General features: G+C 73.9%; 86 protein-coding genes, 1 rRNA gene, 3 pseudogenes and 1 riboswitch (2 of these 91 cut by a window edge). Of the genes and pseudogenes, 27 read left to right on the top strand and 63 right to left on the bottom strand.

The genetic code is table 11. From position 1 onward, the window contains the following. Positions 1-237: ribosomal RNA gene (locus Sm713_RS22250) — 16S ribosomal RNA — on the bottom strand; it reaches 1,292 nt to the left of the window's first position. 590 nt (positions 238-827) lie between these two features. On the opposite strand from Sm713_RS22250, the gene Sm713_RS22245 reads away from it, so the two are divergent. Beyond that, a complete protein-coding gene (locus Sm713_RS22245) occupies positions 828-1,277 on the top strand; it encodes a PTS glucose transporter subunit IIA (RefSeq protein WP_212911316.1) in 450 nt (149 codons plus the stop codon). A 157-nt stretch (positions 1,278-1,434) separates the two neighbouring features. Next, positions 1,435-3,105, top strand: coding sequence for a phosphoenolpyruvate--protein phosphotransferase (gene ptsP, locus Sm713_RS22240; protein ID WP_212911315.1), 1,671 nt, complete (start codon positions 1,435-1,437; stop codon positions 3,103-3,105). A gap of 70 nt (positions 3,106-3,175) precedes the next feature. Here the strand turns inward: ptsP and Sm713_RS22235 are convergent, their stop codons facing one another. Next, the gene (locus tag Sm713_RS22235) at positions 3,176-4,069 is read right to left on the bottom strand and encodes a hypothetical protein (RefSeq protein ID WP_212911314.1); all 894 of its coding nucleotides are present in this window, start codon (positions 4,067-4,069) and stop codon (positions 3,176-3,178) included. 115 nt (positions 4,070-4,184) lie between these two features. Then, positions 4,185-6,149: an acetoacetate--CoA ligase gene (locus Sm713_RS22230; RefSeq protein ID WP_212911313.1), complete on the bottom strand. Its 1,965-nt coding sequence runs from the start codon at positions 6,147-6,149 to the stop codon at positions 4,185-4,187. Between the two features lie 214 nt (positions 6,150-6,363). Here Sm713_RS22230 and Sm713_RS22225 point away from each other — a divergent pair, with 214 nt between their 5' ends. Then, on the top strand, positions 6,364-8,718 hold the full coding sequence (locus tag Sm713_RS22225; RefSeq protein WP_212911312.1) for a glycoside hydrolase family 31 protein: 2,355 nt from the start codon (positions 6,364-6,366) through the stop codon (positions 8,716-8,718). 225 nt (positions 8,719-8,943) lie between these two features. Here the strand turns inward: Sm713_RS22225 and Sm713_RS22220 are convergent, their stop codons facing one another. Next, positions 8,944-9,480 (bottom strand): NUDIX domain-containing protein, encoded by a 537-nt coding sequence (locus tag Sm713_RS22220; RefSeq protein ID WP_212911311.1) that lies wholly within the window; start codon positions 9,478-9,480, stop codon positions 8,944-8,946. A 69-nt stretch (positions 9,481-9,549) separates the two neighbouring features. On the opposite strand from Sm713_RS22220, the gene Sm713_RS22215 reads away from it, so the two are divergent. Beyond that, a complete protein-coding gene (locus Sm713_RS22215) occupies positions 9,550-10,437 on the top strand; it encodes a M15 family metallopeptidase (RefSeq protein WP_212911310.1) in 888 nt (295 codons plus the stop codon). Positions 10,438-10,557: 120 nt separating this feature from the next. Here Sm713_RS22215 and Sm713_RS22210 read toward each other — a convergent pair whose 3' ends face one another. Beyond that, positions 10,558-10,824 (bottom strand): hypothetical protein, encoded by a 267-nt coding sequence (locus tag Sm713_RS22210; protein ID WP_212911309.1) that lies wholly within the window; start codon positions 10,822-10,824, stop codon positions 10,558-10,560. A gap of 90 nt (positions 10,825-10,914) precedes the next feature. On the opposite strand from Sm713_RS22210, the gene Sm713_RS22205 reads away from it, so the two are divergent. After that, the gene (locus Sm713_RS22205; RefSeq protein WP_212911308.1) at positions 10,915-11,259 is read left to right on the top strand and encodes a DUF962 domain-containing protein; all 345 of its coding nucleotides are present in this window, start codon (positions 10,915-10,917) and stop codon (positions 11,257-11,259) included. Between the two features lie 31 nt (positions 11,260-11,290). Here the strand turns inward: Sm713_RS22205 and Sm713_RS22200 are convergent, their stop codons facing one another. From Sm713_RS22200 to Sm713_RS22180, 5 genes are read right to left on the bottom strand one after another with little or no spacing between them, the layout of a single operon-like run. Further along, positions 11,291-11,902, bottom strand: a complete 612-nt coding sequence (locus Sm713_RS22200; RefSeq protein WP_212911307.1) for an ATP/GTP-binding protein — start codon at positions 11,900-11,902, stop codon at positions 11,291-11,293. Continuing rightward, the gene (locus Sm713_RS22195) at positions 11,883-15,533 is read right to left on the bottom strand and encodes a hydantoinase B/oxoprolinase family protein (RefSeq protein ID WP_212911306.1); all 3,651 of its coding nucleotides are present in this window, start codon (positions 15,531-15,533) and stop codon (positions 11,883-11,885) included. The genes Sm713_RS22200 and Sm713_RS22195 overlap by 20 nt, the downstream gene beginning before the upstream one ends. A 23-nt stretch (positions 15,534-15,556) precedes the next feature. Further along, positions 15,557-15,952: a DUF742 domain-containing protein gene (locus Sm713_RS22190; protein WP_212911305.1), complete on the bottom strand. Its 396-nt coding sequence runs from the start codon at positions 15,950-15,952 to the stop codon at positions 15,557-15,559. Positions 15,953-15,961: 9 nt separating this feature from the next. Beyond that, positions 15,962-16,402: a roadblock/LC7 domain-containing protein gene (locus Sm713_RS22185; RefSeq protein WP_212911304.1), complete on the bottom strand. Its 441-nt coding sequence runs from the start codon at positions 16,400-16,402 to the stop codon at positions 15,962-15,964. Further along, positions 16,399-19,080 carry a nitrate- and nitrite sensing domain-containing protein gene (locus tag Sm713_RS22180; RefSeq protein WP_212911303.1) on the bottom strand — a complete coding sequence of 894 codons (2,682 nt, stop codon included), beginning with the start codon at positions 19,078-19,080 and terminating at the stop codon, positions 16,399-16,401. The genes Sm713_RS22185 and Sm713_RS22180 overlap by 4 nt, the downstream gene beginning before the upstream one ends. A gap of 503 nt (positions 19,081-19,583) precedes the next feature. Between Sm713_RS22180 and Sm713_RS22175 the strand changes: the two genes are divergently transcribed. Continuing rightward, on the top strand, positions 19,584-20,069 hold the full coding sequence (locus tag Sm713_RS22175) for a hypothetical protein (RefSeq protein WP_212911302.1): 486 nt from the start codon (positions 19,584-19,586) through the stop codon (positions 20,067-20,069). Positions 20,070-20,288: 219 nt separating this feature from the next. Then, entirely contained in the window at positions 20,289-21,035 is a 747-nt protein-coding gene (locus tag Sm713_RS22170; protein WP_212912185.1) for an HNH endonuclease family protein, read from the top strand. 109 nt (positions 21,036-21,144) lie between these two features. Here the strand turns inward: Sm713_RS22170 and Sm713_RS22165 are convergent, their stop codons facing one another. From Sm713_RS22165 to Sm713_RS22150, 4 genes are all read right to left on the bottom strand, one after another. After that, entirely contained in the window at positions 21,145-25,965 is a 4,821-nt protein-coding gene (locus Sm713_RS22165; RefSeq protein WP_212911301.1) for a hypothetical protein, read from the bottom strand. 105 nt (positions 25,966-26,070) lie between these two features. Continuing rightward, on the bottom strand, positions 26,071-26,961 hold the full coding sequence (locus Sm713_RS22160; protein WP_249416431.1) for a hypothetical protein: 891 nt from the start codon (positions 26,959-26,961) through the stop codon (positions 26,071-26,073). Between the two features lie 274 nt (positions 26,962-27,235). After that, positions 27,236-28,762, bottom strand: a complete 1,527-nt coding sequence (locus tag Sm713_RS22155) for a hypothetical protein (RefSeq protein WP_212911299.1) — start codon at positions 28,760-28,762, stop codon at positions 27,236-27,238. 141 nt (positions 28,763-28,903) lie between these two features. Continuing rightward, positions 28,904-29,596 (bottom strand): GntR family transcriptional regulator, encoded by a 693-nt coding sequence (locus Sm713_RS22150; RefSeq protein ID WP_212911298.1) that lies wholly within the window; start codon positions 29,594-29,596, stop codon positions 28,904-28,906. A gap of 158 nt (positions 29,597-29,754) precedes the next feature. Here Sm713_RS22150 and Sm713_RS22145 point away from each other — a divergent pair, with 158 nt between their 5' ends. From Sm713_RS22145 to Sm713_RS22135, 3 genes are read left to right on the top strand one after another with little or no spacing between them, the layout of a single operon-like run. Then, positions 29,755-30,525 (top strand): LamB/YcsF family protein, encoded by a 771-nt coding sequence (locus tag Sm713_RS22145; protein ID WP_212911297.1) that lies wholly within the window; start codon positions 29,755-29,757, stop codon positions 30,523-30,525. 20 nt (positions 30,526-30,545) lie between these two features. Further along, entirely contained in the window at positions 30,546-31,163 is a 618-nt protein-coding gene (locus Sm713_RS22140; protein WP_212911296.1) for an allophanate hydrolase subunit 1, read from the top strand. After that, positions 31,160-32,143, top strand: coding sequence for a biotin-dependent carboxyltransferase family protein (locus tag Sm713_RS22135; RefSeq protein ID WP_249416430.1), 984 nt, complete (start codon positions 31,160-31,162; stop codon positions 32,141-32,143). The genes Sm713_RS22140 and Sm713_RS22135 overlap by 4 nt, the downstream gene beginning before the upstream one ends. A gap of 359 nt (positions 32,144-32,502) precedes the next feature. Here Sm713_RS22135 and Sm713_RS22130 read toward each other — a convergent pair. From Sm713_RS22130 to Sm713_RS22110, 5 genes and pseudogenes are all read right to left on the bottom strand, one after another. Then, positions 32,503-33,327, bottom strand: a pseudogene (locus Sm713_RS22130) (SGNH/GDSL hydrolase family protein); the annotation flags it as partial. A gap of 239 nt (positions 33,328-33,566) precedes the next feature. Beyond that, positions 33,567-34,739, bottom strand: a pseudogene (locus Sm713_RS22125) (glycosyltransferase); the annotation flags it as partial. Continuing rightward, the gene (locus Sm713_RS22120; protein ID WP_212911294.1) at positions 34,736-35,860 is read right to left on the bottom strand and encodes a glycosyltransferase family 1 protein; all 1,125 of its coding nucleotides are present in this window, start codon (positions 35,858-35,860) and stop codon (positions 34,736-34,738) included. The pseudogene Sm713_RS22125 and the gene Sm713_RS22120, both read right to left, overlap by 4 nt. An 88-nt stretch (positions 35,861-35,948) precedes the next feature. Further along, positions 35,949-37,367 (bottom strand): HEAT repeat domain-containing protein, encoded by a 1,419-nt coding sequence (locus Sm713_RS22115; protein ID WP_212911293.1) that lies wholly within the window; start codon positions 37,365-37,367, stop codon positions 35,949-35,951. 318 nt (positions 37,368-37,685) lie between these two features. Continuing rightward, a complete protein-coding gene (locus tag Sm713_RS22110; protein ID WP_212911292.1) occupies positions 37,686-38,078 on the bottom strand; it encodes an ankyrin repeat domain-containing protein in 393 nt (130 codons plus the stop codon). 314 nt (positions 38,079-38,392) lie between these two features. Here Sm713_RS22110 and Sm713_RS22105 point away from each other — a divergent pair, with 314 nt between their 5' ends. Together Sm713_RS22105 and Sm713_RS22100 are read left to right on the top strand one after the other, a co-directional pair. Continuing rightward, positions 38,393-38,587: a hypothetical protein gene (locus tag Sm713_RS22105; RefSeq protein ID WP_212911291.1), complete on the top strand. Its 195-nt coding sequence runs from the start codon at positions 38,393-38,395 to the stop codon at positions 38,585-38,587. 40 nt (positions 38,588-38,627) lie between these two features. Further along, entirely contained in the window at positions 38,628-40,223 is a 1,596-nt protein-coding gene (locus tag Sm713_RS22100) for a hypothetical protein (RefSeq protein ID WP_212911290.1), read from the top strand. 236 nt (positions 40,224-40,459) lie between these two features. Here the strand turns inward: Sm713_RS22100 and Sm713_RS22095 are convergent, their stop codons facing one another. Beyond that, positions 40,460-41,959, bottom strand: coding sequence for a PLP-dependent aminotransferase family protein (locus Sm713_RS22095; protein ID WP_212911289.1), 1,500 nt, complete (start codon positions 41,957-41,959; stop codon positions 40,460-40,462). A gap of 396 nt (positions 41,960-42,355) precedes the next feature. Between Sm713_RS22095 and Sm713_RS22090 the strand changes: the two genes are divergently transcribed. From Sm713_RS22090 to Sm713_RS22080, 3 genes are all read left to right on the top strand, one after another. Then, positions 42,356-43,123 carry a glycerophosphodiester phosphodiesterase gene (locus Sm713_RS22090; RefSeq protein ID WP_212911288.1) on the top strand — a complete coding sequence of 256 codons (768 nt, stop codon included), beginning with the start codon at positions 42,356-42,358 and terminating at the stop codon, positions 43,121-43,123. Between the two features lie 54 nt (positions 43,124-43,177). Next, on the top strand, positions 43,178-44,554 hold the full coding sequence (locus Sm713_RS22085; protein WP_212912183.1) for an MFS transporter: 1,377 nt from the start codon (positions 43,178-43,180) through the stop codon (positions 44,552-44,554). Between the two features lie 266 nt (positions 44,555-44,820). After that, positions 44,821-45,195, top strand: a complete 375-nt coding sequence (locus Sm713_RS22080; RefSeq protein WP_010046329.1) for an RNA polymerase-binding protein RbpA — start codon at positions 44,821-44,823, stop codon at positions 45,193-45,195. 108 nt (positions 45,196-45,303) lie between these two features. Here Sm713_RS22080 and fxsA read toward each other — a convergent pair whose 3' ends face one another. From fxsA to Sm713_RS22060, 4 genes are all read right to left on the bottom strand, one after another. Continuing rightward, a complete protein-coding gene (gene fxsA / locus Sm713_RS22075; protein ID WP_212911287.1) occupies positions 45,304-45,885 on the bottom strand; it encodes an FxsA family membrane protein in 582 nt (193 codons plus the stop codon). Between the two features lie 70 nt (positions 45,886-45,955). Continuing rightward, on the bottom strand, positions 45,956-46,768 hold the full coding sequence (locus Sm713_RS22070) for a polyprenol monophosphomannose synthase (protein WP_212911286.1): 813 nt from the start codon (positions 46,766-46,768) through the stop codon (positions 45,956-45,958). 528 nt (positions 46,769-47,296) lie between these two features. Next, entirely contained in the window at positions 47,297-48,913 is a 1,617-nt protein-coding gene (locus tag Sm713_RS22065; RefSeq protein WP_212911285.1) for an amidohydrolase, read from the bottom strand. Positions 48,914-48,965: 52 nt separating this feature from the next. Then, positions 48,966-49,406 (bottom strand): Lrp/AsnC family transcriptional regulator, encoded by a 441-nt coding sequence (locus Sm713_RS22060; RefSeq protein ID WP_212911284.1) that lies wholly within the window; start codon positions 49,404-49,406, stop codon positions 48,966-48,968. Positions 49,407-49,634: 228 nt separating this feature from the next. Between Sm713_RS22060 and Sm713_RS22055 the strand changes: the two genes are divergently transcribed. Then, a complete protein-coding gene (locus tag Sm713_RS22055; protein ID WP_212911283.1) occupies positions 49,635-50,060 on the top strand; it encodes a hypothetical protein in 426 nt (141 codons plus the stop codon). Positions 50,061-50,667: 607 nt separating this feature from the next. Here the strand turns inward: Sm713_RS22055 and Sm713_RS22050 are convergent. Next, positions 50,668-51,924 carry an acyl-CoA dehydrogenase family protein gene (locus Sm713_RS22050; RefSeq protein WP_212912182.1) on the bottom strand — a complete coding sequence of 419 codons (1,257 nt, stop codon included), beginning with the start codon at positions 51,922-51,924 and terminating at the stop codon, positions 50,668-50,670. A gap of 366 nt (positions 51,925-52,290) precedes the next feature. On the opposite strand from Sm713_RS22050, the gene Sm713_RS22045 reads away from it, so the two are divergent. Beyond that, on the top strand, positions 52,291-53,550 hold the full coding sequence (locus tag Sm713_RS22045) for a glycoside hydrolase family 18 protein (protein ID WP_212911282.1): 1,260 nt from the start codon (positions 52,291-52,293) through the stop codon (positions 53,548-53,550). 193 nt (positions 53,551-53,743) lie between these two features. After that, entirely contained in the window at positions 53,744-55,228 is a 1,485-nt protein-coding gene (locus tag Sm713_RS22040; protein ID WP_212911281.1) for a M1 family metallopeptidase, read from the top strand. 109 nt (positions 55,229-55,337) lie between these two features. Here Sm713_RS22040 and Sm713_RS22035 read toward each other — a convergent pair whose 3' ends face one another. The 9 genes from Sm713_RS22035 to Sm713_RS21995 form a co-directional block, all read right to left on the bottom strand. Beyond that, a complete protein-coding gene (locus Sm713_RS22035; protein WP_212911280.1) occupies positions 55,338-57,002 on the bottom strand; it encodes an L-fuculokinase in 1,665 nt (554 codons plus the stop codon). A 192-nt stretch (positions 57,003-57,194) separates the two neighbouring features. Next, positions 57,195-58,757 carry an ABC transporter ATP-binding protein gene (locus Sm713_RS22030; RefSeq protein ID WP_212912181.1) on the bottom strand — a complete coding sequence of 521 codons (1,563 nt, stop codon included), beginning with the start codon at positions 58,755-58,757 and terminating at the stop codon, positions 57,195-57,197. 101 nt (positions 58,758-58,858) lie between these two features. Further along, positions 58,859-59,791 carry an ABC transporter permease gene (locus Sm713_RS22025; RefSeq protein WP_212911279.1) on the bottom strand — a complete coding sequence of 311 codons (933 nt, stop codon included), beginning with the start codon at positions 59,789-59,791 and terminating at the stop codon, positions 58,859-58,861. After that, positions 59,788-60,789: an ABC transporter permease gene (locus Sm713_RS22020; protein WP_249416427.1), complete on the bottom strand. Its 1,002-nt coding sequence runs from the start codon at positions 60,787-60,789 to the stop codon at positions 59,788-59,790. The genes Sm713_RS22025 and Sm713_RS22020 overlap by 4 nt, the downstream gene beginning before the upstream one ends. Beyond that, positions 60,786-62,438, bottom strand: coding sequence for an ABC transporter substrate-binding protein (locus Sm713_RS22015; RefSeq protein WP_212911278.1), 1,653 nt, complete (start codon positions 62,436-62,438; stop codon positions 60,786-60,788). Before Sm713_RS22015 ends, Sm713_RS22020 begins: the two co-directional genes overlap by 4 nt. Positions 62,439-62,512: 74 nt before the next feature. Beyond that, positions 62,513-63,331: a trans-aconitate 2-methyltransferase gene (locus tag Sm713_RS22010; protein WP_212911277.1), complete on the bottom strand. Its 819-nt coding sequence runs from the start codon at positions 63,329-63,331 to the stop codon at positions 62,513-62,515. Positions 63,332-63,360: 29 nt separating this feature from the next. Next, the gene (locus tag Sm713_RS22005) at positions 63,361-64,821 is read right to left on the bottom strand and encodes a 4-hydroxyphenylacetate 3-hydroxylase family protein (protein ID WP_212911276.1); all 1,461 of its coding nucleotides are present in this window, start codon (positions 64,819-64,821) and stop codon (positions 63,361-63,363) included. A 133-nt stretch (positions 64,822-64,954) separates the two neighbouring features. Continuing rightward, positions 64,955-66,793, bottom strand: a complete 1,839-nt coding sequence (asnB, locus tag Sm713_RS22000; RefSeq protein ID WP_212911275.1) for an asparagine synthase (glutamine-hydrolyzing) — start codon at positions 66,791-66,793, stop codon at positions 64,955-64,957. Next, positions 66,781-67,542, bottom strand: a complete 762-nt coding sequence (locus tag Sm713_RS21995; RefSeq protein ID WP_212911274.1) for a hypothetical protein — start codon at positions 67,540-67,542, stop codon at positions 66,781-66,783. Before Sm713_RS21995 ends, asnB begins: the two co-directional genes overlap by 13 nt. A gap of 284 nt (positions 67,543-67,826) precedes the next feature. Here Sm713_RS21995 and Sm713_RS21990 point away from each other — a divergent pair, with 284 nt between their 5' ends. Then, positions 67,827-68,696 (top strand): alpha/beta hydrolase, encoded by an 870-nt coding sequence (locus tag Sm713_RS21990; protein ID WP_212911273.1) that lies wholly within the window; start codon positions 67,827-67,829, stop codon positions 68,694-68,696. A 24-nt stretch (positions 68,697-68,720) separates the two neighbouring features. On the opposite strand, the gene Sm713_RS21985 is transcribed toward Sm713_RS21990, so the two are convergent. From Sm713_RS21985 to Sm713_RS21960, 6 genes are all read right to left on the bottom strand, one after another. Then, positions 68,721-69,638, bottom strand: coding sequence for a helix-turn-helix transcriptional regulator (locus Sm713_RS21985; RefSeq protein WP_212911272.1), 918 nt, complete (start codon positions 69,636-69,638; stop codon positions 68,721-68,723). Between the two features lie 288 nt (positions 69,639-69,926). After that, positions 69,927-70,799: an alpha/beta hydrolase fold domain-containing protein gene (locus Sm713_RS21980; protein ID WP_212911271.1), complete on the bottom strand. Its 873-nt coding sequence runs from the start codon at positions 70,797-70,799 to the stop codon at positions 69,927-69,929. A gap of 41 nt (positions 70,800-70,840) precedes the next feature. Further along, positions 70,841-71,773 carry an LLM class flavin-dependent oxidoreductase gene (locus Sm713_RS21975; protein WP_212911270.1) on the bottom strand — a complete coding sequence of 311 codons (933 nt, stop codon included), beginning with the start codon at positions 71,771-71,773 and terminating at the stop codon, positions 70,841-70,843. Next, a complete protein-coding gene (locus Sm713_RS21970) occupies positions 71,706-72,968 on the bottom strand; it encodes an acyltransferase (RefSeq protein WP_212911269.1) in 1,263 nt (420 codons plus the stop codon). The genes Sm713_RS21975 and Sm713_RS21970 overlap by 68 nt, the downstream gene beginning before the upstream one ends. Then, positions 72,965-74,437, bottom strand: a complete 1,473-nt coding sequence (locus tag Sm713_RS21965; protein WP_212911268.1) for an MFS transporter — start codon at positions 74,435-74,437, stop codon at positions 72,965-72,967. The genes Sm713_RS21970 and Sm713_RS21965 overlap by 4 nt, the downstream gene beginning before the upstream one ends. Positions 74,438-74,492: 55 nt before the next feature. Further along, a complete protein-coding gene (locus Sm713_RS21960) occupies positions 74,493-75,674 on the bottom strand; it encodes a GDSL-type esterase/lipase family protein (RefSeq protein WP_249416425.1) in 1,182 nt (393 codons plus the stop codon). Between the two features lie 407 nt (positions 75,675-76,081). Between Sm713_RS21960 and Sm713_RS21955 the strand changes: the two genes are divergently transcribed. Both Sm713_RS21955 and Sm713_RS21950 read left to right on the top strand, forming a co-directional pair. Beyond that, complete coding sequence (locus tag Sm713_RS21955) at positions 76,082-77,050, top strand: GNAT family N-acetyltransferase (protein ID WP_212911267.1); 969 nt, start codon at positions 76,082-76,084, stop codon at positions 77,048-77,050. Positions 77,051-77,318: 268 nt separating this feature from the next. Beyond that, on the top strand, positions 77,319-77,657 hold the full coding sequence (locus Sm713_RS21950; RefSeq protein WP_212911266.1) for a DUF4440 domain-containing protein: 339 nt from the start codon (positions 77,319-77,321) through the stop codon (positions 77,655-77,657). 191 nt (positions 77,658-77,848) lie between these two features. Here Sm713_RS21950 and Sm713_RS21945 read toward each other — a convergent pair whose 3' ends face one another. Then, entirely contained in the window at positions 77,849-79,291 is a 1,443-nt protein-coding gene (locus Sm713_RS21945; RefSeq protein ID WP_212911265.1) for a peptidase C39 family protein, read from the bottom strand. Positions 79,292-79,590: 299 nt separating this feature from the next. Between Sm713_RS21945 and Sm713_RS21940 the strand changes: the two are divergent. Both Sm713_RS21940 and Sm713_RS21935 read left to right on the top strand, forming a co-directional pair. Beyond that, a pseudogene (locus Sm713_RS21940) lies at positions 79,591-80,136 on the top strand (uridine kinase); the annotation flags it as partial. Between the two features lie 694 nt (positions 80,137-80,830). Then, entirely contained in the window at positions 80,831-82,696 is a 1,866-nt protein-coding gene (locus tag Sm713_RS21935) for an AAA family ATPase (RefSeq protein WP_212911264.1), read from the top strand. Between the two features lie 391 nt (positions 82,697-83,087). Here Sm713_RS21935 and Sm713_RS21930 read toward each other — a convergent pair whose 3' ends face one another. From Sm713_RS21930 to ribD, 10 genes are all read right to left on the bottom strand, one after another. Further along, positions 83,088-84,176 (bottom strand): hemolysin family protein, encoded by a 1,089-nt coding sequence (locus Sm713_RS21930; RefSeq protein WP_212911263.1) that lies wholly within the window; start codon positions 84,174-84,176, stop codon positions 83,088-83,090. After that, positions 84,173-85,570 carry a hemolysin family protein gene (locus tag Sm713_RS21925; RefSeq protein ID WP_212911262.1) on the bottom strand — a complete coding sequence of 466 codons (1,398 nt, stop codon included), beginning with the start codon at positions 85,568-85,570 and terminating at the stop codon, positions 84,173-84,175. Before Sm713_RS21925 ends, Sm713_RS21930 begins: the two co-directional genes overlap by 4 nt. Before the next feature lie 474 nt (positions 85,571-86,044). Beyond that, complete coding sequence (locus Sm713_RS21920) at positions 86,045-86,488, bottom strand: PH domain-containing protein (protein WP_249416654.1); 444 nt, start codon at positions 86,486-86,488, stop codon at positions 86,045-86,047. A gap of 130 nt (positions 86,489-86,618) precedes the next feature. Further along, a complete protein-coding gene (hisG, locus tag Sm713_RS21915) occupies positions 86,619-87,473 on the bottom strand; it encodes an ATP phosphoribosyltransferase (RefSeq protein ID WP_212911260.1) in 855 nt (284 codons plus the stop codon). Between the two features lie 119 nt (positions 87,474-87,592). Further along, entirely contained in the window at positions 87,593-87,865 is a 273-nt protein-coding gene (locus Sm713_RS21910) for a phosphoribosyl-ATP diphosphatase (RefSeq protein WP_212911259.1), read from the bottom strand. A gap of 8 nt (positions 87,866-87,873) precedes the next feature. Continuing rightward, positions 87,874-88,386 carry a 6,7-dimethyl-8-ribityllumazine synthase gene (gene ribH, locus Sm713_RS21905; protein ID WP_212911258.1) on the bottom strand — a complete coding sequence of 171 codons (513 nt, stop codon included), beginning with the start codon at positions 88,384-88,386 and terminating at the stop codon, positions 87,874-87,876. Between the two features lie 82 nt (positions 88,387-88,468). Further along, entirely contained in the window at positions 88,469-89,770 is a 1,302-nt protein-coding gene (locus Sm713_RS21900; RefSeq protein WP_212911257.1) for a bifunctional 3,4-dihydroxy-2-butanone-4-phosphate synthase/GTP cyclohydrolase II, read from the bottom strand. Beyond that, complete coding sequence (locus tag Sm713_RS21895) at positions 89,767-90,420, bottom strand: nicotinamide mononucleotide transporter family protein (protein WP_212911256.1); 654 nt, start codon at positions 90,418-90,420, stop codon at positions 89,767-89,769. The genes Sm713_RS21900 and Sm713_RS21895 overlap by 4 nt, the downstream gene beginning before the upstream one ends. Beyond that, positions 90,417-91,094, bottom strand: coding sequence for a riboflavin synthase (locus Sm713_RS21890; protein ID WP_212911255.1), 678 nt, complete (start codon positions 91,092-91,094; stop codon positions 90,417-90,419). The genes Sm713_RS21895 and Sm713_RS21890 overlap by 4 nt, the downstream gene beginning before the upstream one ends. Next, the gene (ribD, locus tag Sm713_RS21885) at positions 91,095-92,186 is read right to left on the bottom strand and encodes a bifunctional diaminohydroxyphosphoribosylaminopyrimidine deaminase/5-amino-6-(5-phosphoribosylamino)uracil reductase RibD (protein ID WP_212911254.1); all 1,092 of its coding nucleotides are present in this window, start codon (positions 92,184-92,186) and stop codon (positions 91,095-91,097) included. A gap of 143 nt (positions 92,187-92,329) precedes the next feature. Beyond that, positions 92,330-92,460: riboswitch (FMN riboswitch) on the bottom strand. Between the two features lie 98 nt (positions 92,461-92,558). On the opposite strand from ribD, the gene Sm713_RS21880 reads away from it, so the two are divergent. Together Sm713_RS21880 and Sm713_RS21875 are read left to right on the top strand one after the other, a co-directional pair. Continuing rightward, the gene (locus Sm713_RS21880) at positions 92,559-93,083 is read left to right on the top strand and encodes a nuclear transport factor 2 family protein (protein ID WP_212911253.1); all 525 of its coding nucleotides are present in this window, start codon (positions 92,559-92,561) and stop codon (positions 93,081-93,083) included. Positions 93,084-93,242: 159 nt separating this feature from the next. After that, the gene (locus tag Sm713_RS21875) at positions 93,243-93,989 is read left to right on the top strand and encodes an SDR family oxidoreductase (RefSeq protein WP_212911252.1); all 747 of its coding nucleotides are present in this window, start codon (positions 93,243-93,245) and stop codon (positions 93,987-93,989) included. A 180-nt stretch (positions 93,990-94,169) separates the two neighbouring features. Here the strand turns inward: Sm713_RS21875 and Sm713_RS21870 are convergent, their stop codons facing one another. Beyond that, the gene (locus Sm713_RS21870) at positions 94,170-95,360 is read right to left on the bottom strand and encodes an ROK family transcriptional regulator (protein WP_212911251.1); all 1,191 of its coding nucleotides are present in this window, start codon (positions 95,358-95,360) and stop codon (positions 94,170-94,172) included. 218 nt (positions 95,361-95,578) lie between these two features. Here Sm713_RS21870 and Sm713_RS21865 point away from each other — a divergent pair, with 218 nt between their 5' ends. Next, complete coding sequence (locus Sm713_RS21865) at positions 95,579-96,796, top strand: MFS transporter (RefSeq protein WP_212911250.1); 1,218 nt, start codon at positions 95,579-95,581, stop codon at positions 96,794-96,796. Between the two features lie 109 nt (positions 96,797-96,905). On the opposite strand, the gene Sm713_RS21860 is transcribed toward Sm713_RS21865, so the two are convergent. Then, complete coding sequence (locus tag Sm713_RS21860) at positions 96,906-98,207, bottom strand: alginate lyase family protein (RefSeq protein WP_212911249.1); 1,302 nt, start codon at positions 98,205-98,207, stop codon at positions 96,906-96,908. A 289-nt stretch (positions 98,208-98,496) separates the two neighbouring features. Between Sm713_RS21860 and Sm713_RS21855 the strand changes: the two genes are divergently transcribed. Beyond that, positions 98,497-99,240 carry a DUF5995 family protein gene (locus tag Sm713_RS21855; RefSeq protein ID WP_212911248.1) on the top strand — a complete coding sequence of 248 codons (744 nt, stop codon included), beginning with the start codon at positions 98,497-98,499 and terminating at the stop codon, positions 99,238-99,240. Positions 99,241-99,474: 234 nt separating this feature from the next. Here Sm713_RS21855 and Sm713_RS21850 read toward each other — a convergent pair whose 3' ends face one another. The 10 genes from Sm713_RS21850 to Sm713_RS21805 form a co-directional block, all read right to left on the bottom strand. Next, on the bottom strand, positions 99,475-101,172 hold the full coding sequence (locus tag Sm713_RS21850) for an NAD(P)/FAD-dependent oxidoreductase (protein ID WP_212911247.1): 1,698 nt from the start codon (positions 101,170-101,172) through the stop codon (positions 99,475-99,477). A gap of 89 nt (positions 101,173-101,261) precedes the next feature. Then, positions 101,262-102,131: a carbon-nitrogen hydrolase family protein gene (locus tag Sm713_RS21845; protein WP_212911246.1), complete on the bottom strand. Its 870-nt coding sequence runs from the start codon at positions 102,129-102,131 to the stop codon at positions 101,262-101,264. A 285-nt stretch (positions 102,132-102,416) separates the two neighbouring features. Then, positions 102,417-103,199, bottom strand: coding sequence for an ABC transporter permease (locus Sm713_RS21840; RefSeq protein ID WP_212911245.1), 783 nt, complete (start codon positions 103,197-103,199; stop codon positions 102,417-102,419). Beyond that, the gene (locus tag Sm713_RS21835) at positions 103,196-104,191 is read right to left on the bottom strand and encodes an ATP-binding cassette domain-containing protein (RefSeq protein WP_212912178.1); all 996 of its coding nucleotides are present in this window, start codon (positions 104,189-104,191) and stop codon (positions 103,196-103,198) included. The genes Sm713_RS21840 and Sm713_RS21835 overlap by 4 nt, the downstream gene beginning before the upstream one ends. A 75-nt stretch (positions 104,192-104,266) precedes the next feature. Next, a complete protein-coding gene (locus Sm713_RS21830) occupies positions 104,267-105,109 on the bottom strand; it encodes a DUF4097 family beta strand repeat-containing protein (protein ID WP_212911244.1) in 843 nt (280 codons plus the stop codon). Between the two features lie 94 nt (positions 105,110-105,203). Continuing rightward, positions 105,204-105,719, bottom strand: a complete 516-nt coding sequence (locus Sm713_RS21825) for a toxin-antitoxin system HicB family antitoxin (RefSeq protein WP_212911243.1) — start codon at positions 105,717-105,719, stop codon at positions 105,204-105,206. A gap of 264 nt (positions 105,720-105,983) precedes the next feature. After that, positions 105,984-106,439 carry an Lrp/AsnC family transcriptional regulator gene (locus Sm713_RS21820; RefSeq protein ID WP_212911242.1) on the bottom strand — a complete coding sequence of 152 codons (456 nt, stop codon included), beginning with the start codon at positions 106,437-106,439 and terminating at the stop codon, positions 105,984-105,986. 10 nt (positions 106,440-106,449) lie between these two features. Then, positions 106,450-107,946, bottom strand: a complete 1,497-nt coding sequence (locus tag Sm713_RS21815; RefSeq protein WP_212911241.1) for an amino acid permease — start codon at positions 107,944-107,946, stop codon at positions 106,450-106,452. Positions 107,947-108,252: 306 nt separating this feature from the next. Continuing rightward, positions 108,253-109,719 (bottom strand): GuaB1 family IMP dehydrogenase-related protein, encoded by a 1,467-nt coding sequence (locus Sm713_RS21810; protein ID WP_212911240.1) that lies wholly within the window; start codon positions 109,717-109,719, stop codon positions 108,253-108,255. Positions 109,720-109,943: 224 nt separating this feature from the next. After that, positions 109,944-110,159, bottom strand: partial view of a barstar family protein gene (locus Sm713_RS21805; RefSeq protein ID WP_212911239.1) — the 3' portion only. 159 nt of this gene lie beyond the right edge of the window; 216 of the gene's 375 nt are visible here — the last part of the coding sequence; its start codon lies beyond the right edge, outside the window — the gene reads right to left on this strand; it ends in the stop codon at positions 109,944-109,946.

Genomic DNA, 110,159 nt, shown 5'->3' with positions numbered 1-110,159 from the left:
TAGGCCGCGGGCCCATCCTTCACCGCCGGAGCTTTCCACACCAGAAGATGCCTCCCAGTGTCCTATCCGGTATTAGACCCCGTTTCCAGGGCTTGTCCCAGAGTGAAGGGCAGATTGCCCACGTGTTACTCACCCGTTCGCCACTAATCCCCGACCGAAGCCGGATCATCGTTCGACTTGCATGTGTTAAGCACGCCGCCAGCGTTCGTCCTGAGCCAGGATCAAACTCTCCGTGAATGTCTTCCCACCAACGGTGGGTCACACATCACGAGAGCGGTGCAGGAAGCGGAATACAACTTCCCGCACACAGCGTCCTCGCTGTGTTCTTGTTACTTCAAAGGAACCACGTCACCACAAAGACCCAGTGCAAGCGTCTTCGGGTAGACGGGGTATCAACATATCTGGCGTTGACTTTTAGCACGCTGTTGAGTTCTCAAGGAACGGACACTTCCTTCGTACTCACCACGAAAACCTACTTCGCGGCTTTCCTCCGGGCGTTTCCCTTCGGTGTGTTCACAGACTGTACCAGGTTATTTTCCGCACCCTGACAACGGCCCCGCGGACATGCCGGGCCGGGTCCGAAGTTAAGATCCCACCTGATAGCTGTCACTGAGCCTCGGCGCTGATGCGTCACCTGGCTCCAGACAGGAGTACAACTTTACAGCCCCCACACGACAGGCGCAAATCATCAGTGGCTGCTCCTACGCCAGCCAACCGGGACCTCTCATAGGGAATCGGGACTTCTCATGATTTACGCTGCCGAACAGCGCGCCGTCCCGTTCGGCAGCGATGGCGCCGGCCCATCCAAGCCACCCTGGGAGACCTGCATGACCAGCGTGACATCCCCGCTAGCCGGGCGCGCCATCGGACTGGCCGCCGTGCCCGATCCGGTGTTCGCCGGGGCGATGGCGGGGCCCGGCACAGCGATCGACCCGGTACGGGAAGCCGGTGCGGCCGTCGCCCCCGTGGACGGGGTCGTCCTCGCTCTGCACCCGCATGCCTTCGCCGTGGTCGACGCGGAGGGTCACGGTGTGCTGACGCACCTGGGCATCGACACCGTCCAGCTCAATGGTGAGGGCTTCGAGCTGCTGGTCGCCAAGGGCGACACCGTCACGCGTGGACAGCCCGTGATCAAGTGGGACCCGGCCGCCATCGAGGCCCGGGGCAAGTCGCCGGTGTGCCCGGTCGTGGCCCTCGACGCGTCCCCCGAGGCGCTGACGGACGTGGTGGACGACGGCCTGGTGAAGGCAGGTGACCTTCTCTTCGGCTGGTCCTGAGGAACCAGCCGGCCCGGCGTGGGATCCGGGCCTCCCCGTTCGCGCCGGTCTCCTCGTTCGCCGTGTGTGCCCGCCGGAGATCGGGCAAGCCGCCGGAGACCGGCAAGTAGACAACGACCGCGGTGGCCGGGGCCGCCGCTCATCTCGGAGACGTGTAATGGAGACAACGCTGCGAGGCGTCGGAGTGAGCCACGGTGTGGCGATCGGCGAGGTTCGGCACATGGGAACCGCGGTTCTCGAACCCCCCGCCAGGAAGATCGCCGGGGAGGACACCGAGCGCGAGCAGGCCCGTGCCCGCCAGGCCGTGGAGGCGGTCGCCGCCGACCTCATGGCGCGCGGCAACCTCGCCGGCGGTGAGGCGCAGGCGGTGCTCGAAGCCCAGGCTCTGATGGCTCAGGATCCGGAGCTGATGTCCGACGTCGAGCGGCGCATCGCGGAGGGCACCACGGCCGAGCGATCCGTGTACGACGCCTTCGCCGCCTACCGGGAGCTACTGGCCAATGCCGGTGAGTACCTGGCCGGTCGCGTCGCGGACCTGGACGACGTGCGCAACCGCATCGTGGCCCGGCTCCTCGGCGTGCCGATGCCCGGCGTGCCGGACAGCGACGAACCGTTCGTACTGGTGGCACGGGACCTGGCGCCCGCGGACACGGCGTTGCTCGACCCGGCCCTGGTGCTCGGCTTCGTCACCGAGGAGGGCGGGCCCACGAGCCACACCGCGATCCTGGCGCGGGCCCTCGGTGTTCCCGCGGTGGTCGCGCTGGCGCGAGCGGTCGAGCTGACCGAGGGCGCCGAGGTCGCCGTCGACGGCAGCACCGGGGAGATCTTCGTCGACCCGAGCGCCAGGACGAAGGAGCAGCTCCGGGCCGCGGAGGCCGAGCGCGCGGCGGTGCTGGCTGCTTCCACGGGCCCCGGGGCGACGGCGGACGGTCACAAGGTGCCGCTGTTGGCCAACATCGGGGGCCCTGCGGACGTCGCCGCCGCTCTGGAGGCGGGCGCCGAGGGCGTGGGCCTCTTCCGTACGGAGTTCCTCTTCCTGGACGACAGCACCAGCGCGCCGTCCGAGGACAAGCAGGTCGAGGCGTACCGGGCCGTGCTGGAGGAGTTTCCGGAGGGGCGGGTCGTGGTGCGGGTTCTGGACGCGGGGGCCGACAAGCCGCTGGACTTCCTGACGCCGGCCGCCGAGCCCAACCCGGCGCTGGGCGTCCGGGGCGTGCGCTCCCTGCTGGACCACCCCGAGGTGCTGCGGACCCAGCTCACCGCCCTGGCCAGGGCGGCGGAGGGGCTGCCCGTGTACCTCGAAGTGATGGCGCCGATGGTCGCCGACCGGACGGAGGCCCGGGCGTTCGCCGACGCCTGCCGGGAGGTGGGGCTGCCGGCGAAGGTCGGGGTGATGGTGGAGATCCCGTCCGCGGCGCTCAGGGCGCGCTCGGTCCTCCAGGAGGTGGAGTTCCTGTCGCTGGGCACCAATGACCTCGCGCAGTACACCTTCGCGGCCGATCGTCAGGTGGGCGCCGTGTCCCGGCTCCAGGACCCGTGGCAGCCCGCGCTCCTCGACCTGGTGGCACTGTCGGCCGAGGCCGCGAAGGCCGAGGGGAAGAGCTGCGGCGTCTGCGGCGAGGCCGCGTCGGATCCGCTGCTCGCCTGCGTGCTGACGGGGCTCGGGGTCACTTCCTTGTCCATGGGGGCGGCGTCCATTCCCTATGTACGGGCCAAGCTCGGCCGGTACACGCTGGCCCAGTGCGAGCGCGCGGCCTCCGCGGCGCGTGCCGCGGACACGGCTGAGGGGGCCCGGGAGGCCGCCGCGGCGGCGCTCGCCGGCAACTAGCACCGCACGGTGCCCACCGCCGCGTTGATCAGCAGCGGGGGCACGGGACGGCCTCCCGGGCGGGCCCGCGTCAGTGGGCGTGGCCGACGGGGTGGCCGTCGTCGCCGAGGTCGGGCGGCGGGACGTAGTCGACGTTCGATTCCGGGGCGACGATGTCCCCGGTCAGGGTGTCGGTGCAGTAGGCGTCGAAGACCTCGGCGGCGGTGAGCGGCTGGAGGTTCCAGCCCTTCAGCCGCCAGCCGTAGACCCGGTCCCGGGTGTCCTGGCCGATCGTGCGCACCACCAGGCCGCCTGCGGACCCGGTGGCGATCGGCGTGGCCAGGACGGTGGCGAACTCGCGGATCGCGGCCTCGTCGACGCGGGCGCTGCCCTGGGTGTCGTAGGCGATGTCCAATGCGGACAGGAGCGTGTCGGCCGGGGTGGCGGCGCTGCACACGAGGTGGTGGGTGCCCGGGCCGGCTCGGTCCAGCACCCGGACGACCAGGTCGGACGCGCGCGCGTAGGAGGCCCAGCCGATGTCCTCGCCGCAGGCGGCGCAGTCGCCGATGCCGGCCAGCAGCAGGGTGGCGTACTCCCAGGTGGCCTGGCGCAGCGAGGCCGTGACGAGGGCGGGCACCAGGTCGGCCAGCTGCTGGCCTTCGTACGGGATGGTCGGTGTGGTGGCCGCCAGATCGGCGGTGAAGCGGGTGCGGCTTGCGGAGGTGTCGGGGTCGAGGCCGGCGCCGGCGCAGTACTCCTCGTACTCCTCGGGGTCGAAGAGGGCGACCGAGGTGTGCCGGCCCTGTGCGGCGAGTCCTTCCAGCAGGGTCTCGATCTGGCGGAGGTAGGCGCGATGGTCGTGGAAGGCGAAGGTGCCGTAGCGGCGCATCGCCGTGAAGTCCTCCTCGTCGGTGAGTAGCGCGATGGTGGCGGGCATCTCCATCCGCAGGATCTCCTGCAAGGTGCCGGGCTCGGTGTGCGCCATGGTCGTTCCCCCCGTGTGCTCGGTCGATCAGTGCTCACTCACCGTAGCGGGAGGCACTGACAGCGGACCGGGGCCGGGGCACGTCCCGCCTGGACCGGGCCGGGTGTCGGGGCGGTCAGTGGCGTTCGCGGCCCAGCTTCTCGTAGAAGCGCAGCAGCTCGACGTCGTCGACGGAGCCGGGGTTGACCGCCCTGTCCACGGGCGTGCCCTGGAGCAGGCGTTTGACGGGCACCTCGATGCGCTTTCCGGTGAGGGTGTGCGGGACTCCGGGCACCTCGATGATCTCGTCGGGGACGTGCCGCGGGGAGAGGTCGGAGCGGATGGTCTGCTTGACGCGGTCACGCAGGGTGTCGTCGAGGACGGCTCCGGGGGCCAGGTGGACGAAGAGCGGCATCCAGTAGCCGCCGTCGGGCTGTTCGATGCCGATGACGAGGGACTCGCGGATCTCCGGGAGCCGCTCCACGGCCTCGTAGATGTCGGCGGAGCCCATGCGGACGCCCTGCCGGTTCAGGGTGGAGTCGGATCGGCCGTGGATGACGACGGAGCCGCGCGAGGTGAGGGTGATCCAGTCGCCGTGCCGCCAGACGCCGGGGTAGGTGTCGAAGTAGCTGTCGTGGTACCGGTGGCCGTCCGGGTCGTTCCAGAAGTGGATCGGCATGGACGGCATGGGCCGGGTGACGACCAGCTCGCCGACCTCGTCGACGACGGGCCTGCCCTGCGGGTCCCAGGCCTGGAGGTCGGTGCCCAGGCAGGGCGCCTGCAGCTCTCCGATGTGCACGGGGAGGGTGGCCACGGCGCCGGCGAAGCAGGAGCACACGTCGGTGCCGCCGCTGACGGAGGCGATCCACAGGTCGTCGCGCACCCCGTGCAGCCAGCGGAAGCCGTCCGGGGGCAGCGGGGAGCCGGTGGTGGCGACGCAGCGGATCCGGGCGAGGTCGTGGTCGTGGGCCGGCCGGACGCCGGCCTTGCGGCAGGCCATGACGTAGGCGGCGGAGGTGCCGTAGAGCGTGGCCCCGGTGCGGGCGGCGACGCGCCACTGGGCGCCGGTGTCCGGATGCCCCGGGCTGCCGTCGTACAGGATGACGGTGGTGCCCGTCAGCAGGCCGGAGACGAGGAAGTTCCACATCATCCAGCCGGTGGACGTGTACCAGAAGAAGCGGTCCTCGGGGCCGAGGTCGCAGTGCAGGCCGAGCTGTTTGAGGTGCTCCAGGAGGATGCCTCCCTGGGACTGCACGATCGCCTTGGGCAGCCCGGTGGTGCCGGACGAGTAGAGCACCCACAGCGGGTGCTCGAAGGGCACCTGCTCGTAGCGGGGTTCCCCGCTGCCCGCGGTGAGGGCCGACCAGTCGAGGGTTCCCTCGGGAGCGGGCGTGCCCAGCAGGGGGATGTGCACGACGGCGCGCAGGCCGGGCAGTTCGCGGCGGAGCTCGGCGACGGTCTCGCGGCGGTCGTGGTCCTTGCCGCCGTACCGGTAGCCGTCCACGGTGAACAGGACCACGGGTTCGACCTGCTGGAAGCGGTCCAGCACGCTGCGGGCGCCGAAGTCGGGCGAGCAGGACGTCCAGACGGCGCCCACGGCTGCGGTCGCCAGCAGGGCGACGGCGGCCTGGGGGATGTTGGGGAGGTAGCCGCTGACGCGGTCTCCCGGGCGCACGTCGAGGGCGCGCAGCTCGGCGGCGAGCGAGGCGACCTGGCGGCGCAGCTCGGCCCAGCTGATGGCGTGGGGCTCGTGGGTCTCGTCGACGTGGAGGATCGCGGGGTCGTCGGGGCGCTGGTCAGCGGCGCGCAGCGCGTGTTCGGCGTAGTTGAGGGTGGCTCCGGGGAACCAGTGCGCGCCGGGCATGCCGGGGTCGTCCAGCACGCGCGCGTAGGGGGTACCGAAGCGGACGTCGAACCAGTCGGCTACGGCGGCCCAGAAGGCTTCCAGCTCCGTCACGGACCACCGGTGCAGTGCCGCGTAGCCGCCCGTGGCGGGGGCGCCGTGCCGCTGGGCGGCCCACGCCTGGAAGCGGGTGATGCGCGCCTGCTCGATCGTGCGCTCGTCGGGCTGCCAGAGCGGCGAGGGGTTCGCTGTGGACATGGGCGGCTCCCGGGACTGCGGCGCGTGATGGGCGTCGGTTCGCGCACGGGCGGGGTGTGCGCGTGACGCGGCTGACTGGGACGATGCCATGTGATCGACTTCCACGCCAGGGTGAGGCCCACATAGTCGCCTCCGTGAAGATGTGCCCCCGCCACGGGTGAACGGGAGTTGAACGGCTCCTCCGGACGCCCGAGTGGGTGGCAGGGTGATCAGTATGGACGGTCGTGACCTGGTGCGTTCGTTGAGGACGCTGCGCGGTGCGGGCGCCGCGGGTGGGCTTAGGACCCTGCGCGCGGCCTGGCGCAGGCGCCGCACCGACAGCGCGGGACTGCCCCCGCGCGGGCCCGAGCGGGCGCGGGTGCCGGGTGCGATGACGGGAGTCGAGCCGGGCCCCGGGGGCGGCGTCGTCCGCTTCGAGCGGTCGGAGCTGCGGATCACGGTGACGCTGGGCGGTACGGTCTTCCTCGGCTGGGAGGGAGCGAGTCCGCTGCCGTCCTGGGCGCTCGCCGGAGCCGCCCCCGTGCCCGACCTGCGGGCGGTCCTGGAGCCCGACAAGGACGGCGGATGGCGGGTGGTGGCCGAGCGGGTCACCGTGATCGTCTCCCGGCACGGTGCCGTCGAGGTGCACACCCCGGGCGGCGTGCTGCTGCGCCGCGACCGTGCGCCGCGCTGGTGGCAGGCGCAGAACGGCGGCGAGACGCGCTGGGTGCAGCGCTCCGAGGTGAGCGCGGACGCTCGCTTCTTCGGCCTCGGGGGCCGGGCCTGCGGGCCGCGTCTGCGCGACGGGCAGTACCGCATGTGGAACACCGACCCGCAGGGCGGCTACGGTCCGCAGGACGGTCCCCTGCACACCACGATGCCGGTGCAGCTGGTGGTGGCCGACGCCGGAACGCATCTGGTGTTCCACGACACTTCCTGGGACGCCACGGTCACCCTCCGGGAGGGCGAGGAGGGCGCGGGGTCGGGGCACGACCGCGCGGGGGCGATCCAGCTGCGCGTGGAGGGCGGTCCGCTGCGCTGCTGGGTGGTGGTCGGCACTCCCGCGCGCGTGCTGCACACGTGGGCGATGCTGACGGGCGCTCCGGCGCTGCCGCCCGGCTGGGCGCTCGGGCATCACCACGTGCTCTCCGACGGCGGCAGCGAGCAGCAGGTACGCGAGATCGTGGCGGGCCATCACGCGCGTGGACTCCCGCTGGAGGCGCTGCACCTGGTCCTCGGGCATGGCCGGGGAGGGCGGAGTTTCACTGTCGACGTGGAGCGGTTTCCGAAGCTTCCGCAGCTCGCGGGTGAGCTCCTCGCCGAGGGTGTCAGGCTCGTGTCGGCCGTCTCCCCCGCCGTGAAGGCCGAGCCGGGCCACACCGTGTTCGACAGCGGGGTGTCCGCGGGCGTCTTCGTACGGGACGCGGCGGGCCGGCTGGTGCGGGGTGAGGCTCAGGCCGGGGAGTCGGTGTATCCGGACGTCACGGGCGCACGGGGCCGGATCTGGTGGGGCGAGCGGTACGAGGAGCGCCTGGAGCAGGGCTTCGCCGGGTTCTGGCACACCCTCGACGAGCCGGTGGCACGTGTCGCGTTCGGCGACGCGACCCTGCCACGCTCGGCCCGGCACGACCTGGACGGCCACGGCGGCGACCACCGCAGCGCTCACAACGTCTACGGTCTCGGCCTGCTGCGTGCCGCCCACGAGGCGCTGTCCCTGCTGCGCCCCGGCGGTCGGCCCTTCCTGCTGGCGCGATCCGGCTGGGTGGGGATGCAGCGGTACGGCGGGGCCTGGGCCGGCGAAGTGGCGGACACGTGGGAGGGATTGCGCTCGGCGCTGTCCGTGGTGCTGGGGCTGGGGCTGTGCGGGGTGCCGCTCGCGGCGCCGGACCTGGGCGGCGGGCGGGGCGAGGCGGCAGGGGAGCTGAGGGTCCGCCAGTTGCAGCTGGCCGCCTACCTGCCCCTGCTGCGCACGGCCGGCGCCGGCCATCCGGGCGGCGAACCCTTCGGGCTGGCGGACGAGATGGCGGAGCACGCGCGCGTGGCGCTCGCCGAGCGGCGGCGCCTCGGCCCGTACCTCATGACGCTCGCTCACCTGAGCCGTCGCACCGGCGCACCGTGGGTGCGGCCGGTGTGGTGGAGCTCTCCCGAGAACCGCGCGCTGCGCGACTGCGAGGACGCGTTCCTCCTCGGGGAGGCGCTCCTGGTGGCGCCGGTCATGGAGGAGGGTGCGCGGGCGCGGACGGTGCGGCTGCCGGCCGGCCGCTGGTACGACACGTGCACGGAGGAGGCCCACGAGGGCCCGGGGCAGGTCGTCGTCCCGGCGCCGCTGTCACGGGCGCCGGTGCTGGCGCGGGCGGGTGCGGTGGTGCCGGTGCTCGGCGGCAGCGGCGGGATCGAGCTGGAGGTGTGGGCGCCGGCCGTGGGGCGTCCGGGCGGCGGCTTCTTCGTCGACGATCCGGGAGACGGGTGGGCGGTGCCGGAGACCGAGAGGTACCGCACGCGCCGGGCGGGTGAACGGGTGACGGTGCAGCGGGAGACGGGCAAGGGCCCGCGCACGGCGGGCCGTCCCGTGCGGATACGGGGGCTGTGACGCCGTCCACGGGGACGGTGACGCCAACCCGCGACTGCTTGCGGCCGCGTCCCGGGCACCGGCCGCGGACCCGGGCGGACGAGAGGCCGGAGACGGGCGCCTGAGCGGCCGGCCCGGGAGCGTGGTCCCGGGGGCGGGCGGCAGGTCCGGACAGGCCGTCAGAGGGCCCCTCGGGGCCCTTGCCGGCGCCGCGGCACCCGGCGCTGACGCCGCCGGGTCACGGACTCAGATGTAGCGGCCCTCGAACCACGCCTGTACGACCGCCGTGTGCAGCGGGAAGGCGAGTTCGGCCGGCCTGCGCAGCAGGTCCCAGCCCTCGGTCTCCGAGGTGGGCGCGGACTGCGGCAGCTCGGGTGCGGGCCGCTCGGGCAGCAGGCCGAAGAGGAGCAGGTGCCCGTCGGGCGAGCTCACGGCATCGACGAGGCGCACGTCGCGGCCGGCCGCGTCGATGCCCGTCTCCTCCTTGAGCTCGCGGACGACGGCGTGCCGCCAGTCCTCGCGGTCGTCGATGAAGCCGCCGGGGAGGGCCGTGCCCCCGCGCGCGGGAGCGATGCTCCGGGTCACGACGACGAGAGAGGTGCCTTTGGAGTCGTACACGGGCTGGAGGGCCACGGCGACCGGAAGGGGGTTGCGGTAGGCCACATGGCCGCAGGAGGCACACGTCCTGGGCCAGCCGGACACATCGCCCGCGTAGGGCGCCCCGCAGCTCGAGCAGTGCGAGTTCGGTGCGGAGTTGGGAGTTGGGTGTTGGGTGTCGGACACGCGGCGGACTGTATCTGATCATCTGCCTGGCGTCTTCCGCGGTACCCGCACTCCTGGTAGATCAGGGACATGACACGATTCACGTCCCTCCCGCTCTCCGTCGGACGGCGCCGCGGCGCCCGTCTCGTGCAGGCCCCCGCGGGCTCCCGCGCGGCCGCCCGCAGGCGTCCCGCGCTGCGCAGGCTCGCCGTGACGCTCACGGCGCTGCTCGCCCTCGCGGGCGCGGCGGCACCGGCGCGGGCCCAGCCGGAGCCGAAGGCTCCCAGGGAGTTCACCGCGCTCAGGGACGTCGATCCGACGATCATTCAGGAGATGCGCTACTTCACCCCGCACAACTTCACGGGAGTGCCCGTGGACGGCTATGACCGGCCGATGTGCATCCTCACGAGGGCCGCAGCGAACGCCCTGCACAAGGCTCAGCGGGCGCTGCTCGCGAAGGGCTACTCCCTGAAGGTGTACGACTGCTACCGGCCGCAGCGCGCCGTCGACTGGTTCGTCCGGTGGGCGAAGGACCTGGACGACCAGCGCATGAAGGCCGAGTTCTACCCGCAGGTCGACAAGACCCGGCTCTTCGCCGACGGCTACATCGCGGAGAAGTCGGGGCACAGCCGCGGCTCCACGGTCGACCTGACGGTCGTACGGCTGCCCGCGCTCCCCACGCGCCCCTACGTGCCCGGCGAGCCCCTGAAGCCGTGCTACGGCCCGAAGGGCGAGCGCTTCCCCGACAACTCCGTCGACATGGGCACCGGCTTCGACTGCTTCGACACGCTCGCCCACACGGACGATCCGCGGATCGCCGGGGTACAGCGGGCCAACCGGGACTTCCTGCGGGACGCCCTCTGCGCGCAGGGCTTCGTGAACCTCCCGGAGGAGTGGTGGCACTACACCTTCCAGCCGGAGGTCTTCCCCGACACCTACTTCGACTTCCCCGTCGCGCGGCGCTCGCTGTCCCGCTGACCGCGGGCCCGGGACCCGCCGCCCCAGAGCGCGTCACGAGCACCCGGCGCCGGATGCGGTTCCGGCAGGGCGGCACGGCCGCGTCCGCCGTCGGGCTCGGCCGTCCGCGCCGGCACCGCGTCACTCGCCGTTGGCCTCGGCCCGCACCCGGTCCTCGACCTCCTGCCTCACGAGCCCCTGCTCCTTCGCGAAGTCCGTGATCGCGCCCCGTACTTCCCGGTCCAGGTCGCGCCAGGCCCGCAGCGCCGTCTCGTACGTGTCGGTCTGCTGCTCCGTCTGGGCCGCGGCCGCGGGCGGCCCGTACTGGTTCCGCAGCTCCTGGACTTTCGCGTACGCCTCGTCCGCCACCTGCTGTTTCTCGACGATTTCACCGAAGGTAGTTGCCACGCTACGGATCCTAGGATGGCGGGCGTGAGCCCCCGTTCCGACTCGCGCCGGGGGCGTGCCCGATGCGCGCGGAAGCACTACCGTGCTCCCATGCAGCGGACTTTCGACTCATATGAAGAATTCTGGCCGTACTACGTCGCCATGCACTCGAAGGCCGCCACCCGGTGGGTGCACCTCGCCGGCACCCTCACGGGACTCGCGGTGAGCACGTACGGGCTCGCCCGCGGGCGCAAGCGGTACGCGGCCGCCCTGCCGCTGCTCGGATACGGCGCGGCGTGGTCGGCACACCTGCTCATCGAGAAGAACAACCCGGCGTCGTTCGGCTACCCCGCATGGTCCCTGCGCGGTGACATACAGATGATCCGCATGATGCTGGCGGGCCGTGACCGGGAGCTCGGTGACATCGCGGCCAAATGGCTGGCCGAGAACAGCTGACGTCGGTGCCGCCGTAGCGCCCGATGCCGGGTCAGTGCTGGGTGCCCGCCGGTTCCCTGGAGGCCGCGGAGACCAGCATGGCGTGCTCGACCACGGATATCAGGACCTCCTTGACGGAGTTCCGCTCGCGTGCGTCGCAGAGCACCACGGGCACCTCGTCGTCGAGGTCGAGCGCCTGCCGGACGGCCTCCACGGGATACACCGGGGCGCCCTCGAAGCAGTTGACCCCCACGACGAAGGGTATGGCCCGGCGCTCGAAGTAGTCGACGGCCGCGAAGCAGTCCTCCAGCCGGCGGGTGTCGGCGAGCACGACGGCGCCCAGGGCGCCGGTGGCCAGCTCGTCCCAGAGGAACCAGAAGCGGTCCTGCCCCGGGGTGCCGAAGAGGTAGAGCACCAGATCCTCGCGGAGCGAGATCCGGCCGAAGTCCATCGCCACGGTGGTGGTGGTCTTCCGCTCGACACCGCTGAGGTCGTCGACCGGCCGTCCCGCCTCGCTGAGCATCTCCTCGGTGCGCAACGGCTTGATCTCACTGACCGCTCCCACGAGCGTGGTCTTGCCCACGCCGAAGCCACCGGCCACCAGGATCTTGAGCGTGACGGGCTGGATCGGCGCCTTGCCCCGCTCAGCTCTGGCGATCATCATCCGACTCTTCTCCTGCCTCGCTGGGATCGGACGGCGGTGGACCGTATCCCCCGCCGCCGGGGGTTTCGATGGCGAGCACGTCACCGGGGCGCACCTCGGCGGAGTCGCTGCCCTTCAGGTGGACGACGGTGCCGTCCTGGCGCTCCACACGGTTGGCGCCCAGTGCGCCGGGGCGGCCGCCGGCCATGCCGTAGGGCGGCACCCTGCGGTGCTGGGAGAGCGTGGAGACGGTCATCGCCTCAAGGAAGCGGATGCGGCGCAGCACCCCGTCCCCGCCCCGCCAGCGTCCCGCGCCGCCGCTGTCCTTCCGCACGGCGAACTCCTCCAGCACCACGGGCAGCCGCCACTCCAGGACTTCCGGGTCCGTCAGCCGCGAGTTGGTCATGTGGGTCTGCACCACGGGCGCGCCGTGGAATCCGTCGCCCGCGCCGGAACCGGAGGCCACCGTCTCGTAGTACTGGTGGCGGTCGTTTCCGAAGGTGACGTTGTTCATGGTTCCGGAGCCCTCCGCCTGGACCCCGAGCGCCCGGTAGAGGGCGCCGGTGACGGACTGGGAGGTCTCGACGTTGCCGGCCACCACCGCTGCCGGCGGCTCGGGCGCGAGCAGCGAGCCGGACGGCACGATGATCCGCAGCGGCCTCAGGCAGCCGTCGTTCAGGGGGATGTCGTCGGCGACGAGCGTCCGGAAGACGTACAGGACGGCGGCGTTGACCACCGAGAAGGGCGCGTTGAAGTTGGTGGCCAGCTGGGGCGACGTCCCCGTGAAGTCGATCGTGGCGGAGCGCTCCGCACGGTGCACGGTGATCCTCACGCGGATGACGGCGCCGGAGTCGGTCTCGTACTCGGTGGAACCGTCCTCCAGGGCGTCGATGACGCGCCGCACGGCGTCCTCGGCGTTGTCCTGGACATGTTTCATATAGGCCTGGACGACGTCGAGGCCGAAGTTGTCGATCATGCGGCCCACCTCGTCGACGCCCTTCTGGTTGGCGGCGATCTGGGCCCGCAGGTCGGCGAGGTTGGTGTCCGGGTTGCGGGAGGGGTGAGCGGCCCCGGTGAGCAGCCGGCGGGTCTCCGCCTCGCGGAAGCGGCCGTCCTCGACGAGCAGCCAGTTGTCGAAGAGGACGCCCTCCTCGTCGATGGTGCGGCTGTTCGCGGGCATGGAGCCGGGTGCGATGCCGCCGATCTCGGCGTGGTGGCCGCGCGAGGCGACGTAGAACAGGATCCGCGGATCGCCGCCCCCGGGCGGCTCCTCGGCCGGGCGGGCGGTGTCGAACACCGGTGTGACCACGGTGACGTCGGGCAGGTGGGTGCCGCCGTGGTACGGGTCGTTGACGGCGTAGGCGTCGCCGGGCCTGATGCGGTCGCGACGGCGGATGACCTCCTTGACCGCAGTGCCCATCGAGCCCAGGTGGACGGGGATGTGCGGCGCGTTGGCGACCAGGTTCCCGTCCGGGTCGAAGAGCGCGCAGGAGAAGTCGAGCCGCTCCTTGATGTTCACGGACTGGGAGGTGGACTCCAGGCGTGCGCCCATCTGCTCGGCGATCGACATGAAGAGGTTGTTGAAGACCTCCAGCAGGACCGGATCCGCCGCCGTGCCGACCTCGGAACCCTCGGGGGTCGCCACACGTTCCATGATCAGGTGGCCGTCGGGGTTCATGGCGGCCTGCCAGCCCTCGTCCACGACCGTCGTCGACCCGGCCTCGGCGATGATCGCCGGGCCGGTGACCGCCTCGCCGGGAGGCAGGTCGTCGCGGCGGCGGAGCGGGACCTCCCGCCAGGCGCCGCCGGTGTGGAGCGTGACGGTCCCTGTACCGGCGGGGGCGGCGGAGTGCCGGGCCAGCGCGGAGAGGTCGGGCGGCTCGGAGAGCCCGGTCGCCTCCACGGAAAGCGCTTCGACGACGATCGGCCGTTCGAGCGTGAAGGAGTACGTGGCGCGGTGCCGGTCCTCGAAGGCGCGCGTCATGGCGTCGGGATCGTCGAGGGGCACGGTGAGCGCGGTGTCGGTGCCGTCGTAGCGGAGCTGCGCGCGGCGGGTGACGCGGATGCGCTCATCGGGCACGTCCTCGGCGCGCAGCTCGTCCCGTGCCGCGGCCTCCAGGTCGTCCGCCGTCTTGCGGATGCCGGGCATGGCCGCGGCCTCCAGCCGCGCCTCGACGGACTGCTCCCGCATGGCCGTGGTGTCGGCGAGGCCGATGCCCAGCGCGGAGAGCACCCCGGCCATCGGCGGTACGAGCACGGTGCGGATCCCCAGCGCGTCGGCGACCTTGCAGGCGTGCTGGCCGCCCGCGCCGCCGAAGGTGGTCAGCGCATAGCGCGTGACGTCGTGGCCCTTCTGGACGGAGATGCGCTTGACGGCGTTGGCGATGTTGGCCACGGCGATGCGCAGGAAGCCCTCGGCCACCTGCTCGGGCGTGCGGTCGTCGCCGGTGCTCTCGTGGATCTCGCGGGCCAGCTCCGCGAAGCGGTCCCGTACCAGGGCGTCGTCGAGCGGCTGGTCCCCTCCGGGTCCGAAGACGTGCGGGAAGTGCGCAGGCTGGATGCGGCCGAGGGCCACGTTGGCGTCCGTGACGGTGAGCGGACCGCCGGCCCGGTAGCAGGCCGGTCCGGGGTCGGCACCCGCCGAGTCCGGGCCCACCCGGTAGCGGCTGCCGTCGAAGTGCAGGATGGAACCGCCGCCGGCGGCGACGGTGTGGATGTCCAGCATGGGCGCGCGCAGCCGCACCCCGGCGATCTTGGTGGTGAAGACCCGCTCGTACTCCCCGGCGAAGTGGGAGACGTCGGTGGAGGTGCCGCCCATGTCGAAGCCGATGACGCGGTCGAAGCCGGCCATCTGCGACATGCGCGCCATGCCGACGATGCCGCCGGCCGGTCCGGAGAGGATGGCGTCCTTGCCGCGGAAGTGCCCCGCCTCGGTCAGCCCTCCGTTGGACTGCATGAACATCAGGCGCACGCCCTGCAGCTCGTCGGCGACATGCTGCACGTAGCGGCGGAGCACCGGCGAGAGGTAGGCGTCGACGACCGCAGTGTCCCCGCGGGGCACCAGCTTCATCAGCGGGCTGACCTCGCTGGACAGCGAGATCTGTGAGAAGCCGGCCTGTTCTGCGAGGTCGCCGATGGCGCGCTCGTGCGCCGGGTGCAGATGGCTGTGCATGCAGACCACCGCGACGGCGCGGATCCCGTCCCGGTGGGCCTGCCGCAACGGGCCGGCCAGGGCCTGAAGGTCGGGGGCGCGCAGGACCTCGCCGTCCGCGGCGATGCGCTCGTCGACCTCGACGACGCGCTCGTAGAGCATCTCGGGCAGGGCGATCTCGCGGGCGAAGATCAGGGGCCGGCTCTGGTCGGCGATCCGCAGGGCGTCTGCGAGGCCCCGGGTGATGACGAGGAGGGTGCGCTCGCCCTTGCGTTCGAGGAGGGCGTTGGTGGCGACCGTGGTGCCCATCCGGACGGCCTCGACGGCCGTCCCGGGATCGGCGTCCCCGAGGAGTTCGCGGATGCCCGCCACGGCGGCGTCCGCATAGCGCCCGGGATTGTCCGAGAGGAGTTTGTGAGTGACCAGGCTCCCGTCGGGACGGCGTGCGACGATGTCCGTGAAGGTGCCGCCTCGGTCGACCCAGAACTGCCAGCCAGTCACATTCACTCCCGCCTTTGCGCTGTTCAGAGCGCTCGGAGCCCGTTGATCACGTCGCGCAGAATACTCTCGTCGGGCAGCTCGGCCGGGGGTACGGGACGCGTCACGTGCACCATTTCCTGGTCGGCGAGATCGCCGATGAGGACGCGGACAACGCCGAGCGGCAGGTCGAGCGCGGCGGAGAGATCCGCGACCGACTGGGGCGTGTCGCGGCACAGCTCGGCGATGTGCACGTGCTCCGGGGACAGCGTCTGCTCGGCCTCGAGGTCGCCCACCCGCGGTTCGGTGATCACCAGGGCGATGAGGTCGAGCCGGTGCTGGCCCGCGGTGGCGGTGCGACCGCGTGTCATCGCGTACGGACGCACCACCGGGCCGGCCTCGTCGTCGAACCAGTGGGACGTCTCGTGACCTTCTGCGCTCATGCCATCTCACTACCCGCCGGCTGGCAGGTCGGTGCGCGGCGCGGCGGCGAGATGCGCGCCGACCCGCTTCACCAGCAGGGTCATCTCGTAGGCCACCTGGCCGACGTCCGAGTCGGAGTCGGCGAGCACGGCCAGGCAACTGCCGTCGCCCGCGGCCGTGACGAACAGGAAGGCCTCGTCGAGCTCCACCACGGTCTGCCGGACACCGCCGGCGTCGAAGTGCCGGCCGACTCCCTTGGCCAGGCTGTGGAACCCGGAGGCGACCGCGGCCAGGTGCTCGCTGTCCTCCCTGGTCAGGTGCTCGGAAACGCCGGTGGGCAGACCGTCGCTGGAGAGCACGAGTGCCTTGTGGATGCTGGCGACCCGCCGTACCAGATCGTCCAGGAGCCAGTTGAGCTCGCCCGAACCTTCCGGTGTCGTGGTCTGGCCGGCGGCCTTCGGTGCGGTCATCGACCGTCCCCCTCCAATGTCGTTCCCTGTCCGGAGCCGTCGGGGCCGTCGTCCCCCGCGGCGTTCTCCTCCCGCCCGCGGCGCCAGCCCCGTTGCAGCGAGGCCATCCTGCTGCGCACCTCGTCGGCGTCACGTTCGTAAGGGCCGTTGCCGTCCCCGCCGGGATCGCGGTCGATCCGCCGGTCGGGGCCGCTCTTGAGCTGTGGGGCAAGGCTGGCCTGCCGGACCCTGCGAGGCAGGGCCGTGCCGCCCTGGCCCGTCTCCCGCTCGGGGGCCGGGGCCTGGGCGGGCCTGCGGCGCCGGGGCAGATCGCTCTGCACCGAGGGCTCCGGAGGCGTACCGGTACGCCGTTCCGTGGTGTCCGCCTCCCGGGACTTGCTGGGGGCGACCGGGCGCCCGTGCGAGCTGACCAGCTTGGGGGCCTGGCGCCTGGGCAGCGGTACCAGGCCGGCCGGGTCATCGGGACGCGGGGGCCCACCGTCTTCCTGCTGGGGATCCGCCGCCTGTTGGTGCTGCTCGCCGGGTACCCCGGCGACGGGCCGGCGCGGGCGGAACAGGCCGCCGTGCTCGTCCTCGTCGTCGAGCGTGCCCGGGAAGCCGTCGAGGCCGTCCTCGACCCCGGAGCGCAGCGGCGGTTCCAGCTCGACGGGGCCGTCCAGCAGGTCCTCTGACACCTCCTGCGTGGGCACCTTGGACAGCTGCGCCCGGCCCGTACCGGACCTGCCGCCCATCGCCGGCTCGTCGAACGAGGTGTCGATCCTCAGCTCGCCCGTGTCGGTGTCGAGTGCGTCCGTGAGCAGCACGTCCGGGATGAAGACGACGGCGGTGGTGCCGCCGTAGGGAGAGGGCTGGAGCGAGACGCGGACGCCCTGCCGCTGGGCCAGCCGGCTGACGACGAAGAGGCCGAGCCGGTCGGTGTCGGAGAGCTCGAACTCCGGCATCTCGGAGAGCCGCAGGTTCGCGTCCAGCAGGACCTCGGGCGCCATGCCGAGGCCACGGTCGTGGATCTCCAGGGTGAAGCCGTTGGCCACGCGCTCGCCGAGCACCTGGACCGCGGTGTGCGGTGGGGAGAACACGGTGGCGTTCTCCAGGAGTTCGGCGATCAGGTGGGTGAGGTCGGCGACGGCGGGGCCCGCGACGGCGACCCTCGGCAGCCGGCGCACCTCGATGCGCTCGTAGTCCTCGACCTCGGCGACGGAGGCACGGACCACGTCCATCAGCTGCACGGGCTTGCGCCACTGGCGCGAGGGGGCGGCGCCGGAGAGGATGACGAGGCCCTCGGCGTGCCGGCGCATGCGGGTGGTGAGGTGGTCGAGCCGGAAGAGGTCGGCGAGCTCGTCGGTGTCCTCGGTCCTGCGCTCCATGCTGTCCAGCAGGGTGAGCTGCTTGTGCAGCAGCACCTGGCTGCGGCGGGCGAGGTTGACGAACACCTCGGAGACCCCGCGGCGCAGCTCGGCCTGCCGGACGGCGGCCTCGACGGCGGCCCGCTGGAGGGTGTTGAGCGCCTGGCCGACCTGGCCTATCTCGTTCCTGTCGTAGTCCAGGCGCGGGGACTCGGTCTCGACGTCGACCTGTTCACCGGCGGCGAGCCTGCGCATCACGCTCGGCAGGCGCACGCCGGAGGCCTCGTGCGCCTCCGTACGCAGACCCCGCAGGTCGCGGATGAGGCTGCGGCCGATGCGCACCGAGACGATCACCGAGAACAGCAGGGCCGCAAGGCCGAGGACGCCGGCGACGCCGGCCCGTACGAGCACGTTGACGGACACCGGCTTCAGCCGGTCCTGGTAGCGGTCGTCGGCGGTGCTGTCGCGTCGTGCGAGGTCGTCCAGGACCTTGCCGGACATGCTGTTCCACTGCGCGGCGCTGTCCACGGCGCGCGGTGCGCCGGGGGTCGCCTCGGCGAACGCCTGCTCGGCGATGCGCAGCGTCCTGGTGTCCTTGCCCTGCCAGTAGCGCTCGAAGATGCTGCGGTCCTCGTCGGGCAGCAGCGGCAGGTTGTTGTTGTACAGCAGGGTGCGCTGGGCGATGAGGTCGGAGATCTGCCGGACGTCGGTCGAGTTGAGCCGCTTCGCCACCATGGCGGCGGCGATCACCGCGTCCTCCCTGGACAGCAGCTCACGCGCGCGGGCGACGGAGACCAGCGCCTGTCCCTGGTTGGAGAGGTTCAGGTCGTCGATGACCTGAACCGTCGACAGGAACGCGTAGCACGGGTCGACCAGCTCGTCGTAGAGGTCGAGGGCGGTGGTGCCGGTGATGCCGCCGGCCTCCACGCTGCCGCGCAGCGAGTCCAGCCCGTCGAAGCCCTGGAGCACGAGCATCAGGCGCTCGTCGGCCGCCGCATTGATGTTGTCGCGGACGGCCTCCGACCGGGCGTTCGTGCGCACCTTCCTGATCAGGGCGTCGGTCGCCTTGCGGCTGCTGCGCATGGCGCTCAGCGCGTGGGAGGCACGTGGGTCGGCCAGGTAGATCATCGTCGCGCGGCGTTCGCGCTGCAGGACCCGCACGGTGTCCTCGACGGTGTAGCTCATCGCCTGGACGACCTTGGAGTTGCCCCAGAGCTGGGACGCCTCCTGCCCGGTCAGGACCGTCGCGAATCCCCAGGTGGCCGTCAGTGTCACCAAGGGGACGAGCAACAACGCCACGATCTTCCGGCGGATCGATTTCCCGCGAAAGCGCATGGCCTCCCCCAGCTCGCCCCCTTCGGACGGGGGTCTGTGCGTCTACATGAACTGCGTGCACGAAGTACGTCTGGAAACGGCGTGAGCCTACTACTGACCGCTCGCCAACTCGAAGGCCGGTCCGCCCCTTTCATGGCCGTGGTCAGGAAGGACGTCCGCAGTTGTCCCCCCATTACGGGAGATTGCATCCCGGTGCGGGGACGTCGGGAGGAAAGATTTTCCAGCGAGGTCCGGCCACCGGTTGGCTTGAACCGCTCGCTTTCGAGGGAATCTTCGGAGGCTTTCACTCGTCTCTCCATAGGAGAATCGGGTACGGACGGGGTCACAGACGGCCACGCCCGCCCGGATGAGGTGAAGCGGGCCAAGCCGGGCGGTTGTGAGGGGATCTGACACACCAGTCGCCTCATACGCGTCCTGCGCCCCTCCCGGACGGGAGATCATGGCGGGGTGCTGCCGGGTGTGGCGCGGGGTGGTTCCGCGGAACGTGGGGAGTGACGAGGCTGATGGGCAGGGCAGGGCGCGGCGAGACAGCCGAGTGGGACGTGCCGGCGGGCGTGCCCCGGCAGTGGCGCCGCTCTTCGGACGACCCCCGGGAGCACCGGGAGACGCTCTGGGTCGACGACCCGTCACCCCGGGACCGGCTCCCCGATCCGGTACGTACGGCCGCCGTACGTGCGGTCCTGATAGTGGCTCTGACGCTCGTTCAGGCGATGACGGCCTTCCTGTGCACCCTGGCCGGCTCGTGGCTGGCGTTCCCCATGGTGCTCAGCAGCATCGCCAGCACGATCGTGGCGACCTGGGGCGTCCTGGACGTCTGGGTCACACGCCAGGTGTGGAACCAGCGCAACGGCATGGTCTCGGTCCCCAGCAGCTCCGCGCGGCAGTTGCGGCGGGACCGCCGCAGAGCCCGGCGCGCGTCGGGGAAGGCCGAGCGCGGGCCGGGGCGGATACCGAACGCCCAGGGGACGAAGCAGCTCTCCCATTCCTGACGCTTCCGGTTCCTGACGCTTCCGGCTCCGTGCCGGCCTCGGGCTGCTTGCCGGGCCGGTCGGTCCTCCCCCGTTCGCGGTGCGGACAGAAGTGCCGGTCATCCCTACACTTCTGGCGTGACGGAGACTTGGATACCGCGGCCGCCGGCAGAGCGCGCCACCTGGCCCATCGGGTCGGCCGGTCGGCCGAGGCGCAGGGCCCGCAAGCATGCCCCTCTCATCCTCCTCGCGGTGCTGGCGGCCGCGGCCGGGACCACTCTCACCGGATGCAAGGCCGTGCAGGACAGCGGCGGCTCCTCCCCCGGGCCCTCGGACGCCAAGGCCAGCGGCCGGGCGGTGAGCCCGCTGGACAATCCTGACGGCACCAAGCCCGGACTCGCCGCCATCACCTCTGACGGTGACAAGGCGAAGGCGAAGGCCCTCATCGGGAAGATCGCCACCAAGGGCCGCGGCCCCAAGACCGGCTACGAGCGCGACGAGTTCGGCTACGCATGGATGGACTCCGCCCCCGGCGGGATCCCCTACGCCCACAACGGCTGCGACTCACGGAACGACCTCCTCAAACGGGACGGCGAGGACGTCCGCTTCCGGTCCGGTTCGGACTGCGTCGTGTCCTCCATGACCCTGCACGACCCCTACACCGGGAAGACCATCGACTGGACCAAGTCCCGGGCCACCACCGTGCAGATCGACCACGTCATGCCGCTCTCCTACGACTGGCAGATGGGCGCCTCGCACTGGCCGAAGGGCAAACGCGAGGACATCGCCAACGACCCGCTCAACCTGATCCCGGCAGACGGCCGCACCAACAGCGCCAAGGGCGACTCCGGACCGGCGTCCTGGCTGCCCCCGGACAAGCAGATCCGCTGCTCCTACTCGGTCCGCTTCGCCCAGGTCTCCCTGAAGTACGACCTCCCGGTGACCTCTGCGGACAAGCAGATGATGCTGGAGCAGTGCGGGGGCTGACCTCCACGCCCGGCGGCATCCACCGGCGCGTGCGGCGCGCGCCGGACGCCGCCGGGCCGCCACCCGGCCCCTCCCTGCCCCTGCCCCCCGCCCCGGCGGCCGGGGCCGCTCAGCTCGGCCGTGCCTCGGCGGGGCGCTTGTACATGCGGGTCGCGGTGATCTCGCCGTGCACCGTCTCCTCACCGGCCTGCTGCTCCGGCAGGCCCGGTCGCAGATGCTCCTCGACGCTGATGTACTTGAGGCCCGCCCGCAGGTCGGCGTCGTTGCGGAGCCGGATGACCAGCGGGAACTCCGCCAGCGCGGTGGTGTCGAAGAGGCCGGTGGTGTACAGGAGCTGCACGCCCAAGGCGTCGGCCACGGCGCGCTGCAGCTCCAGCAGGTAGGTGGCGTTGGCCCGGCCGATCGGGTTGTCCAGGAACAGGGTGCCGGCGTGCCGGTGCCGGTCGCGTCCGCGGTCGTTGGAACGCAGCGCCGCCATCGTGCAGTACAGCGCGATCGCGGCCGTGAGCAGCTGGCCGCCGGAGAACACGTCGCCCATCTGTCCGACCGGCACCCGCTCGGCACGCAGCACCGCGTCGGGCTTGAGGATCTCCACGCTCACACCGCGCGGTTGCAGGCCCGCCTGCACGCCCCGCAGCAGCAGCGTCATCCCGTCCCGGCGCAGGTCCGAGTTCTTCCTGACGGCGGCCCTCGTGGCGTCGTCGATCACCTCGCCCAGCCGCTCGATGAGCGTCGCCTGGTCCGGCTCCTCGAAGCGGATCCGCAGGAACTCCTGGCCGGACCACTCTCCCAGGCCCTCCGGCAGCCGGGAGAGCCGCTGGGCGGACCGCAGGGTGGCGAGCGCCTGCTCGACCAGGCCGCGCAGCCGGTCCACGATGCTGTCGCGGTTGCGCTCGAGCTGCTCCAACTCGTCGGTGAGCACCCGCAGCCGCGGTGCGAACGCCTCGGCCCACTTCTCGGCGTGCTCCGGGAGCGCGGCGCCGGGCAGCTCCCTGATCTGCTGGCGTGCGGGAGTGCGCACCTGCTCGAAACGGGTGGCGTTCGCATGGCGGACGAGGGTGTCGGAGGCCTCGCGGACGGCCGACTCGGCGGCGGACAGGTCGGCGGCGCAGCCCCGCAGGGAGCGCCGCGCCTCCCCCGCCGCGTGCCGGGCCTCCGCGAGGCTGCCCGGGTAGGGCTCGGGCTCCTCCGCGTCGTCGGGGTCCTGGTGGTCGCGGAGCAGGTCGCGCAGGAGGGCGGCGGTCTCGTCGAAGCCGCCGGCCGCGTCCTCCGCCGCGCGGTGGGCGGCGAGCAGCTCCGCGTGAGCGTCGCGGGCCTCTTCCACCGCCTCGGTGTGCGCGGCGAGGTCGGCCGTGGCGCTGCGCAGCAGCTGCTGGGCGTGCTCGACGTCCGACGGGAGGAGGTCGGCGGGGAGTTCCGTGTGGGCCTCGCCGTCCTCCGGGGCCAGCCGCTCGGCCTCGCCGCGCAGCCTGCCGAGCTGCTCGCTCGCGGTGGACGCCCGGCTCTCCAGGAGCTGCACCTGCTCCTCCGCCCGGGCGGCGGCGGCCCCCCGGGAGGGGCCGTCGGCGCCGTCGGGGGACTGGAGGAGCTGGGCGGCCCGGGTCCGCACCTTGTTGGTGAGGCGGCCCAGTTCGGCGCCCGCGGCGCTCTCGTCGCCCTCGGCGCGCGCCTGCTCGGCCCGCAGGTCGGCACCGACGCCGACCTTCTCGTACACCTGGGAGGCCGCACGGTAGGCCTCCCGCAGCGCCGGCAGCGAGGCGGGCGGGCCGTCCTGCGCGGGCTCCGCGTTCTCCGGCAGGTCATCGGGGGCGCCCGCGATGTCGGCGCGCTCGGCGCGCAGCGCGCGGGCCGTGCGGTGCGCGTCGTCGGCGGCGCGCTGCGCGGCGCGGCGGTCCTCGTCGGCGGCACGGGCGCGTTCCAGGCAGGTCTGGGCGCGCGCCTGGTGCTCCGCCGCGTCGTCGGCGAGCTCCCGGGACCGGACCTGCCAGCCCGCGCGCTCCCGGAGCCGGAAGGCGAGGCCGGCGAGCGCGTCGGCCGCGCGGCGGGCGCGCTGTGCGCTCTCCTGGCGCTCGTCGCGTACCGCGGCCGCCTCGGATGCCGCCTCCTCGGCCTCGGCGCGCGCCGCCCGGGCCTCGTCGAGCTCGGCGTCGGCGTCGTGCGCGAACGTGCGCGCGGACTCCGCGGCTTCCGCGAGCTCCGCGAGGCGGCCCGGCGGGCAGGCGGTGCGCCAGGAGGCGAGCCTGGCGGTGAGTTCGCGGTCCTTGGCCAGCCGAGCGGCCAGCCGCCGGATCTCCTCGTCGCGCTCCGCCGCCCGGGCACGCAGCGCGTGGCGCTCCTCGTCCGCCGCCTGCTCGTCGTGCATGGCGGGGTTCGGCGGAACCAGGAAGACCGCCTCGGTGCCGGCGCCCTGCGCCGCCGTGTCCTCGGTGGACGGCACGGGCGCGAGCAGGGCGGCCGCGGTCCCCACGGCGACGGCGGAGCGCGGCAGCAGGGCCGCGTCGGCGAGCACCTCGCGCGCGCGGGCGTGGGTGGCGGGGTCGGTGATGACGACGCCGTCGACGAGCTCGGGGCGGGCGGCGAGCAGCCGGGCGTGGTCGACGGGGTCGACGGCCTGGGCGAGGTAGCGCCAGCCGGGCAGGGCGGGGACGCCGTGCTCCCCCAGGAACTCGACGGTGGCGAGCACATCGGGCCCGGGTGGCAGCAGCCCGCCGTCGCCGAGGGCGCCGAGGATCCGGGCGTCGTCCGCCGCGGCCGTGCGCAGCTCGAACAGGGTCCGCTCGGCCGCGGTCACCTGCTCGTCGAGCAGCCGCGCCAGGTCCTCGGCGTTCCGGTCGAGCTCGGCCGCGGTGAGGGCGCCGCCGGCCCCGCCTGGCGTGGCGCCTGCCTCCCCGCCGGGACCGGTGGGCGCCTGGTCCGGGTCGCCGGACCCGGGGGCGCCGGCGGTGCCGTCGGACGCGGTGGGCCGGGCAACGGGATCGGGCGTGCCGCCGCCCGGCGCGGAACCGGACGCCGTGCCCGGCGCTGAGCCGGACGCCGTGCCCGGGGCGGACCGCGGCGGCGGGACCGCCCGTCCGGCGCGCCGGACGGCGGGCAGGCCGAGGAGGTCGCCGAGGCGCTCCTCGGCCGCCAGGGCGCCCGCCGTGCGCAACTCCGCCTCGTGGGCGCGCTCGGCCGCGGCGGCGGCGTCGGAGGCGCGGGCCGCGGTCAGTTCGGCGCGGCCTTCGGCGGCCACCGCCGCGCGGGCCTCCTCCGCGGTGCGGCGGGCCGCCTCCCGCGCGGTGTCCCAGGCGGCGACCGCGGTCTTCTCGGCGTCGCTGGCGGCGAGCGCGGCACGGGCCGGGTCGGCGTCGGGCGCGGTGTCCTCGAGCCAGCCGGCGCGCACCGCCTCGGCCGTCTCCAGCTCGACCTCGCCGAGGCGCTGGCGCAGGTGGTCGGCCTCGCTTCGGGCGCGCTGGGCCTCGGTCGCGGCGGCGGTGGCGTCCTGGTGCGCCGTCTCGCCGGTCTCCTGGAGCGCGAGGGAGCGCGCCTCGCCCTCGGCGGCCAGCCGGTCGGCGTCGTCCGCGGCGGCGTGCAGGGCGCGGACCAGGTCGGCCGCGGCCTGCGCGCGGGCCGCCAGCGCGGGGGCGGCGTCCCGCTCGGCCTCGCGAATGGCGGCGGCGACCCGTGCGGAGCGGTCGGCGGCGGCGCGGTGCCGCAGGACGGCCTCGGCTGCCTGCCATGCCGCGTACAGGGTCCGCGCGTCGGCGAGTTCCCGCTTGTGGGCCGCCGCGGCCTTCTCGGCGCCCGCGAGGGCGAGCGACGCGTGCCGGTAGGCCAGTTCGGCCGCGATGAGGACGCTGCTCTCGCGGCTCCGCTCGGCCTCGGTGACCGCCGCGGCTGTGACGGTGACCCGCTGGGCGAGGTCGGCCGCCCGCTCCCGCTCCCGGTGGCCGCGCGCGGCGAGCCGGCGGGCGAGGGTCCTGGTGCGGCGCTCGGCCGCGGCGTGGATGTCCCGCGCGCGTGCCCGGGTCCCGGCCGCCTCGACGATACGGCCGAGCAGGTCGACCGAGCCCGCGGTGAAGTCACGCTCGGCGATGAGCTCGGCGCGCCGTCCGAGCTTGTTGCCGAACCCGCTGACCAGGTCGGCGAGGCCGTCGGTGTCCCGGGTGTCGGTGACCGCGCGCAGCAGCAGATCGGTGAAGTCGGCGTCCTTCTTGACCGCGAAGAGCCCGGCGGCCTCGCCCTCGTCGGCGTTCATCTCGCGCTGGTAGCGGAAGAGCTCGGGGTCGAGGCCGAGGTCGCCGAGGTGCTCGGTCCAGCGCTCGTGGATCTCCTCCCAGTGCACGTCGAGGTGCGGGTACGCCTTGTCGGCCTCGGTGAGCGCGTCGCGGAAGCCCTTCATGGTGCGCCGCCGCCCCTGGGCGCCGGAGGCTCCTTCGGCCCGGCGGCGCACCGCGGTGGCCTCGGCGACGGGGAGGTTGTCCAGGCTGAGCCCAGGGCCCGGCCGGAAGGAGTACCAGGCCTCGGCGAACTTGCGGGGATCGTTGGAGACCTGACGTCCGCGCCACTCGCTGACCTTGCCGACGACCACGCAGGATCCGGTGCGGGTGTGCTGCCACTCCAGAGCGACATGGCCGCAGTCGTCGGCGAGCAGGAACTTGCGGAGCACTCCGGAGCTGGCGCCGCCGAGGGTGTTGCGGTGCCCGGGCAGCATCACGGAGAAGATCAGCTTGAGGAGTACGGACTTGCCGCCGCCGTTCTCCAGGAAGAGCACGCCGGCCGGCGCGGGCCGGCGCGGCGGGCCGACGGCCTCCTCCTCGAAGAACTCGCCCTGGGTGGGCGCCGGATCGGGCACGGGCTCGCCGACGCCCCTCAGGTCCAGCACGGTGTCGGCGTAGCGCGCACCGGCCGGGCCGATGGAGTAGAGGCGGACGCGGGACAGCTCGTACATGGTGGCGGGCTCTCGTGGTGGTGTGGGGTGGCGGCGGACGGGACGGGGCCGGGCACGGGGCCGCGGCACGGGTCAGGCGTGGATCAGGCGTGGATCAGGCGTGGATCAGGCGTGGAAGGGCAGGCCGGCGTCGGGGGCCAGCTCCAGGTCGTCGGGGTCGGCGGGCGGCAGCAGGGTGGCGGTGCCGTCCGTGATGGGCACGATGCCGAGCTCCAGCAGCTCCGCCAGTGCGGCGCTGCCCGCCATGTCGCGGACCTGGAGCTGGTAGCGGGCGGTGGTGCGGTAGGTGCCTCCCGAGTCGTCGCCGGTGCGCTGGAGGAATCCGGAGTCGGCGAGGAACGCGACGGCCTTGGCGACGATGCCGGTGGTGGAGCCGGCCAGCCGGCGCGCGTCCTTGGTGGCGCCGGTGGAGCTGCGCCGTGCCCAGATGCGCCAGGCGGCCTCCAGGCCGGGGGTGTCGCTGGCCGGGTCGGTGTTCTCGCCCTGCTCCTCGGCACGATCCTCCAGACGGCGGCAGGCCTGCCGGACGAACGCGTCGACGCCGTTGACGCTGAGGCGTCCGATGTAGCCGTCGTCGGCGAGGTCCTCGGGACGGGGGAAGGCCAGGGCGGCCACGGCGAGGTGCGCGAGGCCGTGCAGGAAGCGGTCGGTGGCGTCGGTGGAGGCACGGCGCGCGTAGTCGCCCATGCGGACGGCGAACACGGAGTCCTCGGCGGCGGTCACGGCCATGCCCGCGCGCGGGGAGACCTCCAGCACGATCAGGCCGAGCCCGGCGGCCACGGCGTCCGCGAGGCGGGCGAACGGTGGGTCCTCGCGGTACCGGCGCAGCAGCTCCGTGTACTCCTGGTCGCGGGCGGGCTGGAGTCGTGGCTGGAGTCCGAAGGCGACGAGCCGTGCGGCGTCGGCGGCGTCGGCGGGGGTGAGGGGCGGGGCGCCGGGCTCAGGCCGCTCGCCGGACTCGCCCCGCGCTCCGCCGTCTGCGTGGTGATCGCTCACGGCCGGGGCTCCTCGGTGGGTCGGGTACGGGTGTGCGGATGGCCGCCGGGGGCGGGCCGTGGCGGGGAGCCGGGGCGCCGACGCCCGCCGCGGGGCGGGCACGGGGCCGGGGCGCCGGTCCGAAGGCGCCGGCCGGGGACCGGGCATGACGTTCGTGAGCGCCGCGGGTACAGGGTGCGCTCCGTAGATGGGGGCGGACCGGCGGGCGTTCCGGGCGGGTGCGTTCCGGGCGGGTGCGTTCCGGGCGGGTGCGTTCCGGTGTCGTGGCGCGTGCTCACGCCGCCTCCGTCCGGTCCGCGGCCATGCCCGCGGCGTCCAGGCGGGCGGTTCCGACGATGAGGTCCGCGCCGCCGAACTCGGGGTCGTCGAGCTGGGTGCCGTCGTCGACGGCGAAGAGCAGCCGCTGCTCGCCCTGGCGGTAGGCGGTGCCGACCGCGGGGCTGGCGGCGTGCACGGCGAGCAGGGCGAGCAGGTACGGCAGGTCGGGGTCGCGGCGGCGGGCCTCGGCGAGCAGGCCCGAGAGCCGGCGGGGCGCGTCGGCGGGCAGGTCGAGCAGCTCCATGGCGTGGGCCAGCTGCTCCTCGCTGAACCGGCTGTCGTCGGGGGTGGTGATGAGGTCGGGCTCGGGCATCTCGGCGCCCAGGTGCTCGCGCTCCTGGGGCGGCGTCAGGAGGAGCTCGACCAGGTCCGCCATCCGCACGGTCGAGGGGGTGCGCAGTCCCGTGCCACGGGTGAACCAGGCGTCGGTGACCCGGATGGCCCGCTCCACGGGCAGCGGCAGCAGGGGCGCGACGAGCTGTCCGTACAGGTCGAGCCCCGCGCGCGCGGCGGGCGCGGCGAAGGCCTGGCGGTCCTGTTCGGCGCGGAACAGCGGCCCGGCCTCCAGCAGCCGGGACTGGAGCTGGGTGTGGCGGCGGATGCAGTCCTTGACGATGTCGACGAGCTCGGCGGCGCGGCGCTTGTGCTCGGCGTCCTCCGACTCGTCGCGGGACTTGCGGATGTTGGTGAGGATGGCGTTCTCGTGGCGGTAGCGGTCGGCGACGTGGTCGAGGGCCTCCGCGATCAGGTCGGGGACGGTGCGCAGCCAGTCCACCGCGCGGACGTTGCGCCGGGTGGCCTCCAGAGCCCTGCGCAGGGTCTCCGCGTACTGCACCGTGCGGTAGCGGGCCTGCTCCGCGGCGAGCTGGGCGTCGGCGAGCCGGCCGCGGCTGATGAGCACCTCCAGCTTCACCTCGGCCGCGATCTGCGCGCTGGTGACGTCGGTGTCCAGGGCCCCGACGAGGACGTTGACCGCTTCGTCCGTGGTGCGCAGCCAGACGCCGCCGCCGTGCCCGGGGACCTCCTCGACGAGTTTGAAGTCGTAGTCCCGGCGGACGTAACTGCCGTCGGGGGCGAAGGTGCCGTAGACGGCGCGGAAGCCGCGGTCCACGCTGCCGACGTTTATGAGGTTCTCCAGGACCCAGCGGGCGACGCGCGCGTGCTCCTCGGCGGGACGCCGCGGTGCCTGGGCGGCGATGCGCGGCAGCAGCCTGGCGACGACCTGGTCGTGGTCGGCGCCGGTGTCGAAGTCCATGTGCAGGGTGACCAGGTCGATGGCGGCGAGGGCGAGCTCCGCCATGCCGTACACCGAGTACTCGCCCGCGAGATTGGCCTTGCGGACGTCCAGGTCGTGCAGCGGGGCGGTGCAGGCGAGGGCGCGCAGGCGGCGGGCCAGGCCCTCGTCGGCGGCCGGACCCGGCGCGGGGCGCGGCCCCGCGCTGAACTGGTACGGAGCGGGGTCGGTCGGTGCGGGCGAAGTCACGGTGCACAGATTAGGTCCTGGGTGTGACAACAGCCCAAACGCCGCAGAAGCGCCGGCCGTGCCACGGCCGCTCGCCGGCCGGCCTGGCCGCCGCGAGCGGTGCCCGAACGGCCCGGCGGGCGCGGGCCGTTCGGCCCGCCGTCAGCTCACCTGGACGACCCGCCGGCCGTAGACGTCGACGAGTTGACGGCGCGAGTCGTCGAGGTACTCGGCCAGCAGCACCTCGGCCTCGTCGTACCGGCCGGCCTGGAGGGTCCCCAGGATCTGCTCGTTGCGGCTGAGGTACGGCTCGTGGAGGCGGCGGGGGTCGGCGACGACGTGGAAGGCGAGACGCAGTTCGGCGAAGACGCTGCGCATGAGCTCGTCCGTGCGCTCGCTTCCGGCGAGGGCGACCAGTGCGCGGTGGAAGTGGATGTTGGCCGTGGACACCCCCTTCCACTCGCGCTCCCGGGCCGCCTTGCGGCCGGCGGCCACCGACTCGGCGACGGCGTCCAGGTCGCGGGGGCGCCCGGCGAGGCCCCGCACCACGGCGCACTCGACGAGGCGGCGGGTGCGGTAGATGTCCTCGACGTCCTCGACCGTGAGGACCCGGACGAAGACACCGCGGTTGAGCTGGTGGGCCAGCAGCCGCTCGTGCGTGAGCAGGCGGAACGACTCGCGCAGGGTGTTGCGGGAGACCCCGAGAGCGCCCCCGATGCCGTCCTCGGAGAGCCGGGTGCCGGGTGCGAAGTAGCCCTCGGCGATGCGGCTCCTGAGGATGTCGGCCACCCGCTCGGCGGTGCTGGTGCGCCCCAGCAGGGCGCGGTCGTCGGCAAGTTCCGGCAGTTCGGCCATACGCGAATTCAACCGCAGAGAGAAATACGAAACAACATGGGTATTGAGGGATTGTTCAACGATCCTCTATCTTGCGGAGACGCGGACGCCGCACGGCACGTCTCCCGGACGCGCCACTCGGGGCATGCGGCGGACCGAGCCGACCTGGGAAGGGATCCATGACCGCACCTCCCATCGATCTCAACGCCGACCTGGGCGAGGGCTTCGGCCACTGGACGCTCACCGATGACGCGGCGCTGCTGACCGTGGTGACCAGCGCCAACGTGGCCTGCGGCTTCCACGCCGGGGACGCGGCCACCATGCGCCGCGTGTGCGACCTCGCCGCCGAGCGGGGGGTGCGGATCGGCGCCCAGGTCTCCTACCGCGACCTCGCGGGCTTCGGCCGCCGGGCCATGGACGTGCCGGCCGGCGAGCTGGCGGCGGAGGTGGCCTACCAGATAGGCGCGCTGGAGGTCTTCGCGCGCGCGGCCGGCGCACGGGTCGCGTACGTGAAGCCGCACGGGGCGCTCTACAACCGCGTCGTACACGACGAGGAGCAGGCCGCCGCGGTGGTCGACGGGATACTGCTCGCCGGGCACGGCACCCGGCTTCCGGTGCTGGGGCTGCCGGGCTCCCGGTTGCTGGCGGCGGCCGCCGGGGCCGGGCTGCCCGCCGTCGAGGAGGCCTTCGGGGACCGTGCGTACACGCGCGCGGGGACGCTGGTGCCGAGGGGCGAGGACGGCGCGGTGGTCACCGAACCGCGCGCGGTGGTCGAACGCTCCGTGCGCCTGGCGCGGTACGGGATGGTCGCCTCCCGCGGCGGCGAGGACATAGCCGTACGGGCCCGCTCCCTGTGCCTGCACGGCGACACCCCCGGAGCGGTGGAGCTGGCCCGCCGGGTGCGGGCGGAGCTGGACCGTGCCGGCGTCGCGGTGCGGGCCTTCGCGTGAGGGCGCGTCAGGACCCGGGCATGAGCGTCCTGCCGGTCGGCGACCATGCCCTGCTCGTGGAGGTGGCCGGCGGCGACGAGGCCGAGGCGCTCCACGCGGAGCTGCTGCGGCGCCGCGCGGCGGGCTCCCTGCACGTCCGCGAGATCGTGCCCGCGGCCCGCACCGTCCTGCTAGACGGCGTGTGCGACCCCGCGGAGCTAGCCGGACGGCTGCTGACCTGGCACATACCGCCTCGCCCTGAGCCCGTGGGAGAGGTCGTCGGGATCCCCGTGCGGTACGACGGCCCGGACCTCGCGGATGTGGCGGCGGCGTGGGGCGTGCGTCCCGAGCAGGTGGGCGGCATCCATGCGGCGGCGGAGTTCCGGGTCGCCTTCTGCGGCTTCTCCCCCGGCTTCGGCTACCTGACGGGGCTCCCGGAGCGCTACCGGGTGCCGAGGCGGGCCACGCCCCGCACGGGGGTCCCGGCCGGCTCCGTGGCGCTCGCCGGCCCCTACACGGGCGTGTACCCGCGGACGTCGCCGGGCGGCTGGCAGCTCATAGGGACGACGGACACCGTCCTGTGGGATCCCCGGCGCGTGCCCGCGGCCCTGCTGACGCCGGGAGCGCGCGTCAGGTTCCTGCCCGAGGAGCCGCGGTGACCGACGGGGTCGTCGCGGTGGCCCCGGCCGCCGGCCGGGCGGTCGTGGTGGTGCGGCCCGGAGCGCTGACGACCGTGCAGGACGCCGGCCGGCCCGGACACGCCCATCTGGGGGTGCCCCGCTCCGGGGCCCTCGATCCGGGCGCCGCCGCGCTGGCCAACCGCCTGGTGGGCAACGGCCCGTCCGCCGCCGTCCTGGAGACCACCCTCACCGGGTGCGCCCTGCGCCCGCGCGCGCCGATGACCGCGGCGGTCACCGGCGCGGCCTGCACCGTGCGCGTCGACGGCCGGCCGGCCGCGTGGGGCGCTGCGGTGTCGGTGCCGGCGGGCGGCGTGCTGGACGTCGGCCCGGCGGTGCACGGCGTACGCAGCTATGTGGCGCTGGCCGGCGGGGTGAGCGTGGACCCGGTGCTGGGCAGCCGGTCCACTGACCTGCTCTCCGGGCTGGGACCGCCGCCCCTCGCCACGGGGACGGTCCTGCCGCTCGGTGCCCCGGCAGCGCTGCACGCGCGCGTGGACACCGCCCCGCAGCCCGGCCCGCCCGGCGAGCTGGTGCTGCCGGTGGCCTGGGGGCCCCGGCACCACTGGTGCACGGCGGCGGCGCTCGCGACGCTCACCACCGGCCGCTACCGCGTGTCCCCGGCGAGCAACCGCATCGGGCTGCGTACCGAGGGACCGCCGCTGGAGCGCCGGATCCGCGACGAGCTGCCCAGCGAGGGCATGGTGCTGGGCGCCGTGCAGGTGCCGCCGGACGGCCGACCCGTGGTGTTCCTTGCCGACCATCCGACGACCGGGGGCTATCCCGTGGTGGCGGTCGTCCGCGAGCCGGCGCTGGCGGCCGCCGCCCAGGCCGCGCCCGGCACGCCGGTGCGGTTCGTGGTGGCCGGCAGGAACGCGGAGGGCGTCGGCAGCGGGTCCTCCGGGAGTTCCTCGGAGGCCGGCGCCGGTCCCCCGCCGGCCACCGCACACGACGCGGGCTGAGGCTCGCGGACCGGAACCGGCGCCGCTGCCTCGGACGGCCCGGGCGCGAGGTCCGACGGCGCCACCACGAGGGGTGCGCCGGACCCGACCGGCGGGCCGCCGGACGGCTCCGCCACCGCCGCGGAGCCGGATCCGGCCTCCAGGGCTTCGGACGGCTCCGCCCGCACCGGACCCGCGGGCGGTGCGGGCGGCGGCTCCGGAAGGCCCGTCGCGCCGGACGGCACGGCCATCGGCGGCACGGCCCCCGGTGACAGGGCAGCGGGTGACACGGCCCCGGGCAGCACCGCCCCGATCGTCACGGCGCCGGGTTTCACGGCACCGGACTTCGTGGCGCCGGGCTTCACGCCCCAGTCGTGCCCCGTGACCGCCGCGAGCGCCGCGGCCACCGCCCGGGACGCCTGCTCGTCGAGGTACGCGGCGGTACCGCGCACCCGGTGGCCCACCTCGGCTGCGGCCAGGGCGAGCAACTGCGGCAACAGGTCCTTGGACCTGCGGACCACCCAGGCGGTGCCCTTGGTGGCCAGCCACCGTGCCTTCGCCGCCCACGAGGGCGCCGCGCGCTCGGGTTCGGCCGGCGGTGTGGGCCCGGCCGCGAGACCCGCGTCCGCCAGCATCTGGTGCACGCGGCGCGCGAGCATCCGGTGGCCCCGCTCGCCCGGGTGCAGACGGTCGGCGCTCCACATCGCCCGGTCGGTGATCCACTCCCCTTCCGACAGGTGCAGGTGGAACGCGCCGTGCTGCTCGGACAGGGCGTGCACGACCGTGTTGACCGACCGCTGGCGCCGCGCGAGCGGCCGGGCCAGCATCCGCGGCAGCCCGAGCATGGCGCCCGGGTCGGGCAGGCACGCGGTGACCAGGGGCACGCCCTCGGCCGCGAACGCCGCGTAGATCCGGCTCAGTCCGGCGGCCACCGCGTCGATGTCATAGGAACTGCGCAGCGTGTCGTTGACCCCGATGATCACGGAGGCCAGGTCGGGCCGCAGGGCCAGTGCGGCGGGCGTCTGCTCCTCCAGCACGTCCAGGGTCCGTGCCCCGCTGACCGCGAGGTTGTGGAACTCGACGGCGTCCGCCGGACCGAGCCCGGTGGCGAGCAGCGCGGCCCAGCCCCGCCACCCGTCGTCCACCGGGTCGCCGACGCCCTCCGTGAGGGAGTCGCCGAGCGCCACGTACCGGACGGGCTTCATCCCGCACCGTTCCACGGGCGAAAGCCCGGCAGCCAGCCGGAGCCGGGCCTCGCCGTCCCGGCCCGCCGGCTCGTACCGCCCCGCACGCCCGCGGCCCGCGCCGGCGACGTGCCGGCCGGAGTGGCAGCGTCGGCGGCCATCGCCGCGTCGCCGCCCTGGGCCGCCGCGCCGCCCCGCGACCGGGACCGCCGCCCCTTGGAGCCGGCGCCCGTGCGGACCCCGCCTCCGGCCGGGAGCGGATCGGGGCCGGGCGCGCCGGGCTGGACGCTCACCGCCGCGTCGTGGGCGCGCAGGAAGCCCGCCACGGCGGTGTCCCATCCGAAGCACTCGGCACGCGCGCGTGCCTCTTCGCGGCGGTCGGCCTCGGGCCGGTCGAGCATGGCGAGTACGGCGTCCGCGAAGGACTCGCCGCTGTCGATGGCCGCGGCGCCCGCGCTGCCGACGATCCCCGGCAGCGCGGAGGACGCGCTGACGACCACGGGCGTGCCGCACGCCAGCGCCTCCAGGGCGGCGAGACCGAAGGTCTCCGCGGGCCCCGGGGCCAGGCAGACATCCGCGGAGGCCTGGAGGGCGCCCAGCATCTCGCGGTCGCCGACGTGGCCGAGGAACGTCACGGGCAGCCTCCGCTGCCCGGCGCGCTGTTCGAGGCGGTCCCGCAGCGGCCCGTCCCCGGCTATGACGAGGCGGGCGCGTATGCCGCGGCCGCGCAGGGCGGCGAGCGCGTCCAGCGCGGTGCCGGGCCGCTTCTCGACGGACAGCCGGGAGCAGAGCACGAGGAGCACCTCGTCATCGCGCGCGTGGACGGCACGCAGCTTCGGGTCCGCGAGGCGCGGGTGCCGGTTGGCCAGGTCCACGCCGAGGGGAGCACGCACGACGTTGCGCGCCCCGATCCGAGCGAACTCCCGCTCGGCCCACTCGGTGGTGCACACCACCCGGCTGTACGCCCAGGCGGTGCGGGAGTTCAGCGTGTCCGCGACACGCCGGGCGACGGCGTCCGGAACCCCCCAGGTGCGCAGCACGCCGTCGGCGGTCTCGTGCGAGACCATCACGGCGGGGATCCGGGAGCGCCGCGCCCACTCGCCCGTCCAGCGCAGGCTGGTGCGGTCGGACACCTCCAGGCGGTCGGGCGCGAGCCGCTCCAGGATGCGGGTGAGGCGGGCCCGGTCGGTGAGGACCCGGTAGCCGCCGGTGCCGGGCAGCACCGGTCCTGGCAGGGTGATGACGGTGCCCTGCTCCGTCTCGCGGCGCTCGACCCGGTCCCCCGGAATGATCAGAACCGGGTCGTGTCCTGCCGCACGGTATCCGGCGCCCAGCTCGCGCAACGCCGTGCGCAGCCCGCCGGAGGCGGGTGCGACGAAGTTGGCGAGCCGGACGATACGGAGTGCCGGTGCGGCCCCGGACGGGTCGCTCATGCCGCCACCGCCGCACGCTCCGCGAGCACCTCGGTGTAGTGGTCCAGGAGCTGGTCGCCGATGGCGGCCCAGGTGCGGTCCTGGACGGCGGCCCGGCCCGCCGCCCCGTACCGGGCGCGCAGGTCCGCGTCGGCGACCAGGGTCTGCACCGCGTCGCGCACGGCGTCCTTGTCCCCGGGCGGCACCAGCAGTCCGGTGCGCCCGTGGTCCACCAGGTCGAGCGGCCCGCCCGCGGCGGGCGCCACGACGGGCAGCCGGCTCGCCATGGCCTCCTGCACGGTCTGGCAGAAGGTTTCGAACGGTCCGGTGTGCACGAAGACGTCCAGGGAGGCGAAGACCCGCGCCAGGTCGGAGCCGGTGCGGCGGCCGAGGAAGACGGCGCCCGGCATCTGCTTGCGCAGCGCGTCCTCGCTGGGCCCGTCGCCCACCACGACCACCCGGACGCCGTCCAGGGAACAGGCCCCGGCGAGCGTCTCGATCTGCTTCTCGGGGGCGAGCCGGCCCACGTACCCGACGATCACCTCGCCGTTCGGGGCGAGCTCCCGGCGCAGGGCCGGGTCGCGGTGGGCAGGCTGGAATCGTTCGGTGTCCACGCCGCGCCCCCACAGCCGGACGCGGGGCACGCCGTGTGCCTCCAGGTCCTGCTGCGCCGCGGTGGACGGGGCGAGGGTCCGGTCCGCCGCCGAGTGCACGCCGCGCAGCCGACGCCACGCCGCGGACACGCCGCCGCCCATGTAGGTGCGGGCGTAGCCGGCGAGGTCGGTCTGGTAGACGGCCACGGCGGGTATGCCGAGCCGCTCCGCGGCGGCCATGCCGCGCACGCCGAGCACGAAGGGGCTCGCAAGGTGAACTATGTCGGCGCGGTGCGCGGTCAGCGCAGCGGCCACCCTGCGGCTCGGCAGGGCCACCCTGACCTGGGCGTAGCCGGGGAGGGGGAGGGAGGGGACGCGCACCACGGGGCAGGGTGCAGAGGCGTCCGCGTCCGCTCCGGCCGCGGTGGCCGGCGCTATGACGAGGGGCTCGTGCCCGCGGGTGACGAGGTGGCGGGCGGTCTGCAGGGCACAGTGGGCCACGCCGTTGACGTCTGGTGGGAATGATTCGCTGACGATGACGACACGCATACTCGTGTTGTCGTCGTGCAGGACGTGGCCACGTCAACGAGGATCTTTCGTGAGGGGGAACGTCCCGTGAGCGTTGAGCCGATTTCGGTCATACGGAAGGGGCGTCGGGTCCGATCCGGCTCCGGACGGCCGTCTGGACGTCCGCTTCCTCCGCGGGATCCGCGGCGAGCCTCCTGAGCTGGTCCACCACGCGCGCGTCGCCGGTCTCGGCGTGCCGCGCGGCGACCTCCCTGGTGGATTCCTCACAGTCCCAGAGGCATTCGACCGCGAACCCGGCGGGAAACGAAGGGTCGGTGGCGGCGAGGGCACGCGCGGCGCGGCCGCGCAGATGGGACGAAGCGGTCTCCCGGTACACGTGGCGCAATACCGGCGCGGCGCATGCGATGCCGAGCCGTCCCGTGCCGTCGACGAGGGATCCGAGGGAGGGCACGTCGGGCCCTTCGGCTCGCACCGTCTCGCGCAGCGCGTCGAGCACCAGGTCGGCGTCGCGTGCGGCGCCGCGGCAGGCGAGCACCTGGCCGGCCGCCGCGCCGAGCGCATCGGGCCGCCCGGCCCAGCGGCGGGCGCGGTCGACGGCGGCGGTACTGCGCATCCGCTCGAACGCGGCCACGGCGGCCGCCACGACGGTGGCCGAGCCGGAAGCGGCAGCGGCCTCGATCAGGTCGAGCACCTGGGGGTCATGGGCGTCGGCGAGATAGCGCAGGGCCGTGCAGCGGGCTCCGTCCTGGCCGCTCCGTGCGGCCTCGATGATCTGCGGGCGGTCCTCGGGCGCGGCGACCGCCGTCAGGCAGCGGGCTGCGGGGGCGTGCGGCGACGTGCCGCGCCGCGGGTCCCGGTCCGCCCAGTCCAGGACGGCCCGGACGCTCCACTCGGGCCCCGGGCCCCCCGGTCCCATCTGGCGCTGCCAGCGGTCGAAGGAGCCCTTCTCGCGCGCCGTGCGGATCCGGACGGCGAGCGCTTCGCGCGGATCGTCGGCCCACAGCCGCCAGGGGCGCGGTTCGAAGGCGTCGCGCACGGTGGCCGCGAGCTCGGCCTCGCCCTCGGCGTCGGCCGGGAAGCGGGCCAGCACGGGCACGGCGAGCGCCCTGAGGCCGGCGTCGTCGTCGCGCAGGGCCAGCTCGTCCAGGGCCCACGCCCAGTTGCCGCCCGAGGCGGCGTAGCGGCGGAGCAGGAGGAGGGCGTCGCGCCTGCCGTACGAGGCGAGGTGTCCGAGGACGGACAGTGCGAGGCCGGTGCGCGACTCGTCCGTGTCCAGCAGGTCGTCGGGGTCGAACAGGTGCTGCTCGATCTCCTCCAGGCCGCCGTGCAGGTCGAGATAGAGCCGTGCGTAGTAGAGGGAGCGGTTCTCCACCTGCCAGTCACGGCGCGGGTCACTGCGGACGCAGTGGTTCAGGGCCGTGAGCGCTTCGGAGCGCGGGGCAGTGAGCGCGTGCAGGGTGCCGTCGCCGCGGCCGCGCTGGAGCAGGCCGAGCAGGGTGGCGCTGGGCGCTATGACCGGTTCGAACATGGAAACAGCCTCACATCAAGCGTCGACGCAACCGGGAATCGTGCACTACCTGGCAGCGCGACAACTCGTGGGGGCGCCGGTCGTCCGAAGCTCGTTGTAGACCATCTTCCTCTGCCTCTCGTCGGTGGGCCCGCGGGGCCCGCTCACGGGCCGCGGGGTGCGGCAACACCTGCCCCGCCTCCGCGTCCGTGAATCACGTCGTCATGATGGCTCAGGGGTTTGGTGCACCGCGACCACATTTCTCCCGGCCCGCCGCCGGGGGCCACCCTGCTGCGCGCGGCCGGACGGTGAGCGGCTCAGCCGGCGCCTACCAGGGGCTCAGCCGTCGCCGAACAGTGCGAGCAGGTCGGTCTTGCCGAACATCCGCGCGGTGTCCCGCGCCGAGGGGGTGCCCGCGGAGGCGTCGGCACCGGCGTCGAGAAGGACCCTGATCACCGCGTCCTCGCCCTTGAAGACGGCGCCGGCCAGCGGGGTCTGGCCGCGGTCGTTGGCCTGGTCCGGGGTGGCTCCGCGGTCCAGCAGGGCCCGGACGGTGCCGGCGTGGCCGTGGTAGGCGGCGAGCATGACGAGGGAGTCGCCGCGGTCGTTGGTGAGGTTCGCGGGGACGCCCGCGTCGACGTAGGCGGCGAGCGCCTCGGTCTCGCCCTGGCGTGCCAGATCGAAGATCTTGGTGGCGAGCTCCACGACCTCCGGGTCCGGGGCTTCACTCATGTGCGGTACGCCCTTCCATCATGTGCGCAGCGCCTGGGGACGGCCGCCGCGGTGCGGCAGGACACCCGTGCGACGGAGTGTCGTACGAGTGAATCGCCAGGGTACTGCCCGTGGCGGCACCGAACCGGGCACCCTCGGAGCGAAGATCACCCCATGCCGCCGGCCGGTGCGCCCGGCGGGACGCGGTGGCGGGGCAACACGCCGCACCACGGAGCGGGGTGAGGTCTTTTCACTCAATTGCACCTTTTGTCATATGGATACGACCTGTGAGCCTTGGAGCACTCACTACAGGTGTCCTCGACAGGAGAACCCATATGATCCTCAGCATCTCCGGCGCGCTGCTGCTCGGCATCATCGTCTTCCTCTTCTTCCGCAAGGACGGACTGAAGATCTCCCACGCGCTGGTCTGCTCCCTCTTCGGCTTCTACCTGGCGGGCACCGCCATCGCGCCGAGCATCCACGCCGGGGGCGCGAGCCTGGCCGGTCTGATCAGCGGCATCAAGTTCTGACACACGGTCCCCCGCTCCGACGCCGCCCCAGGAGGTCGACGTGGCCCGGCGCCCCCTCCCCCGTGTCCTGCGCAGCGGGAGAACCACACTCTTCCGGAGCCGGGAGCGGGCGCGCGCGACGGCTCTGGGAGCGAGCGACGTCCTGCGCCCCCTCGTCACCTTCGCGCGGGGCCTGTACCGGCTGGCCGAGGCCGGCCGCCGCGGCTGGGCCGGGACTCCCAGGGACCGGCGCGGGCCCGTGCTGTTCCTGGCCGGCTCCGCCGTGCTGATCGTGGCGCTCGCCCCGTTCGGACCGCTGCTCGCCCTCGCGGCCGTGACCGGGGCGGCGGTCTGGTACGGCCGCGGCGGGCCCCGGGCATCGCGGCCCGAGCCGGACGACGAGGCCCAAGGCCGGCGGCTGTCCATCCTCTACGAGGCCCTCGTGCCGTACTTCTGGCATCCCGAGGACCCGGACCCCCTGTACACGCACGGCGGCACCTGGGAGCGGGCCTTCCCGTTCCGCGAGTTCGACGAGGACGGAGACCTGTCCCGGGTGGTCATGTGCTACCCCGCGTCCTTCACGGACGGCGAGGTGGAGGCACGCGCGTGCGTGGAGCGTCTCGTGCACGCCAAGTCCGGGCGGGGCCACGAGTACCACTTCCTGTGGGACGTGGAGGTCAACGAGCTCACGGTCACCGTGCTGCCGCCGCTGCCGACCGGCGTCGCGGCGCAGCGCTTCCGCACCGCGCCCGGCGAGACCCTGCTGGGCTTCACCGACTCCACCGCCGTCCCCTGGACGCTGCGCGTGATGGACGGCGCCTGGGAGTACGACCGGCCACCCGTCGTGTGGCACGCGGACGGGGCGGGCGCGGAGCCCCACCTGCTGGCGGCGGGCGTGCCGGGCTGCGGCACGACGACGCTGCTGCGCTCGCTCGCCTTGCAGGCGCTCCGGGACGGCGACGTGCTCGTCGTCGACGGCGGCGGCGCGGGCGAGTACGCCTTCCTGGCGGGCAGGGCCGGGGTGCTGGGGGTGGAGTGCGGGCTCAGCAGTGCGCTGGCGGCCCTGGAGTGGGTGGGGCACGAGACCCGGCGCCGGCTGATCGCCCTGAACGACGCGCGGCAGGCGGGCCTCCAGCCGCCCGCCGACGCCGTGCGCCCGCTCTGGGTACTGCTGGACCGTCCCGTACCGCTGTCCGACATCGCCGCCGCCGACGGGCGCCCGGATCCGCAGTCGCTGCTCCAGGTCCCCCTGCGGTACGGCCGCACCGCTCAGGTGACGGTCGTCGTCGGCGAGCGCACGGACGCCCTGGACACCCTCGCGCCGCTGCTGTGGCAGTACGCACGCGCGCGCGTGGTGCTCGGCCCGGCCCCGGTGGACGTGGTCGAGGACGCGCTCGGCGCGCCGCCGGGCACCACGCCCGCCCACCACGTGCCGCCCGGCCGCGGATACGCGCGCCTGGGCACCGGTCCGGTGCTGCGGCTCCAGGTCCCGTCGACCCCGGACCCGTACGACGGCGGGGTGGACGCGGTGCACCGGCAGGCGGTGCTGGACCTGCTCCCCCAGCGGGTCATGCACGGTGCGGCAACCAAGCGCCTTCCCGGCAGCGGAGCCGTTGCCGGCGGCCTCGGCGCCGTGGCGTCGGAGCACCGGACTTAGGGGTGCTTGCACCATGAGCGTCCGATAGGTCGCGTGGTCTGGTGCCGTGCATCGCAAGGCGCCGGAGAGTCCTCGATGGGGGTCCCCCGCTCGAGCGAAGTCGAGAGAGGGGGAGGAGCTACCAGGGCTTTCCGGCAACGCGGCGAGGTGCGGTGCCAGGCCGCGCGACCCGGGCGGGCACAGTGCAAGGACCCCTTAGGGCGTCAGGCGACCCGAGGTTCAGGCGACCCGAGGCGTCAGGCCACGAACGTCCTCGGCGCGTCGGCCCCGCCGCCCGCGCCCTCGGCGACGAGGCGGGCCGCGGACGCGAGGCGCACGGCGGCCTCCTCGGCGACCGCGCCGCCGACGGTGAACGGCAGCCGCACGAACCCCTCGAAGGCGCCGTCCACCCCGAACCGCGGCCCGGACGGCACGCGGACGCCGACCCGTTCCGCGACCTCGGCGAGGCGCGACCCCGACACTCCGCCGGTGCGCACCCAGAGGGTGAGCCCGCCGGAGGGCACCTCGAACTCCCAGTCGGGCAGCTCGCGGCGGAGAGCGGCGACCAGCGCGTCCCGGTTCTCCCTCGCCTGGGCGCGCCGGATGCCCAGGGCCTCCTGCCAGCCTCCCGTGCTGAGCAGCCAGTTCACGGCGAGCTGCTCCAGCACGGGGGTGCCCAGGTCCGCGTAGGCGCGGGCCGCGATCAGGCTGCGGATGACATCGGGCGCCGCGCGCACCCAGCCGATGCGCATCCCGGCCCAGAACGCCTTGCTCGCGGACCCGACCGTGATGACCGTGGCGCCCGCGGGGTCGAAGCCGCAGACCGGGCGCGGCACGGTCAGGCCCTCGTCGAGCGTCAGCTCCCTCATCGTCTCGTCGACCACCAGGACGGTGCCCGCGGAGCGGGCCGCATCGACCATGCGGCGGCGCTGGTCCTCGTCGGCCAGGGCCCCGGTCGGATTGTGGAAGTCGGCCACCACGTAGGCGAGTCGCGGCGCCGCGTCCCGCAGCACCTGCCGCCACCGCTCCAGGTCCCACCCGGCCAGCCCCTCGGCCATCGCGACCGGCACGAGCCGGGCGCCCGCCTCACGCATCAGCTGGAGGATGTTGGCGTAGCTCGGCGACTCCACGGCGATCCGCTCGCCGCGTCCAGAAAAGAGGTGGCAGATGGCGTCGATGGCCCCCATGGCGCCGGTGGTCACCATGATCTGCTCCGGCATGGTGGGCACCCCCCGGGCGGTGTAGCGCTCGGCGAGCATCTCGCGCAGCGCGGGCAGTCCGGCCGGGTAGTCGCCGTGCGTGTGCGCGTACGGGGGCAGCTCCTCCAGGGCGCCCTGCACGGCCCGGGTGAGCCAGGGCTCCGGGGCGGGCAGCGCGGCACAGCCCAGGTCGATCACCGAGCCGAGCGCCTCGGGCGGCAACGGCTCCAGGCCGCGTGCCGGCAGCGGGTTTCCCGCCGGCACCGCGGTCCAGCTCCCCGCGCCCCTGCGGGACTCCAGGAACCCCTCGGTGCGCAACTCCTCGTAGGCTGCGGCGACGGTGGTGCGGCTGACGGAGAGCGCGAGCGCGAGCTCCCGCTCGGCCGGCAGCCGGGCCGCCACCGGGACGCGTCCCTCAAGGACGAGCAGCCGGATGCCGTCGGCGAGCGCGCGGTAGGCGGGCGGCCGCCGGGCGGCGGGGCCCGCGGGCCTGGCCTGCTGGGAGCCGAGCAGCCGGGCCAGTTGGGGTGAGCCCACGGCTGAAGTCCACTGCGCCACGGCGATCAGTCCACCTTCTCGAAATTGGCCATGAATGGCTCCACCTTCCACGCCACAGCATGGCGTACACCAGTCCATTATGGCCACAGGTCGAACCGACCACGTCCGATGCGGGCTTTCGGCGCCCGACAAGGCCTTCCCGGCTCTGGTCCGACCCTTCGTGTCCGGTCCGGTCCGGCCCCTCCGGCTCCGGCCCGGCCCTCGGGGGAGTGCGCACAGACGGATCGGCCGGCTGAGGCGCGTGAAACGGCGACCGGAGAGGGCGATCCGTAAAGCGCAACCCGGAAGAGGCGCCCAAGGGCGGGTGGTTCGACGAACTCGCATCGCCGCCCACACGGCATCCACCTGAAGCACGGTCGTCGCCGAGGGGTCACCGGAGGGCGCCATACTGCGGCGGTGACCACGCAGACACGCCACCCGTACCTGGACCACCCGGGCCCGATCGCGTTCGCCCACCGCGGCGGGGCCGCCGACGGCCTGGAGAACACCATGGCCGCGTTCCGCCGGGCCGTCGACGCGGGGTACCGCTACATCGAGACCGATGTGCACGCCACCGCGGACGGCGTGCTGGTCGCCTTCCACGACGACACCCTGGACCGGATGACCGACGGCGCGGGGCGCATCGCCGACCTGCCGTGGAGCGCGGTCCGCGAGGCGCGGGTGGCGGGCAGCGAGCCCGTGCCGCTCTTCGAGGAGCTGCTGGAGACGTTCCCCGACGCGCGCTGGAACGTGGACATGAAGGCGGAGCCCACGCTGCAACCGCTGCTGGACGTCATCGCGCGCACCAAGGCGTGGGACCGCGTCTGCGTGGGCTCCTTCTCCGAGGCGCGCGTCGCCCGCGCCCAGCGCATCGCAGGGCCCCGGCTCGCCACCTCCCTGGGCACCCTCGGCGTGCTCGGCCTGCGGCTTCGCTCGTACGGGCTCCCGACCGGCCCCCGGGGATCGGCCGTGGCCGCGCAGGTGCCGGTGGCCCAGTCCGGGGTGCGGGTGGTCGACCGCGGCTTCGTGCGCGCCGCGCACGCCCGCGGCCTCCACGTCCATGTGTGGACCATCGACGACCCGGACGAGATGCACCGGCTCCTGGACCTCGGAGTTGATGGCATCATGACCGATCAGATCAAGACGTTGCGTGCGGTCCTCGAGGACCGGGGCAGCTGGGTCTGACCGCTGCCTCGGTACGGGGCCGAGGAGAGGCGAGGGCGCGTGAGCAGCGACACCGTGGACACCACGGCGGGCGGGAGCGGCGGGAGCGCGCCCGACGGGGAGGCCGTCCCGTCCGATGCGGCGGACCGGCGGCGCCAGCAGCGCGGCTGGTACTTCTACGACTGGGCGTGCTCGGTCTACTCGACCAGCGTCCTGACCGTGTTCCTCGGCCCGTACCTGACGGACGTGGCGAAGACCGCGGCCGACGCGCACGGCTACGTGCACCCGCTGGGGGTGGCCGTGCGGGCGGGCTCCTTCTTCCCCTACTGCGTGTCCGCCTCCGTCATCCTGGCGATCCTGGTGATGCCGCTCGCGGGCTCGGCCGCCGACCGGACCGGGCGCAAGAAGCCCCTCATGGGGGCCGCCGCCTACCTGGGCGCGGCCGCCACCACCGGCATGTTCTTCCTGGACGGCGACCGCTACCTCCTCGGCGGGCTGCTGCTGATCGTCGCCAACGCCTCGATCGCCGTCTCCATGGCGCTCTACAACTCCTATCTGCCGCAGATAGCCCTGCCGGAGGAGCGTGACGCGGTCTCGTCAAGGGGCTGGGCGTTCGGTTACGCCTCCGGCGCACTCGTACTCCTGGTGGACCTGTTGCTCTTCACGGCCCACGACAGCCTGGGCGTCTCCGAGGGCACGGCGGTACGGATCTGCCTGGCCACGGCGGGCATCTGGTGGGGCGGCTTCGCGGTGATCCCGCTGCGCAGGCTGCGCGACCGGCGGAAGGCGGGGCCCGCGGCGGCCGGGAGCGGGCAGGGCTGGCGGCAACTGGCGGCGACCGTCCGGGACATGCGCCACCACCCGCTCACCTTCGCGTTCCTCGTGGCGTACCTGGTCTACAGCGACGGCATCCAGACGGTCATCTCCCAGGCATCCGTCTACGGCGCCGAGGAACTGGACCTCAGCCAGTCCACGCTGATCATGGCGGTGCTGCTGGTGCAGGTGCTGGCGATCGGAGGGGCGTTGGGGATGGGGCGGATGGCGCGCGCCTACGGGGCGCGGCGCACCATCCTCATCTCGCTGGTGGCCTGGACGGCGACGCTGGTGACCGGATACTTCCTGCCGGCGGGCGCCCCCGTGTGGTTCTTCGTGCTGGCCGCCGCCATCGGCCTGGTGCTCGGCGGCACCCAGGCGCTCTCCCGCTCGCTCTTCTCGCACCTGGTGCCGCGCGGCAAGGAGGCCGAGTACTTCTCCGCCTACGAGGTGAGCGACCGCGGCCTCGCGTGGGTGGGACCGCTGCTCTTCGGCCTGACGTACCAGCTCACCGGCAGCTACCGGACCGCGATCGTGTCGCTGATCGTCTTCTTCGCGCTGGGATTCGCCCTGCTCGCGAGGGTCCCGGTACGGCGCGCGATCCAGGCCGCGGGCAATCCGGTACCGGAGCGGATTTAACACCGGAGGGCAAAGGCCGGTAGTGTACGCCTTTGGCCTGCTGGACGTACCGTTACTGCACGTCAAGGAAGCGGAAACGCTGGGTGACATCTCCTGTCAGATGTGACAAACCGGGCGACGGCGGGTACGGAACTGGTTGGCAAGGCTGCGGCTACGACGGCGACGCATGACCCTGAACGGGAATCTTTACCGCCGACCGGACGTTGACCGGATGACGACGACAGCGACACCTGTCCTGTGGGCATCAAGCCCGGGAGGCACGATTCATGAGTGAGCGAGCTCTTCGCGGCACGCGCCTCGTGGTGACCAGCTACGAGACCGACCGCGGCATCGACCTGGCTCCGCGCCAGGCCGTGGAGTACGCATGCGAGAAGGGGCACCGTTTCGAGATGCCCTTCTCTGTCGAAGCGGAGATTCCGCCGGAGTGGGAGTGCAAGGTCTGCGGGGCGCAGGCGCTCCTCGTGGACGGTGACGGCCCCGAGGAGAAGAAGGCGAAGCCCGCGCGTACGCACTGGGACATGCTGATGGAGCGGCGCACCCGCGAGGAGCTCGAAGAGGTTCTCGAGGAGCGTCTGGCGGTGCTGCGCTCAGGCGCGATGAACATCGCCATCCATCCCCGGGACAGCCGCAAGTCCGCCTGAGAACCCCACCGGGGGGTGGAGCACGTGCACGGCCGCGGGCCGTGACCTTCGGGTCACGGCCCGCGGCCGTATGCGTTCCCGGTGCCGGCTCGGCCGGCGAACTCGGCGTCAGCCCGTGAGCGGCGGGCGCGGCCCCGAGTCACCGCGCTGGTCGTGCGGCTCGTCGTCGCGGACCACCTCACCCGGCACGACCTTTCCGTCCTGCTGCTGCATCCGGGCCTTCTGGAAGGCCCCGCCCCAGGTGCCCGGCACGGCTCTGGTCAGCCTGCGCTCCACCATCCGCTCGGTGAGCCGCGCCAGGGCTCCGCGCACCGGCGGAACCAGCAGGACCAGCCCGAGGACGTCGGAGATCGGGCCGGGAATGATCAGCAGCAGACCGGCGAGCATCAGCAGGCCGTTGCCCTCGGTGTGCTCCTCGCCTTCAGGCGCCGCGCCGCCCCGCTGTGCCTGGATGGTCCGGTTCAGATTGCGGAACGCCCGCCGGCCGGCCCGCTTGATCACGGCACCGCCGGCCACCACGCCGGCGATCAGGAGCAGGAAGACGGTGAAGCCGCCCGCCACATCGCCGATCAGGACCAGCAGCCAGATCTCCAGCACCACCCAGACGGCGATGCCGAGCGGCAGCACGGCACGGACACGCGAACGCCGGGGCCTTGCGGAGTGGGTCGGGGGCGGTGCGCCAGTCGTCATGGTTCCAGTGTGCCTGGGCAGGGGCCCGTTCGGCACCGGCCCCCCGATCACTTCCGGAGGCGGTCCCCCGTCACTTCCCCACCGTGCCCCGGTCGCTTCCGGGAGGACCGAGCAGCTTGCCGAACCGCTCCGTGACGCCCCAGGCGGTGACCCGCCAGAGTGCCTCCACGAAGATGTCGCGGCTCATCTTGGAGTCCCCGTACACCCGCTCCACGAAGGTGATCGGCACCTCCACGACCTGGTATCCGGCCCGGACCGCCCGGCGGGCCAGGTCGACCTGGAAGCAGTAGCCCTGGGATGCGACCTGGTTCAGGCCGAGCCCTTCGAGGGTCTCGCGTCTGAAGGCTCTGAAGCCGCCCGTGATGTCCTTCAGCGGCATGTCGAGCAGCACCCGCGAATAGGTGCTGCCGCCCCGGGAGATCATCTCCCGGTACTTGGGCCAGTTGACCACGCGTCCGCCCGGCACCCAGCGGGACCCCAGCACCAGGTCGGCGCTGCCCAGCGCCGTGAGCAGCCGGGGCAGCTCCTCCGGCTGGTGGGAGCCGTCGGCGTCCATCTCGATCAGCACGCCGTAGTCCCGCTCCAGGCCCCACCGGAAGCCGGCCAGGTAGGCGGCGCCCAGCCCCTCCTTGCCGGTACGGTGCAGCACATGGACCTGATCGTCCACCACGGCGAGCTCGTCGGCGAGCTTGCCGGTGCCGTCCGGGCTGTTGTCGTCGGCGACGAGGATGTGCGCCTCGGGCACGCTCTCCCGCACCCGGCCCACGATGGACTTGATGTTCTCGGCCTCGTCGTAGGTCGGAATGATCACCAAGGCCGTACCGAGCGGGCCGAACCTGCTCCCCCGCTCGGGCGCCTCGGACACCCCATCGCCCTCGTTCACCAACTGCCCCTTCTGTCGTGACAGGGGCCACCTTAATGGCCGCGGCCTGGGGTGCCGTGGCGGCACGGGCCTTTCGCGCGGGATCAGGCTGCATACGGCGGACGGGCCCGGCGCCCTTCGGGCCGGCCTGGGACCCGCTGGCTGCGGATCGACCGAGAGCCGTTGTCTACTGAGCCGGCCGGGCCCGTCCGGATCGCACCGTCTCCGTCGCTCGCGGGCGAGCGGCGGGGGACGCCCTTCGGCGGCCCGGCTCCCGCGCCCCCGTACCGCGGGCGCTGAGCCTGGCTCCCAGCGGCGGTGCACCGGTGCGGGCACCACCCCATGGCCCAGCGACGTCGGACGACTGCCTCAAGGCGCCGCGGTCGGACGTCCAGCGGTGGACCCGGCCGAACCTACCCACCACCGGCCGCCTCCTGTCAACAGCGGTCCGACCTGGGGTGTCCCGGCGATCCGCAGGTCAGCGCGGTGGCAGCCCCGGCCGTCCTGCGCGGGACGGGGCCCCGGCCGGCGCGGTGCGCGTCCCCGACATCACCCGGCCGGCCGCATGTGGACCGTCCGTCCCGCGACCACCGTGCGCAGGCAGACGGGCAGGTCGAGTCCGGGCGCGAGGTCCGGAAGGCCGGGCACCCGTGAGCTGGGGTCGGTGGACCAGCGGGCCACGCGGTCGTCCGGGGCGTGCACCACGAGGTCGCCAGCGCGCCACACGGCGTAGTCCGCCGGCGCCCCCGGCACCAGCACTCCCCCGTCGTCGTTGCCGGCGGCGCGGTGCCCGCCCCGGGTGTGCGCCGTGAACGCGGCGCGCACCGAGATCCGGTGCTCCGGGGTGTGGTGGTGGGCGGCGGCGCGCACGGCCGCCCACGGGCCCAGGGGGGTCACCGGGCTGTCGGAGCCGAGCGCGAGGGGCACCCCGGCCCGCAGCAGCGCGGCGAACGGGTTGAGGGTGCGGGCCCGCTCGACGCCGAGGCGGTCGGCGTACATGCCCGCCTCACCGCCCCACAGCTCGTCGAAGCGGGGCTGGACGGACGCGGTGAGGCCCAGTTCCGCGAAGCCGGCGACCGTCTCGGGGGTGAGCATCTCCGCGTGCTCGATCCGGTGCCGCCCGGCGCGCACCCGCGCGTGGCCGACGCGGTCCGCGGCGGCCCGCGTCCCCTCGACGACGGCGCTCACGGCGGCGTCGCCGATGGCGTGGAACCCGGCCTGCAACCCCGCCTCGGTGCACGCGGCGACGTGCGCGGCGATGTCGTCGGCGTCCAGGTAGGCGGCACCGGTACCCGGCGCGTCGGCATAAGGGGCGTGCAGGCAGGCGGTGCCCGAGCCGAGGGCGCCGTCCACGAAGAGGTCGCCCGCGGCACCGAGCGCGCCGAGGTCGCGCACCCGCGCCGCGTCCTTCTCGCCGGAGACCCGGGCCGCCCAGTAGCCGATGACCCGCGGGACCGGCTCGGCGGCGGCGAGGGCGAGCAGCCCCGCGAAGTCGTCCTCGCTGGAGATCTCGGGCCCGCCGCACTCGTGCAGGGTCCCGATGCCCAGGGATGCGGCGTGCCGCAGGGCGGCGCGCTGGGCCTCGGTGCGCTGCCGCGGGGTGACGGCGCCGAGGGCGGCGGCGCGCACGGCGTGGTGGGCGTCGCGGGTGAGCGGTCCCTCGGGGTGGTGGCCGGCGCGGTCGGCGATGCCCGGCACCAGGTCCAGCAGCGCGCTGGTGACCACGGCGGAGTGCACGTCGATGCGGGAGAGGTACAGCGGCCGGCCGCCGGTGGCGACGTCCAGCTCCACGCGCGTGGGCGGCCGGCCGCCGGGCCAGCGCGCCGCGTCCCAGCCGTGCCCCAGGAGCACCCGGTCGCCGGGCCGGGCGGCCGCGTGCGCCCGGATCCGCGCCAGGCAGTCGTCGAGCGAGCCGGCCGTGCTGAGGTCGAGTCCGGTGAGCGCGAGGCCGGTGGACGTGAGGTGCACGTGGGCGTCCGTGAAGGCCGGGGTGACCAGGGCGCCTTCGAGATCGACGGTCTCGTCCACCCCGTCGGCGAATCCGTCCGCGGCCGCCTCCGAGCCCACCCAGGCCACCCGGTCCCCTTCGGTGACCATGGCGGTGGCGCCCGGGTCCGCCGGGCTGTGGACGGTGCCGCGGCGCAGCAGCGTGGTGCGGTGTGTCATGGGACCAGTGTGCTCGCCCTGGCGTTCCCTCAGGTCACGGGACACCCGTGCGTCACAGGCGTGGCGGGCGGGCCTCGTACGGGGTGGAGAGGACGACCGTCGTACGGGTCGAGACACCGGCGAGGGAGCGGACCCGGGCGAGGATGTCCTCCAGCTCGTAGGGGGTGGCGACGCGGACCTTGAGGATGTAGTTCTCGTCGCCCGCGACGCTGTGGCAGGCCTCGATCTCGGGCACCTCCGCGAGGCGCTCCGCGATGTCGTCGGGGGCGCTGGGGTCGAACGGCTTCACGGAGATGAACGCCGTCATCGGCAGCCCGACCGCCTCCGGGTCGACGACGGCCGTGTAGCCGCGGATGACACCGCGCTGCTCCAGCCGGCGCACCCGCTGGTGCACGGCCGAGGTGGACAGGCCTGTGGCTTTGCCCAGGTCCGTATAACTCATCCGCCCGTCCTCGACGAGCAGTCGTACGATCCGCCGATCCAGCTCCTCCATGCCGCAAGAACCTACAGTGCCGCTGTTCACCGCGGGTACTCGAACGACGGCCCTCATGGCGGCGCGCTAAACGGGACGTCAGACACCCGGGCGTTCATGTGATGAAAACCACAACGTTCCCGGGGGGTGGGGCGGCATGCCGCGATTATCCGCCGGGCGGGACGGGAAATGCTTGCCTTGGTCGCGGTCGCAACGGCCGGTCGGCCCACCCGAGGGGGATACATATCCATGCAGAGCCTGAAGCGCCCCGGTCGTGCTGCCCGCACGAAGCAGCAGCCGGCCATCGAGCCCGCGCCGGAGGGTGTCGAACCTGACTCCGAGTTCGACTCCGACGACACCTTCGAGACCTACCGGGTGATCTGCCCGGACTGCGCCCAGTCCATCGCGCTCCTCGCCGACGAGGACGCCCTGCCCGAGCACGCGCTGTGCCCCTCGCCCTGGGACCCGTTCGGCCTCCAGGTCTGCGCGGGTACGGGACGCCCGGCGGCGGACGCCTGGTCACCCGACGCCTCGTCAGGGGACCAGGAGCCGGAGGCGCCCCTGCTGCTGACGCTGCCCCAGAGCCTGGACTGGCGGACGCAGCCGTTCTCGCACGTGGGCGGACCGGGCTCCCGGCCCATGCCGGCCCCGCAGCTGCGCAGCCCGGCGGCCTGAGCGCCGTCCCGCCGTCCCACGCACCGCACGCCGCCTTGGGGCGGCCTGGGCACGCTCCCCGGTACCGCACAGCGGCCCCGGCCGGCCCGTTCCACGGATGGCCGGGCCCGGTGACTCCGGGTGGCCGCGGGCTCCCGCGGCCGGCCGCCGGTCGTCGAGGCCTCACAAGCCGACGGCTCCTGAGACGTGCTCGACTCCTGACATGTGCTCGGCGCGTGACGCCTGCTCGGTCCCTGACACGTGCTCGACTCCTGACGCGGGCTCAGCGTGTGAACGCGTGCTCGGCGTCCGACGGCGCGGCGCCCAGCGCACGACCACCGCGCGGGGCGTGAACTGACGGACGATTTCCCCGGGCGGTGACCTGGTGCGCACCGGCGGCGTTGGCAGCGTATGACCGCTCCGATCTGGCAGGCGACGGGTCGCCGTCGCCGCCTTCTGGTACCCGTCTCGGCAGAATCGATTCGCCTGGCACCCCGGGCGCCGCAGCCCGACCCGCCGATCTACCGTGCCCTGCTGCGCTCCTGGGCGGAGCGGGGCAAGACGCTGCCGGGGCGCCACGACCCCGAATGGGTGAGGCTCGCGGCGCCCCCGGTCCCGTTCCGCCGGGTCAGCCCGTTTCAGGACCGAGCAGGTGACGGGCGATGACCACGCGCTGGATCTGGTTCGTGCCCTCGACGATCTGCAACATCTTGGCCTCGCGCAGGTAGCGCTCGACGGGGAAGTCGGCGGTGTAGCCGTATCCGCCGAGCACCTGGACGGCGTCCGTGGTGACCCGCATCGCGGCGTCGGTGCACTGGAGCTTCGCCATGGCGGCCTGCCGGGAGAAGGGCCTGCCCGCGTCGCGCAGCCGGGCCGCGGACAGGTAGAGGGCGCGACCCGCCTCGACGGCGGTGGCCATGTCCGCGAGCAGGAACCGCAGCCCCTGGAAGTCCGCGATCGGCCTCCCGAACTGCTGCCGCTCCAGGGCGTACGCCATGGCCTCGTCCAGGGCGGCCTGCGCCAGCCCGACCGCGCAGGCCGCGATCCCGAGCCGCCCGGAGTCCAGCGCGGACAGCGCGATGGCGAAACCCTGGCCCTCCTCGCCGATCCGGCGGGCGTCGGGCACCCGCACCCCGTCCAGGTGGACCAGGGCGGTGGGCGAGCCCTTCATGCCCATCTTCCGCTCCGGTGCGGCGGCGCTCAGCCCCGGCGCGTCCCCCGGCACCAGGAAGGCCGTGATGCCGCGTGAGCCCTCGTCCGAGGTGCGGGCGAGGACGGTGTAGAAGTCGGCGACGCCGGCGTGGGTGATCCATGCCTTGGTGCCGGTCAGCACCCAGTCGTCGCCGTCGCGCACCGCTCTGGCGCGCAGCGACGCGGCGTCGGAGCCCGAGCCGGGCTCGGAGAGGCAGTACGCCCCAAGGAGTCCCCCGCCGAGCATGGCGGGCAGGTGCTCGGCCCGCTGCTCCTTGCTGCCGAAGCAGGCCAGGGCATGGCTGGACAGGGTGTGCACGCTCGCGCCGAGCCCGACGGTCAGGCGGGCGGCGGCGAGTTCCTCGACGACCTGAAGGTAGACCTCGTACGGCTGGCCGCCGCCTCCGTACTCGGCGTCGTAGGGCAGGCCGAGCAGCCCCGACGTGGAGAGCAGCCTGAAAAGGGCCCTCGGGAAGTGCCCGGCGTCCTCCTCTTCCGCCGCGACCGGCGTGATCTCCCGGCGCGCCACCTCGCGCACGAGCGCGAGCAGGTCGCGGGACTCCTCGGTGGGAAGGAGCCGGTCCACGGGTCCGGGGCCGCTGCCCCGGGGTCTTCCTCCGCTGCCTTCGAACGACACGCTGAGCGCGTCCCCCGTCACCTCTGGCATGGCGCTGCTCTCCTCCCTGTCGGGCATGACGGCGGACACGCGCACGGGGTGTGGCGGCGCCGCCGGGTCCGGGGTGTCCCCGGGAACGTGCTGCACCGCTGCCGAACCGGGCTGCCCGGGTCACGGACGGCACTGATCAGCGGCGGTGGCGGGTTGAGTATGCCCGATTGGAGACGGACCGTCACCGGCGTATCGGGGGAAATGAGACGTGGCGGTTCGCGCTCCGTCCATGCGCCGAGGGGCCTCCCGACATGCTTGGTACACACCATTGACGCAATGGTCTAGTCCTCTCTACTGTTCAGCCAGCGCCCTCATCTGTTCACCCGGGCGCTCAGAGGTCCACGGCACGGCACGTACGACGACGTTCGATCCCCTCCCCCACGAGGAGAACCGATGCTCAGACCGCTCAGATCACGTGTGCCCAGATCCCTCAGACCCGGCGCGCGCCTGCGGGCCCTGGTGTCCGCCGCCTGCTGCGCCGCACTCGGCGCGGGGCTGCTCGCCGGCGCGGGCAGCGCCAGCGCCCAGCCGGACGCCGGCGCCCAGGTCGCCGCCGGCTCACGGGTCGTCGGCTACTTCACCGAATGGGGCGTCTACGACCGCAACTACCACGTCAAGAACATCGAGACCTCCGGCTCCGCCGCGAAGCTCACGAACATCAACTACGCCTTCGGCAACGTCCAGGGCGGCAAGTGCACCATGGGCGACTCCTACGCCGACACCGACAAGGCATACACGGCGGACCAGTCCGTCGACGGGGTCGCCGACACCTGGGACCAGCCGTTGCGCGGCAGCTTCAACCAGCTCCGCAAGCTCAAGAAGCTCCACCCGAACCTGAAGGTGCTGTGGTCCTTCGGCGGCTGGACCTGGTCCGGCGGCTTCGCGCAGGCCGCGCAGAACCCGGCCGCGTTCGCCCAGTCGTGCTACGACCTGGTGGAGGACTCCCGGTGGGCCGATGTCTTCGACGGCATCGACATCGACTGGGAGTACCCGAACGCGTGCGGCCTGACGTGCGACACCAGCGGTCGCGACGCCTACCGCAACCTGATGGCCGCGCTGCGCGCCAGGTTCGGCGGTGAGCTGGTCACCTCGGCGATCGCCGCGGACGCCGGCTCGGGCGGCAAGCTGGACGCCGCGGACTACGCCGGCGCCGCACAGTACGTGGACTGGTACAACCCCATGACGTACGACTACTTCGGCGCCTGGGACGCGCAGGGTCCCACCGCCCCGCACTCGCCACTGACGTCCTACAGCGGCATCCCGAACGCCGCGTTCAACACCGACGCCACCATCAAGAAGCTCAAGGGCCTCGGCATCCCGTCCGGCAAGCTGCTGCTCGGCATCGGCTTCTACGGGCGCGGCTGGACGGGCGTCACCCAGGACGCGCCGGGCGGCACCGCCACCGGTCCCGCGCAGGGCACGTACGAGCAGGGCATCGACGACTACAAGGTGCTGAAGGCCAAGTGCCCGGCCACCGGGACGGTCGCGGGAACCGCGTACGCGCACTGCGGCAGCAACTGGTGGAGCTACGACACCCCGTCGACCATCGCGGGGAAGATGACGTACAAGAACCAGCAGGGCCTCGGGGGAACCTTCCTCTGGGAGCTCAGCGGGGACACCTCGAACGGCGAGCTGATCAAGGCCGTCAGCTGAGCGGACGGCGGGGGGCGGGGGCCTTCGGGCCTCCGCCCCTTCCGCGTTCCTCCCGTTCCCCTCGGCGTTCCCAGCCCTCCCGGCGCTCTCGGCGCTCGCGGCGCACAACGCCCCACGGATCTCGCGCGTCTGACCAGTCGACGCCTGCTCCCCCCACAGGCCGACAGAGAGCATCCGCCGACCGAAGGTTCCGATGAGCATGCATCGCACCACGAGCCGCAGCAGATCCGTGCCGGCCCTGGCCGCGGCGGTCGCCGCCGTGGCCGCCCTGACCGCGCCGGTCTCCTACGCCGCCTCGTCCACCGCACCGGCACCCTCGCCGGGTGCCCCGGGGCTCGGCGATCCGATCTTCCCGCTGGACGGGAACGGCGGCTACACCGTCCGCCACTACACCCTGGACTTCGACTGGCAGGCCCCGAGGACGCCGTTCGAGGCGACGACGACGATCAGGGCCACCGCCACCCAGGCGCTCTCCCGCTTCGACCTCGACTTCGCGGGCAACACCCTGCACACGGTCAGGGTGAACGGCGAGCCGGCCGCCTTCCAGCGGGACGGCGACGAGCTGGTGGTCACGCCCGCGGCCCCGATCGCCGACGGGAGCACCTTCACCGTCACGGTCTCCTACACCGCGGACCCCGCCCAGACCCGGCACCGCGACGACGCCATCTCGGACTACGGCTGGATCCCCACACCCGACGGGACCATCCTGTACCCGCAGCCGAACGGCGCCAAGATGATCTTCCCGGCCGACGACCACCCCAGCCTCCGGGCCCCGTTCACCTTCCACATCACCACTCCCCCGGACCTCAAGGCCGTGGCCAACGGCCGGCTCGCGGGCCGCACCACGGGCGCCGACGGTCGGGTCAGGTGGACGTACGAGTCCGAGCAGCCCGTCACCCCGCAGTACGTTCAGCTGGGCATCGGGCGGTTCACCTTCGTGGACCGCAAGGGACCGGGCGGCCTGCCGGTCCGCGACGTCGTCCCGGACGCGCTGGCCGCCCCGGCCGAGCAGCACCTGAAGCTGACCCCGGGTCACATCGCCTGGCTGGAGCAGCGGCTGGGCCGCTACCCCTTCAACAGCTACGGCATCCTGGTCGGCGACACGGACCTCGGGGTCGCCCTGGAGACGCAGGGCCTGTCCCTGATCCCCAAGGCCGACCTGCTCGGCACCCGGGTCGACGCCGAGACCAACATGGTCCACGAGCTGACCCACCAGTGGCTCGGCGACAGCGTGGCACTCAAGACCTGGTCCGACCTGTGGCTGAGCGAGGGCCACGCCCGCTTCTACGAGCGGCTCTACTCCGAGGCGCACGGCGGCGACAGCTTCGAGGCCGCCATGAAGGAGGCGTACCGCCAGCACGACCAGTGGCGGCACGACGTGGGCGCGCCCGCCGAGCCCACGGAGCCCAACCTCTTCAAGAAGATGCGCTACGACGGCTCCGCGCTGGTGCTGTACGCCCTGCGGGAGAAGGTCGGCGACGCGACGTTCCAGCGGATCGAGCGGACCTGGTTCGCCCGCTACCGGGGCCGGGCGGCGAGCACGCAGGACTACATCGACCTGGCGTCCCAGGTGGCCGGGAGGGACCTCGGCGGCTTCCTGCGCCCGTGGCTGTACGGCGCCACGACGCCGCCGATGCCGGGGCACCCCGACTGGGTGGTCGACCCGGTCGTGTCGTGACGCAGGGGCCGCAGCGCCGTCCTGCCCGTGACGCGGGGGGCCGCAGCCGTCCTGCCCGTGAGGCGCGCGGCTCCTCCCGCCGAAGGTCCCGTCCCGGGCCGCACGGTGGTCACGACCGCCGCGACTCGGGGCCCCCGGAGGGAACGGCGGGGCGCCGCACGGCCGGCAGGAACGCGTCCCGGTACACCGCCGCATAGCGGGCCGGGTCCTCGTCGGGGCCAGGGCGCAGCCGGGTGACGGGCAGCGGGTCCGGCGCCGGCAGGCCCGCGGCGGGGGCCGCGAGGAGTGCCGCCCCCACCGCGGGCGCCCGGTGCTCGGCGAGCACGTGGAGCGGCCAGGGGCCGACCGCGGCCTTGACGCGCGGCCAGCGGGGCTGGGCGACGGGGCCGCCCAGCAGCAGGGTCCTGCGCGGCGGGGCGCCGACCAGTGCGGCCTGCGCCTCCGCCATCCAACGCGCCTGGTAGGCGGTGGCCTCCACGACGGCCAGCGCCAGCCTTGCGGGCCCGTCGCCGGGGCCGAGGCCGTGCAGGGCCAGGGACCGGTGGGGATCGGGCGCGGGGGCGGTGCGGCCCGTGAAGTACGGCTCGACGACCACCCCGGTGGGCCCCAGGCCCGCTGCTGCCAGCAGCGCGCCGAAGCGCTCGTGGCGTCCGGTGCCCGGCGGCAGCCCGAGCAGGTCGGCGCACCAGTCGGCGAGGGCGCCGCAGCTTCCGGTGCCGGCGATCAGGTACCAGCTGCGGCCGTCGGCGTGGCGCCCGTAGCCGATGCCCTCCGCCAGCGCACGGGCCGGGTCGGGCGGGGTGTCCGCGAGCGTGACCACCGCTTCCGCCGTGCCCATCGAGTCGGCGAGGTCGCCGGCGGTGCGCGCGCCCGCCGCCCAGGCGCCGACGAGGTGGTCGTGCCCGGCGATCACGACCGGGGTGCCGGGGCGCAGGCCGGGGACCCGCGCGGCGCCCTCCGCGGTCACCGGCCCCACGGGCTCGCCCGGCTCGCGCACGGGCGGGAGCCGCCGTTCCGAGAGCCCGCCGAGCGCGAGGAGTTCGTGGTCCCAGCGGCGCCGGTGCACGTCGAAGCCCATGGTGCGCTGCGCGAACGTGGCGTCGGTGGCGGTGACGCCGGTCAGCGCACGGGCGACGAGGTCGGCGGCGCCGGCCCACACCGCCATGCGGCGCAGCGCCTCGGGCCGCTCGTCGCGCAGCCAGCACCACTTGGCGAGCGGCGCCTTCGCGGAGGGGCGTACGCCGGTGGCGCCGTGGAGTGCTTCCGCGCCCACCGAGCGGACCAGCCGGGCCGCCTGCTCGGCGCCGCGCGGGTCGGACCAGGCGAGCAGGGGCCCGGTGGGGCGCCCTTCGCGGTCCAGCGGCACGCCGGTCTCGGCCATGCCGGTCAGGCCCACCGCGGCCGGGGCCCGCCCGGCGCGGGCGAGCCCGCTGCGGCCGAGCGCGTCGGCGAGGGTGCCGAGAGCGGCGGCGACCAGCGCGTCCGCGTCGTTCTCCCCGAGCGGGGTGGGTCGTTCCGCGGCGCCGAGAACCCGGCCGTCCTGTACGCACACCACGGCCTTGATGCGGGTCGAGCCGAGGTCGAGCCCGGCGAGCGGCGGGGTTCCAGCGCCGCTGGGCGCGTCGGCCGGTGCCGTGAACGCGCGGCCGTCCTCGGGTGCCGGGGGCAGGCCGACCGGCACGGGCTCGTGCGGCTCACCGCCACCATCGGGCGCGGCCGAACCGCCGGAGCCGGCGCCCGCCGTCGGGCTGCCCGGTTCGGGTCCTGTGTTCATCCGTTGCTCCCGCCTGCCGGCGCGAACCCGCGGCCCGTCCGGCGGGGCGCCAGGACGTACGGGGCGACCGCGGACGCCGAGTACAGGATCGGGGACGCACCGGACCACCGGCCGGCGACCGTGCCGTACCGGCCTCGGAGTGGGGATGGGCCGGGAGGGCGAACAGGGCAGCGGCGGACGGCGCCGGGCGGATCACCGCCGGCGCCCGGATCGCCGCTGCGCCCCTGAGGCCGCCTCCCCTCGGACCAGGGCCGGGGACGCGGCCAGCAGCTCCCTGGTGTACGGGTGCCGGGGGTGCGCGAACAGTTCGGCCGCGGTGTTCTCCTCGACGATCCGGCCCTGGCACATCACGGCGACCCGGTCGCTGACGTGGCGGACCACGGCGAGGTCGTGCGAGATGAACAGCAGCGCCAGGCCGAGGCGGGTGCGCAGGCCGTCCAGGAGGTCGAGGATCTGGGCCTGCACGGAGACGTCCAGCGCGGAGACCGGCTCGTCGCAGACGAGCACCGCGGGCCCCGGGGCGAGGGCGCGGGCGATCGCCACGCGCTGGCGCTGGCCGCCGGAGAGCTGGTGGGCGCGGCGGTCCAGATGGTCGCCGGACAGGCCCACCAGGCCGAGCAGCTCGCCGATCCTGGCCGGGCGTTCCGCACCGCGCGGCAGCGCCTCGGCGACGAGGCGGCGGACGGTCCAGCGCGGGTCGAGGGAGCCGTACGGGTCCTGCGGCACCAGCTGGATGCGGTGCCGCCGTGCCCGCCGGCGCTTCTCGGACAGCGCCGACCAGGGCGCCCCGTCGAGCCGTACCTCGCCCTCGTCCGGGAGCAGCAGCCCGAGCGCCAGCCTGGCCACCGTCGTCTTCCCGGAGCCGGACCCGCCGACCAGGCCGAGCGCCTCGCCGGCGCGCAGCTCCAGCGCCACGCCGTCCACGGCGAGCCGGCCGCCGTAGCTCTTGCGCAGGCCGCCGGCCGCGAGCACGACGGCGGCCTCCGGGGCTGCGGATGCGGTGCGCGGTGCGGGGACCGAGGCCAGAAGCCTGCGCGTGTACGGGTGCCGTGGGCGGCGGATGAGCCGTGCGGTGGGGCCCTCCTCGACGATCTCGCCGGCCCGCAGCACGGCGGTGCGGTCCGCGATCCGGGCGACGACGGCCAGGTCGTGGCTGATGAGGAGGATGCCCTTGCCCGACTGCTTGGCGGTGCGGAAGAGGCCGAGGATCTGCTCCTGCACGGTGACGTCGAGCGCGGTGGTGGGCTCGTCGGCGATCAGCAGGCGCGGGTCGGCGGCGAGCGCGGAGGCGATCAGGGCGCGCTGCCGCAGCCCGCCGGAGAGCTGGTGCGGGTACTGCGCCGCCCGCGCCGCGGGCTCCGGCACCCCGACCGCCGCGAGGAGCTCGACCACGCGCTCGGCGATGCGCTCGCGGGCGACCGTGCCGTGCACCCGCATCGGCTCGGCGATCTCGGCGCGCAGCGTGCGCAGCGGGTCGAGCGAGACGAGCGCGTCCTGGGCGACGAGGGCGGCGTGCCGGCCGCGTACCGCGCGCCAGTCGCGGTCGGTGAAGCCACGCGTGTCCCGCCCCGCGACCTCCAGCCGCCGGGCGGTGACGCCGGCGCCGGCCCCGGCGAGGCCGAGCAGCGCCCGTGCCACGGTGCTCTTGCCCGACCCCGACTCGCCGACCAGGGCGAGGCATTCGCCCGGCCGGACCCGGAGGTCCACCCCGCGCACGGCGCCGACCTCGCCGAACCGCACGCTGAGCCCTGCCACGTCGACCAGGAGCGGCGCCGAGGCCGGCCTGGCCGTGCCGCCGTCCCGGCGACCCTCCGCTCCGCCGGCCGTGGTGTCGCCGGCGGTACCGGTTCTGTCGGTCACGAGGGCTCTCCTGTGTCGGCGCGGGACTTCAGGTGGCGGCCGAGCAGCGTGAGGGAGAGCACCACGGCGGCCACGGCGACGCCCGGGAAGACGCCCACCCACCAGGCGGTGGCGAGGTATTCGCGACCCTCGGAGAGCATGGCGCCCCACTCCGCGGTGGGCGGCGCGGGCCCGAGGCCGAGGAAGCTGAGTGCGGCGCCGGAGACCACGGCGGTGCCGGTGCCGATGGTGGCGAGCACCAGCAGGGGGCCCGCCACGTTGGGCAGCACGTGCCGCAGCACGATGGTGCCCCGGCCGGCGCCCAGCACGACCGCCGCCTCGACGTACCCGGAGCGCAGCACGACCAGCGCCTGCGCCCGTACCAGGCGTGCGTAGTTGGGCACCGCGGCGAGGCCGATCGCCGCCAGCACGTTGCCGGCCCCGGCGCCCACCACGCTCACCACCAGCAGCGCGAGGAGCAGTTCCGGGAAGGCGAGCAGCACGTCCATGGCGCGCATCAGCACCTGGTCCGTGCGGGAGCCGCCGACGGCCGCGAGCAGCCCGACCAGCGCCCCGCCGACGACGCCGATCGCGGACGCGCCGACGCCGATGGTGAGGGAGGTCCGGGCGCCGTGGATCACGCGTGACAGCACGTCGCGGCCGAGTTCGTCGGTACCGAAGGGGTGGGCGGCGCCGGGCGCCTGGAACGCCGAGAGCACGTGGGTGTCGTTCGGCTCGTAGGGCGCGAGCAGGCCGGGCGCGAACACGGTGAGGAGCACGAGCACCCCGAGCGCGCCGTACACCGCCGCGAGCGCCGGTGACACGAGTCCGCGCCGGCGGCGGCGCGGCTTGCCCGGGTCGGCGGCGCCGGTGTCCCCGCCCGTTCCGTGCGGGCCCCGTGCCCCGTCCGGCGCCGGGGTCCGGCCGGTTCTGTCGAGTGTCCGGCTCATACGGGGGCCTCCGTCCGCAGGCGGGGGTCGATGGCCAGGTAGAGCAGGTCGACCAGCAGGTTGACGACGACGAAGGCGGCGGCGGACAGCACCACCAGGGCGCTGACCACCGGGATGTCCTTGCCGGTCACGGCGGTGACCAGGACCCGGCCGAGGCCGGGGCGGGCGAACACCGTCTCGGTGAGCACGGCGCCGCTGAGCAGGCTGCCGGTGATCCAGCCGGCGAGCGTGGCGACGGGCAGAGCGGCATGGCGCCCGGTGTGCCGGAGGAACACCCCGTGCCCGGACGCCCCCCGGGAGCGCGCGGTAAGCACGAACGGACGCGACGCCGCGAGGTCCAGCTCCTGCCTGATCACCTGGGCCAGGACGCCCGCGATGGGCAGCGCGAGGGTGACCGCGGGCAGCAGCAGCGAGGCGAGGCCGTCGGCGCCGGTGGCCGGGAGCAGGTGCCACCGGTATGAGAGGAACGTCAGCCCTAGGATGCCGAGCCAGAACGACGGCACCGAGGTGGCCAGCAGTTCCACCCCGGAGGCCGCGGTGCGGGCGGCGCGCCCGCGTCCGGCCGTGGCGTAGGCCGCGGCGAAGGCGAGCAGCAGCGCGGTGGCGCAGGCGGCCAGGGCCAGTTCGACCGTCGGCACCACCTGCCCGGAGAGCACGCCCGTCACCGGCTGGCCGAGCTGGTAGGAGCGGCCGAGGTCACCGGTGGCCAGCGACGCGAGGGTGTGGGCGTACTGCACGGGCAGCGGCTGGTCGAGGCCGTAGTCCGCGCGGATCTGCGCGCGTAGCGCGGGCGTCGCGGTGGTGCTGGGACCGAGCAGGGTGTCGACGATGTCCCCGGGCACCAGGTGCAGCGCGAGGAACGCGAGCGTGGCCGCGCCCCACAGCACCAGCAGTCCGGCGGCCAGCCGCCGCAGCACGAAGCGGAGCACCGGCCCCGCGGCTGCGCCCCCCGCGCCGGGCGCCTCGCGCCGGCGCGGGGGGACAGGGGTCTTCCTCACTTGCCGTCGACCACCCAGGCGTCGTGGAAGAGCGGCCAGGCCGAGGCGTCGAACGTGACTCCCTCGACCCGGTCGCTGACGGCCATCTGCCGGGTGCCGACGTAGGCGGGCAGCGCGAAGCCCTGCTCGATGACCCGGCGCTGCACCTTGGCGTACAGCTCGTCGCGCGCGGCGCGGTCCTGGGAGGCCTTGGCCTGGTCGAGCCAGCCGTCGATGGCCGCGTCGCGCACCCGGGACCCGTTGGCGCCGCCGTCGGCGAGCTGGCTCTCGGAGTGGAAGACGTTGCGCAGCAGGTCGGGGTCGGCGCCGCCCCAGGCGAAGGCGATCATGTCGTAGTCGCCCTCGTTCCGCCGGGGCGCGTAGGCGCCGACGTCCAGGGGCACCAGCTTCAGCTCGATGCCGACCTTCTTGAGCTGGTCCTGCACCGCGGTGTCGTAGGTCTGCTGCTCGGTCTTGGTGTACTGCGGCTGGAACAGCAGGGTGACGGAGAACCGCCTGCCGCCCCGGGTGCGGTAGCCGTCCTTGTCGCGGCCCGTCCAGCCGAGCCCGTCCAGGAGCTGCCCTGCCTTCTTGGGGTCGTGCCGCCAGGTGCCCTGGAGCAGCGCGTCGTAGCCGGGTGTCACGGAGCTGAGCGGGCTCCAGGCGCGGTCGTACTGGCCGGCGAAGACGGCCTTGGTGATGGCCTCGGTGTCGACCGCGTACTGCACCGCGAGCCGCGCGTCGCGCTCGTGGAACGGTGTGCGCTCGGTGTTGAAGTAGTACTCGTAGACGATGCCGGGCGAGTCGTGGCCCCGGATGCTGAGCGAGGTGTCGGACTTCAGGGTGCTCACACGGCCGGCGGGCACCGCGTCGGCGATGTCCGCCTGGCCGGAGGTGACGGCGCCGAGCCGGGTGGCGTTCTCGGGCAGGAAGCTGACCACCAGCTTGTCGATGTGCGGGTGGCGCCCGGTGGTGCGGGTGGCGGGCGGCGGCCACTCGTAGCCCTGGTTGCGCTCGAACACCAGCCGCTGGCCCTTGACGCGGGAGACGAGCTTGAACGGCCCCGTGCCCACGCTGTACCTGCTGCCCGCGGCCAGCTCGTCGGGGTGCGCGCTGAGCGTCCTGGGCGAGTAGAAGCCGAGGTAGGTGGTGCTGACCGCGTGCAGGAACGACCCGTAGGCCTCCTTCAGATGCACCCGGGCGGTGTGGGCGTCGACGATCTCGGTGCGGTCGTAGGGGCCCATGAGCTTGGCCGCGTACTGCGACTTGGTGGCGGGTGCCACGATCCGGTCGAAGTTGGCCTTGACGGCGTGGGCGTCGAACGGGGTTCCGTCGGAGAACGTCACGTCCCTGCGGAGCGCGAACGTGTAGGCCTTGCCGTCGTCCGAGACGTTCCAGGAGGTGGCGAGCCAGGGCGAGAAGTCGCCCTTGTCGTCCTGGGCCACCAGCGAGTCGAAGACGTTGCGCATCACGGCGCCCGCGATGTCCGCCGGGCTGACGTGCGGGTCCAGGATCTCCGGCTCCACGTCGGTGGCGAAGGTCACGGTGCCGCCGTCCTGCGGCGTGCCGTCGCCGGCCTCCGCGGCCCCGTCGTCGGCGGAACAGGCGCTCAGGCCCGAGACGGCCAGTGCGGCCACGGGCAGCGCCAAAAACGATCTGCGGCTGTGCAAGGCTTGCTCCGTTCAGTTCTGCGGAATGGCACGGTGTGCCGGTCGGTCGTGCGGATGGGACTGTGCCGGGCTCGTCACCCGGCGGGTCGTGCACGCCAGGCGCGCACCGTGATGCCGTAGACCTCGCCGTGCTCGGCCATCCGCCGCGCGGCGGCCTCGCCGACGGCGGCGAAGAAGTCCTCCTGGGCGTCCTCGGGTACCAGGCGGCTGAAGTAGGTGCCGAAGGTCGCGGCGTGGAAGCGCCGGTACTCGTCGGCGCCGCTCGCCTTGACCGTCACGCGCCGCTCCTCGCAGCGGTCCACCACCAGGACCCGGGCGAGCAGTGCGGCGACGGCGTCGGCGGTGCGGGCCCGTTCGCCCATCGGCACGATCCCGTCCAGGGCGTCCGGCCCGCGGATGCCGAGCAGGGCCAGCGCGTCCCGGGCGACGGCGTCCTCGCCGCCCTGTCCTGACGGGTCGGGGTCCGGGTGGTGGGTGGTGAGGAGGAAGGCGCCGGACGGGGCGAGGTGCGCGGCGACCCAGGCGAACGCCCGTGCCTCGTCGGGGTGGAGCCAGTGCAGCACGGAGGTCATCGTGATCAGGTCGAACGACTCGTCCAGCGGCGGCAGCCGGCGCACGTCGCCCTCGCGTACCTCGGCGCGTCCCGCGAGCCGGGCGGCGGCCTCGCGGACGCGGGCGGGCGCGCCGTCCACGCCGAGCGCCCGGCGCACCCCGGGCCAGCGGCCGAGGGCGGCGTCGAGCAGCGCGCCGGTGCCGCAGCCGAGGTCGGCGACGCGCGTAGGCGGACCGGGCGCGAGGTCCAGCGCCCAGTCGTGGTCCTGTGCCTGCCGGATCCGGCTGACGTCGTCGTAGCCGGCCAGTTCCCGGGCGCCGGCCAGGGTGTTCCGTACCATCTCTGCTCCCTGAGCTGTCAGGTCGCCGCTCACAGCGGCCGGGAGATGAGCGCCTGGATGCGCTCGCGGACGTCGGTCTGGTCGTGCCGGTGGAACAGGTTGATCCGGTTGCGGGCGAGGTCGCCGCGGTGCACGTACTCGTAGAGGTGCTGGCGCTGCCCGAAGCCGTCGGAGGTGAGGTCCCAGGCGAGGCGGAAGAGGCGGGACTTCTCGGCAGCGCCGATGTCCTTGCCGTGCATCCAGCGGTCGAGGAAGGGCCGTAGCTCCGGGTTGCGCAGGTCGTTCTCGGTGGGCTGCATCAGCGGGCCCGACTGGCCGATGGTGCGGACGATGTCCACCGCGCGGCCGGCCACCGACGCGGCCCACACGGCCGCCGCCGGGGTGGGTCCCGGAGCGAGCAGGCCGCTGTCGGTGCGGTGGGCGGTGGCCTCGCCCGCGGCCAGGAAGTGGTCCAGGATCTCCACGTAGCCGGTGAGCTCGCCCAGGTCCTCCTGGATGCCGCGGAACCCGCTGACGCCGATCGCCTCGGCGAGCAGCGTCCCGACGCCGAGCAGGGTGCGCAGCCGCTCCTGGTAGCGGACCTGGCCGATGTACTGGCTCCAGGCGTTGATGCGGCCGAGGCCTTCTCGGGCGAGCGCCGCGTCGTGCATCAGGAACACCCGTTCCCACGGCACCCGGACGTCGTCGAAGAAGAGCATGGCGTCCTGCTCGTCGAAGCGGGACGCGAACGGGTGCGCCTGGCCGTGCCCGCCGCCGCCGAACGGCTCGCGGCACAGGACGTGCAGTCCCGGCGTGGCGATCGGCAGCGCGAACCACACCACGAACTCCTCGGCACCGCGCTGCGCGAAGGAGGCCGAGAGGTAGACCAGCACCTCGTGGGCGAACGGGGCGAGGGTGGTGAGCTGCTTGGCGCCGCGCACGACGATCCCGTCCGTGCCCTCTTCGAGGATGCGCAGCGCGTGGTCGGGGTGGTCCACGGGGCTCGCGCCGCGGTCGATCTGCGGGTCGCCGAGGGCGTGGGTGAGCAGCAGGTCCCGCTCGGCCATGAAGCGGTACCAGGTCTCGGCGTGGCCGCCGAAGCCCGGCCGGCTGGTCTCCAGCCGGTGCCGGAAGTCGTGGAGTCCGACCGCGATGGACGCCATGAACGCCGGGGCGCGGCCGTGCTGTCCCCAGGACTCGCGCATCCACACGGCGGCGGCGCGGCGGGCCGCGGTCAGCTCGTCGAGGGTGCGCGGCGGGTGGTAGCCGCGGCCGATGCGCAGCCCGCTCTCCTGGTCGGTGACGGTGAGCAGGTCGCGGTGCCCGGGGTGGTGCTGGAGGTCGAGGAGGCGCGCCATCTCCCGCACCGAGCCGGTGAACGCCGGGTGGTCCACGACGTTCTTGATCCGCTCACCGTCCAGCCAGACGTTGCGCCCGTCGTCCAGCGAGGCGAGGTACCTCGCGCCGTTCAGGGCGCCGTGCGGCTCGACCGCGGAGGCGTGGGGGCTCAATGCGGGGCTCTCCTCGGTTCGTCGGACGGCGGCGTGAACGGGGCGGGGGCGCCGGGCGGCGCGGGGTGCGGCGGCGCGAGGCGGGAGCGGGCGGGGCGGGAGCGGGCGGGGCGGGGGCCCGGTCGGCGGACGGTCACACCAGCCTCACCCGGTACTCCGTCAGCCAGGTGTCGAGGGCGAGCAGGTAGTCGAGCCCGCCGGTGGGGTGCGGGGCGGCGCGCGGTCCCGGGACGACGGTGCCGCGCTCCAGGTGCTCGCGGACGGCGGCGCGGTCCACCAGCTCGAAGACGGGCGAGTCCCGGCGGGTGAGCTCCTGCGCCCTCTCGCGCAGGGCCCGCCGGTAGGCGGGCGACGAGCTGGCCGGGTAGCCGCTCTTGGGGCGGTGCAGGACCGGGTCGGGCAGCAGGCCCGCCGCGGCGCGGCGCAGCAGGGCCTTCGGGGTGCCGCCGGCGTTCTTGACCGCCCAGGGCACGTTCCAGAGGTACTCGACCAGCCGGTGGTCGGCGAACGGCACCCGGACCTCCAGTCCCGCGGCCATGCTCATGCGGTCCTTGCGGTCCAGCAGGGCGGGCAGCCAGCGGGTCAGGGCGAGGTAGGAGACCTCCCGGGCGCGGCGGTCCGCGCCCTGTTCACCGGGCAGCCGGGGCACCTCGGCGAGCGCGTCCCGCAGCCGCTCGCGGCCGTACTCCGCGGGCCGCACCCGGGCGGCCACGTCGGGCCGGAGCAGGGTGGCCGGCGAGGGCTTGCCGGCGAGCCAGGGAAAGGCGTCCAGGGGTTCGCCGGGCGGCCGGTGGAAGTAGGGATAGCCGCCGAAGACCTCGTCGGCGACCTCGCCGGACAGTGCCACCGTCGCGTGCGCGCGCACCCCGCGGAACAGCAGGTGCAGCGAGACGTCGGGCTCGCCCCAGCCGGGCCGGTCGCGGGCGGCGAGGGCGGTCTCGCGGTGCGCGAGCAGCGCGGCGCCGGGCACCACCACCGACGTGTGCGCGGTGCCGAGCCGGGCCACCATCTCGGTGACGTACGGGGCGTCCTCGGCGCGGTTCCAGTCGCCCAGCGTCTCGGGCTCCTCGCCCGCGGGGAAGTCCACGGAGAAGGTGGCGATCTTCTCCTCGTGGGGGCCGGGGCGTTCGGCGGTGGCGAGCGCGGTCAGCATGCTGGAGTCGAGGCCGCCGGAGAGCAGCAGCCCGAGCGGCACGTCGCTGACGAGCTGGCGGCGGACGATGTCCGTCAGCAGCTCCCGGACGTGCTCGGCGGTGCGCTCGGGCGCCTCCGGGTGGTCCCCGGAGGCGAGTTCCCAGTAGCGGCGGGTGGCGAGGCCGCGGCGGGAGAAGCGGACGGTGTGCCCGGGGCGCACCTCGTGCAGCCCGCGGTAGACGGCGTGGCCGGGGGTGGGCGCGGCGGGCACGGCGAACAGCTCGGCGACGCCCTCGGCGTCCAGTTCCGGGGTGAAGGGCCCCGCCGCCAGGATCGCCTTGGGCTCCGAGCCGAACAGCAGCCGGTCCGGGCCCGGCGCGTAGTAGAGCGGCTTGATGCCGAGGCGGTCGCGCACCAGCAGCAGTTCCTCGGTGCGGGCGTCCCAGACGGCGTAGGCGAACATCCCGTTCAGGCGGGTGACCGACGCCTCGCCCCACTCCAGGTAGGCGCGCAGCACCACCTCGGTGTCGGAGCGGGTCGTGAAGCGGTGCCCGAGCAGGGAGAGCCGGTGGCGCAGCTCGGTGAAGTTGTAGACCTCGCCGCTGTAGGTGATGACGGCGAGCAGCCGGCCCTCGTCGTCGGTGACCCGCATCGGCTGGGCGCCGCCCTCGATGTCGATGACGGCGAGCCGCCGGTGGCCGAGCGCGGCGTGCTCCCCGAGCCAGACGTCGCCGGCGTCCGGGCCGCGGCGGACCATCGTGTCCGTCATGGCGCGCACCGCCCTCGCCTGAAGGAGCATGTCGCGGCCGTAGTCCGCCCAGCCGGCTATGCCGCACATACGCCGTCCCCCTCGGCGGCGGGCCGCCCGGCGTGCTCGGCTCCGCGGGGGTCCGGAGCCGGTCCGCGGCCCGCGCGGGGCGGGCGCCCGGAGCGGGGGTCCGGCGCGGCGGCTCCCGGGCCGGACGGCCGGCTGCCGGAGGCGGGCTCGCCGGTCGCGACGGCCTCCCAGCGGCAGCCGTGCCCGTCCGGGCCCTCCAGGAGCTCGTGGTGCGGCAGGTAGCCCTTGACGGCGATGTTCGCCGCGGTGGCGTGGGTGCAGTACTCGCACGGGGACTTCAGGCTCAGCGGCACACCGCGGCTGCGTGCCCTCTCGCGGTAGTCCCAGATGGCGCAGTGCGCGATCTCCACGGCCGCGCGGTCACGTCCGGAGGGCAGCAGCCGGTACTCGGAGGCGTACAGCTCCGCCTGCCGGGCGATCCGCAGCACCGGATCCAGCGCGCCCTGACCGTGGTCCGGCTCGACGTAGCGGTGCACCTGGGCGTTGGCCTCGGCCCAGGCGCGCAGTTCGCCGTGCCCGTAGCGGGAGATGAGGAACCGCTCCATCAGCGCCTGGGCGCGGAAGAAGACACGCTGCCACGCCGCCGGTTCCGAGTCGCTCTCCGGCAGCCCCGAGAACAGCTCGCCGCGCACCGCGATCCAGCCGGCCAGATCCCGTCCGCCGTGCTGTTCCGTGAGATACCGGGTGAGACCGGCTTCGGCCTCGAAGAGGCGCCGCTGCCACAGCGCGCTTCTCTCGGCGCGGCTCATCTGAAGGGAATTCTCCTGCATCGACGCCCTTCCGTACTTCACTTCGCGGACGTTGTGCGAACTACGACGTGAAGGGCGGTACAGAGGCGGTCCAAGAGTTCCGGGTGCCGCGCACCGCGGACCGTGCCCAGGCCGTAGGAAGACTCCCCCGAAAACATGACGCCGACAGTAGGAATTCAGTAGTGCAGCGTCAATACAGAGGCGATATGGGGATCAGCCGGCATCCTATGACTCCCGATAACACCATGCCGCACTGAATTCCACATTCCGCTCCGGTCGTTATGATGACACAAATGCGCTTCGCAGGGTTCGAGTCTTTTACGGTGGATGCGGACGGAGTGCCGGTGCACGGGCAGCGCGGCGGCAGCGGCCCTCCCCTCCTTCTTCTGCACGGGTTCCCGCAGACCCACGCCATGTGGCATGCGGTGGCGCCGCTGCTCGCCGAGGAGTTCACGGTCGTCGCCACCGACCTGCGCGGCTACGGGGCCAGCGGCAAACCGCCGAGCGACGCCGGCCATCTGCCGTACGCCAAGCGCGCCATGGCGCTGGATCAGGTACGGGTGATGGCGTACCTCGGGTACGACCGCTTCGCCGTGGCCGGCCACGACAGGGGCGCCCGCTGTGCCTACCGCCTGGCCCTGGACCACCCGGCGCGGGTGAGCCGGCTCGCGGTCCTGGACGTGGTGCCCACGGCGGACGCCCTCGCCGGGGTCGACGCCGCGGTCGCCCGGGACCTGTGGCGCTGGTTCGTCCTGGCGCAGCCCGCGCCGCTGCCCGAGACGCTGATCGCCGCCGATCCCGAGGCCTTCTGCTTCGGTGCGCACGCCCGGCTGTTCGCGCCCGAGGCTCTGGCGGCGTACCGCGGTGCCGTGACCGACCCGGCGACGGTGCACGCCATGTGCGAGGACTACCGCGCCATGTTCGGCCCGGACGCGGAGCACGACGCGGCGGACCGCGCGCGGGGCCGGCGCATCGGCGCCCCGGTGCTGGCGCTGTGGGGCAGGCGGTCCCACACCGGGCGCCATCACGATGTGCCGGCCGTCTGGCGCCGGTGGGCGGACGACGTCCGGGGCCGGGCCCTGGACTGCGGGCACTTCCTGGCCGAGGAGGCGCCCCGCGAGACGGCCGCGGAACTGCTGGCGTTCTTCCGGTGAGGCGGGTGGCCCCCTGTACGGGTCTCAGCCCACCCGGCGCATCGCCGTCCGCGCGCCGATCCGCACGACGCCGCCGATCGTGGACTCACCGCGCCGGCGGCGCTCGCCCAGCCGGCGGCTCACCAGCGCACGGTCCTGCTCGCCCGCCGGGGCCTGCACGAGCACCAGGGCCTCGGGGTCGTCGACCGGCCTGAAGGCCGAGAAGGTCAGATGCAGCTCCCCCGCGGGCAGCAGCGCGGTCACGTCACGCGCCGTCAGGTCGTCCACGCCCTGGCAGCTCCACCAGTCGGAGAGCTCCGGGAAGTCGTCGTTGAGCACCGCGTACACCTCCTGGGTGCGGCGGTCCTCGGTGCGGCGTGCGGTCTGGGCGCGGAAGTGGAAGAGCACCGCGCGGGCCACTTCCTCCCAGTCCTTGAGGCCGTCGCGCACGGCCGGGTCGCCGACCATGCACCACATTAAGTTCCGGCGGCTGGCGGGCAGCAGCGCCGGGTCGGACCAGACGGCGGCGTACGCGGCGTTCCACGCGGTGATGTCGAAGCGGCAGTCCAGCAGGACCGCCGGGCTGGTCTCCCAGGAGTCGAGCAGCGGCTGGGTGCGCCGGGCGACCGTGCCGTGCTCGGCCTCGCCGCCCTCCGGCGGGAGGTGGCCGGCCAGCGCGAGCACGTGCCGGTACGAGGCGGTGTCCAGGCCGAGGGTCCTGGAGACCGCCTCCAGCACCTTCTTGGAGGAGACGACCCGGCCCTGCTCCAGCCACGTGTACCAGGCGAGCCCCACGCCGGACAGCGCGGCGACCTCCTCGCGGCGCAGCCCCGGCGTGCGGCGGCGGCCGGTCCCCGGCAGTCCGACGTCCTCGGGGCGGCGGCGCTCCCGGTGGGCACGCAGGAACGCGCCGAGTTCCTTGGGGTGTGCGCTGACGGGGGTGTGGTCGTGGGGGGTGTGCACGGGGCTGAGGCCTCCCGCTCGTATGAGTCGCGGCAGCAGGTCGGGCTGCCGGCAGTGGTCCGACGGTGCTGTCAGCGGACCAGCCGGGCCCGGTGCGAACCGGGTGGGCGGCGTAAGGACAACGCCTCGTTCTCCATCCTCGCCCTCCCCGCAGGGCCGCCTGGTTACGGAAATCGGGGGGCAGCTTAACCGTCGGCAGCGGCGCCGGGGCCGCACTCCGGCCAAAGTCCCCGCCGGCCGGCCGGTGCCCGGGGCACGTGCTCGTCCGGCACCCGCGGGCGGGCTCCCTCACACCAGGTGGACGTCCAGGAACGCCGCCGTGGCCGCCACCGCCTCCCGGGCGGCGGGCAGTCCCGGTACCGCGAGGTGCCAGCAGTGCCCCTGCCCCGCCCAGCTCCGGTGCACCGCGCGGCCGCCGGCCGCATCGACCCTGCGGGCGAACTCCCCGGCGTCGTCCGCGAGGACCTCAAGGCCCCCGCACTGCACCAGCACCGGCGGCAGCCCCCGGAGCGCCGCCCCTTGGGCGAAGAGCGGCGAGGCGAGCGGGGTGCGGGGGTCGGCGCCCGCGAGGTAGCGCGCCGCGGAGTCCCGCATCGACGCGCGGCTGAGCACCGTGTCGGTGCCGCGGCAGCGCTCGTAGGAGCCGGCCGTCACGGTGAGGTCGTACCAGGGCGAGAGGCCGACGAGGGCGGCGGGCCGCGGCAGGCCGGCGTCCTGCGCGGCGAGCAGTGCGGCCGCCGCCAGCCCGCCGCCGGCGGAGTCGCCGAGCACCGCCAGCCGGCCCGGGTCGACGCCGCTCTCCAAGAGGCTCCGGTAGGCGGCGGTGGCATCCTCAACGGCGGCCGGAAAGGGGCGCTCCCCGGCCAGCCGGTACGCGGGCAGCAGCACCTCGGCGTCCAGTTCCGCGGCGAGGAACGACGCGGCGCCCTCCGACACCCGCGGCGAGCCGGCCCGGTAGCCGCCGCCGTGCAGGTGGAGCAGGGTGCCGCGGCGGCCCCCGGTACCGGGCCGGACGCGTACGGCGGGGCGTCCCGCATGAATCACCTCGCTGCGGACGGTGCCCGCGGCGAGCGGGGCACGGCCCTGGGCGGCGAGCGCCCAGGCGTGCGCCGGGTCGGTGACGGGCTCCTGCGCCGGGTCCGGTGCGGGGCCGCCCGTCACCGTCGCCCAAGGCGGTGAGCCGTCGGGTACGGGCCGAGGACTCACAGCGCGGGCCGCAGCCGGTCGAGCAGGCCGGGGAGCCGGCCGGGGTCGGCGGCCAGCTCGGGCGTCGGGGCGATGTAGAGCAGCACGGTGCTGACGCCCGGGCGCACGAACCGGGCGATCCGCTCGCGGAGTTCGTCCGGCTCGCCGTGCAGCCACAGCTCGTCGACCAGCGCGTCGGGCAGTGCGAGCCCGGCACCCTGCCGGTCCCCCGCCTGGTACCGCTCGTGGGACGCGCGCAGTTCCTCACCACGGCCGAGCCACTCGTGGAAGGCGTGGTACGGCGCCTGGTTGAGGATCCAGCCGAGGAAGCCGCGGCCGGCCCGCCGGGCCTCCTGCGCGTCGGTCGTCGGGCAGAGGAAGATCTTGACGATGGTCTCGCGGTCCGGGTACGGGCCGCCCGCGGCGCCGATCACCTTCGGCACGTCCTCGGCGGTGAGGATGTTGAGGATCGCCCCGTCGGCCTCCTCGTACGCGAGCCGCAGCATCCTCGGGCGCAGCGCGCCCACGATCACCTTCGGCGGCCGGCCCGCCAGTTCCTTGCGGAGCGCGCGCACCGTGCGCCGCACCGTCTCCAGCGGTCTGACGTGCGGCAGGCCGTTGAGCGCGGTGACGTGGGCGGGCACCGAGGAGCCGACGCCGAGCAGCACTCCTCCGGCGGCGAGTTCGGCGAGGCTCAGCGCGGTGGCCGCGAGCACGCCCGTGCCCCGGGTCTGCGCGGGCACCACACCGGTGCCGACCCGCAGGCGCGGCTGCCAGGCCGCCGCCGCGGCCAGCGGGGTGAAGGCGTCGATGCCGCCGCCCTCGCCGGTCCAGACGTCGTCGTAGCCGAGGTCCGGCAGCGCCTGCACGATCCGCCGGTTGTCACGCAGCTCCATCGCGGGCAGCGGGAGGTTGACCCCCCAGCGCGGTGACGGGTTCGGGCTGGTCATCGCGGGTGCTCCTCGGGGTGACGGCGGTGCTGCGGCGCAGCCGGCGTGCGGGCCTCTCGATCAGGATGTCGGAGGCGACGGCGATCAGGACGGTGACGGCCACGGTGGCGGGGAAGAGCACCGCGAAGGTGGCGGAGCCGGCCGGCTCGCCGGTGAGCCGCAGGAAGGTCTCCACGACCACCATGTGCCAGAGGAAGACGGCGTACGAGATCCTTCCCAGCCGGGCCGGGACCCTGTGGGACAGCAGCCGCGCGGGTCCCCGCTCCGTGCGCAGCACGAGCGGGGCGACCAGCGCCACGGCGACCACGAGGTCGAGCAGGTGCTGCAACAGCGCCTGCGGCACGGTCGGGTAGACCGACGTACTGCCGGTGAGCGGCGTCGACTCCACCGCGTAGGCGGCCACCGCCACGCCCCAGCAGGCCCACGGGTGGCGGGCGAGCGCGCCGAGGCCGGCGCCGCGGGAGGCCAGCACCGCGAGCGCCATGCCGGCCGCGAAGTAGCCGATGTACTGCGGGAGCCAGAATCCGGCGGCCGGGTACGGCCCGGCGGAGGGCAGATGGGTGAGCACGACGGAGGCCACCGAGACGGCCTCCAGCGCGCCCAGCGCCACGAGCACCGCGGCGGGCCTGCGCAGCAGCGGGTGCAGGGCGAGTGCGAGCAGCGGCAGCAGCACGTAGAACGACGCCTCGGTGGCCAGGCTCCAGGTCTGCGTGATCCCGGCGGGGATCACGTTCGCCTGGTAGATGTGCAGCAGGGCGAGCGGGCGCACGGTGGCCCACAGGTGCGTCAGGGCGTCCGGGGTGAAGGCGGCCAGGGCCACCAGCGTCACGGCCCAGTAGGCGGGCAGGATGCGCAGGGCGCGGTGCCACAGGTAGCGGCCGGTGGGCGGGCGCGGAGCGCCGTCGCGTCCGGCGTTGGCGTAGGGCCGGTACAGCAGCAGCCCGGAGAGCACGAAGAAGATCGGCACGCCGACGGTGAACCGCGACAGCACGGGTCCCAGCGCCCCGCCGTGCCCGATGCCGAGCCAGCTGGAGGCGACCTGCCCCGAGTAGATGCCGGTGTGCAGGGCGATCACCATGAGCGCGGCGAGCGCCCGCATGCCGTCCAGGGCATGGGCATGGGTCCTGCTGGTGTCGACGGCGAGCTGTGCCGGGGACGCGGGCACCCGTGCCGGTGCCGTGGGGGATGCGCTCACGAGGGGTCGACCGCCTTCGATGCGTCTGCGGGGTGGGGGGTGGCGGACGGACCGGGGGGCGCCGCGGGGCCCGCGGCGGTCGCCGTCGGGGCCTGGTGCGTCGGGGGCCTTGGTGCCTGTCCGGCCCGGTCCCCGGGCGGCTCGGTGGCCGGGGCCCCGGCCCCGGCGCCCTCGTTGCCACCCTGGTTGCCGCCCGCGGTGCCGTGCAGCCGGCCGACCAGCGGCAGGGCGGTGAGCGCCGCCAGCAGTGCGAGCCCGCCTCCGATGAGGGCGCTGCCGGCGCCGGCGTCCGGGAACTGGCCGACCGCCGCGACCCCCACGGCGGTGCCCGCGTACAGCGCGGCGCTGTTCCAGGAGCTGGAGGTGGCGCCCAGCGCGGGCCGGGCGCCCAGCAGCAGGGTCTGGACGTTGGTGCCGAAGGCGCCGCTGGCGAAGAACCACACCAGCACGCCCGCGCCGGCCAGCAGCAGGGGCGAGCCGAGCGAGGCGAGCACGGCCGAACCGCCCAGGACCGCCGCCCACACCGGGATCCACGCCGCGTCACCCGCGCCAAGACGCCGTGCCCGGTCGCCGATCCGCCCGGCGGCCAGCGAGCCGAGCGCGCTGCCCGCGCCGACCAGGATGCCGAGCAGCCCGAGCGCCTTGACGGACAGGCCGAACCGGTCGTGCAGCACGGCGCCGAGAAACGTGTACGCGCCGAGATTGGCGGCCTGGAGGAGCAGCACCACGATGAGCGTGTGCCGCAGCACGCCGTCCCGCCAGACCTCGACGACCGCCCCGAGGCGGAGCCCCGGGCTCGCTGCGGGCCGCGGCGGGCCGGAGCGCGTCTGGCGGTGCACCAGCGGCAGCGCGGCCAGGGTGAGCGCGGCGAGCGCCCAGAACGAGGACCGCCAGCCGCCCCAGCCGGCGAGGAAGCTGCCGGCCGGCACGCCGAGCACCTGGCCCGCCGAGAACAGCGCCATCCCGAGCCCGATCGCCCGGCCCCGCACCTCGTCCGGGGCCGTCTCGGCGATGTGCGCCCAGGTGGAGGGCCCTGCGAGCCCGGCGCCCAGCGCGCCGAGCACCCGGGCCGCGATGAGGACCGTGAGGCTGCCCGCGACGGCCGCGAGGACGTTGCCGAGCAGGAAGCAGACCGTGCCTGCCACGATCGTCGGCTGCCGTCCGAAGCGGTCGGAGACCGCGCCGAGGAAGGGTGCCGTGACGGCGTAGACGATGGTGTAGGCGGTGACGGTGCTCGCCGCGGCGGCCTCGCTGACGCCGACCGAGCCGGCGATGGTGGGCAGCAGCGGCGAGATCAGGAACGTCTCGGTGCCGATGAGGAACAGCAGCAGGTACACGCCAGTGTAGCGGGCCCAGCGCAGCGTCGCGGCGGGTGGGACTCGCGGGGCCCCGAAGGCGGCCGCCTCGCCGGTCACCGCCTTGCCGGTCGCCGTGTCGTGGGGCGTGGGGGGCTCTGGGGCGGCGGGCACGGGCTTCCTCTCTGCGGAGGGGACGGTCCTTCGCCGCTCGATCGTCGCCGTGCCGTCAGGGTTCAACCAGACCTGCGTTCATGCTGTTACTGGCACACACAGGCTCGGTGCGGGGTCCAGCGGTGCGGGGTCCAGCGGTGCTGGGCCCCGCAGCATGGAGACCGCCGGCGCGGAGGCCGGCAGCGTGGAGGCCGGGCGCCACCCGGGCGAGGAAGCGGTCGGCGACGACGGGGTGCCCGGCCGGCGCGGGGTGCAGGCGGTCGATGCCCTCGGGCTCCAGCAGCAGGTGGACCAGGTCGGGACCGAGGACGTCCAGGCCGTCGAGGTAGCTGAGGCGGCTGTCGCCGTGCCGGCGGAGCAGTTCCACGGCCCTGCGGATATGGCCCCGGCTCGCGGCGAGCGTCAGCCCCGAGGGCCCCGGCACGTCCTCCCGGTCGGGCGCGACGATCGCCGACATCATCGTGAACGGCGTTCTGGGGTGGCCCTCCCGCACCGTGGTCACGAAGCCCACCACCGCCGCGGCGAGCGAGTCGCCGTTGTGGGTGCCGAGCGCCTGGATGTTGATGCCGGCGCACGCGGTGACGAGATCCGCGGGCAGGTCGCGGATCAGCCGGGCGGTCATCGGCTGGAGGTAGCAGGCGGCGCCCAGCGCGAGGGACGTGAGGTCCCAGCCGGTGCGGCGGGCCACCAGCGCGGGCCAGGCCCGGGCGGGCGAGGCGGCACCGCGGCCCTGCGCGATCGAGCTGCCGTAGAGCACCCAGCGGGGCCCCTCACGGTCGTCGCGGACCACTTCCGTGGCGCCTTCCAGCACCAGTTCGCGGAGCCGGAACTGCGCATACGTCGGCAGCCAGAGCTCCACCAGCCCCGGGGACCCGCCCGGCCGGCCCGGCAGCCCGCCGACCCGGAAGCCGTGGTCGCGCCCGTCGGCGGTGAGCAGCACGGTGTTGGGCCGCTGCCCGCAGAGCACGTCCAGGTACGGCAGCTCCTGGGGGCCGTTCAGCCTCGGTGGGGGGTCGGCCTGGTAGCGGCAGCGCAGCGCGCGGGCGTCGGTGCGGAAGGTCACGCGTACGCCGGCGGGCATGGCGGCCCGCCCCGCACCGCCCTCCGGCAGGTGCAGCGCGGCCTCCTCGTACGGCAGCCGCCACGGCGCCGTCCAGCCGGGACCGCGCTGGAGCGAGACCGCGCCCCGGTACCGCAGCCGCGGGTCGTCGTGCGGCACGCGCAGGGTTCTCGGCACCTCAGGACTCCGCCGCGGGCAGGAACAGGCCGGCCGGCGGGAGCGGCACCGGCGGCGGTGCCGCTCCGGGCAGGGCTGGGCGGCACGGCACGGCGGTCTCCCTTGCGACGGCGGTCCGGCCCATCGTCCGAGTCGCCGTCACGGGGGACAAGGCAGTCCGTTCTGCTGTGACCCGGGGTCATACGCTGCGCCGGCCCGAAGCGGCCCGGCGGAAAAGAGATTGCGGGCGGACGAGCCCTCGGCTATCCATGGTGCTCCGAACCCCGCACGGGACCGCGGGGTCCCGACGCAGCGAGAGGAGAGGTGAGCCGATGACCGCCATGACCACCGCGCTCGTCTCCTCCCGGGTTGTTCAGCAGAGCTGACCCCGGAGCGGACGGGCACCACCACCGGAGCGTGCCTCAACCGTGGAAACGAACGATCTGATCACACGTCCGATCACCGGACGCGACGAACTCGACCTCTTCAATCGACTCCCCTATCCCCTCAACGCAGAGCTGCGGGACGACCTCGCCCAGGACCGGCGACGGCCCGAGTGGATGTGGGTCGCGCTCCGCGGCGACCGGCTGCTCGCCAGGCTCGCCTGGTGGAGCCGGCCGGGCAGCGGTACGCCGTTCCTCCTGGACGTCCTCGACGTGGACGACACGCTCTCCGCCCCCGAGCGGCAGGACGCCGGAACCCGGCTGCTGCGTGCCGCGATGGCCGGCACCCTGCGCAGCGGATCGCCGCCGCCCGAGTACACCCGCCACGTGCCGCCCGACTGGCGTGACGCCGCGGTCGTCAGGGAGGCTGTCCGGGACCGGATGGCGATCCTGGAGCGCGCCGGTGCCCGGCCGTTCGTCGAGCGGCTCCGCCTGGAGTGGCGGCCGGGAACGCCGGTCCCGCCGCCCAGCGGCCGCCTGGTGTTCCGGCCGGTCCGTGACACCGGGGACCTGCTGACCCTGATGACCTCGGTCCTCGACGGCACGCTGGACGCGCACAGCCGCGCCGAGCTGACCAGGATGTCCGCCCAGGCGGCGGCGGTCAGGCACTACGAGGAGGAACTCGCCCGCTACAAGAGCCCCCGTGAGTGGTGGCGCGTCGCCACTCTGCCCGAGGGGGAACCGGTGGGATTCGTCCTCCCCGCGCACAACGGCTACAACCCGGTCATCGCCTACCTCGCCGTGCTGCCCGAGCACCGCGGCCGGGGCCACATCGACGACATCCTCGGCGAGGGGACCCGCGTCCTCGCCGAAGAGGGCGTCCCCCGCATCCGCGCCAGCACGGACCTCGGCAACCACCCGATGGCGAACGCCTTCGGACGTGCCGGATACGTCAACTTCGGACGCGAGATCAACATGACGTGGAGCCGGACGGGCGAGGCGGCCGCCGCCTGAGACTCCCGCCGCGCGGAGGGCGACGAGGCTCCGTTCCCGGGGCCGCGCCAACGGTGACTGGGGCTCCGTTCCCGGGCCCGGGGGCGGAGCCCCAGTCACCGTTGCGGCGGCCTGCCGGCTCGCGCGGCCTCGTGCCCGCGCGGGCGGGCAGGCAGCCGGAGACCGGCCAGCGCGGCGCATAGGCGAGAATCGGGCCCGATGAGACCCGACCCGGCCGTCCCCCGGCCTGGTCACCGACTACAGGTGCTCGATGATGAGGCGGTGCGATATGGACGACGGTGAACTGATCATCGAAAGGGAGATCGCCCTCCAGCGTCCCCAGGTCCGCGCCGACCGGGCGGCTGTGCTGGCCCTGCTGACCCCCGACTTCGTGGAGGTCGACAGGACCGGGAGAGCCTGGGACGCCGAGAGCGTGGCGACCGCGCTCGCGGCACAGCAGGGGTACGTGCAACCCCAGGCCACCGATTTCGCCCTCGCGAGGCTGGCCCCGGGCGTCTGCCTGCTGACCTACCGGGACGAGGCCACGATGCACAGTTCGGTCTGGGTGCGCAGCGAGGACGGGCAGTGGCTGCTCCGCTTTCACCAGCAGACCAGCCGGGCGTCCTGATCCCGTGAGGGCTTGATCGCGGCGGCCGGCGAGCCGTTCGCGAGCGGGGAGGGCTTGCGGGGCCCGGCCCGTGCCCGGCCGGGGGCTCCCCCAGGCACCCCCCAGCAACATGCGCCAAGGGGAACGAAGGGCTCCCCGCCGCCAGCGGGGAGCCCCTCTTCATGCCGTCGGCGGAGACGGCTCTCCTGCCGTCAGCAGATGCCGACCGCGGCCAGTGCCTGCTGCTGCGCCGCGGAAGGCTGCGCCGGGAAGTACAGGTAGCAGACGCCGCCGGTGCCGGAGGTCACCGCGCCGGAGGCGTTGTACCGCTTGGTCCGCAGCCAGATGTTCTCCCACTCGCGGCGCTTGTAGACGCGGCGCACGGCGTTGTCGCTGGCCGAGGCCGGGTCGTTGGCGATCACGTCGCCGTCCGCCGTGAACCCGATGACCGTCATCAGGTGCCCGGAGGTGCCGTAACCCGCGCCGGTCAGCTCCTCCTTCAGGAACGACTGCGACGTGATGGCCGGGATGCCGGCGGCGATCAGCTTCTCCAGGTCGGCCAGCGAGCCCAGCCGGGTGACGACCCCCTGCATGTCCGGGTAGGTCGCGGCGTAGGCGGCGTTGAACGGCCAGTTGCCGCAGCCCTCGTACTGGTAGTCGTAGGTGTACCGGGCCGCCTGGCAGACCTGCGGGTCGGCGTACGACGGGTCGACCCAGGCCATGTCGGCGGCGGACGGCCGGTGGCCCCAGTACTGGATGATCATCTGCGAGGAGGTGGGGCTGCACCAGGCCTCGCCGCCGCCGTCGTACTGCGGGTACTGGCCGGAGTGCACGTCCTGCGAGAAGCGCGGGACGCTCAGCTCCTTGGCCAGGTTCGGCGTCGAGGCGGGCACCGTGAACCGGTCCGGGATGTCGGAGCCCATCGCGCCCAGCCGCCACACCAGCGGCGCCACCCTGCTGCCGGGGGCCCGGTAGAGGGTCAGCCGCAGCCGGTACCAGACCAGCCGCAGGCCGGAGTCGGGGTCGTCGATGGCGAAGGTGTCCGTGTAGATGCTGCTGTGGCCGTCGGACTGGTCGTCCACGGACGTGCGCTTGATGTCCGTGTCACTGGCGGCCCAGCGGCCCATCACGTACCAGGGGGTGACGGTGTCGTCGGAGTAGCCGCCCTGCAGTTCGACCTGGAGCCAGGTGCCGGCGGGCGTGGCGGCGTTCCAGGAGGCGATGACCTCCGTGGCCGGCACGGTCAGCTTGTGCTCGGGAGACGTCCAGCGGGCGTACTCCCAGGTCGCGGTGGTGCCGGTGTGCGGGTCGGTGTAGTCGGCGGCGCCCCGGGGCGCGGCGATGGTCAGGGCCGGCCTGGCTCCTGCGAGGGCCCGGGTGCCTTCCGCGGTGCCACTGCGCCAGTCGCTGTACGAGGTCCAACCGTGGTAGTCCACCTGCGGGACGCCGCGGGTGTGCGGCGTGCCGCCGGTCAGATGACGCGCGCCGGGAGCGCGCGCTGCCGCGGCGGCCGGGACGGCGGACGCCGCCGTGGCCGCGAGCGCGGCGGACGCCGCGGCGGCCAGCACGGCGCGCCGCGAGGCGGCCGGCCCGGCCTCGGACGTCGCGGGCGTCCCGTTCGTGACCGATCTGCTGCGGTCGGCTGCTCTGGACATATGCAGGTAACCCCCATTCGACCCGGCCACTACGCGCGGGTCGGGATGCGCTGCGATGGGCCACGACGACCCTCGTGGGGCCACTATGACCGCCCAGCACCGGCTTCTGCCAGCATTCAACTGTCCATGGCGGCCACCAATTTCGCGCCCGCCCGCCGCCGCTCCCGGCGTCCGCCGGGACGGGGGCGGCCTGCCGATGGCGTTCCGGGCCGCCTTCGAGCGCCTTCCGGGGGTGAGCGCTCCCATGACCGTGGGGGCGCACGCCACGGGGGTCCGCGCCCGCGGCCGGTACGCTGGACATGGTGACCGCGCCCCTCACGCTCCCCCGTCTCGCCACCGCACTCCGCCGGCTGGCCCCGTCCTGCGGCCCGGTGCGCCTGGTGGCCGTCGACGGCCATGCCGGGTCCGGGAAGTCGACCTTCGCCCGGCGGTTCGCGGCGGCCCTCGGCGGGGCCCCCGTCCTCGCCCTCGACGACCTCGCCACGCACGAGGAGCTGTTCTCCTGGACCGGGCGCCTGCGGGAGCAGGTGATCGCACCGCTCGGCCGCGCCGAACCGGCGCGCTATCGGCCGTACGACTGGCACGCACGCCGCCCCGGCCCGGCCGTGGGGCTGCCGCCCGCGCCCGTGGTGCTCGTCGAGGGGGTCGGTGCCGGACGGGCCGCGCTCCGGCCCCACCTGGCCTGCCTGCTCTGGATGGAGCTGCCGCGCGACGAGTCGTGGCGGCGCGGCCGGCGCCGGGACGGACCCGCGCTGGAGACCTTCTGGGACGGCTGGACGATCGCCGAGCGGCGCCACTTCGCGGCCGACCCGTCCCGCCCCTTCGCCCATCTCCTCGTACGGCAGTGCGACGCGAGGAGGCTCCCGGGAGCCCTCGGGACCCCGGGGTCCGAAGGGCACGAGAAATCCGCGGGGACCTCGGTACCGGGGCAACCCCCGGGGCCGGAGCGGCTTCTGGCGCCCACGACTCCGCCGGCGTACGCGGTGTTGCCGGGGCCGATGGGAGGGCTTCCCGGCCCCTTTCACACGCCAGGATCAGCCCAATCGCTCACGCATCGTGATAACTACCCGCCGGTTAACTAAACACCCGGAAAACGACTTTCACGAGTACCCCAACTCGGCTTGACCCCGAGGCCGTACAGGTCTTACGTTCTCAATGTGCGGTCTTTCGGGACCCCGCAGACGCGAAGCCCCCGGTTGTTCCCCCGTGATCGGGGGCTTCGTTCTGCCCTTTACACCCCATTCACTTGATCACATAGGCCAACTTTCCCTCACACTCGGTCACCGCCTTCCCGGATCGATCCCCACCCGCCGCGGCTGCTCGGCATGCGCCCCAAATGCTTCAAACGCGGCTCATCCCACAGTGCGGCACTCTTCGGCACGCAACGGCGTCGCAGGTACGATGCTGTGCGGTGCGGTAACCGGACGGCTGCTCAGAGCACCGAGTCAATTCCCGTCCACGGCACAACGGTTCGACGAAGGAGTCGGCGGGCACAAATCCCGTCGGCACACCACGGGGGCACGGTCTGTGGGGGACGTGATGGACTTCGGCACGCAGGGCTCACCCGCCCCGGCCGATCTGGCCTGGCTCCGAGGAGTCGATGCCTACACGATGGGTGCCTATCCGCAGGCCGAGGAGGAGTTCCGGGCCGCGGTACGGCTCGATCCGGGCATGGCCGACGGCTGGCTGGGACTGCACGCGCTGCGGATCGACACCACCTCCGCCCTGCTCCGGATGTTCCAGCACCGCGACCGCTTCGGCGAGCAGCGCGCCCGCCACCGCAGAACCCTCAACTCCTGGTACTGGCTCGGCTGGTGGGTGCAACCCGTGCTGGAGTCGCCCCGCGACCTGCTCCTCGCGCACGCCTCGCACTGGCTGGACGGCCGGCACGTCCCCGAGCTGGACCGCGCCCTCGCCGGGCTGCCGCCCGTCGACGCCGACAGGCAGGTCCGCTTCCTGCACGCCTGCCGTGCCTACCTCGTCAAGGACTGGGAACAGCTCGTCCGGCACACCGACCCGCTGCTGAACGACCCCATGCTCGGCATCGAGGCGGGCCTCTTCGGCGGCATGGCGCGCGTCCGGCTCGACATGTACGGGCAGGCGGAACCGCTGCTGTCCGCGGCGCTGATGCGCTGCCGCAGCGAGCAGCCGCAGCGCAAGGAGCTGCGGTACTGGCTGGCCCGCGCGCACGAGGGCACCGGCCGCAGCGCGGCGGCCCTGCCGCTGTACCGCGCGGTGCACCGGGTGGACCCCGCCTTCATGGACACCTCGGCCCGGCTCGCCGCGATAGCCGAGGGCGACGGGTACGACGAGGCCGCCGACGTCGCCGCCATCGCCATCGCCGGAGTGGGGCAGGACACCGTGGACGGCGCCGATCCGCTCTACGGGATCGAGGGCCGGGACCTGAAGCTGACAGACCCGGAACCGACGCCCTCGGCCGGCGTGACCGGCGAGAGGGACGCCGTCCGCGAGAAGGCCGTGGTGCCCGTCCAGGCCGGGCCGCCCCAGCTGCCCGCCGGGCCCGCCGACCCGGCGCTGCTGGAGGAGGCGCTCGCGGAGCTGGAGCGGATGGTCGGCCTTGAGCCGGTGAAGCGGCAGGTGAAGGCGCTCTCCGCACAGCTCAACATGGCCCGGCTGCGGGCCGGGCAGGGCCTGCCCGTGCAGCCCCCGAAGCGCCACTTCGTCTTCTCGGGCCCCTCCGGCACCGGCAAGACGACCGTGGCCCGCATCCTCGGCCGGGTCTTCTACGCCCTGGGCCTGCTCGGCGGGGACCACCTGGTGGAGGCGCAGCGCGCCGACCTCGTCGGCGAGTACCTCGGCCAGACCGCCGTCAAGGCCAACGAGCTGATCGACTCCGCCATCGGCGGCGTCCTCTTCGTCGACGAGGCGTACGCCCTCTCGAACACCGGGTACGGCAAGGGTGACGCCTACGGCGACGAGGCGTTGCAGGTGCTGCTGAAGCGCGCGGAGGACAACCGCGACCACCTGGTGGTGATCCTCGCCGGCTACCCCGAGGGCATGGACCGGCTGCTCGCCGCCAACCCCGGCCTGTCGTCCCGCTTCACCACCCGCGTCGACTTCCCGTCGTACCGGCCCCTGGAGCTCACCTCGATCGGCGAGGTACTGGCCGCGGAGAACGGCGACGTCTGGGACGACGAGGCCCGGGAGGAGCTCCGCTCCATCAACGGACACGTGGTCGACCAGGGCTGGATCGACGAGCTGGGCAACGGCCGCTTCCTGCGCACCCTCTACGAGAAGAGCTGCGCATACCGCGACCTGCGACTCTCCGGCTACCCGAACACCCCCGACCGCACCGACCTCGCCACCCTTCGCCTGCCGGACCTGATGCAGGCATACGGCGAGGTCCTCTCGGGCCGAGGCCCGGGCGACCCGACAGCGTTGTAAGCACAGACCCCAAAAGGCGCACCGCCAGGCAAGGGCACGCTCAGAAGGGTCACGGGCGGTGCAAGGGCCCACCAACGAAGGGGCGCGGGGATGGGGGTACCTCCCACGCCCTTCAGGCAGTGGGGGAGCGATAAGCCACGACGAACCGAAAGGTCGCCACCACCCGAAGGGGCAGCCCCTATCGCATTGGGCAACGCCCCGAAGGGGCGGCCGCACAACCTGCGCGCCCAGGGCGTACCGCGCGAAGCGACACCCGAACTGTGGCACCCCCGCGCAGGGGCGAACCAGCGCCGGGGACGCTCCCGACAAGGGCGCGCACCCCGGCACATCGGCTAACCCGAGCGTCAGCTCACCAGCACATCGGCTAACCCGAGCGTCAGCTCGCACCTGCTTACCCGAGCGTCAGCTCGCGAGCCTCGCTCCGCGGCTCCCCCACCCGTGCCGTCCCCGCGCCACCGCGGTCACGGTGAGCCGGGTCGTGGACCTCGCCGACGAGCAGTTCCAGGACGTCCTCCAGGGTCACCAGCCCCACCAAGCGCCCCGAGGCGTCGGCGACCTGCGCCAGGTGCGTCGCGGCACGGCGCATCACGGTCAGGGCGTCGTCGAGCGGCAGCTCGGCGTTGAGCGTGACCATCGGCCGCCAGACCTGCTGCGGCACGGCACGGTCGCTCTCCTCCACCTCCAGCACGTCCTTCACATGGAGGTAGCCCATGAAGGCGCCGCCGTCCGCGCTCACCGGAAAGCGCGAGTAGCCGGTGCGCGCGGTGAGCGCCACCACCTGCCCCGGGGTGACGCTGGGGTCCACCGTCACCAGCGAGGCGCGGTCCAGCAGCACGTCCGTGACCGGGCGCGTGCCCAGTTCCAGCGCGTCCCCGAGGCGCTCCTGCTCCTCGGGGCCGAGCAGCCCGGCCTCACCGGAGTCGGCGACCAGGCGGTTGAGCTGCTCGCTGGTGAAGACGGCCTCCACCTCGTCCTTGGGCTCGACGCGGAAGGCCATCAGGATCCACCGGGCGCACGCCCCGAGGGCCACGGTCACCGGCCGGCAGACGCGCGCGAAGGCGACGAGGCCCGGGCCGAGCCGCAGTGCCGTCCTCCCGGGGTCCGCCATGGCGAGGTTCTTCGGCACCATCTCGCCGATGACCAGGTGCAGGAAGACCACCAGCACCAGGGCGATCACGTAGCCCAGCGGATGCACCAGGCCCTCGGGCAGCCGGGCGGCGCCGAACACCGGCTCCAGCAGCCGCGCGACGGTGGGCTCCGCGACGGCGCCGAGGGTCAGCGAGCAGATGGTGATGCCGAACTGCGCGGCGGCCATCATCTGCGGCAGGTGCTCCAGGCCGTACAGCACCTGGCGGGCGGCCGCCGTCTTCACCGGCTCGACCTGGCTGCGCCGCACGGAGACCAGGGCGAACTCGGCACCCACGAAGAAGCCGTTCGCCAGCACCAGCAGGACGGCGAAGAGCAGTTGCAGGAGCGTCATCGGACCGCCTCCGGGGCCGCCGCGGCACCGCGGTGGGCCCTGCCGCCCGCGTGCACCGTGCTCTTCGCGGCGCCGGCGCCCTCCACGGCCTCCGGCACCCTGACCAGCCGGACCCGCTCGGCGCGGTAGTGCCCGACCTGTCTCACCTGGAGCCGCCAGCCGGGCAGCTCGGCACGGTCGCCCGGGGCCGGGATACGGCCCAGCAGGTCGGCCACGAGCCCGGCGACGGTCTCGTAGGGACCCTCGGGGGCGTGCAGGCCGATGCTCCGCAGGGTGTCGACGCGGCAGCCGCCGTCGGCGTCCCAGGCGGCCCTGCCGTCCTCGGCGGGCGCGGGGGCCAGTTCGGGCAGGTGCTTGGCGTCGTGCTCGTCCCGGACCTCGCCGACGAGTTCCTCGACGATGTCCTCCAGGGTGACGACGCCCGCGGTGCCGCCGTACTCGTCCACGACGACGGCGATCGGCTGCTCGCTGCGCAGCCGGGCCAGCAGCAGCTGCACCGGCAGCGTCTCGGGGACCAGCAGCGGAGCCTGCGCGATCCGTCCGACGGACGTGCGCAGCCGGGCGTGCACGGGTATCGCGAGGGCGTCCTTCAGGTGCACCATGCCGACGATCTCGTCGATGCGCTCCCGGTAGACGGGGAAGCGGGACAGGCCGGTGGCGCGGGTCAGGTTGACCACGTCCTCGGCCGTCGCGGACGACTGCAGGGCGCTGACCTTCACCCGGGGGGTCATCACGTGCTGGGCGGTCAGCTCGCCCAGCGAGAGGGCGCGCACGAACAGGTCGGCGGTGTCCTGTTCCAGGGCGCCGGCCCGTGCGGAGTGCCGGGCCAGCGAGACCAGCTCGCCGGGGGTGCGGGCGGACGCCAGCTCGTCGGCGGGCTCCACTCCGAGGGCCCGCACCAGGCGGTTGGCGACCGTGTTCAGGACGGCGATGACCGGGCGCAGCAGCCGTGCGAAGGCGTACTGGGGTCCGGCGACGAAGCGCGCGACCTGGAGGGGCCGGGACACGGCCCAGTTCTTCGGCACCAGCTCACCGATCACCATCTGAGCGGCGGACGCGAGCAGCATCCCGACCACCGCGGAGACACCGGGGACGGCGCCTTCGGGCAGGCCCGTGGCGGTGAGGGGCGCGTCGAGGAGCGCGGCCAGGGCCGGTTCGGCGAGCATGCCGACGACGAGCGAGGTGATGGTGATGCCGAGCTGGGTGCCGGAGAGCTGGAAGGACAGCTCCTTCAGCGCCGCGACGACGGAGCCGGCGCGCTTGTCACCGGTGGCCGCCGCCTCCTCGGCATCCGGGCGCTCGACGGTCACCAAGCCGAATTCCGCGGCCACGAAGAAGCCGTTGGCAAGGATCAGAAGGAAGGCCGCTCCCAGGAGCAGCAACGGGATGATCATGCCGCCGCCTCCGAGCCGCCGCGGACGCGGTCCGCGCTGGGGCTGCTTCCCACGCCCTCAGGGCAGTGGGGGAAGGAGGGGGCGGCGCAGGTACTGCAGGACGAACCGTCCATCGCCTGAGGAAATCACTCCTTGGTCGGGCGGAGCCCCAGCGGCCGCGGCTGGGCCGCCGCGACCCGCGCGCGCCGGTGCGGCGCGGCGTGGGGGAAGGCGCATCGTGCACCTCCGGAACCAGATTAATCAAGACAACCACTTCTGTGGCAGTGCGGACGCCCCGGAGGAGTCACCCATCTCTCCCGGGGGCGGCTCTCAGGGGCGCTCGCGGCCACCGATGCACGCGCACGAGCGCACCGGAAGGGCACCCGGGCGCGCCGCTGGAAGGCGGCTGGTCTGCGTGGAAAGGGGACGCACGCCACACCGGGTACCAGGGGGCGCGCTCGCCATGCCGCGCGCCGCCCGTGATCCCCGCCGCACTCAGTCGTGCCGGGCACCGGGCTCGCGTTCGACGGCGGTGTGGGCGTCGACGAGGGCCCTCAGCACCCGGGCGTCCTCGATGGCGCGGCGCCTGGCGAGGCCCGGCTGGATGCCCAGGGCCGGCAGGCTGGTGCCGTCGCTGAGGTTCAGGAACACCCAGGGGTCGCCGTGCCGGAGGTTGACCTGCACGATCTCCGCCCAGTCGAGCCGCCGCCCGCTGAGGATGTTCACGACGGTGACCCCGGAGCCGTCGGCGACGATCTTCGGCCTGCTCAGCACGACCGGCCCCGCGAGGAGCAGCGCCGCGGTGACGATGAAGCTGACCCGCTCCGCCGTCCGGAGGTCCGGCAGCATCAGGGCCACGGCCGTGAGCACGACGAAGAGGGCCACGCCTCCGATCAGCAGGACGGCCCGGGTCACCGCCGGCCGGAAGGTGACGGGCAGTTCCGGAAGCCCGGCGGATGCCGCCCCGGCACCGCCGTCCGGAGTGGCTCCCTGCCGTGCGGACTGTGGTGGCGTGGAATCCGTCACAACGTGCTCCGGGGTCGGTCGGTACCGGGCCGGCGAGGTCCGGTCAGAGTCGGCAGGCGTGGATGGCCGTGGTCAGGATGGCCCGTGCGCCGATCTCGTACAGGTCGTCCATGATCTTCTGGGCCTCCTTGGTGGGCACCATGGCGCGCACGGCGACCCAGCCCTCATTGTGCAACGGGGAGACCGTCGGGGACTCCAGGCCGGGCGTGACGGCGACGGCGCGTTCCAGGTCCTCGGCGCGGCAGTCGTAGTCCATCATCACGTACGTCCGTGCGACGAGGACGCCCTGGAGCCGGCGCAGGAACTGCTGGGCCTTGGGCTGGTCGGTGTCCGCGTCGGCACCCGTCCGGCGGATGACGACCGCCTCGGAGTGCATGATGGGCTCCCCCATGACCTGGAGCCCGGCGTTGCGCAGGGAGGTGCCGGTCTCCACGACATCGGCGATGACCTGGGCGACGCCCAGCTCGATCGCGGTCTCCACGGCGCCGTCGAGGTGGACGACGGTGGCGTCGATGCCCTCCCGCGCGAGGTGGCCCGCGACGATGCCCTCGTAGGAGGTGGCGACCGTCTTGCCGGCCAGGTCCTTCACGCTGTCCGCGGTGCCGGGGCGGGTGGCGAAGCGGAAGGTGGAGCGTGCGAAGCCGAGCGCCAGGATCTCCTCGGCGTCGGCTCCGGAGTCCACCAGCAGGTCCCGCCCGGTGATGCCGATGTCCAGGCGGCCGGAGGAGACGTAGATGGCGATGTCGCGGGGGCGCAGGTAGAAGAACTCGACCTCGTTCGCCGGGTCGACGATCACCAGTTCCTTGGACTCCCTGCGCTGCTGGTATCCGGCCTCATGGAGCATCTCCGACGCAGGTCCGGAGAGAGAACCCTTGTTGGGCACGGCGATGCGCAGCATGAGGCTGAATTCCTTTTCGGGAAGGTGCGGGAACGTGCGTGTGCGAACGGGTGCGGGCCCGGTGCGGTCCGCCCGGCCGGGGTCCGGCTGCGGGGGCGGACGGCGGCCGGGGCCGCGGCTCAGAGATGGGCGTAGACGTCGTCGAGGGAGATGCCGCGCGCGACCATCATCACCTGCACGTGGTACAGCAGCTGGGAGATCTCCTCGGCGGTGGCCTCCCGGCCTTCGTGCTCGGCGGCCATCCAGACCTCGGCGGCTTCCTCGACGACCTTCTTGCCGATGGCATGGACGCCCTTGCCGACCAGTTCCGCGGTGCGGGAGGTGGCGGGGTCGCCGTGCTCTGCCTTGTGCAGGAGCTCCGTGTAGAGCTCCTCGAACGTCTTCTTGGGCATGATGGCGCCTACTCTACGCGGCCGGAGGCCACCCCCTGACGAGAGGGCTCGGGGATCATGCGGAGGGTGGCCGCGGTGGCGACGGCGGCGGTGACGGCCTCGTGCCCCTTGTCCTCGTGGGAGCCGTCGAGGCCCGCGCGGTCGAGTGCCTGCTCCTCGGTGTCGCAGGTCAGCACGCCGAAGCCGATCGGCACGCCGGTGTCCACGGACACCTGCGTCAGCCCTTGCGTCACGCCCTGGCAGACGTAGTCGAAGTGCGGGGTGCCGCCGCGGATGACGACACCGAGCGCGATGACGGCGTCGTAGCCGCGCACCGCGAGCGCCCGGGCGGCGACGGGCAGCTCGAAGGTTCCCGGGACCCGCAGCAGGGTCTGCTGCTCGACGCCGAGCTCGTCCAGGGCGCGCCGGGCGCCGTCGACGAGACCGTCCATGATCTTCTCGTGCCACTGGGCGGCGACGACGGCGACCCGCAGGCCGCCGGCGTTCGTCACACTCAGTACGGGGGCACCCTTGCCGCTCACGTGCTCTGTCTCCTCGGTGCTGGGGGTGGTGTGGTGTCGGGATCGCCGTGCCGCTGCGGAGCGGGGCCCCGTGCGGCGGGGGTCACTGGTTGCCGCAGGCGGCCATGGCCGGGGTGTCCAGCCAGGGCAGGTCGTGGCCCATGCGGTCGCGCTTGGTGCGCAGGTACCGCAGGTTGTGCTCGCCGGCCTGCACGGGCATCGGCTCCCGGCCGGTGACATGGATGCCGTGCTTGATGAGGGCGTCGGTCTTGTCGGGGTTGTTGGTCATCAGCCGGACGCTGCGCACCCCGAGGTCGGCGAGGATCTGCGCGCCGGCGCCGTAGTCGCGGGCGTCCGCGGGCAGGCCGAGTTCCAGGTTGGCGTCGAGCGTGTCACGGCCGCGCTCCTGGAGCTCGTAGGCGCGCAGCTTGGACAGCAGCCCGATGCCGCGCCCCTCGTGGCCGCGGAGGTAGACGACGACCCCGCGGCCCTCCGCGGTCACGCGGGCCATGGCTGCGTTGAGCTGAGGGCCGCAGTCGCAGCGCAGCGAGCCGAAGACGTCACCGGTGAGGCACTCGGAGTGCACGCGCACGAGCACGTCCTCGCCGTCGCCGAGGTCGCCGTGGACCAGGGCGACGTGCTCGACGCCGTCGGCGGCGGAGCGGTAGCCGTAGGCGGTGAACTCACCGGCGGCGGTGGGCAGGCGGACGGCCGCCTCACGGCGGACGGTGGGCTCGGCGCCCTGCCGGTAGGCGATCAGGTCCTCGATGGAGATGATCGACAGGCCGTGCTTGCGAGCGAACGCGATCAGCTCGGGCAGCCGCAGCATGGTGCCGTCCTCGCCGGCGATCTCGACGATCGCGCCGGCCGGGCGCAGGCCCGCGAGCCGGGCGAGGTCGACGGCGGCCTCGGTGTGCCCGGCGCGGGTGAGCACCCCGCCGGCCCTGGCGCGCAGCGGGAAGATGTGGCCGGGCCGGACGAAGTCCGCCGCCTCGGCCGTGCCGCCGGCGAGCAGCCGCAGGGTTGCGGCCCGGTCGGCGGCGGAGATGCCGGTGGTCACGCCGTGCGCGGGGCCGGCGTCCACGGAGACGGTGAACGCGGTGCGCATCGCCTCGGTGTTCTGCTCGACCATCTGGGGCAGTTCGAGCCGGTCCAGCTCGCCGGCCTCCATGGGCGCGCAGATCAGGCCGCGGCACTCGGACATCATGAAGGCGACGATCTCGGGGGTGACGGACTGGGCGGCGATGACGAGGTCGCCCTCGTTCTCGCGGTCCTCGTCGTCGACGACGACGACCGGCCGGCCTTCCGCGATGTCGGCGATGGCCTGCTCCACCGGGTCGAGCCCGGACTGGCCCGCCCCGGCGGTGAGGTCGCCGGTGGGGAACCGAATGGGTGCCGTGCTCATGCCGGAGCTCCTTCCAGTGGGGGCTGTGCGCTCTGCCGCGTGCGCAGCCACCAGGCGCGCATGCCCCACAGGACGAGAGCGCCGTAGACGATGTAGATCAGGCCCGAGAACGCCAGGCCGCTGGTGAAGTTGAGGGGCACGCCGACCACGTCGACCAGCAGCCACGCGAACCAGAACTCGACGAGGCGGCGGGCCTGCGCCACCATCGCGACCAGCGTGCCGACGAACACGTAGGCGTCCGGCCAGGGGTTCCAGGACAGCGACGGGAAGGCCGTGAACAGGCCGCCGACCGCGAGGGTGCCGACGGCGGCCGCCGCCAGCAGCAGGCGCCGCTCGCGCCAGGAGGCGAACCGGATGGCGAGGCCGCCGTCCTGGGCCTGCCGGCGGCCCCGGGTCCACTGCTGCCAGCCCCACACCGCCGTGACGATGATCACGAGTTGCTTGCCGACGCTGCCGGACTGCTGCACGGAGACGTTGGCCGCGACGAGGATGAGGGCGGACAGCAGCTGGGCGGGCCAGGTCCACACGGATCTCAGCCAGCCGAGGGCGAGCCCGACCAGGCCGATGGTGTTGCCGGCCAGGTCGGACCAGATGATGTGCTGCCCGAAGGCGGTGAACGCCTCGGAGTTCAGCCCGTCGAAGGTGCTCACCGGGAGTCCTCTGCGGGGTCGGGGCGCACGGGGACCGGGGCGCCGCCCGCCGTTCCGGCCGCCGCCGCGTCGGCCGCGGCCGAGCGCTCGGCCGACAGCAGCCGCTCCACGTACTTGGCGACGACGTCGACCTCCAGGTTGACCGGGTCGCCCGGTTGCTTGGTGCCGAGGGTGGTCAGCGCGAGCGTGGTGGGGATGAGGCTGACGGTGAAGTGGTCGGGCCCGGCGTCGACGACGGTGAGGCTGATGCCGTCGACGGTGATGGAGCCCTTCTCGACGATGTACCGGGAGAGCTGGGCGGGCAGCCCGATCCTGACGATCTCCCAGTGCTCGGAGGCCTTGCGCTCCACGAGGGTGCCGACGCCGTCGACATGGCCCTGCACGATGTGCCCGCCAAGCCGGGCGCCGACGGCGGTGGGCCGCTCCAGGTTGACCCGGGAGCCGGGCGCCAGCGCGCCGAGGCTCGACCTGTCCAGGGTCTCCGCCATGACGTCCGCGGTGAACTCGTCGCCGTCCAGCTCCACGACCGTCAGGCACACGCCGTTGACGGCGATGGAGTCGCCGTGCCCCGCGCCCGCCGTGACGACGGGGCCGCGCAGCCGGAAGCGGGACGCGTCGCCGAGTTCCTCGACGCCGGTGACCTCGCCCAGCTCTTCCACGATGCCGGTGAACACTCAGTTCTCCTTCGCTTGCGGGGCGGCGGTGATCCGCACGTCGGGCCCGAGGCGGACGACCTCTTCGAGCCCGAGTCGCAACGCTTCGGTGAGGGTGCTGATTCCCGACTCGCCCAGCGCGGCGGGGCCGGCCCCGAGCATCACGGGGGCGATGTAGCCGACGACGCGGTCGACGGTGCCCGCGGCCACGAAGGAACCGGCGAGCGTCGGACCGCCTTCGATCAACAGGGAGCGGACGTTGCGGGCGTGCAGGGCTTCCAGCAGGGCGGTCGTGTCGAGTCCGGCCGCGGTGCGCGGCAGCCGGACGACCTCGGCCAGGCCGGTCAGGTGGGAGGTCTCGGCGTCCTCGGCGACGGCGATCAGCGTGGGCGCGGTGTCGTCCAGGACGCGCGCACCCGGCTTCACGGCCTTGGCGCCGGAGTCGACGACCACGCGCAGCGGCTGGCTGCCCCCGTCGGTGCCCCGGGCGCCGAGCTGCGGGTCGTCGGCGCGGGCGGTGCCGGCGCCGACCACGACGGCGTCGCTCTCGGCACGCAGCCGGTGGACGTCGGCGCGGGCCTCGGCGGAGGTGATCCACTGGCTGGTGCCGTCCGCGGCGGCGATCCGGCCGTCGAGCGTGGCGGCGAACTTGAGGGTGACGTGCGGGCGTCCGAGCCGTACCGAGGTCAGCCAGGCCGCGTTGCCCCGCTCCGCCTCGGCCGTGAGCAGCCCGGGCTCGACGTCGACGCCCGCGGCGCGCAGCGTGGCGGCCCCGCCGGTGGCGGTGGGGTTGGGGTCGGAGACGGCGTAGACGACCCGGGTGACGCCGGCCTCGATCAGGGCCTGGGCGCAGGGGCCGGTGCGGCCGGTGTGGTTGCAGGGTTCGAGGGTGACCACGGCGGTGCCGCCGCGGGCGCGCTCCCCTGCCGCGCGCAGCGCGTGCACTTCGGCGTGCGGTCCGCCGGCACGCTGGTGGTACCCCTCCCCCACGGGGTCGCCGGCGGCGTCGAGCACGACGCAGCCGACCACGGGGTTGGGGCTTGTGGAGCCGAGTCCGCGCGCGGCGAGTTCGATCGCACGCCGCATGGCGGTTTCTTCGGCTGGTGTGGCCACCGGGTCCTCCTGCCTCTTCGGGCGCGGGACTCCGGGGCTGTCGACGAGCGACACTCAGCGCGGGTGGGGCCTTGCGGAGAACGGCGCCGGAATGCAGGTCCAGAGGACCCGGATCACCGGCGGCGTGCAAGGATGCCCGCCCGCCGCGCACTGCCTCCCATCCGGACTTTAACCGTCGGTCCAGGAATTTCACCTGGTCAACCGGCCACTGGATGCGGCCGGGTCGCGGACTTTAACCGCCGGTTCGGACTTTCACCGACCCCGGAGTGCGCTGTTTCTGTTACGCAACTCAGTGTGCCACGCCTGGCACCGAGGTCCACTGTGGGCTGGCTCACAGCTGCCCGGCGGGAGGCTCACCCCGCGGGAGCGCGCGTGTACGTGCTGCGGGTGGCGTTCGCGTACAGCCACCGCGAGATCGCCGGGGTGCTCGACCTGACCGGGGCCAGCGCGCGGCAGCTCTACCGCAGGGCCGCCCAGCGGCTCGCCGCGCCGGAGCGGCGCTTCAGTCCCCGTCCCGAGCAGCAGCGCGCTCTTGTCGAGTCGTTCATGGCAGAGGCCCGGGACGGAGACCTCACCCGTCTGGAGCAGCTCCTCGCGAAGGACGTCGTCTGGTCGGGCGACGGCGGCGGCCGGGTGGTCTCGGCGGGCCGGCCGATCGTGGGGCGGGAGCGGGCGCTCACGTTCCTGCGTGGCGTCACCCGCCGGGTCACGGCCGCCTTGGAGAGCGCGGTGGCCGAGGTCAACGGCGCCCCCGGGCTGCTGGTGCACGAGGGGCCGCGGCTGATAGCGGTCGCGTCGTTCGAGGTCCGGGACGGGGAGATCGCCGAGGTGCGGGCGGTGGTCAACCCGGACAAGCTTGTGTATGTCACCCGCCAGCTCGCGGGCGGGCGGCGCTGACCCCCTGCCCGGCCGGCCCGGGCGCCGCGGCGGCGGCCGGCGGGCGGCGGGCGGCGGGCGGTGCGAGCACCGCGCTGTCACACATCGGCGGGCCCGCCGGTCTCAGCGGTGACGGGCGCTCCACCCGGAGCGCCGACGCGGACGAAGGGGCTGAACGGGATGGCCACGATCGTGGTGACCGGGGGCACCGGCAATCTCGGCGGACTGATCACGCAGCGGCTGCGGGACCAGGGGCAGCACGAGGTGCGGGTGCTGAGCAGGCACGCGCCCCGGTACGCGGTGGACCTGCGCACCGGCGCCGGACTGGACGAGGCGCTGAGCGGCGCCGACGTCGTCGTGCACTGCGCGAGCGCGCCCCGCGGCGACGAGCAGGCGGCCGAGCGCCTCGTCGCCTCGATGCGCAGGACCGGTGTCCGGCATGTGGTGTTCATCTCGATCGTCGGCGTGGAGGAGGTGCCGCTGCGCTACTACCGCGCCAAGTTGGCGGCGGAGCGCGTGATCGCCGACTCGGGTGTGGGCTGGACGCTGCTGCGCGCGACCCAGTTCCACGACCTGGTGGCGTCCGTGCTCGGGGCCATGGCGAAGCCGCCGGTGATGCTGGTGCCGGCCGGGGTGAGCGACCAGCCGATCGAGGCCGCCGAGGTCGCGGACCGGATGGCCGGGCTCGCTGTCGGCGAGCCGTCCGGGCGGGTGCCGGACATGGGCGGTCCGGAGGTGCTGGGCTTCCCGGAGCTGGCGCGCACCTATCTGGGGGCGACCGGGCGCAGGCGGCGGGTGGTCCCGGTGCCGCTGGTGGGCAGGGCGTACCGGGCCATGCGCGACGGCGGCCACCTCACCCCGCAGCGGGCGGTGGGCCGGCGCACGTTCGGGGAGTACCTGACGGAGCGGTTCGCGCAGCCGGTGTGAGGCGCGCGCCTCGTGTGCGCCGCGCAGCCCGTGTGACCCGCGCAGCCCGTGTGAGGCGGGCCCCGTCTCGCTGTCCCCGTGCTCTCTCCCGCCGGGCCGCGTGGCCCAGCCCCGCCATGCGGCCGGCATGGCGGCAACGCGGCCCGCACGGTCGCTATGCGGTCGCGGCCCGCATCGTCGCTATGCGGTCGGGGTCGGCATCGCGGCCGGCGCGAAGAGTTCGTCCTGCGCCGCCTCGCGGGCCATCAGCAGGGCGCCTCGCAGCACGGCGCCGCCGCCGAGTTCCCCGGCGCGCACCTCCGTGCGCAGCGGTGAGATCGCGCCCAGGTGGCGCCCGACGCGGTCGGCGAGCACGGGACCGCCGGCCAGGCCGGTCTCCCCGCCGAGCACCACGCATCCGGGGTCGAGGACGGCGGCCACCGCCGCGACGCCGAGGGCCAGGCGGTGCGCGAGCTCGTCGAGGAAGCGGTGCTCGCCGGCGGCGACGGCCGCCCGCACCAGGGCGGCGGCCATCGGCGCGTCCGGCTCGCCGGTGGCGGCCAGGCCGTGCTCCACGGCCAGGTCGCGGATGGCCGGGGCGGAGACCAGGTGGTGGAAACCCTGGTCGCGGCCGGTGCTCCAGGGCAGCCCCGTGGTGCCGGGCACCGGCAGGAACCCGATCTCCCCCGCACCGCCGGACGCCCCGCGGCGCAGCGCCCCCTCCAGCACCACGGCCGCGCCGATGCCGTGTCCGAGCCAGAGCAGCACGAACGTCCCGCGGTCGCGGGCCGCGCCGTACTGCCGCTCGGCGAGGGCGGCGAGGTTGGTCTCGTTCTCCACGAGGACCCGGGCGGGCAGCCGGTCCTGGAGGGCGCCGACCAGGCTGCGGTGCCACTCCGGCAGATCGCTGACGTCGCGGAGCTCGCCGGTCACGGGGTCGATGAGGCCGGGTGCGCCGACGGCGACGCTGTGCAGCGGCCTGCCGCCCGCCTGCTCCGCGGTGCGCTCGACGAGCCCGACGGCGCCGGCCACCGCCGACGCGGTGCGGGTGTCGGGGTCGACGGGCAGCGAGGCCTCCGCGAGCCGGGCGCCCAGCAGGTCGGTGACGACGACGGTGACCCCCTGGGTGCGCACGTCCAGGGCCGCGAGGTGCGCCCGGTCCGCCACGATCCCGTAGAGCCGGGCGTTCGGGCCGCGCCTGGTCTCGCCCGTCTCGCCGACCACGGTGATCAGCCCGGAGCTCTGCAGGCGTGCCACCAGGTCGGCGACCGTGGGCCGGGAGAGTCCGGTGAGCTGCTTCAACTGCCCTGCCGTCAACGGGCCCTCGCTCTGCAACAGGCTCAGTGCAAGGCGGTCGTTGATCGCCCTGGCCGTGCGCGGTGATGCGGGCATGCCTTGGATCCTTTCAGACGGCCCTGCGCACCCTGGGACGGGCCGCGCCCAGCACCCTGGTGGAACGCCCCGATACGCCGGGCGATCCGCCGTGGGAAAACCCACTATTTATCAGGCAGGGTTCCTGATAGTTTACGCCCGGACCGCTGGGCGGGCCCAGAGGGGCGCGTCGAAGGCACCGACGACCACCGCGGGGGCGCGGAGGGAGGGGCGAGGACATGACGGAAGGGGCCCGTGCGGGCCAGGCCGGCAAGGCCGTGCGGCACGCCCGGTTCGCGATCGCCGTGGTCTTCTGCGTGCACGGCTCGGTGACCGGCTCCTTCGCGACCCGGGTGCCGTGGATCCAGGAGCACGCCCATGCGAGCCCGGGGCAGCTCGGGTTCGCGCTGGCGTTCGGGGCGATCGGGGCGTCGGTGGCCATGCCGCTGGCCGGCTGGGTGAGCCACCGGTTCGGATCCCGCGCCGCCCTGCGGGGGCTGCTCGCGCTGTGGACCCTGGCTCTGGTGCTGCCCTCGCTCGCGCCGAACCTGGTCGCGCTGGGTGCGGCGATGTTCGTGTACGGGGCGACCGCGGGCATGTCGGACGTGGCGATGAACGCGCTGGGGGTCGAGGTGGAGAACCGCCTCGGCCGGTCGATCATGTCGGGGCTGCACGGGATGTGGAGCGCGGGCGCGCTGCTGGGCTCCGCGGGCGGCACCCTCGCCGCCCACCTCGGCGTGAACGCCCAGGTGCACCATGCGCTGGCCGCCGCGGTGCTCACCGTCGCCGGCGTCACGGCCTGCCAGTGGGTGCTCGACCTGCGCCCGGAGCAGGAGGAGGAGCCGCCGCCGCGGTTCGCCCTGCCGCCGCGCTCGGCGCTGATCATCGGCGCGGTCGGGTTCTGCGCGGTGTTCGCCGAGGGCGCGAGTCTGGACTGGTCCGCGGTCTACCTCCACGACGTGCTGACCACCTCCGCGGGCCTGGCCGCCGCCTCGACCACCGGGTTCACGCTCACCATGGCGGTGGCGCGGATCGCGGGCGACGCGCTGGTGAACAGGTTCGGCCCGGTGCGCACGGTGCGCGGCGGCGGGGTGCTCGCGACGCTCGGCGGGTTCCTGGTGGTGGTCGCGCCGAACCCGGCGCTCGCCATGACCGGGTTCGCGCTGATGGGGCTGGGCATCGCGGTGGTCGTGCCGCTGGCGTTCGTGGCCGCGGGCCGCAGCAGCTCGCGGCCGACCCAGGCCATCGCGGGCGTCGCCACCATCATGTACACCTCGGGTCTGGTGGCCCCCTCGACGGTCGGCAGCATCGCCCAGGCCTCCAGCCTGGTCGTGTCGTTCGGCGTGGTGACGGTGCTGTGCTGCGGCCTCGCGGCGGGTGCGGGGGTGCTGCGGACCGGCGAGCGGGAGGCCGTGCGCGCCTCCAGCGCGGGCACGGCGGCCACCGACCGGTCCTGAAACCGCCAGGGCCGCCCGGCGCCGGGCGCGCCGGATGGTGGTGGCCCGTCAAGGCCGAAGGCCCGGCCGGGGCATGCGCCCCGGCCGGGCCTGGCGTTCGTCCCGGGCCTCAGCCCGCGATCGAGTCGAGCTGTTCAGAGGCGGGCCGCAGCGCCCAGAGGTCGCCGCCCGGCGGCTCCTGGAGGTGCGGCACCGCGGCGCGCGCAGCAGCGTCCCCGGCGTCCGCCGCGGCGTGCACGATGTCGCTCGCCGCGTACCGGTAGAACTCCAGCTCGGGGTACGGCCACCCGGCCGCGCCGGTGGCCGCGGGGAGCAGGAAGTCGACCGCCTTGAACAGGCTCTGCCCGTCCGGGCCCCGGTACCCCCACAGATCGACCCCGACGTGCCGGCCGATCTCGGCGAGCCGGGTGTACGCCACCAGATCGAAGGTGGAGTAGTGCCAGCTCCTGGTCCTGGCGAGCTCCTGCGGCTGGCTGCCGTCGCCCGCGACCTGCGCGTCGATCCGCTTCCGGCGCGCGTCCAGGACGGTCGACCTGGCCAGGTCCCGGTCACCGGTGGCATAGGCGAGCGCGGCCACCTGCATGTCGTAGAAGGTGCCGTGGTTGTTCTCCGCGGCGCCCTCCTCCTTGCCGAAGTCGCTGTCGACCAGCCAGGAGAGGAAGTCCTTGTTCCACGCGGTCATGGCGGTCCGGTCGGCCTTGGACCAGCCGGGCGCGCCGGTGCCCAGCACGGCGACCGCGTCCACCACGCTGGTGTACTCCTGGGAGAAGTCGATGATGCCGATGGACCGGCCGTCGTACTTGCAGGGGATGAACTGCCCGTGGTTCAGGTTGGGGTTCATCCGGGTGTCCGGGTCGAGGAACCAGGTGCGCAGGATGTCGGCGGCGTGTTCCGCGTACTGCTTCTTGCCGGTGTAGTACCAGGCGAGGCTGAGGGTGTACGAGGAAGCGAAGACCTTGCCGACGTCGGGGCGGTCGGTGCCGGTGTCGACCTCGGGGTTGCGCTCGCCGTCGCGCTGGACGTAGGGGCAGCCGTGCGGGTTGTCGTCGGTCTTCGGCTGGGACGGCCACCAGTACGGTGCCTGGCTGAGGTAGTCGTGCGGGTCGCCGCCCGGTGCGGGCGCGGGCTTGTCCACCACGGTCCAGGGTCCCTGGCCGAGCCAGTCGTCGGCCTGGGCGGTGAGGTTCTTGACGGCCTTCCTGACGCCCGGGTCGCCCAGTTCCAGGCGGACCTTGGCGGCTTGCAGGCGCTCGCCGTCGAGCACGGCCGTCTTCGGGGCGGGCGGGAGCGGTCCGGGGTGTCCGGCCGGGCGGCCGTGGGCGGCGGCGGAGGCCGCCGGCACCAGCAGCGCGGCGAGGGCGGCCGTGGCCGCCACCACGGCGCCGAGCCTCAGACGGGGTCTTCTGCTCATCGAGCACTCCTTCGGTACCGATGACCGTGGGGTCACCTACAGACCGCACACACCAGCAGGTCATGTACGTGAACATCATTCATGAACAAGACCGTGTGAGCGTAGACGTGCCTGATCCACGTGACAATGCTCCGCGCAGGGATTCATGCATGAGTCCTGGGCTCCAACAGGTGGGCCGGTGAGGCCCCCGCCAGGGGCAACCGTCGCCCCGGCGCGGCCCATTCGCTCGTTCCGGCGAAGTCCCGCGCCGAACGGCGCCGCGCCCGCCGACCGCTGGAACCCTGCCTGCATGGCCCACTCGGAGCAGTCCACGGTCCCCGGGCGCGGGATCGGCTCGGTGATCGCGCGGATGCGCGCGCTCGCGGAGGCCCTGCCGGACCGCGACGGGGTCGCGGTCTTCAACCGCGTCTACCTGACCGTCACGGAGGCGGTGGACACCGGCATCTCGTCGGGGCGGCTCGGCGAGCCCGCCCAGGCGGCGGCCCTGGACGTGCGCTTCGCCGCGCGCTACCTCGCCGCGGTCGACGCGGCGGCCGCCGACGACCGCCCGCCGGCCTGCTGGCGCCCGCTGTTCCGCTGCCGCCACCACCCCGGCGTCACCCCCCTGCAGTTCGCCCTCGCGGGCATCAACGCCCATGTCGGGCACGACCTCTGCCTCGCCGTCGTGGACGCCTGCCGGGTGCTCGGCTGCGCACCCGAGGAGCTGGAGGACGAGTTCGACCGCGTCGGGGATCTGCTGGTGGCGCTGGAGGAGCAGATCCGCGAGGACGTGATGCCGGGCCCCGACCTGCTCCAGGTCGCCGATCCGCTCACCCATCTGCTGGGCTGCTGGAGCCTGGACCGGGCCAGGGACGGAGCGTGGTCCGCCGCGCGGGCGCTGTGGGCGCTGCGCGGGCTGCCCACGCTCGCCGGGGAGTTCGTCCAGCGGCTCGACGCCGGGGTCGGCCTGGTCGGGCGGATGCTCCTCACACCGCTCCCGCTGCCCCGCACCGGTCGCACGGTGGTCCCGTCGCCGGGGGCCCGCGCCCGGTAGGCGCCCGGGGCGCCGTTCGCGTAGCCCCAGGGCGCGCCTGCGGCAGGGCCCGGGGCTCCGGCTCCTTGCGGTCTCCAGATTCTCCGGCCGCCGGTCTGGCTGAGCGCGGCGGTTCCCCGCGCCCCTGCCGAACGCCCGCGGCGGGCCCCGCCCAGCCCCTCGCGGTGCCGTTCCCTCCATCTGCCGGTCCCGGCTGAGCGCGCGGTTCCCCGCGCCCCTTCGGGGCGCGTCCGCTCAGTCCTCCGGCAGCTCCACCGGTGCGATCGCGTGGAATGCGTCCCCGGGGCCGGGATTGGACGGGTCGCAGGCGCCGCCGAACTGGTGCATCACGCCCCACACGGCGTTCAGGGCGGTCTGCACGGCGCCCTCCGCCCAGCCGGCCGTCCACGATATGTCGTCGCCCGCGAGGAAGATGCCGCGCTTGTCCGCGGGCAGCGTGTCCTGCATGAAGTGGGTGAAGAGCCTGCGCTGGTAGCGGTAGTGGCCGGGCAGGTTCGCCTTGAACGCGCCCATGAAGTACGGCTCGTCCTCCCAGGAGACGGTCACCGGGCTGCCGATGATATGGCTCCTGATGTCCACGTCCGGGTAGATCTCGCGGAGCGAGGCGAGCATGACCTCCATGCGCTCGTGCGCGGACAGCGGCAGCCACTTGAGGCTGTCGTCGCACCAGGTGTACGAGAGGCAGATCACCGCGGGCCGGTCGGGTCCGTCGTCCAGCAGGTAGGTGCCCCGGGTCATCCGGTCCGTCAGCGTCATCGACATCCGGTCGCGCCCGGTGCGCTCGTCCTTGTCCAGCCAGAACGGCCGGTCCACCGGGACGAAGAGCTTGCTGGACTCCATGTAGTGGGTGCGCTCGATGGCCGTCCAGTGGTCCATCGGGAAGAGCGACTCGTCACAGGCGATCTTGGACAGCAGCATCCAGGACTGGGCCGTGAAGACCGCCGCGGGATAGCTGCGGATGGCACCCGAGGAGTCGGTGACGGTGATCATGCCGCCCGCGGTGCGGTGCAGCCGCGTCACCGCGGGCCGGGGCGAACCCCCGTGCAGCGACGCCAGCGAGGTGCCCGCAGGCCAGTGGACGAGCTTGTCCGGCGCGCGTTCCCAGAGCCGCTCGGGAAGCTGCCTGCTGCCGCCGACGATGCCGCGGTGGTGGTCGTCCGCCTCGGTGTACACCACCCGCAGGATCTCCAGGATGGAGTTGGGGAAGTCGGTGTCCCAGCCGCCGGTGCCGAAGCCGACCTGCCCGAAGATCTCACGGTGCCGGAAGGAGCGGAACGCCTCGGACGCGCACAGGAAGCCGTAGAAGGTCTGGTCGTCGAGCCGTTCGACGAGGCGGGACCAGATCGCCCGGATCGCCGGTACGTCGCGCTCGCGGATGGCGCGGTTCATCCCGGAGAACTCGGCGCCCTCCTCAAGGCAGCTCTGCCAGGCCGCGGCGACCTGCCGGTAGACCTCGGGCAGGTCGTCCAGGGTCCGGGCGTAGTGGGACTCGCCCTTGAGGTCGACGACCGTGGACGGGGTGGACTCCGCGAGCGGGTTCGGGAACGGCCTGGTCCGCAGGTCCACCAGGTCGATGTAGTGCTGGAGCGCCGTCGAGGACGGCGGGAAGCGCATGGCGCCCAGTTCGGCGGTGAGCGCGCCCCCGTCCGCCGCGCCGTCGAAGCCGACGGTGCGCAGCCGCCCGCCGATCCGGTCCGCCTCGTACACCACCGGCCGTAGGCCCATCTTCATCAGCTCGTGGGCGGTGACGAGGCCGGAGAGCCCGCCGCCGACCACCGCGACCTCGGTTCCGTGCCGGGTGGCGGGGATCTGGCCGAGGCCCGCGGGGTGGGCGAGGAAGTCGTCGTAGGCGTACGGGAAGTCCGGCCCGAACATGGTGATGGGCTGCCGCATCGGGGCGTGCGGGACGGCCGTGGGCACGGTGGACGTCATGGAGTGCGGCTCCTTGCGGTGGTCAGGGGTGGATCGGAGTGGATCGGAGTGGGTCGCGCGTGGATCGCGGGCCGGGCGCCCGCACCGCCTCAGGTCAGCGAGGAGTAGAGCGACGGCCGGCGGTCGCGCAGGTAGGAGTTGGCCTCGCGGGCAGCGGCGAGGGCCGCGTGGTCGACGTCGGCGCAGACCAGTTCGGCGGTGCCTCCGGCGCGGACCAGGGCACTGCCGTCGGGCCCGGCGAGCACGGAGAGCCCGAGGAAGTCGAACTCCCCCTCGGTCCCGGCGCGGTTGACGTACGCCACGTAGAGCTGGCTCTCGAACGCGCGCACCGGCACCACGGTCTCGGCGATGAACGCGTACGGGTGCATCACCGCGGTCGGCACCAGCAGCAGGTCCGTGCCGGCGAGGGCGTGCGCCCGGACGTTCTCCGGGAACTCGACGTCGTAGCAGACCAGCAGGCCGACCGTGAATCCGGCCACCTCCGCCTGCACCACGGGCTGCTCCCCTGGCGTGAACCACCGCTTCTCGAAGTCGCCGTAGAGGTGGGTCTTGCGGTAGCGGGCGAGACGGGTGCCGTCCGCCCCGATCAACTGGACGGCGTTGAACAGCTGCTGGTCCGCGCCGGCGGGCTCGTCCGACCGCTCCGACCGCTCCGACCGCTCCGACCGCTCCGACCGCTCCGACCGCTCCGACCGCTCCGGGTAGCCGTAGCACACGGCGATCCCGTGCCGGCGGGCGATCCCCGCCACGGCCCCGGCCGAGGGCCCGCCGGCCGGTTCGGCGAGCCCCGGCAGGCGGTCCCCGACCCCGTATCCGCTGAGGAACAGCTCCGGCGCCACGAGCAGCCCGGCCCCCTCGGCGGCGGCCCGCCCCGCGGCCTCGTCGAGCTCGGCGAGGTTGGCGGTGACCGATCCCGGCCGCCCGGAGCTCTGCAGCAGGGCGAGACGCAGCGCGGACATGGCAGACCTCACGGGGACGTGTGGTAGGGGGGAACACCTCGACGGTACGGTCGGCCACTGAAAGCAGACAAGAGCCGACTCTTGCGCATATCGAAGGCATTCGTTGCGTGTACGGGGCCGTGCTCGGCGATTCGTTGCAGGGGGGAGGAGGATCGGGGACGCCTGCGCCGGAGGACGCCGAGCGGCGACCGTCCGGAGCGGGCCACCGGCGGGAGCCGTCGAGCGATCCCGGGGCCGCCGCTGAGGGGGCCCTCAGGCCCCCGGCGCCGATCCCCGGGGCTGGCCTCAGCGCCTGGTGGTGCTGTTGAACAGCGAGCGGGACCAGGCGTAGCCGACCAGGGCGATACCGGCGCACCAGGCGAGCGAGATCCAGCCGTTGTCGCCGATCTGAGAGCCGGAGAGCAGGCCGCGCAGGGTCTCGGTCATCGGCGTGAACGGCTGGTTCTGGGCGAACCAGCGCAGGCCCGGCGACATCGAGTCGGCCGGCACGAACGCCGAGCCGAGGAACGGCAGGAACTGGATCAGCAGCGGCTTGTTGCTCGCGGACTCGATGGTCTTGGAGATCAGGCCGAGCGCCACGGACAGCCAGGTCACCGCGAACGCGATGGCCGCGAGGAGGCCGGCCGCGGCCAGCCACTGAAGCGGGGTCGCCCCGGAGCGGAAGCCCACGGCGAGGGCGACGCCCACGACCAGGACCATGCACGCCATCGTCTGGATGACGCTGCCGATGACATGCCCGGTCATGAACGACGAGCGCGTGATGTTCATGGTGCGGAAGCGGTTGATGATGCCCTCGGTCATATCGGAGCAGACCGCGATCGAGGTCGACATCGAACCGGCGGCCACCCCCATGATGATGATGCCGGGGGTGAGGTAGTTCACGTACGCGTCCCGGCCGCCGCCTATCCCGGCGCCGATCGAGTCACCGAAGGCGTACACGAAGAGCAGCAGCATCAGGATCGGCATCATGGCGCTGCCGAGCCCCACGGACGGATAGCGGATCGCGTGCTTCAGGTTGCGCCGCAGCATCGTCGTCGAGTCGTGCACGGCGTAGGCGAGGGTGCTCATCGCAGGGTCTCCTTGATCTGAAGCGGGGTGCCGGTGCCGGCGGTGCCGTGCCCGGTCAGGGCGAGGAAGACGTCGTCGAGGTCGGGGGTGTGCACGGAGAAGCCGGCGGCCCGGATGCCGGCGGTGTCGAGCCGGTCGAGCAGGGCGCGCAGCGCGTCGAGACCGCCGTCGCCCGCCACGCGCAGCGAGAGGTTCTCGTCGTCGCGGGCCGCGCCGGCGAAGGCGGCGGCCGCGCGCTCGTACTCGTCGGAACCGGCGAACCCCAGCCGTACGTGGCCGCCGGGGATCCGCGCCTTGAGCTCGTCGGCGGTGCCCTCGGCGACGATCCGGCCGCCGTCGAGGACGGCGATCCGGTCGGCCAGCTGGTCGGCCTCCTCCAGGTACTGGGTGGTGAGGAAGACGGTGGTGCCGCCCGCGACCAGCGCCCGCACCGTGTCCCACATGGTGCGGCGGCTGCGCGGGTCGAGCCCGGTTGTCGGCTCGTCCAGGAAGATCACCTGGGGGTCGCCGACCAGCGTCATGGCGATGTCGAGCCGGCGCCGCATACCTCCGGAGAAGGTCGCGGCCCGCTTGTGCGCGACGTCCGCGATGTCGAACCGCTGGAGCAACTCCCTGGCGCGGGATCTCCCCTCCCGCTTGCCGAGGCGCAGCAGGTCGGCCATGAGGAGCAGGTTCTCCTCGGCGGTGAGCAGGTCGTCGAGCGCGGCGAACTGCCCGGTGACGCCGATCGCGGAGCGCACCCCGTCCGGTGACGTGGCGACGTCGTGGCCCGCGACCCGGGCCTGCCCGCCGTCGGCGGCGATGAGCGTGGACAGGATCTGCACGGTGGTGGTCTTGCCGGCGCCGTTGGGCCCGAGCAGCGCGAACACCGATCCGGCCGGGATGCGCAGGTCGATGCCGTCGAGCACGGTCTTGTCGCCGTACGACTTGCGCAGACCGACGGTGGAGACGGCGGCCGGCGGCCGCGAATCGGCCTTTCTTGACGTGGGCATGCCAGATACAGGCATGGAGTCCTTCCTTTCGGGGCTGAGGTGGCTTCGGAGTGGGTGGGGCGGTGAGGCGGGCGGTCAGGGGCGGGCGCGGCGCACGTCGATGTTGCCGAAACGGGTCCGGGCGCGGATCCTGACGGCGTCCTCGGTCTCCGCCGGGGCCTCGGAGGCGGCGAGCGCGTTGCGGACCTGCCCGTTGTCGGCGCTGACCTCCAGCCAGGCGGCGGAGCCCTCGCGGACGCCGATCTCGATGGAGCCGTGGGCGGTGTCCAACTCGATGGATCCTCGGGCGACTTCCGCGATACGCAGGGCGCCGTGGGCGGTGGCGACGGTGACCGAGCTCTCGGCTCGGGCGATGTCAATCTCGCCGTAGGCGCCGTTCACCCGCAGCTCGCCGGTCACGGCGCCGACGCTCGTGGAGCCGTGGGAGTTCTTCAGCACGGCGGAGCCGTCGACCATGCCGACACGCACGCTGCCGGAGCTGGTGGTGATCTCGGCGGCGCCTTCGACCCGCTCGACCGTGATCGATCCGTGGGCGGCGGTCAGCCGCAGCGGCCCGGTGGTTTCGAGGCGGACGTCGCCGCCCGAGGACTTGACCCGGACCTCGCCGAGCCGGCCCTCACCGAGCACCTGCGTCCAGGAGCCGGTCGCTTCGACGCGGGAGCCCTCCGGCAGGTCCACCGTGACGTCGACGACGCCGCTGGGGCCGATCATGCGCCGTTCCCTGGTCTTGACGGTCAGGACGCCGCCGGCGAATCCGACCTCGGTCTGCCTGGCGGCGCGTACGTCCTTGTCCTTCTTCGGGTCGCGGGGCCGCACCTCGACGACGGTGTCGAGGCGCTCGCTCGCGGTGAACAGAATGGAGCCGGCACCCACGTGCACGTCGGCGGAGATCGGTGTGGAGGTGTCGAAAGAAGGCATGGCCATCCCGTCCTCTTGGGTCTTGTGGCCGTCCCCGCTGGTGGGACGTGGTGGAGGTGGATCGACGAGTGGGGTGGTGGTACGAGGGTCCGGGCTAGCGCACCCAGCCCGTGAAGCTCTGCCCGACGTTGCGGGACTTCTCCGTCCTACGGGGCCGGCCACCGCCGTCGACCGCGGCCGACACGGCCCGCACCAGCCACGCGTTGACCGACAGGCCCTCGCGGCTCGCGGCCTCCTCGGCCCGCGCCTTGAGATGTGCCGGCAGGCGCAGGTTGACGCGGGCGGTGCCGCCCTCGTCGCCGTCGGCCGGCACCTGGGCCTTCGACGGTTCGACGGGCGCGGCGTCCGCTTCCGCGGGGCCGCCGGCGGGCGGCGGTGTCACCACGAAATCGGGGTCCAGTCCGCGCAGCCGTACGTCGACCGAGCCGGGGGCGAGCTCGCGGGTGATCTCGTCCATCGCGGCGGAGAGCACGTTGAGCATGGTCAGACGGGTCGCCGACTCCAGCGGAGCGGTGAGCCGCTCGGCCAGCTCGCGCGCGTCCTCCCCGCCGGCTTCGGCGGCCACGGCGAGTTCGCGACGCAGGGTGTCGACATACGGGGTGAGGTCCATGACGTCATCATGGCACCATAATGGCGCCAAACGCAAGCCCGTATGGCACCTCGCCTGGAACCAGTCAGCGAGTAGCCGCTCTGACGTGGGAAAAGATGATGGCAGCGACCCGAGTCACGGTGGCGCCACGCCCCCACGATCGCCTTTGAAGGCTTTGAATGGCGCCGGTTGGCACCAGGTGGCACGAGGTGGCGCCGGGTAGCGCCACTCAGCGCCACGTGGCGCTATTCGGTGCCATGTCATGGCGCAGGAGGGCAGCCCGACTCACCCCGGAGCCCCCGAGGAGAACCGCCTCAGCAGCGGCGAGAGCACCAGCACGGACTTGGTGCGCTCCACGAAGGGCTCCCCCGCGATCCGTTCGAGGACCTGCTCGAAGTGCCGCATGTCCTCGGCGAAGACCTGCACGACAGCGTCGGCCTCGCCGGTCACGGTGGACGCCGACACGACCTCCGGATACCGCTCCAGGCCCCGCTGGATGGCCTCCGGGGAGGTGTTGCTGCGGCAGTACAGCTCGATGATCCCCTCGGTCTGCCAGCCGAGTGCGGCCGGGTCGACCCGTACCGTGAAGCCGGTGATGGCGCCGGTGCCGCGCAGCCGGTCCACCCGCCGCTTCACCGCGGGCGCCGACAGCCCGACGAGCTGGCCGATGTCGGCGTAGGAGCGGCGGGCGTCCTCGGCGAGGGCGTGCACGATGGCTTCGTCGAGATCGTTCAGTCGCACGGGCGGTCGGTCACTTCTCTGCTCGGGGCTGCTCGTTGCCCGGCTCAGCGGGGACCGCGAGGCGGGAGCGGCGGTGGCCGTAGACGAAGTAGAACACGACCCCTACGGCCATCCAGATCCCGAACACCAGCCACGTCACCGCGGACAGACTGCCCATCATCCAGACGCAGAAGGCGAGGCCGAGAGCGGGCAGCACCGGGGACAGCGGCACCCGGAAGGCGCGCGGCATCGCCGGCCTGGTCCGCCGCAGCACCACGACGGCGATGTTGACCAGCGCGAAGGCGAAGAGGGTGCCGATGCTGGTGGCGTCGGCGAGCCGGCCGAGCGGGACGGCGGCGGCCAGCGCGCCGCAGAACAGCGAGACGATCACCGTGTTCGCACGGGGTACCCCGGTGCCGGGGTGGACCCGGGAGAAGACGCGCGGCACGAGGCCGTCGCGGGACATCGCGAACAGGATCCGGGTCTGGCCGTAGAGCACGGTCAGCACCACGCTGGCGATGGCGATCACCGCGCCCGCGGCGAGCAGCGTCGCCCAGAAGGACTGCCCGGTGACATCCTTCATGATCGCCGCGAGGACCGCCTCGGACCCGGCGAAGCTCCGCCAGGGCCTGGCGCCCACGGCCACCGCGGCCACCAGGACGTAGAGCCCTGTCACCACGACCAGCGAGAGCATGATCGCGCGGGGCAGGTCCCGCTGCGCGTCCCTCGCCTCCTCGCCCGCGGTGGAGGCGGCGTCGAAGCCGATGTACGAGAAGAAGAGGGTCGCGCCCGCACCGCTCACTCCCGCCACGCCGAGCGGCATGAAGGGCGCGTAGTTGCCCGATCGGATTCCGGCGACGCCGATGCCGCAGAACAGCAGGAGCGCTGCGATCTTCACGCCGACCATCACGGTGTTGACGCGCGCCGACTCCCGGGCGCCGCCCAGCAGGAACACCATGGCGAGCAGCACCACGGCGAGGGCGGGCAGGTTGAACGCGCCGCCGTCGCCCGGCGGCGCGGAGAGCGCGGCGGGCAGCGTGACGCCGAGGGTGCCGTCGAGCAGTTCGTTGAGGTACTGGCCCCAGCCGACGGCGACGGCGGCGACCGAGACGCCGTATTCGAGGATCAGGCACCAGCCGCAGATCCAGGCGATCAACTCGCCGAGCGTTGCATACGCATACGAGTAGGAGGAGCCCGCCACGGGGATGGTGCCCGCCAGCTCGGCGTACGAGAGTGCGGAGAAGAAGGCCGTGAGGCCGGCCGCCACGAAGGAGACGGTGACGGCGGGGCCCGCCTTCGGCACCGCCTCCCCGAGCACGACGAAGATCCCGGTGCCGAGGGTGGCGCCGATGCTGATCATGGTGAGCTGAGCCAGCCCGAGGGACCGCCGCAGGGTGCCTCCGGCGCCCTTACCGCCCTCGGCGACCAGGAGTTCCACCGGTTTGCGGCGCATCAACCGGGGTCCGCCGCCGTCGGGTGGGCCCCCGGTCCTGCCGGGGCTGGGTGGGGGTGCGCCGTGGTCGAGCACGCGCTGGCTCCTTGGTCGCTGCGGTCGGGGCGGTGGGCACCGGGGCGGCCTCACGAGCGCGCCGCGGCGCGGCCGGCACCCACCGTGCCGGGTACAACGCACGACCTTACGAGCCGGGCCTTCCCGATCGTAATGCAGCGGCCTTGCACGTTTGCACAAGATCCTTGCGCGGCGCCCGGGGAACGCGGAGGTTCGTTGCGCGTGCCCCGTGCCTGACGCCCGTCACGGCCGGGGAGCCGCCGCGCAGGCGGGACGCGGCGGCGCCGCCCTCGGGTCCCCGCCGCCGTGGGCCGGGGATCCGAGGCGTCAGTTCCAGCTCGCGTGCAGGGGCTTGCCCTCGGCGTACCCCGCCGCGCTCTGCACACCGACGACCGCCCGCCCGGTGAACTCCTCCAGCGACCCCGCGCCCGCGTAGGTGCAGGCGGACCGGACGCCCGCGATGATCGAGTCGATCAGGTCCTCCACACCGGGCCTGAAGGGGTCCACGTACATCCGGGAGGTGGAGATGCCCTCCTCGAACAGGCCCTTGCGCGCCCGGTCGTAGGCCGACTCCTCCGCCGTGCGGTTGCGCACGGCGCGTGCCGAGGCCATCCCGAAGGACTCCTTGTAGTAGCGGCCGTCCGCGGCCTGCTGGAGGTCCCCGGGCGACTCGTGGGTCCCGGCGAACCAGGAGCCGATCATCACGTTGGAGGCTCCGGCGGCGAGCGCCATGGCGACGTCGCGGGGGTGCCGCACACCGCCGTCGGCCCACACGTGCTTGCCGTGCGCGCGTGCCTCGGCGGCGCACTCCAGGACGGCGGTGAACTGCGGGCGGCCCACGCCGGTCATCATCCGGGTCGTGCACATGGCACCGGGGCCCACGCCCACCTTGACGATGTCCGCACCGGCCGCCACCAGGTCGCGCACGCCCGCGGCGGAGACGACGTTGCCGGCGACCACCGGCACCTGCGGGTCGAGGGCGCGGACGGCCCTGAGGGCGTTCAGCATGGATTCCTGGTGGCCGTGCGCGGTGTCCACGACGAGGGTGTCGATCCCGGCGTCCAGCAGCTGCTTGGCCTTGCCCGCGACGTTGCCGTTGATCCCGACCGCCGCGGCGATCCTGAGCCGTCCGCCGGCGTCCGTGGCGGGCGTGTAGAGGGTGGCCCGCAGGGCGCCCTTGCGGGTGAGGATGCCCACGAGCCTGCCGTCGCCGTCCACGGCGGGGGCGAAGCGGCGGTTGGCCGCGTCCAGCTTGTTGAAGGCGGTGCGCGGGTCGATGTCGGCGGCCACCAGCAGCAGGTCGCGGGACATCACCTCGGAGAGCTGGGTGAAGCGGTCGACGCCGCTCAGGTCGGCGTCCGTGACGACGCCGAGCGGCCGGTGCCCCTCGTCGACGACCACGCCGGCGTCGTGGGCGCGCTTGGGCAGCAGGGCGAGGGCGTCGGCGACCGTCTGGGTGGGTGCGAGCACGATGGGCGTGTCGAGCACGAGGTGGCGCTGCTTGACCCAGGAGGTGACGTCCGCGACCACCTCGATCGGGATGTCCTGCGGGATCACCGCGAGGCCGCCGCGCCGCGCCACCGTCTCGGCCATCCGGCGGCCCGCGATGGCCGTCATGTTGGCGACGACGAGGGGGATCGTGGTGCCGCTGCCGTCCGGCGCGGCCAGGTCGACGTCCTGCCGCGAGACGACCACGGAGTGGTTCGGCACCATGAAGACATCGTCGTAGGTCAGGTCGTAGGAGACCGGTGGCGTGGTGACGTGGCGGCCGGTGCCTGGCTCGAGGAAGTGCATACGTCTCACATTTTCATGCGAAGCGGCGCAGGCCACCCAACCGGGACACAACAAAAGACCCCCGTCGGTACCTGGTTCGTGCGCGTTCGGTACGGGGGGCTCACTGTCGGTGCCGGGGCAGAAAACCTGCCTTACATGGAGACATTACCTGAGCACGAACACCCGGGCGAATCACCGGCCGGACGCCCGGCGGGGCGGGCGGCCCGTGCGGGGGCCGGAAGGGGTCAGCCCCGGTCCGCCTCGGCCGCACCCATCGCGAGCAGGACCGCGAAGCCCTCCGGACGGCCGCTCCAGTGCGCCTCGGCCTCGGCGAACACCTCCTGAGCGGTGACCCATTCGGCCGGCTGCGCCGCCGCGTACTCCTGCCAGCCCACGGCCAGCAGCAGCCGCCCGGGGGCCGCCGGCAGCCAGGAGAGGTCCTTGAGGCCGTCGGCCAGCGC

Source organism: Streptomyces sp. TS71-3 (assembly GCF_018327685.1).
Lineage (GTDB): Bacteria > Actinomycetota > Actinomycetes > Streptomycetales > Streptomycetaceae > Streptomyces.
Note: the sequence above shows the minus strand (reverse complement) of the source record. Positions and strands in the feature narration are given on the sequence as shown.

What these genes read in the sequence shown, in the direction of transcription:
- Sm713_RS22225 (WP_212911312.1), top strand. Translation starts at nt 6,364, where the DNA reads ATGGACGGTCGTGACCTGGTGCGTTCGTTGAGGACGCTGCGCGGTGCG.
- Sm713_RS21995 (WP_212911274.1), bottom strand. Translation starts at nt 67,542, where the DNA reads ATGAGCCGCGCCGAGAGAAGCGCGCTGTGGCAGCGGCGCCTCTTCGAG.
- Sm713_RS22045 (WP_212911282.1), top strand. Translation starts at nt 52,291, where the DNA reads ATGCTCAGACCGCTCAGATCACGTGTGCCCAGATCCCTCAGACCCGGC.
- Sm713_RS22180 (WP_212911303.1), bottom strand. Translation starts at nt 19,080, where the DNA reads ATGCGCTTTCGCGGGAAATCGATCCGCCGGAAGATCGTGGCGTTGTTG.
- Sm713_RS21950 (WP_212911266.1), top strand. Translation starts at nt 77,319, where the DNA reads ATGGACGACGGTGAACTGATCATCGAAAGGGAGATCGCCCTCCAGCGT.
- Sm713_RS21875 (WP_212911252.1), top strand. Translation starts at nt 93,243, where the DNA reads ATGGCCACGATCGTGGTGACCGGGGGCACCGGCAATCTCGGCGGACTG.
- Sm713_RS22245 (WP_212911316.1), top strand. Translation starts at nt 828, where the DNA reads ATGACCAGCGTGACATCCCCGCTAGCCGGGCGCGCCATCGGACTGGCC.
- Sm713_RS22025 (WP_212911279.1), bottom strand. Translation starts at nt 59,791, where the DNA reads ATGAGCCGGACACTCGACAGAACCGGCCGGACCCCGGCGCCGGACGGG.
- Sm713_RS22050 (WP_212912182.1), bottom strand. Translation starts at nt 51,924, where the DNA reads ATGCCCGACAGGGAGGAGAGCAGCGCCATGCCAGAGGTGACGGGGGAC.
- Sm713_RS22060 (WP_212911284.1), bottom strand. Translation starts at nt 49,406, where the DNA reads ATGGAGGAGCTGGATCGGCGGATCGTACGACTGCTCGTCGAGGACGGG.
- Sm713_RS22215 (WP_212911310.1), top strand. Translation starts at nt 9,550, where the DNA reads ATGACACGATTCACGTCCCTCCCGCTCTCCGTCGGACGGCGCCGCGGC.
- Sm713_RS22140 (WP_212911296.1), top strand. Translation starts at nt 30,546, where the DNA reads ATGAGCGTCCTGCCGGTCGGCGACCATGCCCTGCTCGTGGAGGTGGCC.
- Sm713_RS22080 (WP_010046329.1), top strand. Translation starts at nt 44,821, where the DNA reads ATGAGTGAGCGAGCTCTTCGCGGCACGCGCCTCGTGGTGACCAGCTAC.
- Sm713_RS22055 (WP_212911283.1), top strand. Translation starts at nt 49,635, where the DNA reads ATGCAGAGCCTGAAGCGCCCCGGTCGTGCTGCCCGCACGAAGCAGCAG.
- Sm713_RS21860 (WP_212911249.1), bottom strand. Translation starts at nt 98,207, where the DNA reads ATGAGCAGAAGACCCCGTCTGAGGCTCGGCGCCGTGGTGGCGGCCACG.
- Sm713_RS22185 (WP_212911304.1), bottom strand. Translation starts at nt 16,402, where the DNA reads ATGACCGCACCGAAGGCCGCCGGCCAGACCACGACACCGGAAGGTTCG.
- Sm713_RS21835 (WP_212912178.1), bottom strand. Translation starts at nt 104,191, where the DNA reads ATGCCCACGTCAAGAAAGGCCGATTCGCGGCCGCCGGCCGCCGTCTCC.
- Sm713_RS21930 (WP_212911263.1), bottom strand. Translation starts at nt 84,176, where the DNA reads ATGACGCTCCTGCAACTGCTCTTCGCCGTCCTGCTGGTGCTGGCGAAC.
- hisG (WP_212911260.1), bottom strand. Translation starts at nt 87,473, where the DNA reads ATGCTGCGCATCGCCGTGCCCAACAAGGGTTCTCTCTCCGGACCTGCG.
- Sm713_RS22190 (WP_212911305.1), bottom strand. Translation starts at nt 15,952, where the DNA reads ATGAGCGCAGAAGGTCACGAGACGTCCCACTGGTTCGACGACGAGGCC.
- Sm713_RS22235 (WP_212911314.1), bottom strand. Translation starts at nt 4,069, where the DNA reads ATGGCGCACACCGAGCCCGGCACCTTGCAGGAGATCCTGCGGATGGAG.
- Sm713_RS21825 (WP_212911243.1), bottom strand. Translation starts at nt 105,719, where the DNA reads ATGGACCTCACCCCGTATGTCGACACCCTGCGTCGCGAACTCGCCGTG.
- Sm713_RS21945 (WP_212911265.1), bottom strand. Translation starts at nt 79,291, where the DNA reads ATGTCCAGAGCAGCCGACCGCAGCAGATCGGTCACGAACGGGACGCCC.
- Sm713_RS21810 (WP_212911240.1), bottom strand. Translation starts at nt 109,719, where the DNA reads ATGCACTTCCTCGAGCCAGGCACCGGCCGCCACGTCACCACGCCACCG.
- Sm713_RS21870 (WP_212911251.1), bottom strand. Translation starts at nt 95,360, where the DNA reads ATGCCCGCATCACCGCGCACGGCCAGGGCGATCAACGACCGCCTTGCA.
- Sm713_RS21900 (WP_212911257.1), bottom strand. Translation starts at nt 89,770, where the DNA reads ATGAGCACGGCACCCATTCGGTTCCCCACCGGCGACCTCACCGCCGGG.
- fxsA (WP_212911287.1), bottom strand. Translation starts at nt 45,885, where the DNA reads ATGACGACTGGCGCACCGCCCCCGACCCACTCCGCAAGGCCCCGGCGT.
- Sm713_RS21925 (WP_212911262.1), bottom strand. Translation starts at nt 85,570, where the DNA reads ATGATCATCCCGTTGCTGCTCCTGGGAGCGGCCTTCCTTCTGATCCTT.
- Sm713_RS22115 (WP_212911293.1), bottom strand. Translation starts at nt 37,367, where the DNA reads ATGTTCGAACCGGTCATAGCGCCCAGCGCCACCCTGCTCGGCCTGCTC.
- Sm713_RS22110 (WP_212911292.1), bottom strand. Translation starts at nt 38,078, where the DNA reads ATGAGTGAAGCCCCGGACCCGGAGGTCGTGGAGCTCGCCACCAAGATC.
- Sm713_RS21865 (WP_212911250.1), top strand. Translation starts at nt 95,579, where the DNA reads ATGACGGAAGGGGCCCGTGCGGGCCAGGCCGGCAAGGCCGTGCGGCAC.
- Sm713_RS22175 (WP_212911302.1), top strand. Translation starts at nt 19,584, where the DNA reads ATGGGCAGGGCAGGGCGCGGCGAGACAGCCGAGTGGGACGTGCCGGCG.
- Sm713_RS21990 (WP_212911273.1), top strand. Translation starts at nt 67,827, where the DNA reads ATGACACAAATGCGCTTCGCAGGGTTCGAGTCTTTTACGGTGGATGCG.
- Sm713_RS21850 (WP_212911247.1), bottom strand. Translation starts at nt 101,172, where the DNA reads ATGACGTCCACCGTGCCCACGGCCGTCCCGCACGCCCCGATGCGGCAG.
- Sm713_RS22145 (WP_212911297.1), top strand. Translation starts at nt 29,755, where the DNA reads ATGACCGCACCTCCCATCGATCTCAACGCCGACCTGGGCGAGGGCTTC.
- Sm713_RS22165 (WP_212911301.1), bottom strand. Translation starts at nt 25,965, where the DNA reads ATGTACGAGCTGTCCCGCGTCCGCCTCTACTCCATCGGCCCGGCCGGT.
- Sm713_RS21910 (WP_212911259.1), bottom strand. Translation starts at nt 87,865, where the DNA reads ATGCCCAAGAAGACGTTCGAGGAGCTCTACACGGAGCTCCTGCACAAG.
- asnB (WP_212911275.1), bottom strand. Translation starts at nt 66,793, where the DNA reads ATGTGCGGCATAGCCGGCTGGGCGGACTACGGCCGCGACATGCTCCTT.
- Sm713_RS22010 (WP_212911277.1), bottom strand. Translation starts at nt 63,331, where the DNA reads ATGGTACGGAACACCCTGGCCGGCGCCCGGGAACTGGCCGGCTACGAC.
- Sm713_RS22120 (WP_212911294.1), bottom strand. Translation starts at nt 35,860, where the DNA reads ATGCGTGTCGTCATCGTCAGCGAATCATTCCCACCAGACGTCAACGGC.
- Sm713_RS21975 (WP_212911270.1), bottom strand. Translation starts at nt 71,773, where the DNA reads ATGACCAGCCCGAACCCGTCACCGCGCTGGGGGGTCAACCTCCCGCTG.
- Sm713_RS22200 (WP_212911307.1), bottom strand. Translation starts at nt 11,902, where the DNA reads ATGATGATCGCCAGAGCTGAGCGGGGCAAGGCGCCGATCCAGCCCGTC.
- Sm713_RS21830 (WP_212911244.1), bottom strand. Translation starts at nt 105,109, where the DNA reads ATGCCTTCTTTCGACACCTCCACACCGATCTCCGCCGACGTGCACGTG.
- Sm713_RS22230 (WP_212911313.1), bottom strand. Translation starts at nt 6,149, where the DNA reads ATGTCCACAGCGAACCCCTCGCCGCTCTGGCAGCCCGACGAGCGCACG.
- Sm713_RS22150 (WP_212911298.1), bottom strand. Translation starts at nt 29,596, where the DNA reads ATGGCCGAACTGCCGGAACTTGCCGACGACCGCGCCCTGCTGGGGCGC.
- Sm713_RS21845 (WP_212911246.1), bottom strand. Translation starts at nt 102,131, where the DNA reads ATGTCCGCGCTGCGTCTCGCCCTGCTGCAGAGCTCCGGGCGGCCGGGA.
- Sm713_RS22040 (WP_212911281.1), top strand. Translation starts at nt 53,744, where the DNA reads ATGAGCATGCATCGCACCACGAGCCGCAGCAGATCCGTGCCGGCCCTG.
- Sm713_RS21855 (WP_212911248.1), top strand. Translation starts at nt 98,497, where the DNA reads ATGGCCCACTCGGAGCAGTCCACGGTCCCCGGGCGCGGGATCGGCTCG.
- ptsP (WP_212911315.1), top strand. Translation starts at nt 1,435, where the DNA reads ATGGAGACAACGCTGCGAGGCGTCGGAGTGAGCCACGGTGTGGCGATC.
- Sm713_RS21935 (WP_212911264.1), top strand. Translation starts at nt 80,831, where the DNA reads ATGGACTTCGGCACGCAGGGCTCACCCGCCCCGGCCGATCTGGCCTGG.
- Sm713_RS22105 (WP_212911291.1), top strand. Translation starts at nt 38,393, where the DNA reads ATGATCCTCAGCATCTCCGGCGCGCTGCTGCTCGGCATCATCGTCTTC.
- Sm713_RS22065 (WP_212911285.1), bottom strand. Translation starts at nt 48,913, where the DNA reads ATGACACACCGCACCACGCTGCTGCGCCGCGGCACCGTCCACAGCCCG.
- Sm713_RS22205 (WP_212911308.1), top strand. Translation starts at nt 10,915, where the DNA reads ATGCAGCGGACTTTCGACTCATATGAAGAATTCTGGCCGTACTACGTC.
- Sm713_RS21840 (WP_212911245.1), bottom strand. Translation starts at nt 103,199, where the DNA reads ATGAGCACCCTCGCCTACGCCGTGCACGACTCGACGACGATGCTGCGG.
- Sm713_RS22035 (WP_212911280.1), bottom strand. Translation starts at nt 57,002, where the DNA reads ATGAACACAGGACCCGAACCGGGCAGCCCGACGGCGGGCGCCGGCTCC.